Raw genomic sequence first — 110,225 nt, forward strand, 5'->3', positions numbered from 1 at the left:
GCAGTTGCAACGCGACCTGCTCGCGCCGTACATCGCGGGCGCCGATGCGTTGATCACGACTGCCGCAGTACCGGGGCGGACCGCTCCGATGCTGGTGTCGCGGTCGATGGTCGAGCAGATGAAGCCCGGCTCGGTCGTCGTCGACCTGGCCTCGGAGTCCGGCGGCAACGTCGAGGGCTCGGTGGCCGGTACGGAGCTGATGATCGGCAACGCGCTGGTCTGGGGCGGCGCGAACGTACCCAGCCAGATGGCCGGACCGGCCAGCCGGCTGTACGGCCAGAACATCGCCAACCTGATCGCGCTGATGACCCGGGACGCGGAGTTCAACCCGGACTTCGACGACGAGATCGTCAGCGGCTGCTGCCTCACCCACGACGGCACCGTGCTGCACGAGCCGACCCGCGAACTGCTGGAAGGACCGATGGCATGACCGAGACCATCGCCCTGCTGACCATCTTCGTGCTGGCGGCGTTCGTCGGCGTCGAGGTGATCAGCAAGGTCTCCTCGACCCTGCACACCCCGCTGATGTCCGGCGCGAACGCGATCCACGGCGTCATCCTGGTCGGCGCGATCATCGTCACCGGCCAGGCCGACTCCACCCTGGTGGTGATCGTCGGGCTGCTGGCCGTCGTGCTGGCCACGGTGAACATGGTCGGCGGGTTCGTCGTCACCGACCGGATGCTGCAGATGTTCCGCGGCCCGGCGGCGCGCAAGAAGGAGCTCCAGAAGTGATCGACACCTGGGCCCAGATCGGGTACCTGATCTCCGCTGTCTGCTTCATCGTCGCGCTGAAGGCCCTCTCGTCGCCGAAGTCGGCGCGGACCGGCAACCTGCTCGGCGCCGCGGGCGCGGTACTCGCGGTGATCATCACCTTCGTCGCGTACAAGCCGGATCACCTGGGCGCGATCCTGGTGGCGCTGCTGATCGGCACGATCGCGGGTGTGGTCGGCTCGCGCCGGGTGCAGATGACGCACATGCCGCAACTGGTGGCGCTGTTCAACGGCGTCGGTGGTGGCGCGGCCGCGCTGGTCGCGTTGATGGAGCTCGGTGAGGTACGTGACGGCGAGACGATCGCCGCGATCGCGACCGCCTTCACGATCGTGGTCGGCGCGATCAGCTTCTCCGGCTCGGTGGTGACGTTCGCCAAGCTGCAGGAGCTGATGACGAGCCGGCCGGTGACCTTCCCGGGTCTGCCGGTGCTGTTCGTGGCCGGCATCCTCGGTGGCCTCGCGCTGTCGATCTGGCTGGTCTCGGATCCGCGGGTGTGGGTCGGTGTGCTGCTCTGCCTGGTCGGGCTCGCGCTCGGCGTGATGCTGGTGCTGCCGGTCGGCGGTGCGGACGTACCGATCGTCATCTCGCTGCTGAACGCGTTCACCGGTCTGACCGTCGCTGCGGGCGGGTACGTGCTCGGCAACGCGCTGCTGCTGATCGCGGGAACGCTGGTCGGCGCGGCCGGTACGTTGCTGACCAAGCTGATGGCCGACGCGATGGGCCGCTCGGTCTTCAACATCCTCTTCGGCGCGGTCAAGGGCGGCTCCACGCTCGGGGGCGGTACCGCGTCCGACCGCCCGGTCATCTCCGGTACTCCGACCGACGTGGCGATCCTGCTCGGCTACGCGCAGCGCGTCATCATCGTCCCCGGCTACGGACTGGCCGTCGCCCAGGCCCAGCACGTCCTGCGCGACCTGGTCGAGGAACTGCACGGCCGCGGGGTCAAGGTCGATTACGCCATCCACCCGGTGGCCGGCCGGATGCCAGGCCACATGAACGTCCTGCTCGCCGAGGCCCAGGTCCCGTACGAGCAGCTCCGCGAGATGGACGAGATCAACGGCGACTTCAAGGCCACCGACGTCGTCCTGGTCGTAGGCGCCAATGACGTCGTCAACCCGGCGGCCCGCAACACCCCCAGCGCCCCCATCTACGGCATGCCCATCCTCAACGCCGACGAGGCCCAGCGAGTCATCTTCCTCAAGCGCTCCATGCGCCCAGGCTTCGCCGGCATCGAGAACGAACTCCTCTACGACCCCAAAACCACCCTCCTCTTCGGCGACGCCCGAGAGTCCCTCACCAAACTCCTGGCAGCCGTCAAGAACGTTTGACGCGAGCGCGCGAAGTGGACCACTTCGCGCGCTCGCGGCGATAGTCACGGGGCGAATTCCGCCCAGTCAATGCCGTCGCCATTGCAGTCTCATTGCCATGCCCGAAAGCAGTACGGTGTATTCACCGGCTGTTCTCGCCGCACATGCACCGTTCGGACGCGAAAACAAGGCCATGGCAGCTTCCGGCCACAAACCAGGGTGGCTGGATATAAACTGGTCCAGTCCGCTTTTCAATCAAATGCTTCGCCCACTCTGCGATTGGTCTAGCCCGCAACCAGCAGGACCCAAGCCCTGCTGGGCTTCCGTCCTGGGCGACCGTCGGCAGGTCAGCTGCGGACGGCGTCGGCGGCAGGCTGAGCTTCCGTAAAGACAGGCCTATTTCCGGGAATGGCGCGTCCGTGCAGCTCCCCGACGGAGACCGCAGGCTCGGATCTATTTCGTCGGCCGGAAATTCCGGAACAATTCGGCGGGGGAATGATCAGACCCAGCCGCGTTTTGCGGCGGCCACTCCTAATTCGAAGCGGGAGGTGGCGTCGAGGCGGTCGGAAAGATTTGCGGTGATGCGGCGGGCGGTGCGCAATGAAATACCGAGAAGGCGTGCGACTTGTTCGTCCTTGGCGCCGCCGGCCAGGAGGCGGAGTACCTCGGCCTCGTGTGGGGTCAGGGGGTCGTTGTTGTCCCGGTCTTCCGGGGAGAAGAGCTCTACGGCGCGGGACCAGTAGCTGTCGAAGAGGGCGCTGGCGAGAGCAAGTACGCCGGGGCTGCGGTGGATGACCGCGCCGGCGACCGGGTTCTCCGGGTCCATCGCCATGATCGCGATCTCCCGGTCGATGATCAGCAGCCGCATCGGCAGGGTCGGGGTCGCCCGCACCTCGCCACCGTGCCGGTGCAGCGTGGCGGCGTAGTCGAGGCCGGGTTTCGAGACCGTCATGTTCTGCAGGTAGATGGTCCGCAGCCTGACGCCGCGCTCGAGCAGGAGCAGGTCCGGAGACGTCTCCGCGGGGTGGATGGTGTCGTCGATGTGCGCGGGGATCATCCCCCAGAAGGACTCCCGGGCCTTGAGGCCGAGCTCCTCGATCCGGCGGGTCGCGTTCGCCCGGCCCTTGAGCACCTCGACGTCGCCGCTGCTGCGCGACGTCAGCAGTTCGTTGTACTGCTCCGCGATGACCTCGGCCGAGGACTCCGCCTCCCGGAGTTCGCCGAGCTGCCTGTTCAGCTCGCTGCGGCGCCGCTCGACGAGGCCGGACAGGCCGACCCGCGGGTGGACGGCGTGCTCGGCGTCCGGGTCGGTCCAGGTCGGGACGAGGAGGTCGAGTTTGCGCAGTTCGTCCATGATCCGGCTGACCTCTGCCAAAGGTAGCTTTACCACTGCCGAAATCTGTGCGGGAGTGCTGTCCGGGCTGCTTAAGAGGGCGTGGTAGACCGCAAAGGTGGTCTCATCGACACCCAGCGGTTCCAGCACGACTGACTCCTTCGGTACTTGTTTGGAACCGACCATATACAGAGCGCGTCGACAATGAACGCTTGATTGGCCCATCGATTATTTCGAAAGGACGTCTTGTGATCAAGAAGTGGCTCACTGTAGTCGCCGCCGGCCTGCTGGTCACGGCTTTTGCATCGCTGCCGGTCAAGGCCGACAACCCCACCGCCGGAGCCCAGCCCGGATGTGGCATGGGCGCAGTGTGCTGGCAGTTCCCGTAGACTGCTCCGCGTGGCTCGTGGCGATGGTCGGCTCACTCATGATCTTGACCCGCAGGATCTAGGACCGCAGGACGCTTGTGGCGTCTTCGGGGTCTGGGCTCCGGGGGAAGAGGTTGCCAAACTCACCTATTTCGGGCTCTACGCTCTGCAGCACCGGGGGCAGGAGTCGGCTGGCATCGCGGTCAGCAACGGCAGTCAGATCCTGGTCTACAAGGACATGGGGCTGGTCAGCCAGGCCTTCGACGAGGCGACGCTCGCCTCGCTGAAGGGATATATCGCAGTCGGGCACTGCCGGTACTCGACGACCGGATCGAGCGTCTGGGCGAACGCCCAGCCGACGTTCCGGTCGACGGCCACCGGCTCGATCGCGCTCGGGCACAACGGCAACCTCACCAACACCGGTGAACTGGCCGCGACGCTCGGCGGTCGCGACGACCTCGACCTGGGGCTGGACCTGGACGTCGAGCACGCCAAGGCGAACGCCAAGCACGGCGCGTCCTCGGACACCGACATCCTCACCTCGATGCTGGCCGGCTACCCGGACCTGACCATCGAGCAGGCGGCCGCCAAGGTGCTGCCGAAGGTCAAGGGCGCCTACAGCCTGATCTTCATGGACGAGTCCACCCTGTACGCCGCCCGCGACCCGCAGGGCATCCGCCCGCTGGTGCTCGGCCGGCTGGAGCGGGGCTGGGTGATCGCCAGCGAGACCGCCGCGCTCGACATCGTCGGCGCGAGCTTCATCCGAGAGGTCGAGCCGGGCGAGATCGTCGCGATCGACGAGGACGGCCTGCGCTCGACCCGGTTCGCCGAGGCCGAGCCCAAGGGCTGCCTGTTCGAGTTCGTCTACCTGGCCCGCCCGGACACCCAGATCTCCGGCCAGCGGATCCACACCACCCGGGTCGAGGTCGGCCGCCAGCTCGCCCGTGAGCACCCGGTCGAGGCCGACCTGGTGATCGCCACCCCGGAGTCCGGTACGCCGGGCGCCATCGGGTACGCCGAGGAGTCGGGCATCCCCTACGGTTCCGGGCTGGTCAAGAACGCGTACGTCGGCCGGACCTTCATCCAGCCGAGCCAGACGATCCGCCAGCTGGGCATCCGGCTGAAGCTGAACCCGCTGCGCGAGGTGATCGAGGGCAAGCGCCTGGTCGTCGTCGACGACTCGATCGTCCGCGGCAACACCCAGCGCGCGGTGATCAAGATGCTGCGCGAGTCCGGCGCCAAGGAGATCCACGTCCGGATCTCGTCGCCGCCGGTGAAGTGGCCGTGTTTCTACGGCATCGACTTCGCCAGCCGCGCCGAGCTGATCGCCAACGGGCTGAACACCGAGGAGATCTGCCGTTCGATCGGCGCCGACTCGCTCGGGTACGTCAGCCTGGACGGCCTGATCGGGGCCACCTCGGTGCCCAAGGACAAGCTCTGCCGCGCCTGCTTCGACGGGATCTACCCGGTCGCGCTGCCGGAGCCGGAGCACCTCGGCAAGCACCTGCTCGAAGTACCGGTGAACACCGACATCGACGGCCTGGCCACGGTGTCCGGTGGCGCCGGCGCTGCCGACGCGCTGTCCCGGCCGTAACTGCTTGTAAAGCCCCCAAGAAAGCGAGAACCACAGTGAGCGAGGGCGCGAGCTACGCGGCCGCCGGCGTCGACATCGAGGCCGGTGACCGGGCCGTCGAGCTGATGAAGGAATGGGTGGCCAAGGCGACCCGTCCGGAGGTGGTCGGCGGGCTCGGCGGCTTCGCCGGGCTGTTCGACGCGAGTGCGCTGACGGCGTACCGGCGGCCGTTGCTGGCGACCTCCACCGACGGGGTCGGCACCAAGGTCGCGATCGCGCAGAAGATGGACCGGCACGACACGATCGGCTTCGACCTGGTCGGCATGGTCGTCGACGACCTGGTCGTCTGTGGCGCCGAGCCGCTGTTCATGACCGACTACATCTGCACCGGCAAGGTGGTCCCGGAGACGATCGCGCAGATCGTCAAGGGCATCGCCGAGGCCTGTGTCGAGGCCGGTACCGCGCTCGTCGGCGGCGAGACCGCGGAGCACCCCGGACTGCTGGAGGCCGACGAGTACGACGTCGCCGGCGCCGCGACGGGAGTCGTCGAGGCCGACGAGGTGATCGGCGCCGATCGCGTCCGGGCGGGTGACGTGGTGGTCGCGATGGCGTCCTCCGGACTGCACTCGAACGGCTACAGCCTGGTCCGGCACGTGTTCTTCGACCGGGCCGGCTGGCAGCTCGACCGCGAGGTGCCCGAGTTGGGTGGCACCCTCGGCGACACGCTGCTGATCCCGACCCGGGTCTACGCAAAGCACTGCCTCGAGCTGATCCAGGAGCTCAACGCGTCCGACGACAAGCCGTTGCATGCGATGTCCCACATCACCGGCGGCGGCTTCGCGGCGAACCTGGCCCGAGTCGTCCCCGACGACCTCGCGGTCCGGATCGACCGGTCGAGCTGGACGCCGGCGCCGATCTTCGGCCTGGTCGGTCAGCTCGGTGGCGTCCCGCAGCTTGAGCTGGAGAAGACGCTGAACATGGGTGTCGGCATGGTCGCCGTGCTGGACCCGGCCGCGGCGGATCGCGCGATCGCAGCCCTCGCCGAGCGCGACATCGACGCCTGGGTCTGCGGTGAGGTCAGCGCCGCCACCGACGCCAAGGCGTGCGTCGAACTGCAGGGTGACTACGCGAGCTGAGGCTTCGTCAGCCGTGGTCGCTGGTTGTCCAGGGACGACGGCTCAAGCCGGGATGTTTCCCTGGCGCCCAGAAAGCTCAGTGGGCGCCAGGGAAACGCCCCGGACCTCAACGCGTCGAAAGGGCAGGCTGAGAAGACCCGTCCTGCCGTGTGGTGGAACAACGTCGGCCAAGCACAGTCGACCTGTCCGAGCGCCCTCAGGCGCTGGACAGGTCAGAGTGCTGCTGCGGCTTTACCGACGGGGGTGGTAGTCGTCGGCGTCATCGCCGACGTCTGTGTCGTTGTTGCCGTTCGCAGAGGTACCACCCTCGTCCCCGCCGGACAGCTCTTTCTTGAGCTGGTCCAAGTCGGTGTCCCAGGTGCGGTACTTCAGGTCGCGTGCGACCTTCGTCTGCTTGGCCTTTGCACGGCCGCGCCCCATAGCGTCGACCCCCTCGCACAAGTCAACCGGGTACGCAGCGTGGCGCCCACGGATCAGTCGTCAGTAATCGTGGTTACAGGTTACCCGGAGCCGGTGTCCGACACACGCACCGCCCCCTGACTGGACCCCAGAAGAGGTCCGATCACGCGCCGGAAGGCCTGTCCGGTCCCCTCAAACCGGTCAGGCCTCCCGCGTTCTGGACCCCGTACGGGGGTTACTTCACCTCGCGACGTGAGCTTGCCCACAGTCCGACGATGGTCGGCAGGACCACCCAGACACCGATCGCGGTGAGCGTCTCGGGCACCATCCCGTGCAGGTCGCGCTCGGCGATCCGGCCGAAGGCGCCGAACACATCCAGCCAGTTGGCGTTGTCCTTGAACAGGGCAGGCCCGGCCAGGGCCCAGGCGGTCGGGGCGACGAAGAAGACCAGGATCGCGACCGCGGTCTGGGCGATCACCGCACCGAAGGCGGCACCCATCACGACGTTCAGCGCGGTCGAGAGGTAAGCCCCGGCCAGTGCGCCGCCGATTCCGGCGTACGACGCTCCGCCGCCGTCGATGGCGCCACCGATCGCCGTAGCGGCCAGTGCCAGCACCGCGGTCACGCTCAGTACCACCGCGCTCAGCAGAATCGCGGAGACGAACTTGGCGAACTGGACCCGGATCCGGCGCGGCGAGAGCGTGAAGGTGGTCAGCGCGGTCCGCTGGGTCCACTCACTCGTCATCGCCATCACACCGATCACCGGCAGGATCAGCAGGACGCCGGTCGACGCGGCGGACAGGTAGCCGTCGAAGCGCTGGACGCCGTTGTTCAGGTGGGTGAGCTGCCAGGTCAGCGCGGCGACCGCCAGGGCCAGGATGCCCAGGATCAGGAACCGGCCGCTGCGGGTGTTGACCGACTTGCGCAGCTCGATCGTGACGAGCTTGAGGAAGGACTGGCCGCGCGCGGGCGGCAGGGAGGTGGCGACGGCGGCCCGGTGCTTGCCCGGAGCGGCCGCGACAGCCGGTGAGGTGATTTCGGTGACAGCCATGATGGTGAACTCCTAGAAAGTGTGAGGTGGGTCAGGCAGCAGCTGCGGCCGGCGTGGTGAGCTGGAAGAACAGTTCCTCCAGGCCGGCGCCGTCGCTCTCGCGCAGTTCGAGCAGGACCTGGCCGGCGGCAGCCGCGGCGCGGCCGACCTGCTCGGCGGTGGCGTCGACGCGCAGCGCGCCGTCGTACAGGGGCTCGAGGCTGAGCCCGGCGGCGGTGAGTGCCTCGTTGAGCCCGATCGGGTCGAGGCCGCGGACGAGCGTGCCGCTCCCGGCCAGCAGCTCCTCCAGCGAGCCGTTGGCGACGATCTTGCCGCCGCCTATGACGACCAGCCGATCGACGGTCGCCTGTACCTCACCCAGCAGGTGGCTGGACAGGATCACCGTGCCGCCGCGGGAGGCGAAGTCCTGCAGCAGTCCACGCATCCAGCGGATGCCCTCAGGGTCCATACCGTTGGCCGGCTCGTCCAGGATCAGCGCGGCAGGGTCGCCGAGCAGCGCGGCCGCGATGCCGAGCCGCTGCCGCATCCCCAGCGAGTACTGTCCGACGCGGCGCTTCGCGGCCCCGGTGAGCCCGACAGCCTCCAGCATCTCGTCCGCCCGGCTGTTCGGTACGCCGAGCAGCGACGCGTTGAGCAGCAGCGTCTCGCGACCGGTACGGCCCGGGTGCTGGGCCGCCGCGTCGAGCATGACGCCGACGACGCGCCCGGGGTTCGGCAGGTCCGAGTACTTCTTGCCGGCGATCGTCGCGCGGCCCGAGCTGGGCGGGGTGAGCCCCGTCAGCATACGCAGGGTGGTCGACTTGCCGGCGCCGTTCGGGCCGAGGAAGCCGGTGATGCTGCCCGGCTCGACCGTGAAGGAGACGTCGCTGACCGCCGCGTGATGGCCGTAGCGCTTGCTGAGGTTCTCGACTGTGATCATGCCCCTTACTCTTCCGGCCGCGACCCCCTCGCCACATCGACCGACCGTCTCCAGTCACCCCCTACTTAAGTCGCCGGGATTGCACCTGACCCCCACCGAACGGGGGAGGACAGGTATCAACGGAAGAGGGACGTAAGTCGTGATGTGCCGCGACTACGCTGACTCAATGCAACGGTTGCGGCGCTGGTACGCCTGGTTCGTCCGGCGCGCCCCGCGCATCCGGGACGTCATGTACGTCTGCTTCAGCCTGCTGACGATCGTCGCGCAGGCGTCCTCCGGCAAGCCGGGCTGGCATACCGGCGACTGGGTGGTGCTCGGTGTCGGCATCATCGCGTCGCTCGCGCTGTGGTGGCGCCGGAAGTACCCGGTCATCGTCACCATCATCGCGGTGGTCGCGCTCGGCTCGGTCGGGATCTTCATGCCGATCGGGCTGGCCCTGCTGACGTTGGCCATCCGCCGGCGAGACCTCGCCCTGGCCGTCCTCACCTTCGCGGCGTACGTCGCCTACGTGCTCCAGAACCGCCCGTCCAGCGGTGACCCCTGGGTGCCCATCTTCACTGGCCCCTTCCTGATCGGTGCGTGGGTGGCGGTCGGCGCTTACATCGGTGCCCGGCGGGACCTGATGGCGTCATTGCGAGACCGCGCCGAGCGTGCGGAGGCGGAGCGGGAGCTGAGGGCCACGCAGGCCCGATTGGGCGAGCGAGCCCGGATCGCGCAGGAGATGCACGATGTACTGGCCCACAAGGTCTCCCTGATCGCACTGCACGCCGGTGGGCTCGAGGTGAACCCGGCCGTCGGCCCGGACAAGGTGGAGAGCTCGGCCGGCCTCATCCGCGAGACGGCCCGGCAGGCGATGGAGGACCTACGCGAGGTCCTCGGCGTACTGCGGACCGACCTGAGTCAGAACGGCGCAGACCTTGCACCGGTACCACGTGCCGCCGATCTGGAACGGCTGGTGGAGGCGTCGCGCGCGGCCGGCGTCCAGGTGACGAGCTCGTTCACCCTGCCGGACGAGGTACCGGCCCTGGTCGGGCGGACCGTCTACCGGGTCGTCCAGGAGGCACTGACCAATGTGCACAAGCATGCGCGCGGGGTCCATACCGAGGTATTGGTGGAAGGCGCGCCCGGGACCGGGGTCAATGTGCGGGTGACCAACGTCCGGCCAGTGGCGGCTGATTCACTGTTGCCCGGCTCCGGTGCGGGGCTGGTCGGGCTGCGCGAGCGCGTGACGCTTTCCGGTGGGCGTCTCGACGCCGGACCGACTCAGGACGGCGGGTGGCGGGTTGAAGCCTGGCTGCCCTGGTCCGATGGCAAGAAGGAGAACGATGACGCGGCTGTTGATCGTGGACGACGAGGCATTGGTCCGGGCCGGACTGAAGATGATCCTGGAGTCCGCTGACGATCTAGAGGTGGTCGCGGAGGCCGACGACGGTGCCGATGCGGCCAGGATGGTTCGCGAGCACAAGCCGGACGTCGTGCTGATGGACATCCGGATGCCGCGGCTGGACGGGCTGGCCGCGACCCGGGAGGTCCAAGCGCTGCCGGATCCGCCGAAGGTCGTCGTACTGACCACGTTCGACCTGGACGACTACGTGTTCCGGGCGTTGCAGGCCGGAGCCAGTGGGTTCCTGCTCAAGGACACTCCGCCGCGCGAGCTGGTCCAGGCGGTCCGAGTGGTGGCGGCCGGCGACGCGATGCTCTCGCCGGCGGTGACGAAGCGGCTGATCGGGCACTTCGCGGCGGACCCGCGGACGGACCGGCAACGGACCGCGCGGGAACGGCTGACGGCGCTCACCGATCGGGAGCGCGAAGTACTGGCGGCGGTCGCGCGCGGATTGTCGAACGCGGACATCGGCCGGGAGTTGTTCATGAGCGAGGCGACGGTGAAGGCGCACGTCTCGCGGGTGCTGGTGAAGCTCGATGCCACCAACCGGGTCCAGGTAGCGATCCTCGCCCACGACGCAGGATTGCTGGATACCTAGACCTGGCTGGACATGGACAACCGGCCGGGCGTCGTCGGAGGGGGGTGGGGGTGACGACGCCACGACCGGTTGTCAGGTCAGCGGCCTTCCGAGGGGGGAGCCGGGGCCGCTGACGGGCTGGACCCTCAGGCGCGGCCGAAGGCCACGCTGCTGGTCCAGATCTTCGCCTTGGAGACCGGACGGCCCGGCTTCGGCGAGTGCCACAGCATGTTCGAACCGGCGTAGATGCCGACGTGGTAAACGCCGCCACCACCACTGGTGAAGAACACCAGGTCACCCGGCTTCGCGGCCGAGCGGCTGATGTGCTTGGTCGCGCTGTACTGCTGACGCGACGTACGGGGCAGCTTCTTGCCGGCCTTCTTGTAGACGTAGCCGGTGTAGCCGGAGCAGTCGAAGCCCTTGGTCGACGTGCCGCCGTAGCGGTACGGGGTGCCCTTGAGCTTCGCGGCCTCGCGCAGAACCTTCGCACGGAAGGTCGTGGTGGTCGCGGCCTTGGTACCGACCTTGCCGTAGAGCACGCCGTGGTTGGCGGCCCAGGTCAGCCGGCCCCAGGTCGGCTTGTTCATATAGCCGGTGGCGCTGAGACCCCAGGAGCGCTGGAACTTCTTCAGCGCGCCGACGGTGCCGTTGCCGAACCAGCCGTCCTGACGCAGACGCAGCGTCTTCTGGACGTACTTGACGGTTTTGCCCGAGTCGCGGAAGCGAATCAGGGGGCGACTGGCGATGCTCGCGTTACCGCGGATCTGGCCGGCGGTGAGCTTCGCGGTGGTTGCTGCCGAGGCGGTCTGCGGAGGGGCGACCACGCTGATCGCGGCTCCACCTCCGACGGCGAGGCCGACCGAGAGGACGGCGACTGCGGCCCGAGGGGCGGCCGCGGACTTGCTGGACTTTCGGTGCTTTGCCAACCCGCGGCCGGTGGGCCGGGTACTGGCATCGCTGGTCTGACTGACGGCACCCTGAAGTGCTGTCCGTCGGGCAGTGACGGGCATGGTTGTCTCCCGACGCCTGTGAAGTTAGCTGTCGGGTTCGGGCTGAGAGTCAATAGCCCGGTCCGCTCCCGCGGACTTCACCCCAGGGTCCCGACCACTCACGGTCGAGACCCAACTTCCTGGGTCCCCCACTCCTGCCATGGTTGTTCGAGGGGAGCGGGTGTGCCTGGCAGGACTCGGCGTTGACACACTCGCAGTTCGGCGCATTTGTCGAACCGCCGACGACTGTATAACAGAACGATCACGACGCAAACCCTCAGATCCACAGAGACCCTCCGGAAAGGCCCTGAGTGGCTCTCTGACGGCTCAGGGACCCAGGATGAACACCAGGTGTCCTGAGCGCGTCTGAGCGTGTCTCAGGCGGCCGCACAGCAAATTAGTGTGACCCCGGTCACATCAAGAAGTCGCTTTCTGTGACAACGGGCACAGTGCGTGCTCAGGCTCCCCTTGGCTCAGCGCTTTCCGAGCACCTCGAGCCACCGCTCCAGGCCCACATTCCCGCCTGAAACCACCACTCCGACGCGGTCAGGCAGGTTCTGGATCCGTCCGGCCAGCAACGCGGCCAGGGCGCAGGCGCCACTCGGCTCGGCGACGACCTTCAGCCGCTCGAAGAGGAAGGTCATCGAGGCCCGGATCTCGTCGTCGCTGACCAGCTCCACGCTGTCCACCAGCCGCTGCACGATCGGGAAGGTCAGTTCGCCCGGCGTGGAGATGGCCTGTCCGTCGGCGATCGTCCGCGGTACTTCGATCTCGACCCGCTCACCGGCTGCCAGCGACCGGGCGGTGTCGTCACCCGCCGCCGGCTCCACACCTATTACCCGGATGCCGGGCGACAACTCGGTCGCGGCCGTCGAGCACCCCGCGATCAGGCCGCCGCCTCCGATCGGTACCAGCAGGGCTCCGAGCGGGCCGACCTCCTCGATCAGCTCCAGGGCGACCGTGCCCTGCCCGGCCATGACGTCGTAGTTGTCGTACGGCGGAATCAGGGTCAGCCCGCGTTCGTCGGACAGCTGCCTGGCCAGGGCTGCCCGGTCCTGCCCGTACCGGTCGTACGTCACCACCTCGGCGCCGTACCCGCGAGTGGCGGCCATCTTGGTCGGCGGCGCGTCCTTCGGCATCAGGTTCACCACGGTCGTACCGGCCAGCTTGCCGGCCAGTGCGACGGCTTGCGCGTGGTTGCCCGATGAGTACGCCACGACGCCCCTGGCCAGCTGCTCGGGCGAGAGCCGGCTGATCGCGTTGAAGGCGCCGCGGAACTTGAATGCCCCGATCCGCTGGAAGTTCTCCGCCTTGAGGAACACCTCGGCGCCGACCCGCTCGTTCAGGGTGCGCGAGGTCAGTACCGGTGTCCGGTGCGCGAATCCCTTGATCCGTCCGGCCGCCGCCTGCACGTCCGCGAAAGTCAGCTCAGTCATGACCAGAAGCTATGTCAAAGTGACGGAGCCCGCTCCGTACTGATCACGAGAGGTTCCCAGCGGGGAGCCGATGGCGAAGGAGAGATCGTGAAATATCTCGTTGTGCTGAACATCAACCCGGACGTGCTGAACGCGCTGAGCGAGGACGAGCAGCAGGCGATCTTCAGTGGGCACGAGAAGTTCCTGCAGATCGTCCAGGAGTCCGGGGAGTTCCACAGCACGGTCGCGCTGGCCGAGCCGGCCAAGACCTCGGTGGTCAAGGTCCGCGACGGCGTGCCGGCGGTGACGGACGGGCCGTTCCTGGAGGCGAAGGAGTTTCTCGCCGGGTACTACCTGTTGGACTGCGCTACTCCGGAGCGGGCTCAAGAACTCGCCGCGATGATTCCGGATGCCTCGATCGAAGGGCTCGGCGTCGAGGTTCGCGCCGTCGTTCACGAGCTGGGTCTCTGACTGACCCGAACGACACAACGGCAGGAGCTCCGCTTCGGGGAGTTCCTGCCGTTGTGTGCTGGCTTGCTCAGGAGGTCTGGTCGTCGACCTTCGCCTCGCCGGCGTTCTTCTTGATCGACTCGATGCCGTTCAGCGCGGCCGCCTTGGTCTTGTAGCTCTCGCTGCTGGTCGCGATCACCTCGCCGTTGCCGGCCTTCAAGCGGAACCGGTACTCGCCCGACTTGTCTTCGTACAGCTCGAACTTGCCCGCCATGACAAAACCCTCCGTGTGATGGTCTGACTCCGCTTCGGAGCGTAGACCTCGCAGCTGACTTGTGGCGGGATGCTGCCGGGTGTGTGTCGGGGTCAGGCCTGAAGGCGGGCGCGAACGCCGCGGATCCCCGCGACGACGAGGTCGACGCCGAGGCTGTAGTACTGGTCGTGCGAAGCCGGGCAGATCAGGGTGTCCGCCGCCGCGGTGATCAGCGGGTAGCGGTGGGGTGAGAGGGCGGCGAGCGAGGCACGCTTGGCCCGCAGGCCGTCTTCGCGGGCGACCGGATCGATGTCCTCGGTGGCGCCGGGCTCCGCGGTCACCAGGGTGATCAGCGAGCAGACCGACTGCCGTCCGACCTCCGCCGCGTAGTCGGTGGAGAAGCCGCCCGCGACCAGTAGCTCCATCGTCCGCTCGGCGAGCGCGAGCCCGTCCGGCGAGACCAGGATGCGGTACAGCGTCAGACCAGCGGCCTTCGGATGCGGCCGGAGCGCCTTCACGAAGGCAGTCAGTACTGCCTGCAGCTGGACTTCCCACGCTTCGTCGGTCGGTGACGGTAGGGCGATGTCGGCCAGGATCCGATCGCCAACCGCCGCGAGCAGGGCTTCTTTGTCGTTGAAGTGCCGGTAGAGCGCCATCGGCGTCACGTCGTGCAGCTGGGCGAGCCGGCGGATGGTGAGCGCCTCCAGCCCTTCGGTGTCGGCGATCTCCAGCGCGCTGGTCGCGAGCGTGTGCGGGTCGAGCCGCTTGGCGGTCTGGCTGCTGGTCGGGGGCACGTTGACAAGTTTACAACGTAGACCTACGGTTTACGAAGTACGCATACAACGTATACATACAATGTAGACAAACCGGCTGGATCCTTCTCCTGTGAGGTAAGCACAATGCGACGCAGTCCGTGGTCGACCCTTGCCGTGCTGGCATTGGCGCAGTTCATCGTGGTGCTCGACGTGACGATCGTGAACGTCGCACTGCCCAACATCCAGGCGGACCTGAACTTCTCCGCCGACTCGTTGCAATGGGTGATCAACGCCTACACGCTGCTGTTCGGCGGCTTCCTGCTGCTCGGCGGGCGGATGGCCGACATCCTCGGCCCGCGGCGCGTCTTCATCGGCGGTCTGGTGCTGTTCGGCGCCGCCTCGCTCGTGGCGGGGCTGTCCAACTCGCCCGAGTTCCTGATCGGGGCCCGGGCGGTCCAGGGCCTGGGTGGTGCGCTGCTGTCACCCGCGGCGCTCGCGATCCTGACCGTCACCTACGCGCACGGCCGGGAACGCAACATCGCGATGGGCGTCTGGGGCGGCCTGGCCGGCCTCGGCGGCACGCTCGGGGTGGTGGCCGGCGGTCTGCTGGTCGACTCGCTGAGCTGGCAGTGGGTCTTCTTCGTGAACGTTCCGATCGTGGTCGGGCTCATCGCGCTGATCCCGGTCTTCATCCGCGACACCCGGCACAACGAGAACGGCGATCGCGCTTTCGACACGGCCGGCGCAGTACTGGGCACCGCGGGTCTGCTGGCGGTCGTCTACGCCGTCGTACGGTCGGAGCCGAAGGGCTGGGGTTCGGGCGAGGTGCTCTTCTTCCTCATCGCCGGTGTCGTGCTGCTCGGTGCCTTCGTGATGGTGGAGCGCCGGTCGAAGGCGCCGCTGGTGCCGCTGCGGCTGTTCCGCTCGCGGGCACTGAGCGTCTCGAGTGGTGCGCTGGCCCTGAACGGCGCGGGCTTCCTGTCGATGTTCTTCCTGACTGCCATCTACCTGCAGCAGGTTCGCGGCGACTCCGCGCTCGAGGCGGGTCTGCACTTCCTGCCGATGGGCGGCGCGGCGATCGTGGCTGCAGTACTCGCTTCGCAACTCGTTCAGACGCTCGGTACGCGCACCGTGCAACTGGGTGGGGCGGTACTCAGCGTGGCCGGGCTGCTGTTGCTCTCGCAGGCCGGCGCGACCGATAGCTACGTCGGTCACCTGCTGCCGGGCTTCATCATCTTCGGCTTCGGCATCCTCGGGGTCGGCGTACCGGGTCAGATCACCGCGGTCTCCGAGGTCGAGCACCATGAGGCCGGCGCCGCGTCGGGCGTGGTGAGCGCGATGTACCAGGTCGGTGGCGCGCTGGGGCTGGCGATCGTGACGACGCTGTCCATCACCCGTACTACGGACGCGCTGGCTCAGGGAGTCCCGCAGCAGCAGGCCTTGGTCGACGGCTTCCAGCGTGGGCTGTTGGTGGCCGCCGGGTTCGCCGTGGCCAATGTGTTGCTGACGCTGGCCTCGCCGCAGCTCCAGCCGACTGCGGAGCAACTGACCGAGGCGGCAGCCGCTGCCTGAGTTTCGTTGCCTTTGGCCCCCATCATGCCGATGGGGGCCGAAGGCATTCAGTGCGGTTGGGGAAAGGTATCGCCGTCTAGTGGATCGCCGGGGGTCAGGCCGAGAGGGTCGGTGACCGGGTGGGGGCGGCCGTCGTACCGGGTGGCTGCGTCCATGTAGATGGTGACGTGCGCCAGGCGGGCCAGGTCGGTGCGGTTCGGGAGAGCCATGTGGCCGGTGTAGCTGTTGTGGAACGTGCAGTCGCCGGCTCGCAACGGGACCGTCACCCGAGGGATCCAGCGCAGCGATGGGTCCAGCTGGAAGAGGTCGTCCTCGTCGTGCAGGTTCTGGGGTTGCAGGCTCGTTTGGTGATGGCTGCCGGGCAGGAAGGTCATACAGCCGCGCTCGGGCGGTACGTCCACCAGAGCGATCCACGCCGACAACGAGTGCCGGTCGTTCTGGTGAGGCCAGTAGGGCCGGTCCTGGTGGAACTCGGTCGCCGCATTGTTGTGCGGCTCCTTCACCAGCAGCTGGTCGTGCCACACCCGTACCGGTACGCCTGCCAGTCGCTCCGCCACCCGGGCAACCCCGGGATGCAGCGTCAGCTTCCGCCCGATCTCGTCGTGCTGCCACACGTTCACCAGCTGGGCGAAAACCCCGCCCTTCTCGAGACTCTCGCCTCGATGCTTGTCCAGGTACGCCGTCGCCGCCTCGCGGAAGCGCTCGACCTCCTCTGGACCCAGGACTCCCGGAACTCGGACGAATCCGTTCTGACGGTACTCCGCAACAACCTCATCACCGATCTCAGTCATGACTCCAGCCTGACCAACAGATGCTTTGAGGCCTAGGCGAATCCCGGTCAACGCTCGTACGATCCCGACATGCCCGAGACTCTCCACGAGCACGCGCTGTTCGCCGGCAGCTCGGTCCTGGGCGCAGTACACACGTTGAGCGACACTGTGGCCGCCCACACTCACGACTTTGTCGAGCTAGCCGTCGTCGGCCCAGGGGAGGGCCAGCACCTCACCAGTAGTGGCGAGCGGCCACTCCAGCACGGCGATGTCATCGTGCTCCGCCCCGGTGCTTGGCACGCCTTCACTAGTTGCTCCGACCTCACAGTGGCCAACTGCTGCGTGTCCACTCGCGCACTGCACGCCGAATTGGCCGGCCTGCGCGAGTTCCCGGAGTACCGGCGTTTGCTCTGGACGGATCCATCAGTACCTGGGTCTTACGGCGTACACGTCGGTACTGTCGACCCCGCGGCGGCTACGGACGCAATTGCCGCAATCGCTGCTCTGGAAGGCCATCTGACGACTAGTGCTGCTGCACCTGGTCGCCTGCTGGGTCACCTCGCCACTGTCCTGGGCATCCTCGCCGATGCGCGTACACCGACGCCTGCGTTCAAACGGCACCCGGCAGTGGCGGCCTGTCTAGCTCTCATCGAAGCCGAGCCGGCGCATGCGTGGCGCTTGGACGATCTAGCCGTCGCCGTCGCGCTCGACCCGGCGTACCTCGGCCGCCTCTTCCGCAAGTCGACTGGGCTCACACCACTCGACTATGTGTCCCGCCTACGGGCAGAGCGCGCAGCAGCTCTCCTCGCCAACTCGGACCTCCCCATCGCCCGGGTCGGCGCGGAGGTCGGCTGGCCTGATCCCACGTACTTCGCTCGCCGCTTCCGCGCGTTGTCGGGGCTGACGCCCACGGAATACCGGCAGCGGTCGACTAGCTGATGGGGTAGGCAACGTAAGCGAAGTACCGGCTGTCCGGGGACCAGCTAGGGACGTTCATCGTGCCCTGGCCGCCGAAAACCGTTGCCACCTCGCGGATTCGGCCGTCGGCCTCGAGTAGGCGCACCCGCACGTCGTCGACATCGGCGGGATGTCCTTCGGTTCCGGGCGGAAAGCTCACGTACGCGATCAGCGAACCGTCCGGCGACGGATGCGGAAACCAGTTCACCCGCTCGTCGAAGGTCAACTGCTCGACGGCCTCGCCCTTGATCCGGAACAACTGCGCCTGCCCGGCCCGCTCGGAGTTGAAGTAGATCCACTCCCCATCAGGCCCGTACTCCGAACCGTCGTCCGCGAACTCGTCATCGGTGACCTGGACATCGACCCCACCGGCCACCGGAACCGTGTACACGTTGGTGATCCGCTTGCCGTCCCGGTTCTCCAACCCGATATAGGCCAGCCGCTCCCCATCCGGCGAAATCCCATGCAGGTAATGGTGAACGCCATGGTCGTTGCTCACCCGCCGACCTGCTCCACCGGTCAGCGGTACGGCGTACAAATGCCCGTCCTCCGCCGATACATAGACCGTGGTTCCATCCGGGCTGACGACATGATCGTTGTTGATCTCCGGTACGCCGCCGAGCTCGATCGCCTCCAGCTCGCCACCATCGACTCTTAGCGCGAACAACCCGCCGTCGCCGTTCACGACCAGTTGGTTGCCAACCCAGTTGGGCGCCTCGAACAACAACCCCGAGGAGCTGTACGCCAACCTCGACTCATTTGTCTGGACATCCACGACATAAAGCTCGGCGGTCTGGCCGTCGCGCAGTTTTCTGGGCACGTTGCCACCCTAAGCGGTGTTCAGCAAACGTTAGATTTCGGTCACGGCCGTTTGACACTCCGCGATCGCGGACACACTCACTGCGGTGCTGTCACAGTTTTGTCATGCGCTGTCGACAGTGCGGAGACGCACGGAGGGGGTCGGCCTTGGAGTTCCAGGTGCTCGCCGCGGACGACTGGGAACTCCTGCGGGACGTCCGCCTCCAGGCACTGAAGGACTCACCGTCCGCCTACATGTCCAGTTACGAGACCGAAGCCTCCTGGACCGAGGCCTCCTGGCGCCGCTCCTTCGCGAACGCCCTCTGGGTCGTCCCCCGCAGCGGCCGCCGCATCGTCGGCCTGGCCCGCTCCCTCCGCGTAGACGGCCGCCCACCCGACGAACGCCACCTGGAAGCAGTCTGGGTAGAACCCCGCCACCGCCGCACCGGCGTCATGCGAGCCATCCTCCGCTACCTCACCGAACTGGAACCAGACGTCCACGACTGGCTGCTCTGGGTCCTCGACCACAACGCCGAAGCCCTGGAAGCCTACGAACGCCTAGGCTTCGAACCCACCGGCGAACGTCAGCAGCTCACGGACTCTTCCGGCCGCTCGGAGATCCGGTTCAGGCGCAGTGCGCTGTCCATCCCGTAGCCGTCCCTGCGCCCATAACCACAGGAGATCCACTTCGTCAGCTCGAGCTCGTCGAGCGCGTCGCGCTCGGTCAGAGCGGTCCCGTCGGCGGCCAGTGCCGACTTCCAGCGGAGCTCGTCCTCGCGCCAGCTGGCGATGAACTCGACGCAGGTGTCGGGGGAGATCCGGCGCAGCTGCGCCTCGGCGGCGCCGAGCGACTTCAGCGCCTCGGCGATCCGCCAGGTGTCGACGCCAGGGCCCTTGTTCATCAGCGAGTTCAGCCGCTCCGTGGTCTCCTGGATGACGAACTCGCGGCCCTCCTTGACGTGTTCCCAGAACCGCGGACTCGCCGCAACGCGCAGTTGGTCCTTGAAGGTCCAGCCGTGCCGGCTCTCGAACGCCGTGTACATGCCCTCGGCGAGCAGATCGCCGAACTCCTCACGCCGGGCGCGCGCCGGGTCGGCGAACGGTGCGTACTCCTCCTGGCCGACCTCGCCGACCTTGGGCAGTGAGCGTTGGGCCGCGGGCCTGGAGAAGAAGAACCAGTCCTCGTTGTAGACGTCGGGGAAGAAGGACATCTCCGGGTGCTGGGTGTTGACTCCGAGCACCGCGCCGCTGACGAAGACGTCCTGCCGGAACCCGGCCAGCCGGCGGGCGTGACAGACGACCGAGTTGTCCGGGAAGTCGCGGCTGACCATCGCCGCGACCGGATGCCGGTCGAGCTGGGAGGCCAACCGGTCCACCTGCTGCGCCTTGAGCGGGAAGATGTCGTCGTCGACGAAGAGGATCTTCTTCCAGCCGCGCATCCGGGCCAGCCGCAGCCCGATGTTGCGCTTGACGCTCAGATCGCTCGACCGGCCGGCGCTGGCGCGGTGGAAGGCCGGTGCCGAGGTCAACGGACGCCAGGACTGCGGGTACCCGGCCGGTACGTCGATGATCAGGCCGCGGGCGCCGAAGGTGTTCCGCACCCGCTTGGCGACGCCGTCGATCTGCGCCTGATGGCTGCAGAGGACGACCAGCGGCACCGACAGTGCCGCCGCGAGCGTGATCAGATGCTGTGGCAGTGAGGCGCGCGCGGCCGGGACGACGATCGCGTCGAGACCGCTGCGGGTCAACGGCACAGAGGCCCTCGACACGTCGCTCAGGAGCGACGCGTGCGACTGCTGGTGTTTGAACCGGCTCATTCCCTCTTCACCTTGTGGTCTGGCTCCCACTGGTAGAGCCGGTTCTCGGGGATTTCCAGGTCGGGCGAGATCGCCTCGCCGTTGACCACCGGCACCCGCAGCAACATCGCGAACAGGCCGTCCGGGAAATGCTGGGACAGGTAGGCCTCGTTGCGCTCGCGGACGGCGGTGTCGGTGAGGGCCCGGACCGCTCCCAGAACGCCACGGCTGTGGATGCCGTTGCAGATGGTGATGGTCCGATTGCTGTTGAAGGGATTACGCAGCCGGGTCAGCAGGGCGACGTCCTCGATCAGTTCGGGCCCGTCGTCGCCGTCCTCGAAGACCGGCCGGAACTCCTTGCCGCCGGCACCGCTGGCCTTGAAGATCTCGCCGGTCTTCAGGTCGGAGACCTCGAACTGGGAGATCGGCATCTCCCGCAACGTCTTCAGCAGCCGCCGCGTCACGTGGTTCCAGCCGATGCCGCCGAGCAGCACGAGGTGGCCGGACATGTCGTCGGCCTTGACCTCCGACGGCAGCCGGTGCGAGATCTGCAGCTCCGGGTTCGACGCGCGCAGGTGCCCCCACAACTCCATCAGGGCGTCGAGGTCGGCGTAGCGGTACATCCGGGTGTAGTTGGGGTCCTTCTCATCGGCCAGGTCCGGGCGCTCCTCGGCCGGCGCCTCCGGGCAGATGATGGTGATCGGCCCGTTGTCGAAGTCCCAGGTGTAGGAGCCGCTAGACGTGCCGGCGGTGGTGCCCTGGAGCCGGGCGGCGGCGTCCCGCAGCCCGACCAGCTCCTCGTGGAGTTCGTCGAAGCGTTCCCGCTCGCGGGTCGTCAGCTCGCGCTCGGACGCCATCTTGGGGGTGCCGTCGGCGTTCGTCCGATCCGTGCTGAAGAACAACGCGTAGGAGCGCAGCCGCTCGGCCGGCGGCAACTTCGGGTTGGTCATCGACTCCCACGAGCTGATCGTGGCGACCGCGACCCGGTTCTCGTGGCTGAGCGCCTTCGCCAGCTGGGACTGGGTCAGCCCGGCGTCATGGGAGTCGCGCAGGCCCCGCAGGCGCCTGGCGAGTCGTACGGCCTCCGAAGAAGGGGCCACTCTCACTCCTGTATGTCCACGCCCGCGGACGTCGTACGGGCCACTTGAAACGGGATGCTACACCCATCTACACCGGAAAATACTCGTAGCACTTCCTACTACCTGAAGTCGTGTGTTGCCTTGGCCAACCGGTTTCACCGCGGTCAGCCGGGAAAGCGACCGTTTGAAGCGCTGCCCCCACTGCGGGTAATGCAACGTAAACATTATGTAAGCAACCCGCCTGATATGGACAGCGCCCCGGTGTAGTTCTACCGTAAGTACTGAGGTTCAGCGTGTCACCACCGAAGCTACTCGGCGCAGTAGGTAGAGCCGGGTAGCCAGGGTCACCGATCGTCTGAGGCGAGATGGTCGGCAGCCCATCCGGCGGGTCGTTTGACGAGAGCAGGTGCGCCATGAGTTCCGAAACCGGCGTGACCGATCCGATTCTCGCGCTCGAGATCGGCGAGTGGCGCACCGCCCAGCGCCTGCTGAGGGACGACCGCCGGTACGACGCGATGCTCGGCGCCGAGCTGCGAACGATCGCCCGGGCGATGGCCTACCGGGCGGCCGGTGAGCACGGCGCGGCCTGGTCCGCGCTGGTCGTCTCGGCCACGAACCTCCGTCGCCGGTTCCCGAAACTCCCTGTCCTCCGGCCGAACGGCATCGATGCCATCCAGCTCGCGCTGCCACCCGAACCCGACCCGGGTAGCGCCGGCCGGCCGACGTACGACACCATCCGGCTGATCTGCCGCGAGCAAGGGGAGCTGAGGCATCTCCGGCGGCAGGCCAGCGAGGGTGCCAACGGCCTGACCGAGGACCGGCGCATTCTGGTTCTCGCGTTCATCGAAGCTGTCTGCTGGGTGGAGCTCGACCTCGACACCTGGGCGCCGAAGAGCCCACCGGACGACGAGATCGCCGAACTGGAGACGCGGATCGCCGAACTCGCGGACCGCCGCCGCGACGCCTTCCTGCGCAGCGCGACCAACCTTCGCCGGCTCGCCCGTCCGAAGGCCGGCGACATGACCAAGTCGGTCTGGGACCGTGCCGACCAGTACTGCGGTCTGCGGTGGCTCGCGCTCAGCGAACTGGCCGGCCGTCCGCAGCCGCCGTGGTCCGAGCCGGCCCTGTCCGGCCGGCTGCCGGTCAGGACCTGGGCGCAGAACGCGTGGCAGATGGCACGAAGGCCGCAGTCCGGCGGCCTTTACGGAACAACTGGTTGAGTCTTAACCTTTGGAAACAGCCACGTTTCTTTCGCGGGTGGCAGACTTCGGGACCTTCATCCGGCCGGCGACGGTGGTACCGCCTCGGTTGGCGCGTGAAAGTGAGGTCGACCTATGTTCGCCTTCGTGACCGCGCCGGAGCGCACGGTGCAGGATGCCTCGCCCGAGATCCACGTCAGTGCGCCGGATCCCGGCGATCTGTGCTGGCCGACTGATCTCGGGACCGGCCTCACCGTCCAGGTCGATCTGGCCCGCCCGCAGCGGTGGCACTCGGTCTCCATCGCCGAGTGGGAGCAGGCGGACCCCGCCTTGCTGGCCGCGCTGATCGGGCGAGATGCCAGCTGGCGCCTTGCCCGGCTGCGTGCCGAGTTGCTCTCGTCGGATCGACTCTCGAGCGAGGACGAGGTGACCGTCGCCCTCGCGCCGACCAGCCCCTGGCTCCGCGTCGCCGTGATCGACGCTCTGGACCGATGGCTGCATCTCGACCTCGACCAGACGCTGGTGAACGCGGAGCGCGCGGTCGCCCGGGCTCGTGCGGCGAAGACCTTCCGGCCGGGACCGTTGCGGGATCGCTTCCTCGGCGAGGCTTTGACGGCCGCACGGTTCGCCGCGAACGGCCTGACCGGCAAGCTGTCCTCGCTCGCCGACTCGGCGTCGCCGTTGCCAGTGGAGCTGTACTCCGGGCTGCGGCGACTCGCTGACGGTTACGCGGGGCTCCGTCGTGAGGGCGTCGACGGGCCCGAGAAGGAGCTCGCCCGGGTGGCCAGGGCATGGGCCGCACTCAAGGCCAAGGTGCCCGTTGCCAACCGATGTGCGAGCGACCACGTCTGCAGCGCAGCGCAGTACGGGCTGCGAGATGAAGCGGCGACCAGCGGAGCGGTCTTCACCAGCACTGTGGATCCGCGCCAGTTGCCTGCTCGGGTCGTCGGCGACGGCGCATCGGTGACCGAGATCCGGATGGAGACGGTCTATGAGGACCGGGAGCCGGCGGTTCTCGTCACGGTTCCCGCGTTCTGTTCGCCGTTGCCACCGGCTGTGGTGACGGATCGGCTCTTGGTCCGGCTCGTGGATCGCAGCTCGGGCAAGGTCCATCAGCCCGCCCTGCTGAACCTGGTCACGGGCGACGAAGCCGATCAGCTCGGTGCCGACGCTCCGGTGTTCGCTCGGGTCGTGCCGTTGCGTGGCGCGGCTCCGGAGAACGTCCGCGCTGACGTCTTCGTGGCGGACAGCGATCAGGCGCCGGTCGCCGCCGATACCGATGACGACTTGCTGCGTTCACTGCGGTCGGTGGCCGTACTGTCCGAGTGGCGATCGATGGCGGCGGAGGCACGACTCACCGGGGATCAGCTGGCCCGGAAGCGCCGGTTGACGCAGCTGGTCGACGACCTGGCGCCGGCGAGCTGCGGCCAGTCGTTGTTCCTCGGCGGGCCGACGTTGGCGGAGCTCGTCGCGCTGACCGAGGTACCGGCTGCAGCGCCCGAATGGTCAACCACACAAGGCCCCGCGGACCTCCTCGTCGCCGAACTCGCCGCAGCTCACGCGAATCGCTGACCGGGCGATGCCGTCGGGGCATCGTTGTGCAGTGAATCAGTAGAGATTGGCGCGTAATAGGGGTCAGGGGCGGCGTCTCTACCAAGGAAGGCGACTGTTCCCTCGACCGAGGAGCGCGCCATGGCCCAGCTTGATCTCCTGCCCCCGCGACCGATCGTCTCCGTCGACCAGCTCACGCACGAGGCGCTGTCGGACTTCGTCTACGCCAAGCCTCCACGCGAGGGCGACCGCGGCCGGATGCTGCTGGCCCGCCGCACGACGCTGGCACTGTGGTTGCTGCTGGCAGCCGGCCTCTTCGCTTGTGTCGAGCTTCTCGCCATCATTCGCAGTACGACGGGATGCAACGGCCTAGCTTGCTCGGTCGCCACGTTCGGCGCGCACCCGATGGTCACCCTGGTGCTAGCCGCGCTCGGCACCAGCACTCTGGTGGCGGCGGCCGCCTTCACCCGCGGATTCACTCGTACGAGCGGAAACGCCTTCTGGCTAACGGTTCCCGTGGGACTGACGCTGGCGTCTGTTGCCGGCCTGCTCGCTGTCTTGGTCGCGACTGCGCTGGTCCTGGTCATCGCGATCCTCGCAGTCACCGTCTGCTGCGCCTTCTTCGCCGACCACAGCTGAGCTAGTCGGCGAGGGCCAGCTTCAGCCAGCGCGAGATCGGGGCATCCGCCGGGAGTTCGGTGAGATCGACGGCGACCCAGCGAGCCTCGCTCAGCTCCGCATTCAGCCGGAAGTCCGCGGAGGTCGGCCTGGCGGCCACGATCGTGAGGTTGTCGACCTTCCCCTCGAGCTGGGTCGTCAAGCTCCTCAGCACGGTGGGCGGCTCCTCGATCGTCAACGCGAGCTCCTCGGCAACCTCCCGTATCGCGGCTTCTCCGGCACTCTCCCGCTTCGGGTCGTATCCGCCGCCAGGCAGGCCCCATCGGTCGCGATCCACGTACGAATGCCTTACCACCAAGCATTTCCCGGGATCGTCGGGATGCATCAGCAAGGCCTTGACGCCGAACGTCGTCGGTCTCCGCACGCGCCACCAGATCCGCAGCCCCCGGTGTCCCAGCGACATCAGGCGCTCGAGCAGGGCGCTCAGCGCAGTTCCCGGAACAGCACGATCTCGCTCGTCTCGGTCGAACTGACGGCGTCGCCGGTTCGGTGGTACGACACGATGCACTCGAACCCGTGCGGATGCTCCCGGCTGAGGTCGGCCATCCGCTTGGTGGCGTTGACGGCCACATCGGCGGCGGCCATGCAGCCGTAGCCGGAGGCGCCGGCGAGAACGACCACGTACTTGCCTTTCTGGTAGGGACTGGGTGCCCTGACAACGATGCCATAGTCCCAGGTGTCTTTCTCCGACGGCGTCATCGACCAGCGCTGCCGGTGCACCAGGTCCTCGACGTAGTTCCGGTCGAACTCGTCCCGCGCGATCGTCACACTGCACCGGAGCCGGCCGAGCAGGTCGTTCGTCACCTCGTTGACGTCGAGGCCCCCGACGACGATCAGGTTGTCGCTGCGGCTGTCGCCCAGGTTGTCGTCGGATCGCACCGGAAGCATCCGCCGGCGGCCGGCCTTGGCCAGGCCGGCCTGGACCCTGACGATCGCCTCGTGGTCGCCTTTGCCCATCAGCCCCGAGGGCTCTTGCTCCGCCAGGTTCTTGACGACATGCGGGAGCATGATCACGGCCTGCTCCCGGAGCTCGGCCGGCACCCGGCCAGGAAGATCCTCCGACAGGGTCTGTGCGCTCAAGCTGCCTTGCACGATGCACGAGTTCTCGGTCAGAAACGGGCCCCACATCGCTCGAACATCCTTGGAGACCGCGCGTTTGCGGGCAATCCGCCAGCCCCAGGCCAGCCCGCCACCGATCGCCGCCGCCAGCAGGTTCTCTGCCAGTCCGTCCATCGCTGCGAACACGAGCCTCCCCACGACCTAGCATCCGGAACAGCCGGGAAGGGGAGCCTATCCGCGACCGAGCAGAACCCTCAACAGAACAGTACCGATCATCGCCCTGCGCGGCCATCGACCCCAGTGAGTCCCCCATCCGCCCTTTGGGGTTGGAGAGGGTGTTCCCCCGATGTGCCCGACCGTCCAGGCGTCGCAAGGTGGTTGCCTGACGAACGGGAGGCTTGGGATGAAGCGGGTGCTTCGGGTGTTGGTGGTTGGGGTGGCGGTTCTGGCGGTTAGTGGGGTGCCGGGGGTTGCCGGTGCTACGGCTGGTGTGGGGCCGGACCGGGGTGGTTTGCAGCGGGAGTTGGATTCGGTGGCGGGGGCTACTGCGGTGGGGGCGCTGGCGGAGGTACGGGATGGGAAGGGGGTGTGGCGGGGGACTAGTGGGGTGGCGGTACGGGGGACTTCGCGGCCTGTGCCGGTTGACGGGTTGTTTCGGGTGGGGAGTATCACCAAGACGTTTGTTGCCACCGTGGTGCTGCAGTTGGTCGCTGAAGGGCGGGTGCGGCTGGAGGACTCGGTGGAGCGGTGGTTGCCTGGGGTTGTGCCGAACGGGCGGAACATCACCTTGCGGCAACTGCTCAACCACACCAGCGGCCTGTACGACTACGTGAAGGCGGTTCCGAAGCCGCCGTCACCGGAGTTCTTCGCTGACCGGTGGCGGACGCGGACCGCTTCCGAACAGATCCAGCAGGCGCTAGCGCATCCGCCGACGTCGCAGCACCCGGGCAAGGAGTACGCGTACTCGAACACGGGGTACCTGCTCCTTGGTGAAGTGATCCAGAAGGTGACGGGACGGACGTACGGGCAAGAGATCGAGCGTCGGGTGATCCGGCCGTTGCGGCTGCGCGGGACCGTGATGCCGGGGACCTCGCCATGGATTCCCGGGCCGCATCCGCACGGCTATGTGCCGACGGACCTGAACCTCACCGGCTATGTCGACTACACGGAGCTGAACCCGACGCTGTTCGGCGCGGGCGGCGACATGATCTCGACGACTCATGATCTGAACCGATTCTTCGGCGCGCTGCTCGGTGGACGCCTGCTGCCGAAGTACTTGCTGAAGCAGATGGAGACGGCCGGTACGCCGACGCACGACTACGGACTCGGGCTGTCGTGGAAGGACACGACGTGTGGCATCCGTGTCTACGGCAACGACGGTGATGCGCTGGCGTACAACGCCTGGTCGTTCTCGAGTGCCGACGGCCGGCACCAGGTCAGCATCGCGGTGACGCCGACCTTCCGCGTCGACCCCGACGATGCCGTCGACGCCTTCGTGGACAAGGCCGTCTGCGGTTGAGCGCCTGTGAGGGGCACTGGCGAGTGCCCCTCACAGGTCTGGGTCAGGAGCTGACGCGATCCCGGGTCCGGCGGCGGAAGTCGCGGCCGATCTGGATGACGTCAGGTCGGTGGATGTCTGTGACGGCGATTCCCGGCGTACTGTCCGCAGGGCCCTGAACCGTCCACTTGCCGGTCGGGTCGGAGACGCCCGAGTCCAGGCCGGCGCCTGGATTGGCCGGTACTGCGAGGCTGATCCAGTAGGTGTTGTTGACGGCGTGGCCGCGAGCCTGGACTCCTACGTGCTCGTTGCTGTCGATGCCGGTGCTCGCGTACGAGACCAGTACCGCGTCGACGTCGAGCCGGTCGTACTCGGTGAAGATCTCGGTGAAGAGCACATCCAGGCCGAGGGCGAGTCCGAACCGGTACCCGTCGACCTCGAAGGTCACGGGCTTGTCGCCGGTGGCGTACATCCAGGTGGCCTTGGTGGTCGACAGCATGCGTTCGTCGTACCGGTCGACGATCTTGCCCTGGTCGGACACGACGTACATGCTGCTGTACGGTCGCGCCGGCCCGGGCTGCCGGTGGACCGAGGGGATGACTGTCCAGAGGCCGAGCTCACCCGACAGCTTGGCGATCCGGTCGAGTTCTTTCTGTAGTACGGACCACTCGGCCTTGCTCCAGTCGGACTCGCCGATCTCGTCGGGTCCGAGCCCGGACATGATCACCTTGCTCGGGAAGCAGAAGGCTCCCTCGGTGAAATGCACCAGGCGAGCCCCGTTGTGGGCCGCCTCTTTCATCAGGCCGCGTACTTCGGCGGCGCTGGCGCGCAGCCCGTCGGCATCGGTGGGGTCCACGCGAACCGTCGACTGGGCGACGGCGATCCGCAGGATGGTTTCCGGCATCTTTGCTCCTGGTGGAGTCGGACGGAAGTGCCGGAGGGCAGCCGTGTAGGACTCGCCCGTTTTGGCGGCGCGGGCGCGAACCCGTCGCTTGAAGTTCCTGTGCGCTGTCATCTGGCCTTCCACGCACTCGCACGCGATCCCCCAGCGATCCCGCCCGAGGCAAGTGACCAGGACGAGCGACCCGAGACCGGAGATCCCTTTGCCTTCTCAGCGGACCAGGCTGGGGCCGGTCGACGAAGGTGAGGCGCGGGCCGCGCCGGACCCACATCTTCGCCGACGGCCGGGGCACTGGTCAACTGTCCTACGCTGGAGCATGGCGAAGATCGCGGTGGTGCTGGATAACCTCACGACCCGGCCGCTCACGCCCGGGACCTGGGATGCTTTCGCGGATCTCGCGGAGCGGCACAACGGGGTGTGGGGCGGGTGCTGGTGCACGTTCTTCCACACGATGAAGGACGAGAAGACCTACGACGCCGAGGACAACCGCGCCCTCAAGCAACGCCTCGTCGAAGAGGGCCGGGCTCATGCGGCGCTCGTCTTCGACGGTGACGAGGCGGTGGGCTGGTGTGAGTACGGACTGCCGGCGGAGCTGCCGAACATCAACCATCGCAAGGAATACGACGCCTTGCTGGGCACGCCGCCCGACTACCGGCTGACGTGCTTCTTCGTCGACAGCAGATACCGCAAACAGGGCGTCGCGGCGGTCGCCCTCCGCGGTGCCTTGGAGCTGATCGCCCAAGCGGGCGGCGGAATCGTAGAGGCCTACCCTCAGGACACAGGGGGCAAGCAGATCACCGCATCCTTCCTCTACAGCGCCACCCGCAGCATGTTCGAGGACGCAGGCTTCACCTACGTCCGCCCCAAAGGCAAAAACCACTGCGTCATGACCAAGACGATCTAGGTCAGTTCAGCTGTGACGGTTGGCTCGGGCCAGCCGGCGGCTGCCCAGGGTACGGCTGGGTGGGCTCGGTGGGCTCGGCGGCGTACGGCTGCGGGGGTGTCGGCTTGGCGACCACCGAGCGGACGAAGTTGACCACCAGCAGCGCAGGCAGGATGAACGCCTGGAAGAACATCATGTAGCTGCCGCCGTCGAAGATGAACCCCAGATAGATCCCGTACGCGAGGAACGCGACCCCGGCCAGCACACCCAGCGCGCGCGACCCCGACGACTGCTCGCCCTTGTTGATCGCGCCGAGCACGACCATCACGATTCCGCTGATGCACAGCAACACGACGTACCACGAGAACACCGGGTCCAGCCCGAAATCAATATTCACAACAATCCCCACCCCTAGTGAAAACCCCACCTCAACGGCCGAACGCTACGTGACCGCACCCCTCGCCAACCACCGAATTGCAGCTTTTGTCATTGCGCCCCGGCGGCCTTGGCGATGCGTTCGATCTCCAGCCGCTGGGATTCCCAGAAGGCCGCGTCGGGCTGGGGTCCCCGCGCGCGAGCCGGAATCGTGCCGACCGAGCCGTCGAGCTGTTCGCGCAGGATGTCCGCATGCCCGGCATGACGGCTGGTCTCGGCGAGCATGTGGACCAGGATGTTGAAGAGCCTGACGGACGGCGTCGGCCACCAGGGCACCTCGCCGGGAGCATCGATGGCAAGGGCAACGATCGTCGCGTCCGAGTGTTCCCAGACGCGCCGGTACCGGCCGATGATGTCGTCACGCGTCTCGTGCTCAGTCGCCCACATGTCAGTACCGCGGGCGTCCCACCGGGGCATGGGTTCGGGGAACGGACGGTCGAAGACCTCACCGAAGTACCGGGACTCCCAGAGGGCCAGATGCTTGACCAGCCCGAGCAGATTGGTGCCGGTCGTCGTCAGCGGACGGCGGATGTCGTACTCCGGTAAGCCGTCGAGCTTCCAGACCACCGCCCCCCGCAGATCGCGCAGCTCACCGTGCAGGAACTCCTTCGCGTCTTCATCGATCATGCGCAAAGGCTGCCATGCCGGGCCTGCATCAACAGGCCCGGCGGTACAGGTCAGCGAACGTGGATCGTCACCGTGACGGTCTTGAGGACCGCCGGCAGCTTGGTGGTGTCCACCTTGAGGATCTCGGCGTTGTCGGGCTTGCCCGTGGGTGGCAGCACCTTCTGGTGGACCGTCCACTTGCCGTCCGGGTCGACGGCGATGGTGTCGATGCCGAAGTCGTCGTCGTTGGACAGGTACAGGGTCCGCCCGCCGTCCGTCGTCGCGATTCCCTCGACCTTGTCGTGCCCGAAGAACTTGCCGGTCGGGTCGAGCTGGCTGACCAACGTGCCGACGTTGACCACAGGTTGCTTCATAGCAACCTGTACTCCGGCGCCGGTCAGCGCCGCGAGCGCGGCATTCGTACCAGCCGCTCCGACGAACGCCTCGGGCGACTTTCCGCCGATCGTCAGCCCGCTCACGTCGGTCGCGCCGTTGATGTCGACCGCATTGAGACTCTTCTGCGCGAACGGCTCGAAGTTGCCGTCCCGCTCGTCCACCAGGAACTTGGTGTTGGTCAGCGCGGTGATCTCACTGCTCGCGCCGCCCGTCGACTTCGGGTCGTCGAGCAGGTACAGGTACTGCTTGGTCTCGTACGTCCGCAGGTCGATCGTCACGATCCGGCTGGGGGAGACGTTGCCCGGCTTGACGCTGCCGAGGTCCGGCTGCTGCAGCGCCGACTGCATCACACCGACGAGCGTCGACCCGTCCGGCGTGACCGTCAGGCCCTCCATCCCCTTGTTCTTGGCGCGAAACGCGAGTTCGGCGGGCAAGTACCCGAGGATCTTGTGGAACGCGTTGTCCTGGCTGTCCTTGTACGGCGTGAGCCGGCCCAACTCGTAGCCCTTGGCATCGAAGTGCGTGACGTACGGACCGTACTCGTCGGAGACCCAGAAGGTGCCGTCCGGCAACGCCACCAAACCCTCGGAGTCGTACCCGTACGGATCCCTGGCGACCGGTACCGGCGTACCGCCGTTGGCGTTGGTCGCGTTGACGTCGTCGATCACCTCGCTGGTGTCGTGCGGCGGCCGGCCGCTGTACTTCACCCCGCCGAGGCTCTTCGGTCCCTTCAGCGTGACGACGCTCTGCAGCCGGGCCTTGCCGTCGACCAGCTTGAACTTGCCGATCTGCGGGACGAAGTCGAGCAGCATCTCGGACTTGTTGCCGTCCGGCGCATCGGCGTTGGGCCCGCGGTCGGTGAGCCCGTAGAAGTAGCCGGTCTTACCCGGTACTGCGGTAAGCGCCGACCCGTACCCGGCTCCGGAGATCTCCGTGGTAGTGCCGCCCGGCCCAGCCACCTCCGCCAGGGGAGGCAATGGCTGCCCGTTCGACTGAGTGGACTTGAACAGCTGGACCGCGTCGGAAGCCGTGTAGGTAAAGGTGTCCACACCCTTGAACCCGTCCTTCGGTACGTACGCGAAGGTCCCATCAGCGTCGACCGTCACCGTGCCATTGGCCGGCTCGGTGTGCCGTACGACCGCCGTCGCGCCGCGGTCGTTGCGCAGCACATCGCCACTCACCTGGCTGTGCCCGGAGAAGGAGTCGGCAACGGCCCGGAAGTCGTGCGACGGGTTGGCCAGCCACCCGGCGGCCTGGGTTGCAACAGTGCCCGTGCCCACCACAGCGGCGGCGGCGCCGATCGCGACGGCGATCCGGGTGCGCCGACGGGAGAAGAGTCGTGAAGTCATACCCCTGAATTTGTCCCTCAGCGATGAATTTCGGGCCGCTCTCCGGTGAACTCTCAGAGCCGCCCTGCGGTGCTGCGGGGTTATCCACAGACTGCGGCCACGTTGTCACTGTCCGTGCCTGAATTGCCACTACTCTTGCCACTGTTGGTGATCCGGGTTCAGGATGCGTCGGGGAGGAATCATGAGAATCCGTCGTTTGGTTGTTGCTGCCACGGTCTCGTCCGCACTGGTCGCGGGGGTGGTATCACTGCCCGCCGCGACCGCTGTGCCGTCGAAACCAGTCGTCTCGGCCGGCTATACGCCGCCACCCGTCGCATGGGGCGCATGCACCATTCCACGCCTGGTGAATGCCGGCGCTCAATGCGGTTACGTCGTCGTACCGCTCGATTACAGCCGTCCCAACGGGACGAAGATCCAGCTCGCGGTATCCCGGGTGAAACACAAGACGCCCGACGCGCAGGCGCAAGGCCCGATGCTGGTGAACCCGGGTGGTCCGGGCGGCTCCGGCCTGATCTACGCGATCTTCGGCGACTTCGTCCCGGCCGGTGCCGGTGACGCCTACGACTGGATCGGTTTCGACCCGCGCGGTGTCGGCGCGAGCAAGCCGGCGCTGAGCTGCATCCCGGATGCGGCCGGCTACAACCGTCCGTACTACGTGCCGGTCACGCGGAAGATCGAGCAGACCTGGATCAAGCGCTCCAAGGCCTACGCGAAGGCCTGCGACGCCAACCAGCACGCGCTGCTCGGCCACCTCAAGACCACTGACTCGGCGCAGGACATGGAGAGCATCCGCAAGGCGCTCGGCGCCCCGCAGATCAACTTCTACGGATTCTCCTACGGCACGTACCTCGGCCAGGTGTACGGAACGCTCTACCCGTCGCGTTTGCGCCGGGCGATCTTCGACGGTGTCGTCGACGCGCGCCGGGTCTGGTACAAGGCCAACCTCGACCAGGACATCGCGTTCAACAAGAGCATCAAGGTGTTCTTCGCCTACGTCGCCGCGCACGACTCGACCTGGCACCTCGGCACGACCGAGGCCGTGGTCGAGCGCCGGTACTACTCCGAACTGCACAAGCTCATCGGCCACCCCGCCGACGGCAAGATCGGTCCGGACGAGTGGAACGACATCTTCACCCAGGCCGGGTACTACGTGTACGGCTGGGTGGATGTCGCCGATGCCTTCGCTGCCTGGGTGCATGACCGCAATGCCGCACCGCTGGTCGAGCTCTACGGCGGCCCGCCCTTCGACGACAACGGGTACGCCGTCTACCTCGGCGTACAGTGCACCGACACCCAGTGGCCGACCAACGCGAACAAGGTACGGATCGACAACTGGCGTACCTACGCCCAGGCGCCGTTCCTGACCTGGGGCAACGCCTGGTTCAACGCCCCCTGCGCCTACTGGCCCGCCAAGGCCGGCCGCCCGGTCAAGATCGACGGCAGCAAGGTCAAGAGCGTCCTCCTGATCAACGAGACCCTGGACGCAGCCACCCCGTACTCCGGAGCCCTGCAAACCCGCAAGATCTTCCCGCACTCCGCCCTGATCGAAGGCGTAGGCGGCACCACCCACGCAGGCTCCCTCTCCGGCGTAACGTGCACCGACGACCGAATCGTCGCCTACCTACAAACCGGAGCCCTACCCGCCCGCAAGTCCGGCAACCGCTCCGACCTCCAATGCGACCCGGTCCCAGCCCCCGAACCCGCAGCGGCCGCCGCCCCCACCGCCAAGGCAGCCAAGGCAAAGGCTGCCCTACGTCAGTCCCTACCGACGTACCGCTGACGTCCTAAGCCTCCTGCCGAAGGCAACCCCTCCGGCAGGAGGCTCGTTCGGCGAAAAGACGCCCACGGATCCCGGGTGACGCCCGGGCGGACCGCCAGCCCATCAAACGCCGGCCACACCGCCTCGACGCGCCGAGCTCCGCCTCATACGGCTGCCCTTTGATGCACTGGCGATCCGCCCCCGACCGGCTGGCGTCCATCCATTGCCATCAGCAACCGGTTTGCATCGGGTGCCCGCCATCAAAGGTCAGCTGATCTCAGGGCGTCAGCAGGTCGAAGTGTTCGCGAACCCATCGCGCTTCAGCCGCAGCCGACTCCTGGCTGCCTTCGGCGACCCACGTTCGCTGGGGTTCGACGTCGGCCTCGGCCAGCGCCAACTCCATGGCCATGGTCGCCTCCATTCGGGTAGCGATTGCCTCGGCAACGTCGAACAGAGGTAGCTCGCCATACGTCCGCAGGAACGCGTTTATCCGGGCAGACCGATCGGGAACAGCCGGAAAGTGATGCCAGGTCATCGCCAACTCATCACTCCGAGCGGGCGCGAACCACTGAAGCGCGTAGGCAACATCATCAAGCCGCGGCCCGCGATGCAGAAAGTCCCAGTCGAACAACCCAACGGCCTCATCGCCATGCCACACCATGTTCCACGGCCCGACATCACCGTGGCACCACACGGTCTCCGCCTCGGACTCCACGTCAGGTGCGCAGAAAACGGCATCCGGCGGTGGCTCCCAGCCGACCGACGCATCGTGGATCGTCCGCAGCAACCGCGCCGCAGACCGTACGCCGGCCTCGGAGTGCTGATGCCCCCAGCAATCGCCGCCCGCGTCCCCTTCGATGACCACGAGCCGCTCGACATCACCGTCGACCCCAATCGGCTCCGGAACACACGTGAGCCCTCGCCTCCGCAAGTACCGCAGAAATGCATGCACAGCAGGCGTCCAGACAGAAGCAGGCCTGGTGACAACACCGTCCTCGATCGAGATCGGCCGCAACGCATCGATGTCATCCTCGGCCCCTGCCATGACCGGACCATAACCGCGACCAACCGCCAACAGCACTAGATAATTCCGGTGACGTAGGTGGCCATAACCGCGAGAATGCTCGACGTGGATGAGGTCGAGATCGTAGTAGCCCACAGCGAACGCACCACCCTGCGCGTAGGCGACGTGTTCCTGAAAATCGACGCCGACCAGAAACGCATCGACGTCGAAGTAGAAGCGATGGCCCTAACGCCGATCCCAACCCCAGAAATCCTCTGGCGGAAGCCACCAGTACTAGCAATCGCCGCCATGCAAGGCAAAGCACTCGGCGTCCTAGGCAAGCCATCGACCGCTTCCCCAGCAGCCTGGGCAGCAGCAGGCGCCGCCATCCGAACCCTCCACGAAGCCCCACTACCGCCCTGGCCCTGGCGGACCGCCGACGACCTCGCATCAAACCTAGAAGCCGAATGCGAGTGGCTCATCAACAACGGCGTCCTCCCCACCGACCTAGTCACCCGCAACCGCGAAATCGCCCAAGCCGCCCTCCGCCCCTGGACCCCGTCCTTCATCCACGGCGACCTACAAATCACCCACGTCTTCGTAGAAGGCGACGCCCTAACCGGCATCATCGACTGGTCCGAAGCAAGCCAAGGCGACGCCATGTTCGACCTAGCCACCCTCACCCTCGGCCACGAAGACCGCCTCCCAGAAGTCTTAGCCGGCTACGGCACCGACGTAGATCAAGAAGCCATCAAAGCCTGGTGGTCCCTAAGAAGCCTCCTAAACTCCCGCTGGCTCCTAACCCACGGCTTCGACCCCAACACCCCCGGCGCCGAATTCGACGTCCTAAGAGCCCGAATGTGACCCTCAGCAGAGGACGTCCGCCAGTTCGAGCATGCTGCTGATGATCACGTCGGCCCCTGCCCTGCCGAGCGCCTCGACCTTGCCCGGCTTGTTGGCATATCCGACCACCCGTACGCCGGCCGCCCGACCGGCTTCCATATCAGTCGCCTGATCACCAACGAACACGCAGGAAGCCGAACCAACGCCGAGCGCACTGACAGCCCGCTCGACGAGGTAAGGGTCGGGCTTCATCAACCTCGGATCGACCGGATCGCGACCCTCCACGTGCGCCACGCATCCCGACAACCCAGCTCTCACGAGGTACTCCGTAATCGCCTCCAAGCAGTTGTTGCTCACAATTGCCACAACCCGCCCACTGGCGACGCAGGCCGCGATGCATTCGCCCGCGCCAGGTGTCGGCCGGGCCGTCTCGATCGCAGCCAGCTCACCCTTCTGTAGCGCGGCTTCCAACAGACCAGCGAGCTCAAGATCACCAGCCGCAGCCAGAAGCAGCCCATGCGGGCCGCCAGCCAGCTCGAGCGCAGGCTCCAGCTCCCCGCGTACCTCGCGCGCGAGTGCGAGAAGTTCGCGGGTGATCCGCGCGGCCGGGTAGCCGTCGAAGACCGAACAGACCGGACCGTCAAAGTCGAAGAGCACGACCTCTGCCGAGCTGAGGATCTGCGCCAGCGGATCCCGCAGCACACTAGAGATCGGCTTCTCCAGTCGCGGGAGCGAAGTAGTCGGTGAGCATCTCGGTAGGCCAACTCGGCTGGCGAATGGGTCCGCGCGGCCCGAAGTCGGTGAACCAAGGCTTGATGTCGAGGACGGGCGTACCGTCGACCGCGTCCAGATCTTCCACATGCAAGTCCAGCCCATCCACCGCGAGCAACCGGCATCGCGAGACACCCAGCCAGTTGGGCCGCCGCATGTTCCGATGAGCAAAGATCCCCGCCCTGGGCCAGTCCGGGTTGTTGCGGGCCGACCGAGCGTTGAGCGGAAGGTCGGACTGGTCGACCAAGTGGAACTGGAAGACGACCTCCAAATGCGAGAAGTCCTCAAGCCCCTTGGTCGACTCGGCATCAAGCCGCGGGTCATCGATCCGAATGACAGCCCTGGTACCACCCCAGTAGTCATCAGTAGGTTCAACCCGGCCACCAACGACATGAGCGACGGGCCGCAGAGTGATCGACTGGTCAGTCATCGTTCCCCTTGCGAGTAAGGCGCCGCCAGAGACTGCGGCGAGGTGGACATGCCGTGTGCCGATGCTCGCGGACCCACAGAAACTGATCTGGCCGCACACCTGCCGTCAGGTCCTCCAGCTCACCGCGAATCGCCACACGGTGCGGTTAACGTCCCGGGCAGAAGGCTAGCGCCAGGAAGGTGCGTCGCACGCGTGGGAAAAGAAAACCCTCTCCGGATCGCGGAGAGGGTTGGTGTCGATGTGTGGTCGCAGCATCGTGATGATCGGGTAACCTGCGTCCGCCAACCCAGTGTTCATCGACACCTGGAGACTGGCGCATCGCCGATACCGCCGTCACCAAGGAGGCCGTGCCATGGAACCCGTCACGTTGATCACCGGCGGTTCGAGCGGGATCGGTGCAGCCACTGCCCGTGCCCTGCTCAAGCAAGGCCACCATGTGGCGATCACCGGCCGCGATGCCGATCGCCTGGCCGCGCTCGCCACCTCCGCCGGAGCGGGCGAGCGGTTGCTGACCATCACCGGCGACGCCAGCGACGAGAACCATGTCGCCGCTGCCGCGCGTCAAGTCGTGGACCTGTGGGGCCGATTGGACACGGTGATCGCGAACGCCGGGTTCTCCCTACCCGGCACGCTGGAGGACCACGAGCCTGCGGCGATGCGTGCCATGGTTCTCACCAACATCCTCGGCCCGGCTCTGCTGGTACGCGAGACACTGCCGCACCTGAGGAAGTCCAAGGGCCGCATCGTGATCGTCGGTTCGGTCGCGGGCACCAGGAACACGCCCGGCAACCTGTACTCCGTCACCAAGTGGGCCGCGCATGCCCTGGCCGAGAACGTCCGACTCCTGGTGGCCAAGGACCGCGTCAGCGTCACCGTTGTCGCCCCAAGGGTTGTGGACACCCCATTCTGGGACGAACGCGGCGGATCACCCGCAGCGGCGCCGACCCTGACCGCCGACCAGGTCGCCGAGACGATCCTGTTCGCCGTCAATCAACCCGAAGGCGTAGACATCAACCACCTCGTCATACGGCCCACCGGCCAGGTCAACTGATCCATCCACGGTTGATTCCTAGGCGGATCATTGACGTGCGCCCCAGAGGCTTGCCACCTTCTCGGTCTGGTTCTGCAAGTCGAGTGCGTCAACCTGAATGCGATGATCGGCGTCCGGGGGGTTCGCTGCGTCGGCCTCGTGAAGCGTTCGGAATTCATGGTCAGTCAGCCAGACTTTGCGGGACGCCGCACGCCGTACCGCCTCCGGAAAATCGACTGTCATATGCACAATCAGGCACCCAGGCAGCTCCTGTCTGTACAAGTCGCAGGTCTCTGGCGTAAGCACATCAGCGACGACCACCTCAATGCCCATGGCCACAAAATTGCGAGCCACACTGCAGGCGTTGACCACACCGAGCCTTTGCTGTTCCCGCCCTTCCGCTCCCTCCCACGGTGCGGCAGCGCCCGCGACGACCAGTTGGCGCACATCATCAACATCGATGAAGGCGCATCTCGTGCGACCTTCCGCAAGGGCACGCGCCGTCACACTCTTACCGACCCCGGGCCCACCCGTTAGTACTAACGGCGGATACGTCATCACTCAGCCAATCCAGGTGACGTCCGGTGAAGGCAGCCCTTGCAGCTGGGCTGGCGCGGACGCGTGGAACTCCACGCGGGTCGCTCGCAGCGCTTGATCGAAGCCCGGATCGGAGTGCGCGACTGCTCGCAGGTGCTAAAGATGCGGTACGTCGCGCAGTTGCTGAAAGCGCCAGACTTCATGGGCGGCATCGAGAGCGCCGTGGTACTCGCTGAGGAACTGCTCACGCCACTTCGCCGGCAGCAGGCGGAGGATCTCACTCGGATCGTCCGTCGAGCTCTGCATCGGCTGAGCAGTCATGCCCACCAGATTACTCAGATGATGCTGTCCCTGGACGAAATCATCCACAGCCCGCCGACCAACCAGAGTCGGAACGAGTCGGCAGGACGGTTGGGCTACAGGGGGTGTAGCGATGCGGGTCGGAGTGTGTAGCAAGCCGACATGCCACGGATGGCCGCATGAATCACACGCAGCTGGATAGGCGGCAGGTGGTCGGAGCGCGCTAGCGCAAATCCGGGCGATAGCCAGTAAACGTCGGCGACAGCCGGCAAAGGCGCCGGCGGCAGCCGTAACGCGTGGGAAAGAAAAATCCCTCTCCGGAAGGACGGAGAGGGATGGTGTCGATGTGTGGTCAGGGGCGGTCTCGAACCGCCGACCTTCCGCTTTTCAGTTCGACAGTAACCGCCGAGGGCGAGACTGATGCGATAGGTGGCCGCCGGTCCCTCTTGTCCGTTGGCGGTGTCTGTCGCCACCTGTTGCTGGACTGATTGCTGGACCAACAGATCTCCCTGCGCGGCCCTTAGCACCTCTCCTGAGAGCGCTTTAGCCCATGGGTCGAAGCCAGGCCGTGATCGTTGGGGCGGAGCCCTTCTCATTACCGAGAGTAACTGGCATCATCCGGTGCACACGGTGCGCTACCGGGTGGAGGTCAATCCAGAGGGGGCAGCATGAAGTTGGGTCGACTAAAGGTGCATGGTTACAGAAAACTTATCGAGAGTGATGTCACGATTGTTGGAAAGATTACTGCGATCGTTGGGCCTAATGAGGCGGGTAAAAGCAGCCTGTTGGAGCTGCTGAACTCTACGAACGATAACAGGGAAATCTCTCAGTTTGAAAGACCAAGAGGAATGGAAACGCAGGGTGACGAATCGGCGGCCGAGTTATGGTACCGCCTAGACTCCGACGATCTCGCCGCAGTTTCTCACCTTGAAACGCCGGTCACTCCGGTGTGGTCAAGGCTGTATAAGCAGTATGACGGCAGGCTGCAGTCAGATGTCTACCCATTCCTGGATAGGGATCTCTCACAGAGGCGCCGCGCAGAAAATGCAGTGTCGCGCTTTGCGCAAACCAAAGCGGCGAAGGCGCTGGAGAGAAACTCGGAGGAGGACGGCGTAGGGGACCATTTAGACTATGCTCTTGCGGCGCTAAAGGGTTCGAGTGAGATCGCGGATGAGGCTGTAGAGAGAATCAAGAATGCCGCCATTCATCTCCTCGGCGAAGGAGAGCTTGGAAGGTTGTGCCAGAATGCTTGTCAAGAGATTGATAAGTTTGCGAAAGAGCGTGAGTTGGAACATCCGAATACCGCTGCTTGGCGAATTTTTGACGAACGCCGCCCGCGGATAGTATTTTTCGATGCGGATGAACGCAATTTGGTATCGGATTACGAGGTTTCGCAGGCTGCACTCGACACTCCTGCGGCATTGGGGAACTTGTGTGATCTTGCAAATCTTGATCTGCAAGCACTAGCGGATGCGGTTGCGGCCCAGGATATCGGGACGATAGAGACTCTTACCGATGCCGCAAACGAGCAATTGAAGGAGTCATTTAAGGCGGCTTGGCGCCAATCGAATGTAATCGTTCGGCTTCGGCAAGACGGCAGCATGCTTAGAGTGGTCGTATCGAATGATTCACCTGGATTTTCTTCCATCGCTGAACGGAGTGATGGGCTGAAATCATTTGTTGCTCTTACTGCGTTCGTGGCGAAGCAGCATCGTGAGGGAAAACGTCTGATCCTTCTCATTGATGAAGCCGAGCAGCATCTCCATTTGGACGCGCAAGCAGATCTCGTCCGCATGCTTGAGCGGCAAGAACTAGCCATGCAGATTATCTATACAACGCATTCGCCCGGATGTCTTCCGTCTGACCTGGGTACAGGTATTCGGCCTATAGCGCCCACTTCGCCCACCTCCGGCCGAAGCAGGTTGCTCGCGTCGTTCTGGGGAAGTTCTCCTGGATTTAACCCCCTCCTTATGGCGCTAGGTGCCGCTGCAGCCGCTTTTACGCCATCACGGTATGCGGTCTTGTGTGAAGGGCCGACAGAGATGATTTTGTTGCCGACCCTGATACGAGAAGCGGTGGGTCTTGAGCGCCTCCCGTATCAGGTTGCTCCGGGCGTTGCCGGCGTCGCTAACAGGGATTTGTCTGTTCTAGAACTTGAAGCGCCGAGGGTGGCATATGCTCTCGATGGTGACGAAGGAGGAGATGCTCACGCCAAACGGCTTGGCGATTCAGGCGTGCCGGTCAACCGAATTCTTCAGATCGGTGGGTCAGGCTCAGGACTTTGCGTTGAAGACCTGCTGCGCACTGAGGTCTATATCGAGGCTGCCAATGAGGTGCTGACACAGATAGCAGGCAGTGCTGGGTTTGGCTCGAAAGATATTGGTGAGGGCAAGCGCAATGAATCACTTGCCGCATGGTGCACTGCTCGCGAACTTGCTGTCCCCGGTAAACCTGCAATTGGGGCGGCGATAGTCGCAGACTTCACTGACCGCCGGTTGCTGACCCGTGATGGAGCGGCAATTCTTAGAGACATGCACCGGGATCTAATTGCGATATTCGGTATGGAAGACGCCTAGATGCGGCTCACTCTCAGTGAATAGCTTCGGCTATCTCCATAATGCTGGTGACGATCATGTCAGCACCGGCCCGCTTGAGCGCGTCTGACTTGCCCGGCTTGTTTTCATAGCCGATCGTAGGAACGCCCGCCAGTCGGCCAGCCTCGATGTCGGTCGTTTGGTCGCCGATGAAGACACAAGAGGTTGGATCAGTACCGAGGGTTTTGATCGCTCTCTCGATCAGATGAGGATTCGGCTTCATCAGGGTCGGATCGGATGGATTGCGCCCTTCGACATGGGAGACGCTGTCAGCCAATCCGGCTCTGATGAGGTATTCGGAGACGGCCTCTGCGTAGTTGTTGCTTACGACTGCCACCGATCGTCCGCTTGCAATGCAAGCGGCGATGGCATCGGCCGCGCCTGGCGTCGGTCGAGCCGTTTTGATGGCTATGAGTTCGGCCTTCTGGAGTGCCGCTTCTAGCTGACGGGCTAGCTCCCCATCGTCGGCGGCAGCTAGGAGGAGTTCGTGCGGGCTGGAGGACTGCTCCAAGGCTGGAACCAGCTCAGGGCGGAGCTGGCAAGCCAGCTCTAGGAGCTCGCGCGTGATCTGTGGGGCTGGGTAGCCGTCGAAGACGGAACAGATGGGGCCGTCGAAGTCGAAGAGGACGGCTGCGGTACTGAGGAGTTGTGTCAGGGGATCGGTGGTCATATGTCGCGGACCTGCCTGAGTGTTCCCCAGAGGCTGCCGAACCAGCGGCGCGCTTGGGCGACGTATTGCGAGCCTGTTGCGCGGTCGTCGTCGCTGGTGGAGTGATGAGAGAGGACGGTGTCCTTGCCGACGGCATCGAACGTTGAGACCGGCTTGCTACTGACCTCAACGTCTCGCTCTACGACTGGGAAGAAGCCGAAGAACACCTCTTCTTCGTTCAGGGTGTAGGGCTTGAACATCAGCGGTGGGCCGACGACGCGCAGTTCTGCGGAGACCTTGGAGACCAGGCCCAGCTTGCCGAGCTCGCGGATTGATTCGAGGATCTCCGGCTGAGCGGTGTGCGATTTTCTCGATGCGTGCTCTGCCTGCGGGGTCGTCGCCTGGGTTCTTGCCTGCGCGTGACGGTACTGCCGTGAGCTGGGAGAGGTCTGGCAGGAGCATTCGGATGGTGACGGCTCTCAGGGTGAGCTGCCCGCGTCGGATGCGGTCGATTGGTTCTTCGAGAGCGCCGAGCAGTGTTTCGCCGGTTAGGCCGGCGAAGTCGATGGTCACTGGGGCGCGTTCGAAAGCCTTCTCGATGTGGGGGCGGAGGCCGACCGGCTGGTCGGCCTGCTCGCGGACGTACACGCCGCTGCCGACGCGGGACACGATCAGGCCCTCGTCGCGCAGGATTCGCAGGGACTGCTGGATGGTCATGCGGGCGACGCCGTACTGGGTGGCGAGGTCGTTCTGTGAGGGGAGTTTCTCCCGGGCATTGAACTTGTGTGCGATGGTCGCCGCGTGAGCCGCGCTAGTCGGCGGTGGGGGCGAAGTAATTGGTGAGCATTTCGGTGGGCCAGGTGGGCTGGTGGATGGGGCCTCGAGGACCGAAGTCGGTGAACCAGGGTTTGATGTCTAGGACGGGGGTGCCGTCTACTGCGTCTAGGTCTTCTACGTGGAGGTCTAGGCCGTCGACTTTCAGGAGGCGGCAGCGGGAGACGCCTAGCCAGTTGAGGCGGCGCATGTTGCGGTGGGCGAAGGTGCCTGCCGCTGGCCAGTCTGGGTTGTTGCGGGCGGGGCGGGCACCGAGGTGCAGGTCTGATTGGTCGGTTAGGTGGAAGTGAAAGACGATCTCCAGGTGCGAGAAGTCTTCTAGGCCTTTGGTGGAGTCGGCGTCTAGGCGTGGGTCGTCGATGCGGATGATCGCTCGGGTACCGCCCCAGTAGTCGTCGGTGGGCTCGACTCGACCGCCGATGACGTGGGCGACGGGGTGCAGCGTGATCGACTCGTCAGTCATTGGTTCCCTTGGAGGTAAGGCGCCGTCAGCGGTCGACTGCGGCGAGGTATCTGGCTGCTCGGCTATCGAGTTCGGCGACCGAGCGGATTCCTTTGGCACGGTAGATCGAGAGACCCGAGCGCATGTCCCGCACGGCCTGGCGGGCTCGGCCGGAGTGGATTCCGTCCATGGTGTCGAGCGCTTCCGACCACGTGCCGCAGGCCTCTTCGATGTTCCCGCTGCGAGCCTGTACTGCGCCCAGATAGCCAAGGGTCACCGCGTGCGTGCGGGTGAACGTGGCTGCCTTGCGTGTACGGACGCTGTGCTGGAACTCCTTGGTCGCCGACGCTAGATCGCCCATGTCCCGCAACGTGCACGCGGTCTCGTGGGCCAGGCTGGCTTCGCCGAAGAAGAAAACGCGTCCAGGTTCGTCGTCGCCGGCTGTTGCGGACGCCAGGTCAGTCTCAGCACGAAGAAGCGCTCGGGACGCAGCCGCTCGCTGCCCGTCAACCGCAAGCGCCCGCGCGTGTACGACACCGATCAGCGAACGTTCGCGAGGAGTCGCGTCTTGGTAGCGACGTCCGTCCAGCGAGGCCTCGGCTATCTGGACCGCGTGCCGGTGGTGTCCGAGATCCACGGCCTGGTGTGCCATAGCCCGGAGGATGTGGGCAGCCAGTGGAGCGTCGTTGGCTTCGGCGGCCAGCTTTACCGCGACGGCGAAGTACCGCTGAGCGATCGCGTGCTCGGAGTTGTCGAACGCCATCCAGCCAACGAGGTAGGCGAGTTCTCCAGCAGTGGAGAACATCCCTTGGCGTACGCCGTCGTCGGCGTAGGAGGCGCGAAGGTATCCGGCGACGTCGGAGGTCAGATACTGGACGACGGCCGCACGAGCATGTCCTCCGCCTCGGCGTTGATCGATACGGGTGAACAGCTGGACTGTCTCCCGGACAGCGTCGAGGTCGCCTGCGCCGACCAGTCGCCCGCCCCTGAGGTTGCGATGTCTAGCGGATCGCTCGCTCAGCTGATCCCACCAAGCTTGATCGGGCAGGGTCAGCGCGGCCACCGAGTAACCGGCCGCCCGCAGTACCGACCTGCGCTCGACATCCAAGGTGCTTCTCCCGAGATCGACCAGCGCCGTCAGCGTATCCGCATTCCAGTCGAGTATCGGTGACGAGCTGACCGTTGTGAGACCGATCTCATCGGCCGTGACTGTGCGCCCAAGACGTCGGGAAAGCGCCTCGACGAGGATGCCGGGCGCGGAGCCGGATGGCCTGGAGCCGGCCACCCAGTGAGAGACATGTGATCGGCCGACACCGGCCTGGTCTTCAGACCGTCTTTCGGCCGCGACGCGTCCGAATGCGAGCGCCAATTGGGCATGCGACCAGCCGGCCTCCGCGATCGCCGCTGCGAGCTTCTCATTGCGTTGCCGGGTCTTCGACACGACAGATGCCTCCCCTCGATGAGCAGCTGATCTGATTTGCCGTTCACCGCTTTCACCACACCGGACCTCTGTCACGGATAGCAACTAACCGTAACCGATGGTTCGCTCGTCGTGTCGGGAAATCCGGCGATCGTCGGTGGTTGGAGAAATGGTGGTGGGAGTTGTCGTGAACACGCAGATGCGAGTGCTGGGTCTGATTGCCGCAGTGCTGGCCGTAGCGATGGTGATCGACGTAGTACGTGACCTGCGAGGCCGTCGATGACCGTTCTCGAACGCCGCAGGGTGCAGGTCTGGTTCGGCAGCCACGTGATCGCCACGTACGTCGCAGAGAGATTGCTCGCCGATCGGTACGCCGCGGCGATGAGCCGTCGATTCGCTGGTCTGCGCATCACCAATGAGCCGCTGCCGCCCAACGCGCCAACTGATCCGGTACAGGCCCCTGACCACCCGACGATTCCGTCCGAGCAGCGGCTCTGGCCGCTGACCGTGCTCTGAACCCAAATCACGAGGAGAACACCATGTGGCAAGACCAGGACCGCTTTCCGCTCAGCAGCACTCAGGTTGCCGAGACCACCAGTGATGAGTTCCTTCGCCCGTTCGGGCTGCGGTTCGTCGACTACTCGCCGGGCCGGCCTCGGTTCAGCCGCCCGGAGGTGACGCTCTGCAGGGAACGGCAGATCGGTCTCGTGGATGGACGAGTGGCGACGGAGGTGATGCCAGTCGCGGCGACCATGACGCAGACGGAGTCCGACGGCAAGGATGTGCTCGCCGTGGACTGGATGGTCGACGACAAGTAGCGGAGACGATCCCGATGACCGAACCTGCCCGGATCCTGGTGCTGACTCATGACGACGACCCGACGGCAGATGTCGTCTTGCATCAGCTCAATGCCAGAGGAACCCCGTTCGTGCGCTGTGACCCGGGAAGCTTTCCGACCGACCTCTGTCTGACAGCAAGGCTCGATCCCGGAGCGACAGCCTGGGACGGTCAATTCTCTGGAGCACCTCGGGAGATCGATCTGCAGTCAGTGCGGGCCGTCTACTACCGCAGGCCGTCGGATTTCAGGGTCGGCGGTGGATCGCGGAGCGAGGAGGCTTTCGCTCGCTCTCAGGCCAGGCACGGGTTCTCGGGGGTTCTGAGCAGCCTTCCCGAGGCGGTCTGGCTCAACAACCCGGCGGCTATGGCGGACGCACGAGTCAAGCCGCACCAGCTCGCTGTTGCGGCGCGGTGTGGTCTGCAAGTGCCGGCGACCCTCATCACCAACGAGCCGGAGATGGTCAGCGACTTTGCGCGGTCGGCCGGCGGCCGGATTATTACCAAGTCGCTGGCCACGATGGTGACGGTGGACGACGTACGCGGCAGTGGCGTTCTGTACACGGCTGAGGTTGCCGAGGATCTGTGGGGAGACCCGGGCATCGCCGCCACCGCGCATCTGTTCCAGGAGTTGATCGAAGGCGTCGACATCCGCCTGACCGTCGTTGCCGGGGAGTTCTTCGCCGCCGAAATCTACCCCACGGATCTCGGGGGACCGGTCGACATCAGAGCGCACAACGAGAACGTCAGCTATCGGGTTGTCGAGGTGCCTGACGGCGTACGCAGGCGAGTGCTCGATCTGCTCCGCGAACTACGGCTTGCCTTCGCTGCCCTCGACTTCCGGGTGGTTCCTGGGCGTGGTTGGATCTTTCTCGAAGCCAATCCCAATGGACAATGGGCCTTCATCCCTGAGCTGCGAGATCCGATCGCCCAGGCGATCGCCGACTTCCTGGAGACCAGTTGCCGATGAGTGAGCCGACATCGAGCTTCGATCGCCAGGCAGCGGAAGACCTGGACAAGATGGTCAGCGAACTCGTTGCGAACGGCAACATCACTGATCGGCGTTGGCGGGAGGCCTTTAGAGCAGTACCGCGCCACCTGTTCGTGCCGCGGTTCTATCGCAGCGATCAGAACGGCAACACGATCGTCGACTCGGCCTCCAGAGACGAGTGGCTGTCGGCTGTCTACTCCGATATTCATCTGGTCACGACCGAGGATGTCAGGTCGTCTTCGACAGCGCCCAGCTTGATGGCGAGCATGCTCGAAGCGCTAGAGCTGACCGGTGACGAGCGAGTTCTCGAGATCGGTACCGGGACCGGTTACAACGCGGCGCTGCTCTCGGAGAGGTTGGGCGCCGATCATGTGGTGAGCGTCGACATCGATCCTGATCTGATCGCCCAGGCCCGCGAACGGCTTGAGGTGGCGGGCTATAGCCCGCTGGTTGCGGCCGCTGATGGAGTGAACGGCTACCCGGACGCCGGGCCTTATGGCGCTGTCATCGCGACCTGTCGGCTCGACTACGTTCCGTCGGCTTGGCTTCAGCAGGTTCGGTCGGGCGGAGTCATCGTGACTCCAATGGGTGCCGGGGTCGCCGTACTTCGGAAAGCAGCAGCTGGCGATGAGGCTGCGGGCCACTTCCTGCCGAACTCGGCGTACTTCATGCCATTGCGTCATCAGCCGGAACCATCGGCCATCGGTGAGTTGATCCAGATCGCTCTGAACGGAGCTGGCGCGAGTCGGCCCCATCGCTTCGACACCTCGATCTATCGCGACAACGAGGCGCGATTCTGGCTCGACCTGACCAACCCCGACGTTCGCGCGATGACCGTGGACGGTGTGTCGGTTGTCTTCAGCTCTGAGGGCTCATGGGCTCGCCTCGCCGAGGACATGGTGGTCCAAGGTGGTCCCAGTAGCGTTTGGGACGACGTCGAGGCCGCCCATGATGATTGGCTCGCTGCTGGTCGGCCTTCACGCGAGCAATACCGGATGAGGATCACGGACGCCGGGCAGGGTGTCTTCCTGGCTGGTCGTCCTGGCCCGACGCATCGGTTGAGGCCTTTGCCCGGTTGAGCTCGTCGGGGCGTTCAGGGCTACGACGGACTTGGGTCGCTGGGGGACGAGCGGGTACACACCGGCGACGGCGGGGCGGCGACGGTGGTCGGGTCGCGCGACAGCGCGCAGCATGCGGCGGCAGCCGCCACGATCGGCGAAGCCGGAGACGTCGGCGTCAGCCGCAAAGGCCGGCGTAGCCGGAGGGTGGGCGGGAGCGGGCGTAGCGGGCGCTCGGAGGAGCGTAGCGACGGAGGGCGGCTGCGGAGAACGCGTGGGAAAGAAAAACCCTCTCCGGATCGCGGAGAGGGTTGGTGTCGATGTGTGGTCAGGGGCGGTCTCGAACCGCCGACCTTCCGCTTTTCAGGCGCTCACATAACCGCAGGTCAGAGGCCAGTACCGGGGCTGTCGTGCAATCCACGTGCAACATCGCGTGCTCATTGGGCCCCGTTGGATCAACTTCTGAGGAGTACGTATGCGGCGCGGGTCCGCTTAAGGCACATGGCGATTGTCAGGAGGAGATGGAGGCAACTAATTACAACCACAGCAGTCCACCAACGGTCGAGCGGCTGGGCGTCACCCTGGGCGTTTGGTTTGGCCCACATGCCAGCAGTGACGACGACGACGGTGGCGACGAGCCCGGCAGCCACCGCATAGAGGACGTTCGAGAACAGTTCATCGATGAGGAGTAGAACGTGGTCGCGACGGACCTGGTCCAGGTTCGAGCCCACCTGGATCCTCAACTGGAAGACGAAGATCACCAGAGCGAACAGCAAGCCGGTCAGGATCGCGACGCCTTGGACTAGATCTCCAACTGAGGGCATCCGCAGACCCAGAAGCCAGCTCACCACGCCGAGACCCACGGGCAGGCCCAAGAAGGTAGCGAAGTCTCGCCGGCGCAGCTTTCCTGTGCGGACATCTCGCAGCGTCCGGTAATGCTCAGTCACAAGCGGGGTCGGCGTGAGCTTGCTCGTCATTGATCAGGTACCTCCAGCCTGACGGCGAGCTGGTCGTCCGACCATTCGCCGTTCTGCCACTGAGTCTGCCAGTTGACGCCGACATTTTTGAAAAGCTCTGGAGCGGTCTGCAGACACTCGCTGCGGACCGCTGCTGCATCCGGGACGGGGTCACCGGGTTCGGCGATCACAAGGGCGAAGCGAGGTGTTTTCTCCTTGTTGATAACGAAGGTCTTGGTCCGGCCGTGCGCCGAGACCTGCACTTCGACCTCATCAGGCTCGTTCCCATCGGGGAAGCCGAGGATTCGGCCAGCCGTGATCTTCTTGCTTCTCAACCCGTTGAGGAGAGACAGGGGCAGCTTGCTGCCCTTCTCCGGCCGCAGCGTCTGAACGAGGCGGCCGACGCTCTGTGGAATCCCCACGTCGGCGAGGTCTGAACTCCAGTTCCACTCGTTGACGATGCCTGTCACGCTGTCAAGCTTCGCCGCTTCGAGCCAAGCGTCTGTCTCTACTACGGACTCAGTCTTCAGCATGAAGTCAGGAAAATTGTGTCGGAAGGCTTGACCGAATAGCTCTGGCAGCTTCCGGGCTGGGACCTCTCGTCCGATGCGCTCCAGAAACATCAACGCGTGTTGTTCGCCGGTCGGCACCATGAAGAAGAGTCGTGCGTGGCTAGTCGCAGCCATGTTTGGACTGCGCTTGTGCTCCACTTTGTGATCGTCGACATTGTGGGTCAGGCCCTCCGCGCCGAAAGTGCCGCCGTCAACCTCAACCATCAGGGTTCGACCCCTGCTATCGATCGAACTCAAGGTCGTGTAGACCTCGTGCGCTCGGTCGACGAGGCGATCAGGATGCACACCATCAACCATGCCGTGGAAGAGCGTCAGTAGATCGCTCTGCGTCGGATGCTTCGGATCAAAGGCGGAGACATCCAGCAAGTCTCCCGGCTTCATCCGCTTGTGGACCGACAGTTTGGTGACGAATACAGAGTGCCTTGGCATGAGCTTCCTTCCCCCTAGTCACGCCATGTGAACGGCATCGTATGGGAATCTGAACCTCAGGCACAGAGTTCGTTACCATCTGTGAGGTCGGCATCATCAGGGCTTGATCTTGATAGACCGGGGGAGCTGCGCAGCGGATCCATTCGCGGCGATGTCGCTGAGCGCTTTGGCGACCTCCTTGTCCCGTCCATCGACTGCATGGATGTACCGCTGAGCAGCAGCCGGGGTCGATTGGCCGGCGCGCTTCATCAGGTCGATGGTGCTCGCGCCGGAGGCAGCGGCCAGGCTCTGCCCGGTGTGCCTTAGGTCGTGGAACGAGATCTCTAGGCCGACCTTCTTACGTGCTCGTACGAACGCCTGGTACAGGGCGTTCCCCCGCATGCGATGCCCGTTCTTGCCGACGAAGAAGTACTCAGGTCCGGCGAATTCTTCGCTGTGCGCGACGATCAGCGGCCACACGTGAGGCGGTACGGCTACCTCCCGCTTGCCTGCTTCGGTTTTCGGGTCTTTCTCGAACTTCCGAGGAGATTCGAGCAGCTCCACCCAGTTCTTTCGGACCCAGACCTCTTGCCGTACAACATCTACGTCCATGGTCCGGAGGCCACAGACCTCACCGCGCCTAAGACTGCACCAAGCCGCGACCACAACGGCAGCGCGATATCGAGGTGTGATTGCCTTGATCAGCTCGTCAACCTGAGCGGGCGTCGCAATCCCTCGTTCGGTCGCTTTGTCGGCACCAGCTCCGGGGATCTGGCATGGGTTCTTGACGATGGCCTCATCTCGCACCGCCGCATTCATCACCGCGCGAAGAAACCGATACGACTGTGCGATTGAAGTCCGACCGCCGGTGCCGCGCCGAGCCTTGGAATACCACTTGCGCACTACGGGCGGCGTGATGCTCCGCAGCGGCATGTCCAGGAGGTCACCCATGTGCAGCCGCATGTTCCGCCGACAGGTCTCTTCCCAGCGCTCCCCGATCTCCTCGTTCTCGATGAGGTAGGCGCTGGCGTACTGCCGAAAGGGAACCTTGCCTAGCGCCTCGTCCTGCCAAGCGCCGCTACTGAGATCGACCTCGACCTTGAGCAGCCAACGTTCGGCATCACGCTCATTTTTGAACGGCGAAGGAGCTGGTTGCCGAACGCCGTTGCGTCCGATGTAGGACGCTTGAAACTTGCCCGATGGGAGCTTCCGCACGTTGCCGAATGAACGACGCGGCTTCTTTTCCTTCTCCTGTTCAGCCATCACGCAACCACCCGTCCGGCGCTCCAACGCAGTTCGATCGGATCGACCGTCTGCTCTTCGATGTACGCCGTGAGAACGTCCTCAGGAATGCGCACGTGGCGACCCACGCGAACGAAGTGGATACGGCGTTCCGCGATCAACCGGCGCGGGAATCGCTCCGTAGTCCCCAGAACCTCAGCAGCCTGGGCGACCGTAAGTAGCCTTCTCACTCGATTGCTCCCCGTCTATGCCGCCGAGCTGGCGGGCAGTTGGTCAGTTGCCGAACCGATGTCGTCCGGTGGTGAGGTGCCGTCGCGGGCGCGTTGTTTGGCTGCCTCGTACTCGGTGCGCCAGCGGATGCGTTTGGTGATGGCGTAGGCCATGACTTCTTTGTGAGTTGGCACGTCTTCCTCACCGGGCCGGACGGCGGTCCAGATGAACCGTGGCTGTTCGTCGTCGCCGGTGTTCTGAGCGACCGACAGAGCTGACTGGTCGTCCATCGCGACACCGGCAGCGGCCAGGGTCTGGCGGATGACTTCAGCGCGGTCGGCCCGGTGGTCAGTCAAGGTCTTGCCGGTCCATTGACGAGATACGAGCACGCGCCGGCCACCGACGCCGAGGTGCTGGCGGTCGTGAGCTTTGGCGTCGCAGACGCCAGGTACGACGTTGCCGTCAGCATCCTTCGGAGTGATTCCGTACAGAAGCCAGTTCGCGCAGCTGGGCGAACACGGCAGGATCTTGACCTGGTCGTGCAGTCGGATCATGTGGTCGAGCTGAGCCGGGTGGATTGCGTCGGGATCGTCGCCAAAGGTCTCCGAGATGGCCTTACCGAGGTACTTAGTCAGGTAGCCAATCGCCTTGCCGACCTTGGAGCGCTTGCCCGTGTCGTCGTCGGCCACGATGCCCTTGTAGTCGAGCTGAGCACCAAAGCGGACGACGTGTGCAGGTCGAGCTGCGTCGTCGGCGGCCAGGTCGTCCAGTGCGTCATCCCAGGTCGGCAGGAGGACGCCCGTAGCGGTGTCGAGGAACCGTTTGGACAGCTCGTCCCATACCGGCAGGTCCCGGCCGGTGTCAGCGCCGTACAGAGGCTTGTCGTGGGCGGGCCACCAGACTTGGTGATAGGTGGCGTCGAGGACCTGGCGGACGATCTCGCGCGGGATCGTTCCGCGGACTGCTGCGTGCAGATGCGGAGCGAGGCGCTTCTGCGGTTCGACCACGGCGAAGTACTGAGCCTTGTAGCCGGCGCAGCGGCGCAGGTTCTGAATGAACCGGTCGACGCCCTTGGCGAAGTGCAGGGCATCGAGCGCAGCACGGCGGTAGTCGTAGGTGTCCGGGTCAAGGGGCGTCGAGAGCAGCGGCGACTCGGTGCTGTGGTGGACGCCGCAGCCGCACGGGACTAGGCCCTTGCCGGGGACGCGGTGGGGCAGGCGGTGGGTCGGGCCGTAGGAATCGCAGGTGAGGGTGAGGAACATCGACGGCCGGTAGGTCTTGCCGTTCGGTGCGCGGAAGCTAGTGCCGAGCGTGCGCTTGTCCATCGGGACTCGTGGCAGGTCTGGGGCGTCCTGGCGGCGGCGGGTCGAGCGGACACGGCGAGTGGTCTCGTCGTCGGCCGGCGTTTCGTCTTCCGGCTCGGTCTCGTCCTCCTCGTCCTGCTCGAGGTCGCGGTCAGGTATGAGTACTTCGACTTCGCGGTGCCAGCCTTCGCGGCATTGCTGCATCCGTAGGCGTCGGTTCGCTTCAGCGCACGGCGGGCATTTTGTGGCGAGCGTTGCGCCGCAGTTGACACCGACGACTCGTTCAGTGCCGGTTTCGGTGTCGTAGATGCGGTTGAGGATCGGGCGGACGCATACGCCGTTGGTGACGGCCAGGTCCCGCACCATGTCGAGAGGGAGGTGGTCCAGGGTGATCTTCTTGGGTGCCTTGGTGTCGGTCATTCTGGACCACCTCCCTACTGGGGTTGATTCGTCTCGGACGGCTGTTCGTGGGGAATGCGGGCGGTGAGGTAACAGCGGACCCCGGCCTTTCCGCGATTGGTAAAGAGCTGTCCGGAGCCGTCGAGCTGGAACACCACGGCAAGGACCTTGACCATGACCTCGATCTCGGCCGGATTGCCGGATAGCCGCATCTGTACTGACATCACGCCGCCGCCTGTCCTCGGCGAGACAGAGGGGACATCTCGGTCTTGGGGTGGTCGGGTTTCCAGTCGGTGCGGCAGACGGCCGGTAGCGCTGCCGAGGAGCGGGTCATCCAGTACGGGGACAGCGGGGCGAGTTTCGCCGTGATCGTTTCCCGGTCGATCTCGGTTGTCGCGCCCCAGACGCCTTGCTCGTCGTTCAGGAGCGCGGAGGCCAGGCAGGACCGGCGTACAGGGCACGTAGCGCAAACTTGGTCAGCAGCCTTGGTCTGTACGGCCAGGTCGTCGCTGTAGAACCCCGGGTTGTCGGTCCTGGCGCATGCCGCCTCGTCGTTCCATCCGCGTCGTATCCAGGAGTTAATGACGACCCGCACTGCGGGCGGCAAGACCGGGACGATCGGTAGTTGGAGTTGGCCGGCGGTTTGAAGCTTGGGCTTGTGGTTGGCCTGGCGGGTGGTGATGCTGACGAGCGTGCTCATGCGGCTTCACCGTCTTGGACCAGGTCGCCGTCGAGGATTTGTCCGGCCACGGTGTTCGGGTTGATCAGGGCCACGTCCGCGCCCTCGATCTCCCGGTGCGGGCCAAAGGTGGTGGCCATGTGGCGGATCTGGTTGTCGCTGACGTACGCAGCCCGGACCCGGACGGGCTCCTTCCTGCCTTCCTGAAGGATGTAGGCAACGCCCGGCATCGAGTCTGGGATGCGGTCGCATTCCGCGCCGAGGTCTCGCGCGCCTTCGCCTAGCGACATCTCTACCTGGGCTTCGTTGTCGAGCCGCATTGCGATCTTGGTCGGGAACAGTTCCCGCCAGGTCACAACGTCCTTGGTCACGAGCAGAGAGGTAGCGAACACCGAGTAGCCCGGTGCGCGACCCTTGCCGAGTAGCCGACCGAGTGCGACGTCGATCCGTGCGCTGATCCGCCGACCTTCTGTGCCCGGCAGGAGAACGGTGAGCTGCATCAGCTCATCGATCACGATCAGCACGAACGGGGTTTCCTGCGACGGCGTGAACGTGCGTGCCTTGCCGCGCAGCAGCTTGGTCCGGTCGTCCAGGTAATCGGCGTCGGCTTCGAGCAGCTCGGCCATCGCTTCGTAGTCGTCGGCCTCGTACCGCTCGAACAGCTCGCGGCCCCATTCGAGTTCCATGCCGCCCTTGGGATCGATTCCATGTACTACGACCAGGCCCGCCCGGATGTACGGGGCAAGCGCCCACAGCAGCGCCCACAGGACCGACGACTTGCCGGCGCCGGTGACGCCACAGACGAAGATGTGCCGTCCGACGACCTTGATCCGCCACGGCGTGCCGTCCTCGCAGTAGCCGAGGATCAGGTTGTCCAGGTCCTCGACCCGCAGGCGTACCGGGTGGGGGATGAGCGAGACCGTCTTGCGCAGTGGGTCAGCGGTGTAGAAGTCCACCCACACCCGGCCCGGTTCCAGCTCACGGACTGATACCCGGCGAGCCTTGCCCGCGTGCCGCAGATCTTCGACTGCCTCGATCACCTGTTGGGCCCGAACACCGAGAGGGAGGTCGAGCAACAGGGAGTCGATACAGCCCGTCGAGCGGACCTTGAGAATGCGCGGACGCAGAATCCAGCCCGTCATCTCATCGGTCACCGACAAGCCCAGTCGCCCCATCCAGAGCCACCAGCGCGGCGCGTACCGGAACCAACGCCGGTACCAGGCCTTCACCCGGTACACCACGACGTTGCGCAGCGAGGCCGGCGACTTCCACCCCCAGACAGCCAGCATCACAACCAGGACGCCAGTCGCGACCAACAGCCACAACCAGCCCTCGCGGTGAACGTAGACCGCCAGCGCCGGGATACCGAGCAGCGGGACCATCACCCCCGGATGCCGCAGTTGTGAAGCCAGCATCCGGCCGAGTGGGTAGTCGCCGGCGGCTTTCCTGCCGAACTTGATCTTGTTACCCATGTCTACTTGCCGCCTCTCTCATGCTTGGCGAACCGGCGCTCGATCAGGAGCAGCTCGGCCGAAGCCAGCTCCAGTGCCGTCATCGCGCCGGTAGCGCCAGCGTTCGCGTCCGGGTCCGGTACACCGGCCAGAACTTTCGTGGTCTTCTGCAGTTGGGACCTGGCGTCGTCCAGGTCGTTCATCAAGCGGCGCAGCCGGAACATCGCGTCCAGGTCGTTCTCGACATCCAGCGCTCGCGCCCACTGATCCAGCAGCCGAGGCCGCCGTCCAAGTACCGCCATGCCTTTCAGCCCCTCTCGTGTGCTGCGAACATGCGCAGCGCGTCGTCAATGGCCACCACGGCCAGATCGATCCGGTTCAGCGCCGTATCCAGCGATCGGCGCACTTCCTCACTCGGGGCCTTGGACACCGACCGGGCCGTGATCTTGATCCGGTCTTGGCTGTCCAGCAGGCGGCCGAGCAAGCTGTGCAGTTCCCGCAACGCGTCTTCGTCGTTGCCGACCTCCATCGCGGCAGCCCATCCGTCCAGGTCGCGGCTGTGCCGTGCCATCCGGATCACCCGCGCTCGTGAATCGCGAACCCTCGAAGCGCCTCGTCCACAGCCATCACAGCCAGATCCAGCCGCCCAAGCGCAGTAGCCAGAGACCGGCGTACGTCCTCGTTCGGAGCCTTCGACAACGACCGAGCTGTCGTCCTGATCCGGTCCTGCCCGTCCATCAGCCGGCCGAGCAGCTTGTGCAGCTCACCAGCAGCGTCGAAATCGTTGGTAGCTCCTACCGCGACCGCCCAAGCGTCGAGATCACGCCGGGTCGCGAACAGGCCTGCCATCACTGCTCTCCTCTCTCGTGCGCCTCGAACTTGCGTTTCACCAGGCCGAGCGCCGACCACAGGTCGATTGCCTCTTGCGCGGCTTGGCGTGACATCACGAGCAGGTCGGGGTCAGGACATCCACGCAGACTCACCTCGACCCGCAGCGCCCAATACGCCATGTACTTCAACTTCTCCCGCAGCTCGCCCAGCGCCGTGATCGCGTCGCCGTCGTTGCTGACAGCAAGCACTCGCGCCCACCGGTCCAGCTCTCTCGGTCGCGGCATTTCACATCCCCCGCTCGTGCAGCAGGAAGTCGCGCTTCACCCAGAACAGACCGTCCTGCACCCCATCCAGGCTGTCCGCCGCACGAGCCGCGATACCCCGCTCATCCACACCCCGCAGGCGATCGCACACCGCGCCGAAATCGTTCTGAAGACCCCGGACCACCTGCGACAGGTGCGCAAGCTCCACGATGGCCTCGTCGTCGGTCCGCACGTCCAGCGCCTGCGCCCACCCGTCCAGATCCCGACGCCGCGACATCAGATGAAGCCCTCCGCGCGAAGGACCCGGTTCGCCGTCCACGAACCCTCGTCGTCGCCCGGCTCGTCGTAGTCGTCGTCATCGAGCGGGTTGTCTTCCACTGTCGGATCGTCGTGGCGCTCCCAGGCCGTTCCCAGCTCGGGAGCAGGCTCGGTCGGTACGAACGGGATCGGCTCGTCCACTAGCGCCTCAAGGCATTGCAGGTGGTCGTGTTCGTGCCATTCGATCGTTCCGAACGCATCCACGAGGCTGCACGGCTCACCGTTCGGCAGAAGGCCCAGCTCCTCCGCCAAGTCCTGCCGAGCGCGCTCGATCACGTCGGCCAGCTCCGTCAACACTGCCAGGTCGTGAGCGAACAGCGTCACGCCGCCCGAGTAGTCCCCGACCGTGATCGTGACCCACGGCTTACCCGAACCTTCGGCCGCCGACCAGACCTTGTGCCCCAGGCCAGTCGCAGAACGGACGTGCGAGTTCACCGTCATCGACGGCACCACCTCGGCGACCACGGTCAGGCCGCCTTGTCAGCTGCAGCCGAACCGGCCTGCGTGCCCGGCATGGTCTTCGGTGCTTTGAGGCCCGTTGCTCGGAACGACCAACCCTGACGAGCGCGGCACCGGTGAGCCTTGCCGCCCTCAGGAGCAGCACACTGACGCGTGTCCACCCACGGTGACGCCGTCATGCCTTCCAGCTCGATCGGCGTGAACGGCAGGCCTGGCAGCGAAGCAGGCAGCACCGGCTGCACCTCACCCAGGAGCTTGATCGTGATCGTCCGGTCAGCCTTCTTGGCGTCTGGGTCGGGGTCCATGACCTCGACCTTCCAGACGAGCTGTTCGGTCTCCTTGTCCCGCGCCTGCACCGGCCGGTCCTTGCTGGACTTTTCGAAGTCGAGCTCAGGCTCAATCTGGCCTACGGCATACAGGCCGTAGGGGAACGCTTCGCCGAACCGGACCATCACCCGTCGCGGCATACCCATGAGTGGCTCCTCAGCTACCCTGTGATTCGTACCAACCTTTGGTACATCACCCACAATAGGTACCCATTGGCGGAGGGTCAAGGGGAATGGCACCATTTGTTGGGACAACTTCGGAAGGAAGCCACTATGGCTCAGTCAGATCCCCTCTACCAGCGCATCGCGAGCGAGCTGCGTGACCAGATCCGCAGCGGAGCGATTAAGGCCGGCGAGCGCCTTCCGACCGAACTGGAGTTGCGCGAGCAGTACGACGTATCTCGCAACACCGTGCGACTGGCGCTGGGGCTGCTCCAGAACGAAGGCATGATCACGAGCGTCCAGGGCAAAGGCACGATCGTGCGCGAGCAGATGATGCTCACCTATCACGCTGCCTGGGCCGAGAGTCGCGACAGAACAGCCAGCGATCAGACTGACGCGTTCAACGCGGAGATGAAGAACCAGGGTCGCAAGGGGGAGTACCGCGACTTTGAGATGCGGATCAAGTCTGCAAGCCCGGTGTTGGCCGCACGCCTCAACGTCGAAGAAGGGGACTCGCTCGTCTCGCGTGCGATCACCCGGTACGTCGACGGGCAGCCGTTCAGCCTCCAGGACAGCTACTACCCGATGGACATCGCGCAGGAATGCGGTCTGCTCTCTCCGCACGACGTGCCGGGCGGAGTCATTCGAGCGATGGCGGCCAAGGGGCACAAGGAGATCGGGTACGTGGATGAGCTGACTACCCGGATGCCGGTGCCTGACGAAGCTCGCAAGCTCGGGCTGACCACCGGTACGCCGGTTCTGGTCTACGTCCGGACGACCTACAGCGATAGCCGGCCATTGCGGCTCACGCTCACCATCTTTGCCGGGGACCGTAACCGAGTCGTCTACGAGATCGGCGACCTCCAGGCGTACACCCCAGTCGAGAACGGCGACGAGTCGTGATTGTCGAGCAGGCCACGATCGCGGACCTACCGGTCATCCTCGCGATGCGCCAGGAGGCGAGCGACTGGCTGGGCAAGAAGGGCATCAGGCAATGGGCTGTCGCCTGGCCCAACCCGGAACAGCAGTCCGAGCGGATCCTGTCGAGCATCCGATCAGGCGAGACATGGATGATCCGTACTGATGACGGCGACAACGCCGCGACTGTTGCCCTTGACTCCTTTTCTGATCCCCAGCTCTGGACGCCTGAGGAGCAGGCCGAACCGGCGATGTACCTGCACCGCTTGATCGTGCGCCGCAAATATTCCGGACTCGGCGACGACGTCATCGACTGGGCTTGCACCCGCGCCGGCCAACTGGGAAACCACTGGGTTCGTATCGACGTCTGGACGGACAACGTCGGCCTCCACCGCTACTACGAGAACCGCGGATTCAAGCACGTCCGCACCCTCGATCTCGCGCACTACCCGTCCGGCGCTCTCTTCCAACGCCCCGCGACGAACTGGCGAGCGGAGGCCGAATCTCGGGCCATCGCAGAGAAGCCGCAAACTCTGCCAACCCGCCGAGGCCGGTTCGAGTCCTTCGAGCGTGCTCTCTGGCCGGTGCTCCACACCGTCACCACCTGACCGATGTCTAGCCAGGTGAGAGGCTGGTTGCCGCAACTTCTCGCAACATCGATGACACGCAACTTCGCGGAACCCCAGACTTGGCAGCGCAAGCTCAAGCAACCGATGCAGACAGGGGATCATCATGAAACTCACACTCGTTGCAGGCGACCCGGAATCGGCTCCGAAGAACAGCCCCACCCTCTACAAGACCGACCGTGGAAGCTGGGTTGTGCAGGGCTGGGTCGTCGACGACCCTGACGCACTGACCACGCTGAACCTCCCGAACGGTGAAACGGCCGTTGAGATCCCGGACCGCATGATCCAGTTCTTCACCAACCCGTAGGACGACGGCGTGGATGAGATCACCGAAGATGCTTTCAACGAGCTGCTGACCGAGTTCAAGCGCAGCTCGGTGCATCTAGAGACGCGCGATGCGTACGGCACCGAGGTTGAACTGCCTCACATGGCGAAGTGGAAACGCGGCGAGCCGGACGACTTCGAGTGGCTGCAGGAGTGGTGTACAGAGCTAGGCGAACATGTTGCAGCAGGCCGGACGGTGCGCCGGGTGAAGATCGTCTCGGAACCACTCAGCGACTATCAGCGCTGGGTGTACGACGTGTTCACGCCCATCGTCGCGGCTGGTGAGGATATCCGCTGGCTGCCACGACGATGCGTTTCAACGTTGCGCATCCCTGGCAATGACTACTACTTGCTCGACAACGAGCGGGTGGTGTTTTTGCACTACGCCGGGTCCGGCTTGAATACGGCCTTCACGACAACAACTGACGCGTCCGTGGCTGAGATGTGCCGCGAGGCATTCGAGCAGGTGTGGGCGTTGGCGATACCGCACGGTGAATACAAACCCGAATAGCGCGACCCGAAAGGCGCAGGAGGCGTTGGGCCTGCGTCTTCGGGAACTGCGCAAGGATGCTGGGCTGACCGGTCGTGAGCTAGCCGCCGCGACCGGTTGGCATTTCACGCGTGTCTCGAAGCTGGAGCACGGCGTACAGGCACCCTCCAACGAGGACATCCGGCTGTGGTGCGAGGCGTGCTCCGCGGTGGACCAACTCGCGGACCTGGTCGCCCAGGCTCGCACGGTCGAGTCGATGTATCTGGAGTTCAAGCGGCAGACCCGCGCGGGCATGAAGCAGATGATGCTGGCGCCGGTGCCGTTGGAGGAACGAACCGAACGCTTCCTCATATACGAGCACCACGTCATCCCCGGGTTCTTCCAAACGGCCAGCTACACGCGGGCGATGCTCAAGTTCTGGTTCGGCTTCCTGGACGTACACGATGACATCGATGAGGCCGTGGCTGCCCGCATCGACCGCCAATCGGTCCTCTACGACAGCAGCAAGACGTTCGCTGTAATCCTCGAAGAAGCCGCCCTGTACACGCGTTTCGGCGACACTGACACGCTCGCCGGCCAGCTCGACCGCCTGCTGTCGGTCATGAGCCTGCCGAACGTTGCCTTTGGCATCGTGCCGCGCAATGTCGAGCGAAACGTGGTTGGACAGGTGAGCTTCTGGCTCTTCGATGACCAACTGGTGAGCCTAGAGACACCGACGGCCAGCATCGAGATCACCGCACCCCAAGAGGTGGCCATGTATGGGCGAATGTTCGACCACCTACGGCAGCCTGCGGTCTACGGGAAAGACGCCCGCGCGCTCGTCATCAAGGCGCAAAACGAGTTAGCCGACAGCAACTAATTGCAACTACCTATCCCGCGAACGGCCTAGGTCCCTAGCGTTTCACCATGACATCAGCAGGGACAACGCCGCGCGCCGGAGTGGAGTGGGGCGGCCAACCAGGCGACCAGCCGCACGGCACCGGATGGCCTTCACTGCACCCCGCCGAACGCTGCGATGGCGAGAACCCGATGACCGGCAGGCCCTGCATCAACGGCGACCACAAGGGCTACCACCGCGACAGCCTCGGTGCCGAGTGGCTCGATGACTAAGCGCCGCAACATACGCGGCCGGCAGATGCGCCGATGGGCATTCCGCACCACAGCAGTCGATCGACGCAACGGTGTCGGGCCAGACGGTGAGGACCCACGCCACGTCAGCCTCGTCCTTCCCTGGTGCGTCGAGGCGTACCTCATCCAGGGATCAGGCGATCCGCGACTGTCGTCCCGCAGATATCGACAGGTGGAGTTCTGCAACCTGAGCGCAGGACGCCGGAACACCCCATGACCAGCGGGACAGGTGCCGACCCCTGCATCTGCACCTGTCCCGCTGAACCACGCGTACTGCTAGTCCAAATCGAACTTGAGTATGCGTCGACTGACTGCCTGAAACTGGTCGACCGCAGCCACAGCCTCTGCTCGCGTACCGCTGACGAAAGCCCACTCATGTAGGCGAACCGCTGCCTCGACCGCTGCGTCGGAGACATCTTTCGGGCCGATGATGAGCACGAGGTTCATTGCTTCGATCACGCTGCGGTGAGGGCCTTCGTAGCCCATGTCACCAGGGCGGACCTGGTGCTCGTCTTCATACTCGTCGGTGGAATTGATCGTCTTCTGACAAGCAGCGGCAAACGAGACGTATGCGTCCTTGCGACTAGCGAAACGTGCTTCCTCGACCTCATGACGCCGCCGAACCTCATCACGGGCCGCCTGTCGCTTCTCACTCATCCTGTCTCGGACCATGGCGATACCACCCGCGAGAGCGATACCGGCGAGCGCGCTGATGGTCCCGACCCATGCCGATTGCACAAATCGAGCGTATCCCGAGTGTGATCCGCCAACCGATGTGCGACGGGTCTAGAAGCCTGCCAACCACGTCGGGCAACGGTAGTACCCCGTGACGGGATATTTGTCCGCCTGTGACAGGTCTATCGGCAGGCCACCCTCGATCGCGACGGGTCGCTCGTCGAGAGGGTCCGGGAGGGCTACTCGGCCTGCAAGTCCTCGACGTTCCGGTCCGGCGCGACCGAGGCGTAGATGGCATCAAGCCGCCGATATTCAGCATTGTCGAATTCTGGCGGTCCATTCGTAGCGATCATCGTGGTGTCCCAAAGTCGCCCGTTTGTGCTCGGTCGCGGGGTGAGCAGCACGCCGACACTCCACGGCCACATCGGACCCAGCGCGTTGGACTTCGCAAGGAATCGCTGCCGCCGATGCAGCAGCCAGGAACGGAACATCTCTTGGTAATAGCCCGTCAACGTCCCCATACAGGTGAATGACAGGTGCAGTTCGCCTTGGTCGACGTAGAGGAGGCGGTGTTCAACCCTGAGGGTCCCTGGCGGGGCATTGCCACAGGTGATGAGCCGCCGCAGCAGCAGGCGTCCCAACTCAGCTCTGGTAGCTACCGCCACCCGGTCGATGTGCGAGAGGATCTGGACTCGATCGGTCTCGTCGCCAGTGAAGTCGGTTCCTGCGATGTCCTCCAGGATCCGCTGGAAGACACGGAACCCGAGTTCGTCACTGGCGGACGTCGGATCCGTCGGCAACAGCGGGACGTTTACCGGATCGGCTCCACCGTCATTCATCCAGTCGGGCAAGCGACTAGGCAGAACATGGAGATCCTTGTTGGCGAGGTCGAAGTAGCGGTTGGTTTCTGAGCCCAACTCAGCGGGGTCGTCCTCGCCCGAGACGCGATGGATGTAGTCCACGACTGCGGATGCCGAACGCAATTGGTTCCAGAGGAACTCCCAGTCTCGACGTAGCATGACGACGCTCGGACCGTCAGCGTCCTTGGGCGGGACGACTTCTCTCGGAGGGTTCGGATGATCCAGGACGACGACAGCGACCCATTCCACCCGCTTGCCATCAAGGCGGACTGGACGACCCCGCAGATTGTCCAGCGTCACGTCTCCGGCTCTGAACGTCGACCGGATCGTTCCGCGTGCTTGTCTTAGTCCGACACCCGCATTCTTGAGCAGCCAGGATCGGGCGCGCTCGGGCGTGTCTGGCGTTGCAGAGGATCTCGCTTTGACCTGGAGTGCAATACCACGGAATCCGGAGACGATGGTCCCGTCGCCGATCTCTCGACGGCCGCTGCCCTTCGGAACAACTTTGGGCCGTAGCACGAAGTCCGGCAGCCCCCACCGACCTGCTACGGCGCGGGTGGCCCTCTCGACCTGCGTGCCGTATTCCTCGCCCGGGGGCAGTGCCTCCGCATCCGGGATCTCTCGGCCGACGATCCGCCCGTCCCGGAGCGCCAGATAAGTTAGCAGGCCGTCGTCGGTGCTGTAGATCGCCTGGCCTCGATCAGAGTCTTGGATTGCCTGGCGCGATTCCTGCTCTTGGCTCGGGTCATCGAACCGGACCGGCACCCATACCTCCGTGGGCTCCGAGGGCATGGAGGCGTCGAGTGCCTCCAACTTTCGGATCGACTCATCGGTGTTGAGTGAATCCTCGAGAATCTCGATAAACGTCCGGACGATCGTGAGGAGGGCATCCGTTCGTCGATCCAGGTTGTCGTCAGAGTCCACGGGCCATGGCGCAACGTTCAGGATCGGGTCGAAGTAGATGTTCGGGTTTCCGGTGAACATCACGTCCGGAAGACGCGGGCTGACTTTGAGAGTAGCCAGTCGCTTGGGATCTTCCAGCGTTCCGGGCTCATCGAGCGTGACCGCAGTCAGCGTGTAGCCCTCCGGCAGGTTGGGACGTGGGTCGGCTCGGCCAGCCCAGACCGAGATCAGCCGTCCGCCTGATTGCGCGCGGCGCAGCGCTAGAGCGAATTGCCGCATGTGGACGCCGAGATACTGGTCTTTCGCGAAGGGCTGTACGTCGCGAACCACGTTCACCTGATCGGGGCGGAGCCCCATGAGCCAGCCCTCATATGGAAGCTCATCGAACTCTGAAGCATCGAAGCACAGCGGCATTGAGTGCTTGTCGACCACGAGAGTTCCGAGCCCTACGTTGGCGATGGCCGCGGCTAAGACGGCTGCGTCCATCGCGCTCTTGACCTCAGCAAGCAGTGCGCCGGCCGCCTCATCGATGGTGCGCGACTGCAGCGCAGTCGGTCGATACGCGCACCAGATCTCCACCGTGTCCTCGCTCGACGTCTCAGGCCAGGCAGCAAACGGTCCACGATGCCGGATTTCGTCCCAGAGCCGGATGCACTCGCGCTGGTGCTCCAGAGCGCGATTCAAGTGGATACGAGCGCTCGCGAACAGACGAGGGACGCGAAGGTGATCGGGGGGCTCCGGCATGCGATAAGAATGGCCGACGCCACCGACAGTTCGGCAGATCAAGACACGAGCTGTACCACGCTCGAAGTGGCGCACGCGTCACATCACCGCATGACGTAGGAGCCCGTTTCAGTTTCGGGTGAACGGTGGACACAACGTCTGGTCAGCCCGCCCGACAGGAAGCCCAACCGCCCACGTGGGGAAGACTTCCTCGACCTCGACCTCGACCGCCATGTCGTCCTATGCACCAGGAGGCTACGGCGACCGCCCAGCCGTGCCACCCGAACACGACCGCAGCCTGTCATCGAAACGACCACGCATGCCGCGGTCCGATGCTCTCGCACTGTCGCAGATCACGGGTGTCGCACATCAGCCGACGGAGGACATCGAGTACATCCCGTGGTGCTGCCGAGTTGACCTCTTATGGATCAAGGGCGCGCCTCCGGCGCGCTAGGCCGGGCGCGCCCTCCGGGGCGCGGGCCCATGCGGCCTGCCGGCCGAACCCCGCGCCCCGGAGCCGACCCGGCCTGAGACCGGAGAACCCAGAACATGAGGAAGCGGCCAGAGGCCGTTTCAGGCACCTGACCGTAGGAGTTGGCCCCATCCCCCTGGCCGCTCGATTGTCCGGCCAGCACGACCCACGTCAAGAGCGCTCCGCGTCCCTGCGGGATCGAGCAAGCTCGACACTTGACATGCGCCGCGCTGACCTGGGTTAGCAGCTATCAGGGGGACGCGGCAGGTGTGGCGTTGGGGCGGCCATCAGTAGGCGGAAGCGTGGTGGTCGCCGCTTTCCATTGCTCTGTATCCGCCTCGACTTGAGCGAGGACACGCTTGCGCCGTTCTCGGAAATCCACGTAGTTGGCGTCGGTATTCGCGCTCATCGCGTCGAGTTCTTTCCGAGTCGCTTCGAGGCGAGCCGCGATAGCAAGCCGCGCTACCTGTTGGTGGCGGACTTCGCTGATGAATCGTTCCCGCTCATCGGTGTCCTCCCAGGCTGCCGCTCCAGATTCAAAGACGTCGAGGTCCCTGAGAATGGCCGCGTTCTCTCGCTCCATGGCGGCGTGGCGCTCCGACAATCGTCGGAGGCGTGGGATGTCCATCCAGCGCGTGAGTGCAATCTGGAAACCCAGACGAAGGTTCTTGGGTGAGAGTCGAGCAAAGCCCCGCGCATTTGAACGGACGAGGAACTCAATAGCAGGGGCGACGACAAGCGTGGTCATCCCAAGATAGATGCCCTGCTCGATGACGTCCGGCCAACCTGACCAGACCTCTCTTCCTGCGAGTGCCCGGAAACAGGCCGGCTCAGAGAACGCATAGATCAAGAGTGAGGCGCCCCATAGGAAGCCCTGTAGCCTCTTGATGCCTCGGTCTTCCCCAGGGACCCAGTTCTGCATGATCGCGCGAGCCTCGACGACGATAGCGAGGGCCAGGACCGGCATGGTCTGGGCGCTGGTGGCCCAGAAGTCTGATGGTGGCACGGAGCCAGTATCGGTCCCGCGATCGCCGTTGTGTTCCGTGCAACAAGGAATCAACCAGGCAACTGCCTGTACGGCATTGGCGCTGGTGGACCAGAAGCCAGTCATGGCACCACACCAAATCGGTCTTGGGGGGCGGGGCGTGCAACATCCGTGCAACTACGGATGGTCGCTGAGGGGGATTCACGGGTACTGGCGGTCGGCCCAGATGGGCCGGGTTCACGCTTAGAGATGGTGGTCAGGGGCGGTCTCGAACCGCCGACCTTCCGCTTTTCAGGCGGACGCTCTACCAGCTGAGCTACCTGACCGGGAGAGATAAATGGCGGCGGTGTGTGGACACCCGCCGCCACTCTCCTGGCGACCCAGACGGGACTCGAACCCGCGACCTCCGCCGTGACAGGGCGGCACGCTAACCAACTGCGCTACTGGGCCTAGCAACTCGATGATGCTACACCATCATTCGAGCCTTACTGACAACGGTCTTTTGACCGTATCCCCAACGGGATTCGAACCCGCGTTACCGCCTTGAAAGGGCAGCGTCCTAGGCCACTAGACGATGGGGACTCGGACCGCGGGAGCCGAAGCTCCGGGGACATCGGTAAGCATAGAGGAGGACGGCCCGAGGTCCAAAACGAGTTCTGGTGACGGCTGACACGTGGCGCGGGAGGTGAGGAAACCGGGCCGCGCCACGTGTCGTCAGGGGGTCAGCCGGCGTCCGGTGCGACCAGCAGAGGGAGCACCTTCTCGAAGCGCGCGGCGAAGACGCGGGACGGCAGGATGAGGCCCTGCGCGCGAGCCGACTCGGCGACGCCGAAGCCCCAGAGGGCGGCCCGGGAGCGCTGGTTCGGGGTGCCGTGGTGGCTCGGGGAGGTGAAGCCGCAGTCGCCGACCTGGGCGAACACCTGGACGAAGTCCTGCACCCGGCGCCACTTCATGTTCTCGCCGCGGCGGTGGGTCAGGAAGTACGCGCTGAACGCGTCCGCCATCAGCTCCGTACGCCGAGTCGCCTCGGGCGCCGGCAACGTCGACTGGAACAGCCCGTCCTCGTACTGGATGTGGTGACCGAACTCATGCCCGATGATCGCCTGGGTGACCACGTCCGAGAGCCCCACCAGTGCGAAGCCGTCCAGCACACCGTCCCCAACCACGATCCGGTCCGGCACCAGCCCGATCCCAGGCGTCGGCACGCCCTCCGAGCTGTTCGCGTAGGCGTTGAAGGTGAAGAGGGGAGCGTCACCGAACTGAAGAGCCGCAGTGTCGACCTGGCCGGCGATGAACGCCGCCGTGTTCGCCGAGAGGTCCGCCGGCTGGTGGTAGATGGTCGTGAAGACCTTCGTCACCCGGGCCTGGTCGAGCAGCATCCGGCCGTGCGCGGGCACCAACTGGATGTCCCGCGACTTGATGTCCCAGAAGCGACGAAGATCCTTGAAGGTCTGCGACGCCTTCTTGCTGTAGGTCCCCTTCGAGCCGAACGTGTACGGGCCGGGCGTGGACAGGTACACCGCCTCGGTCATCGGGATGTCGAAGAGGATCGCGTACGTCGCAGCCAGCCGCTGGTCCTGCGTCCAGTCCTGGATGCCGGCCGTGATCGCGTCGAGCACCGGCGGATTGGCGGTCGGGCAGTCGTACTGCGTGGGATCGATCACATCCAGTACTGCGGAACGCAGCGGACTGTCGTCGAGTCCGAGCCTGGCGCGAGCCTCAGCGGCCGCTTCACGCGCCGCGGGCAGCCCGGCGAGCAGTTGATCGGCAATGGACGAGTTAGGCGCCGAGACGGCGGCTACAGGCGCGGAGACGGCTGCAGAGGCGGAGACGGCTGCAGAGGCGGAGACGGCTGCAGAGGCGGAGACGGCGGCAGTAACCGGCAAGGCGAGTGAGGCCGGGAAGACGAGGGCGGCGAGGGCGGCCGCCCAGATTGTGCGTTTTCTCATGCGGGACTCCTGCGACAGGGGACGGAACCAGTTGGCCGTCAGTATTCGCAGGAGCCGACCCGTACTACGAGGGCTTTCGTTGTCAGAAACCGGCATGGCAAGAACCTGAAGCAGGCCGGCAAGTACTCGACGGCCCGTGTGGAGCGCATCACTAGGCTGGCGGAGTGATCGAGATGAGCCGGGCTGATTTCGAGTTGCTGGTGTCCGAGGCGCTGGATCAGGTGCCGACCGAGCTGGCGGCGTTGATCGACAACGTGGCGGTGTTCGTCGAGGACGACGCGCCGAGCAGCGATCCGCATCTGCTCGGGATCTACGAGGGCATCCCGCTGACCGAGCGCGGGCACTACTACGGCGGCGTACTACCGGACCGGATCACCATCTACCGCAACCCGACGCTGCAGATCTGCGAGACGGTCGAGGACGTCGTCGAAGAAGTCCACATCACCGTGGTGCACGAGATCGCCCACCACTTCGGCATCGACGACGCCCGCCTGCACCAACTCGGCTACGGCTAAAAGCCCTCAAGCCTTCAAAGCACCTAGGACCGCTTGAACAGCAGCTTCCAAGGCATCAGCGCCGACTCCAGCTGCACCTTCAGGCTCATCTTCGAAGCCCCGACGGTCCGCTCCTCGAACCGGATCGGCGTCTCCGCGATCCGCCGGCCCTGGCGCACCGTCCGGTAGTTCATCTCCACCTGGAACGAGTACCCGTTGCTCTGGATCGTCGACACGTCGATCGCGCGCAGCGTGTCCGCCTTCCACGCCTTGAAGCCCGCCGTGGCGTCCTTCACATGCAGGCGCAGAAGCGTGTTCACATACACATTCGCAAAGGCCGACAGCAGCCGTCGATGCCAGGCCCACTCCGCTGCGGCCTCGCCACCTTCGACGTACCGGGAACCGATCACCACGGCAGCGTCGGTCGTCTGCAGGATGTTGACCATGGTCGGGATCACCGAGGCCGGGTGCGACAGGTCGGCGTCCATCTGGATCACGATGTCGGCGTTCTCGTCGAGCGCCCGGCTGATCCCGGCGATGTAGGCGCGGCCGAGGCCGTCCTTCTCGGTCCGGTGCAGGACGGAGACCTCCGTCGGCGCGGCCTTGGCCAGCTCGTCGGCGACGTCGCCGGTGCCGTCGGGGGAGTTGTCGTCGACCACCAGCATCTGCAGCCCGGGCAGCTTCAGGTCGGACAGCAGCGCCGCCAGGACGGGCAGGTTCTCCCGCTCGTTGTAGGTCGGCACCACCACGATGATCTTGGCGCTCTCAGCCATTCTCATTCCTTCGTCAAAGCCTTCACCGGACACAGGACGCTATCGCATCAACTGTTCCAACCACGCAATGGTGACGTGATCAAAGATTGCAGTACGGCGTACGCGGGCTGATCAGGCGGGCCGGCGCCTTCGCGGTGGCCTGTGCGAGCAGGCCGCCGCGAAGGCGCTGGCGAGTGGGTTGGCGGACGGGTCAGCGGTCGGTCAGAAGGCGGCGGCCCACTGGTCGACCAGTTCGCTGACCATGTGCAGGGCCAGCAGGTGCATCTCCTGGATCCTCGCGGTCTCCTCGGCCGGTACGACGAGGGCCAGATCAGCCGCCGCCGCCAGGCCGATCCCGCGCCGGGAAGTGAAGGCCACCGAGCAGGCTCCGGCGTTTCGGGCCGCCTCCAGCCCCTTGACCACGGTCGGTGAGGTCCCGGACGTGCTGAAGCCGACGACCATGTCTCCCGGTCTGACGAGGGCCTGGACCTGCCGCGAGAACACGTCCTCGTACCCGTAGTCGTTGGCGATGCAACTGGTCACGGCCGCGTCCCCGACCAGGGCTACGGCGGGCAGCGGCCGCCGTTCCCTGAGGTAGCGGCCGATGAGTTCACCGACCAGGTGCTGTGCGTCGGCGGCGGATCCGCCGTTCCCGTACGTGTAGAGCACTCCGCCCATGTCCAGTCGGCGGATGAGCTCGTCGGCGATCGCCTGGATCGCGTCCAGCTGGCTGTGCATCGCCTCGGCGACCTCGGTGTGGCGCTCGAGCTGCCTGGCGATGACCCGGTCTACATAGAGTTGTGTCATGTGCCGGTGGTACGCCAGAAATTCAGTTTCTGGGAGCCGGTCCGGTAGATCCGCGGACAACAAGACGTGGCGCAACTCGCACGATTCGCCGTCTGGCGGGCAGTTCATCCCGGATTCTGGCCAGCAATAGTTGCGCAGCGCTACGGCCCAGATCCACAGTGTGCTGATCCACCGTGGTGATGCCCGGTTGGACCAGTGACATCCACGGCACGTCGTCATATGCGGCGAGGCTGATTTTGTTCGGTATCCGGAGTCTCCGGCGCTTCAATTCGGCCAGTGCGCCCTGCGCCAGCACGTTGTTGGCGGACAGGATCGCGGTCACGTGCTGCTCGTCGAGCAGCTTGCGGGTGGTCTCCTTGGCCGCCTCCGCGTCGAAGCTGGTGAAGACGATCAGGTCCTCGTCCAGCTCCAGACCGGCGTCCTCGTAGGCCGCCCGGAACCCGGCCAGCCGGCCCGCGCCGGTCGACCACTTGGTCTCGTCGATCAGCAGGCCGATCCGCTCGTGGCCGAGTCCGAGCAGGTGCTCGGTCAGCTCCCGCGCTCCGGCCTTGTTGTCGCTCAGGACGGCGTCGCCGCCGCGCCCGAGCTGCCGGTCGGCGGAGACCACGTGGATGCCGTTGTCCTGCAGCATCTTCGGGCAGGCGGCCGCGACCGGAGTCACGATCACCCCGGCCACCTGCATCGCCAGCAGCGTCTCCGCCGCGTGCATCTCCTCTTCAGGGTCGCCGTTGTCGTTCACCAGGATCATCTGGTGCCCCTCGAACCGGAGCACCTCCTCGATCCCGGCGGCCAGATCGGCGTAGAACGGGTTGCGCAGGTCGGAGATCAGTACGCCGATCGCGGTCGACGTCCGGCTGCGCAGGTTGCGGGCCATGTGGTTCGGCACGTAGCCGAGCCGCTGGGCGGCCGCCTGGACACGTTCGCGGACCTCTGGTGAGGCGTAGCCCCGGGTGTGCAGGGCGCGCGACACAGTCGACGGCGAGACGCCTGCCTCCCGGGCGACGTCCTGCACGGTCGGCCGGCTCTGTTGCTTCCTGGATTCCCCGGTCACACGCGTCATGTTAGGGCCAGTACCGCCAATTCGGGCCCCATTGGCTTCTATCGTGAGCAAAGCGCCGCCCAAGTGAGCGCTTGTACCCCGTATTCGCAGTCCTGGCACGGGGATGTCGATTGCCCGCTCAGCGTCCGCGGGCGGCTACAGACCGTTGCGCCAGCTGTTGTTGATCGCCACCCGCGCGTTCGGCGACCGCAGCCGGATCGTGGCCCAGACGAGTTTGCCGCCGATCGAGGTCGGATTGGCGCCCCACGCGGTCGCCAGTGTCGCGACGATGCCGAGTCCCAGCCCACCGTCGCGGACGCCCAGCGGACGGCGTACAGGCAGGTCAGGGCTGCCGTCCGAGACTGCGATGGTGAGTACCTGGCGGCGCAGCTCCAGGCGGAGGTCGGCGTCCGTGTGCGCGTGCCGGATCACGTTGGCCACCAGCTCCGAGGTGATCGCGACCGCGTCCTCGGAGAGGTCTTCGCAGTGCCACAGCTCGCAGACGGAGGCGACGAACCGGCGGGCGGTGGACGCGCTGTGCGACTCAGGAGCGAGCCTGAGCTTGCTGAGCTGCCGGGCCGGCGGGTTGCGGATGGACGCCAGCGCGGTGGCCAGGTCGGGGAAGACGGGGATGAAGCGGGAGATCAGCTCCGAGTGCCGTTGCAGCTCGTGGCTGCGGTTCCGGCCGGTGACGAGTACGAACGGAGTGCCGGACCAGTCCGCGACCTGCCGGGCGAGATTGGTGAAGACGCTGAGCGAGTAGGCGCGGGCCAGTACGAGATCTTGCAGCAGCACGATCACCGCTCCGGGCTGATCGGCCAGCCGGCGGGCGAGAAAGGTCCGCAACTGCGGAGCGGTGGTCAGTTCGAGAGTTCCCGACGGGCTGACCACGACCGCCTCCCCGACGGTCCGGACGCCGATCGCCAAGGAAGTCCTTCGACCCATAAGCATCCCCCTCCCCAATTGCCGCGACCCTTCCCCCGGTCGTGCGGCATCGTTGCCACCTCACTCGGCCACGGCCCAGCAGTTACAGAACGTCCCCACCCGCGACGTCAGCTAATCCTTTCCGGCCTGTCCGGTATCACATAGTGACCGCGGCGACGCCGTGAACTCACTGCTCGTCGACGGGCTCCATCGTCAACAGAGCGCCGCGCTGTTTGCCGTCTGCGGCGCGCAGTGCGCTGCAGAGCAGCCGTACGACGATCGCCCGCCCGCGCCGGTTCACCGCGTTCAACCGTGCCTCGCTGGTCTGGCCGGGATCGGTCAGCGCCTCGCGCACCAGCGGGCGGAGTACATCGGCCGGGAGTCCGACATCGAGGTTGAGCAGATGCTGCCCCTCGGCCTCGTCGCTGCGCACACCCCACAGCTCCTGGGCCGCCGCGTTCCAGGCCAGGATGCGCATCTCGAGGTCGACCACGATGACCCCAGAGGTGAAGGCGGTCAGCACCGCCTCGAGGAAGTTGTTCACGTCGTTCAGCTCGGTACTACGCTCGCGCACGGCCTCGTTGGTGATCTGGAGCTCGTCGTTGGCCGACTGCAGCTCCTCGTTCATCGTCTCGAGTTCCTCGTTGGTGGACTGAAGTTCCTCGTTGGTGGTCTCCAGTTCCTCCACCGTCGACTGGAGTTCCTCGTTGGTGGTTTCGAGTTCCTCGTTGGTGGATTGCAGTTCGGCGTTGGTCGACTCCAGCTGGCGACTGGCGCGCTCGACCTCGAGGCGCAGTGCGCGGGTCGCGCTGACGTCGTGGAAGACCACCGAGACGCCGAGCAGATCAGGACCGTCCAGGACCGGGATGAGGTGGACCTCGAACCAGTGCACGACCCCGCCGGGCCGGCCGAACTCCACCTCGGAGACCCGGACCGGTTTGCGCTCGGCCATCACCCGGTCCAGGTGACCCCGCAACGCGAGCGGCTGGTAGGACACCTCGAGCTCCCGCATCGGCCGGCCGAGGTCGCGCGGGGACAGCCCGAACAGGGTGGCCGCCTGGTCGCTCTGCATCACCAGGGTGTCGTCGACGCCGACCACGAGCTGGGCGATCGGGCTGGCGGCGAGAGCCAACTCGCGTAGCCGATCGACCAGCGGCTCGGGCTCGGGTACCTGCGGCGGCCGGCGGCCGGCCGTCATCGACCGGTCGGCCACCCGGCGGAACATCCGCTGCTTCAGGTCGATCGGCTCGAACAGCCGGGACCGCCCGAGCAGCATCTCGGCGCGGCCGAGAAAGAGCACGCCGCGCGGGACCAGCGCGAAGTGGAAGCGGTTCAGCACCCGCTGCTGGGTCTCGGCGTTGAAGTACATCAAGGTGTTGCGGCACAGCAGCAGGTCGACCCGGGAGATGGGCGCGTCCTGTACCAGGTCGTTGCGGCCGAAGATCACCGTGCGGCGCAGATCCGGGTGGAAGACGTACTGGTCGTTGCGGGGCTCGAAGTACTTGTCCCGCAGCTCGGCCGGCACGGCTTCCAGGTCGGCAGCCGAGTACGTCGCGTGCCGGGCCTGGTTCAGGGCGTCCTCGTCGATGTCGGTCGCATAGATCTTCACCTGCTTGAGGTAGGACTCCAGTCCCAGTTCCTCCGCCAGCAGGATCGCCAGGGAGTAGGCCTCCTGGCCGGACGAACAGCCCGTGCTCCAGGCCCGGAGCGAGTCGCCGGGGCTTCGTTCGGCCAGCAGCGCCGGTACCACCTCGGTGCGCAACCGGTCCCACGACTCCGGATCCCGGAAGAAGCCGGTGACGTTGATCAGAATCGTGTTGAACAGCGCGGTGAACTCGTTCGGGTCCACCTGCAGGAGGTCCAGGTACTCCTGGAAGCCGGTGACCCCGAGCTGGCCCATCCGGTGCCGGATCCGGCGCACCAGCCCGCTCCGCTTGTACCCGCCGAAGTCGAAGCCGCGGGACTCGCGAAGGTAGTCGAGCAGGGCATCGACCGCACCGGTGTCATCGTCGGTGTCCGGGGGAGTAGTGGTCACCCGGCCACGCTACTTCCCGTTGCGCCAGCCGTTGTTGAGCACCGCCGCCGTATCCGGGCCCGGGACCCGGAGCGTCGCCCAGACGACCTTTCCGCCGGTGGAGGTCGAATGGCAGCCCCAGGCCGTCGACAGGGCAGAGACGATGGCGAGACCGCGGCCGCCTTCCAGGGCATCGTTGCGCGGCTGCGGCGCCGGCAGGGTGGAGTCGCCGTCGCTGACCGCCACGGTCAGTAGTTGCCGGCGCAGTTCGAGACGCAGGACGGCATCGGTACGAGCATGGATGACCGAGTTGGCGACCAGCTCGGAGACGATCGCGACGGCGTTCTCCGCGACCTCCTCGCAGCGCCACAGCTCGCAGGTGGCGGCGACATACCGGCGGGCCACGCCGGCACTGCCGGATTGGGCGGCGAGCCGCAGCTTGGTCAGCTGCCGGGCCGGCGCCCGGTTGATCGAGGCGAGCGCCGAGGCGAGGTCCCGGAAGACGGGGATGAACCGCGCGGCCACCTCCGAATGCAGCTGGAGCTGACGATCCTGACCGCGGCCGATGACCAGGACCAGGGGGACCCCTGACCAGTCGGTGGTCTGCCGGGCCACGCTGGTGAACACACTGAGTGAGTACGCCCTGGCGAGGACAAGGTCCTGCAGCAGCACGATCACGGCCGCGGGCTGGTCCGCGAGTTGCTTGAGCAGGAACGTTCGCAACTGTGGAGCGGAGGCCACGTCGAGGACTCCGGACGGGCTCACCACGATCGCTTCGCCGACCGTCCGTACCGCTAACCGCAGGCGGTCAGTCCTGCTCATGGCCGGCTCCCTCGCGCGGCATCGGAGGAGTTGGCGCCGAGGTCAGCCACCGGCGCAGCACCAGGGCCGCGGCCGCGGTCTCGCCGACCGCTTCCTCGTACCTGCGGCTGAGCTCCGTGGTGCCACGAAGTCTGGCGGCCGCGGCCATTCGCCGGTTCAGCCCGGCCTTCTCCTCGAGGGTCCTCACTGCCAACCACAAGGCCACCTGGATCTCTTCATCGGGCGCGCCTGACGCCGAGTCCGATCCTTCACGGCATGTCTGGTCCTGCTGAGAGATCGGTAAAGCGGAAGTCTTCCCGCTTTCGGCCCGCGGCATGCTCAGTATCCGGCCCAGTTGTTGGCCGATCTCGGCCGCGGGAAGCACATGGTCGACCTGGACGTTGGTCAGCGCGCTGTCCGGCATCCCCCGGTACGCCGCCTCCTCGGGGTCCTGCACGATCGCCAGGCCGCCGTGGGCCTTGATCTCGACCAGCCCTGCAGTCCCGTCGTCCAGAGCACCAGACAGCACGACCCCGACGACTGAGCTGCCCCTGGTCCGGGCAGCCGACCGGAACAACGCGTCGATTCCCGGCCGATGGCCGCTCTCGGGTGGCCCCGCCGACAAGAGCATCCGGGTCTCGTCGACGAGCAGGTGGTGACCGGGTGGAGCGACGTACACGTGGCCCGGTTCGGTGATCGCGCCGTGGGTGGCCGACGTAGTCGGCAACCTGCCGACGGCGCCGAGGATTCCGGCCAGTGCGCTCGACCCGTCGGGCGCCATGTGCAGGACGATCAGCACGCTCGCGGCCAGGTCGGCCGGCAGCCGCTCCACCACGGACCGCAGTGCCTGCACGCCGCCGGCCGACGCCCCGATGACGACCAGTCCGGGGGGATTTCCCGAGCGGCTGACGGTCATCTCAGGTCCGGATGACCTCGACAGGCTCAGCCATGGCTCAGCGCGTCGTCGACGGAGGCGTAGATCCGGAATTCGCGGCCGAGGCCGGTGATGGTCAGCGGACGGTCGACCGGGCGGCCGACCCCGACCAATGCGAGATCGATGCCATGTTGCCCGGCCAGTTGCCGCGCCTCGACCAGATTTCCCAATCCGGCGGAGCTGCAGAACGTCACCGCGGACACGTCGATCAGCACCAGCCGGGCCGGTGGTGCGATCGCCGCCCGGATCGCTTCGGCGGCGAAATCGGTGGTGGCGATGTCGATCTCACCGGACAGCCGGACCACCAGGATGCCGGGCTGGATCCCCTCGGTGACGGCGCCGAACGTCGTCCGGATCATCTCGCCATCCCCCTGATCGGGCTGGATCGTCACGCTGTCTTCTCCCCCGGGTGCTCCTGCGACGCCGGTCGGTCCTGGCGCGGTGGAAGACAGCCCTGGTATCACCGTATGCCCGAACACTCCGGGGTCACAACGGTTGTTCTTCCGTGGACCCCGGACCAGTACCCGCCGAAGTTCTTGAGCACTGCAGCAGATGGACCACAGGAAGATGCCCGGGATGGCGACCCAGGCCGAGCTGACCATCCTGCAGAAGGCCCGTGGCAAGGCCCTCGACGAGCTGTTCCTGAGCCTGATGATCAAGCATCATGAGGGGGCCGGAGATCGCCACGATGAAGCAGTTGCAGAAGGAGTACTGACCCTGCCCACCATCGACGACCTGCTCAGCGAGATCGACGAAGCGGCGGACCCGGCGACTGCCGACACCCTCGCGCGCTACTTCCAGGTCAAACCCGGCGGCTACGGCGACGGCGACCGGATGATCGGCGTCAAACTCTCCACCCTGCGCGTCCTGCTGAAGCAGTACCTCCGGGCCGGCCTTCCTCTGCCGGACATCGAGAGAGCGCTGACCAGTCCGATCCACGAACACCGGCTCGCAGTCCTCTGCCTCTTGGCAGACCGCGCCTCCAGAGCCCTCAAGCCCCGTACTGCGAACCCCGCGGAGCTGACCGCGATCTACGACCTGTACCTGCGCAACACGAAGTTCATCGACAACTGGGACCTGGTCGACTGCAGCGCCCCCGAGATCGTCGGCGGCCAGCTGCTCGACCACCCTCGCGACCCGCTCTACCGATTGATTGCCTCCGGCAACCTCTGGGAACGCCGGATCGCTCTGGTGGCCACCCATCGCCTGATCCGCAGCGGCGAGACCGCCGACACCTTCGCCCTGGCCGAGCTGGTCCTCGACGACCGCGAAGACCTTATCCACAAGGCCTCCGGCTGGATGCTCCGCGAGGCCGGCAAGCACACCGCTCCCAACGAGCTGCTCGCCTTCCTCGACAAGCACGCGACCCGGATGCCCCGCACCATGCTCCGCTACGCGATCGAGCGCCTCCCCGCCGAGACCCGGAAGCACTACCTGCATCTCGGTCAGTGACGAGGTCTTCACAGACTGCGAGCATTTCGATACTCTCCGGTAAAGGTGAAATCGATTCAGCTTTCGTCGGACCGAGGAGACGCCATGCGCCGCCGCCCCCGCTCGTTGGTCGCCTTAGTAGCGTTCGCGCTCGTTGCTACCGGGCTGAACCTCCATCGGACTCCACCAGCGCAGGCTGTTGATTCCGCCTATCTGGTCGGCCGGGGGATCTCGGACATCACCGGACCCGCCGCCGAGAACGGGATGATGGGGTACTCCAAGTTCGGCCAGAACACGACCGGGATCCATCAGCGGCTACGGGCCCGGGCGTTCGTCACCGTCGAGCAGGCGACCGGTGAGCGGGTCGCGTACGTCAACTCGGATCTCGGGATGATCTTCCAGGCCCAGCGCGACGCCGTCCTGGCGAAGCTGCAGGCGAAGTACGGGAACCTGTACTCCGAACGCAACGTGTTGCTCTCAGCAACGCACACTCACAGCGGCCCAGGCGGTCAGTCGCACAACCTGGCCTACAACCTGTCCATCTACGGGTTCCAGAAGCAGGCCTTCGACGCGACCGTCGACGGCATCGTCGAGGCGATCACCAAGGCGCACCAGAACCTTGCCCCCGGCACCATCAGCCTCGGCCGGTCCACGTTGACCAATGCCAGCGTCAACCGTTCGCGGATCGCTTTCGATCAGAACCCGGCCGCCGACCGGGCCGCGTTCCCGCAGGCGATCGACCCGGCGGTGACCGTACTGCGCTTCCAGCAAGGCGGCACCGACATCGGCGCGATCAGCTGGTTCGCCACCCATGCGACCTCGATCACCAACGAGAACACGCTGATCAGCCCGGACAACAAGGGCTATGCGGCGTACCGCTGGGAGCACGACGAGAAGGGCGTCCGGTACCTGGACGAGAGCCAGGGGTTCGTCGCCGCGTTCCCCAACTCCAACGCCGGCGACATGTCGCCCAACCTCAACCTCAAGCCAGGCTCCGGTCCGACCGAGGACCCGTTGCTCAACGAGCAGATCCTCGGCGAGCGGCAGCAGCAGGCGGCCGAGCAGGCCTACAACGGGCCGCGGGCAACGATCACCGGCAGCATCGACGCCCGGATGCGATTTGTCGATATGTCGGCTGTACAGGTGGACCCGCAGTACACGCCGGACGGTGAGGCGCATCGCACCTGTACCGGCGTGGTCGGCGCCTCCACGCTGGCCGGCAGTGTCGAGGACGGGCCGGCCATCCCGATCATCCCCGAGGGCGTGACGAACCCGTTCTTCGAGGCGCTGAAGCCGTTCAAGGTCGACGTCGCGCCGTGGCTGATCAGTTGCCAGTCACCGAAGCTGGCCGCAGTACCGACCGGGTTGCTGCAGGCGACGCCTGACATCGTGCCGATCCAATTGGTCAAGCTGGGCCAGTTCTACCTGGTCGCGATGCCCGGTGAGGTGACGATCGTGGCCGGCCTGCGACTCCGGCGGACGGTCGCGGCGGAGCTCGGAGTACCGATCGAGAACGTGCTGATCTCGGGCTACTCCAACGCCTACAGCTCGTACGTGACGACGCCGGAGGAGTACCAGCTGCAGCAGTACGAAGGTGGCTCGACGCTGTTCGGGAAGTACACGTTGCCGGCGTACCAGCAGGAGTTCGCCGGACTCGCCAAAGCCCTGAAGGCCGGTACGCCGGTAGCGGCCGGAACTCATCCGCCGAAGCCGATCACGGCCGAGCTCAACCTGCAGACGGGTGTGGTGTTCGACAGCCCGCCGCCGTTCAAGTCGTTCGGCCAGGTACTGACGGATGCGGCGCCGCAGTACCAGCGTGGGGCGACTGTGTCGGTGGCGTTCGTGACCGGCCATCCGAAGAACAACCTGCACCGCAACGGCAGCTACCTTGAGGTGCAGCGCCAAGTTGGTGGCCAATGGCAACGAATTGCCGACGACGGCGACTGGGACACCACCTACCGCTGGGAGCGCACCGGCCTCGCCGATTCCAAGGCGACCATCACCTGGAAGGCGACCCAACCCGGCACCTACCGGATCGTCCACCACGGCGACTCGAAGGCGCTGAACGGCACCATCACCCCGTTCACCGGGACCTCCCGCACCTTCACAGTTTCGTAGGCTCCGGAGCAGGAGGCGGCGGCGACACCAGCGGACAGTGCGTGTAGTGCTGCTCCTCGGCGACGGGCGGCTTCGAGGACTTCCCCGGAGCCAGCGTCACCCAGGCCAGTACTGCGCCCGCGACGGCCAGGCCGGCCGAGATCCACATAGCCATCTGGAAGCCATCGCTGAAGGCGACGGGATCCCGGTAGGAGTCACCGGTGATCCCGGCCGCCAGCGGGATCGCGGCGACCGCCATCAGCTGGGCGGTCCGGGCGATCGCGTTGTTGATTCCGGAAGCGACACCGGCGTGGTGGTCCTCGACGGCGTTCAGCACTGTCGAGGTCAGCGGGGCCACTGTGCAGACCAGTCCGATTCCCAGGACGATGACAGAGGGCAGTACGTCGGTGAGGTAGCCGGCGCCTGGCTTGACCCGCATCATCAGCAGGAAACCGACGGCCATGAAAAGCGGTCCGACCGTCATGTGGATCCGGGCGCCGATGATCTCCGACAGGGCGCCCGCGTAGCCGGAGAGCGTCAGCATCAGCAGGGTCATCGGCAGCAGGGCCGCGCCCGCTTCGAGTGCTCCGTAGCCGAGGGCTGTCTGCAGGAACACGACCAGGAGGAAGGTGGCCGTGCCCAAGGCGCCGTAGACGGCGATGGTGACCAGGTTGGCGCCGGTGAAGCGCAGGTTGGCGAAGATCCCCGGCGGCAGGATCGGGTGCGAGCTGCGCCGCTCGACCTCGACGAACGCCGCAAGGCCGATGACGCCGATCGCCAGCGTGGTCAGCACCACGGGGTCACCGAAGCCCCGGTCGCCGGCGCTGATCAGGCCGAAGGTCACTCCGGCCAGGCCGAGCGTAGCGAGCAGCGCTCCGGTGACGTCGAGCTTGCCGGTCGCCGTCTCGTCCCGCGTCTCGGGGATATGGCGGAGAGTGACCAGGACGGTCGCCGCTGCCAGCGGCAGGTTCAGCACGAAGATCCAGCGCCACGAGCCGCTGTCGACCAGGGTGCCGCCGACGAACGGGCCGACGGCCGCAGCCACTGAGGTCAGACCTGACCAGGTACCGACCGCTTTGGCGCGGTCCGACGGCCGGAAGCTCGTCTGCAGGATCGCCAGGCTGCCCGGAGTGAGCAGTGCGCCGCCGATCCCTTGCAGCACTCGGCCGGCGATCATCACCTCGAGGTTCGGCGCCACCGCACAGATGAGCGAGGCGACCGCGAACCAGATGACGCCGGCCAGAAAGGTCTTGCGGCGGCCGAGCCGGTCGCCGAGCGAACCGCTCAGCAGGATCAGCGACGCGAGCATCAACATGTAGCCGTTGACGATCCACTGCAGACCCGAGATCTCGGCGTTCAGATCCTCGCCCATCGCGGGCAAGGCAACGTTGACCACCGTGCCGTCCAGGAATGCCATCCCGGAGCCGAGCGCGGTGGCCGCCAGCACCCAGCGGCCCCGCGCGGTACCGAGGGCGATCGGCCCCGCGGCCTGTGTGTTGACCATGCTTCAAGCTTAAGCGCTTCAAAGGGCTAAGCGTCCCGTGAGCGGTGCAGCTTGACGCTATCGGCGCCCAGGCACGCACCTCGCGGCACTTGCCCAGCGCCCACGATGCTCCGCATCGAGGCCACTGCTCAAGCACCACGATGCACGCACCTGGACACCGCTATCGTTCAAGCTGCACCGCTCACGGGACGCTGGCTCAGGGCTGCATCGGCAGGTTCAGTTGGAGGACGGCGAGGGACTGGTCGGCGGGGATGCCCTGCTGGATGCCGAGGCCGGGCGGTTCGCCTACCGCACAGCGGGTTTCGGCCATGTCCGGGCAGACCGCGTTGAGCAGGCCGCCGCCGGAGATCTGGTAGTTGGTCGGCAGGGTCGGGTCGATGCCGGCGGTCAGCGGACTGATCGCCGCCGACGCGCGTCCGGTCTCGGACGGCAGGCTCCGGATCGTCGAACCGGACAGCCGGTAGACCAACCGCAGCTTCGTCGCGGCGACCGTCAACGGCAGATCCCGGGTCGCGGCCAGCTTGGTGGTCTCCATCGCGACCGGCTGGTCGTCGGCGGTGATCTTCAAGCTGGTCGCCATCGGCTTGGTCGGGTGCATCATGCCGACCAGCTTCAGGCCCGACTGCGGCAGTCGCAGCCGGATCAGCGCGACCTCGGAGCGCAGTACGACGTCCTCGGTGATGTCGAAACTGCCATCACCGCGCGGTACTGCGGCCAGGTGGATCCCGGGCGCGGTCAAGCCCGGTCCCTCCGCCGTCGGTGGCGGTTGGACCGGTGCTGCGCCGCCCCCGTTGGCCAACGGGCCAGGGCTGGGCGCGACCGGCGAACCGGCCTGTTCCTGCGCCGAGCAGGCAACAGTCGTACTGATCCCCAGAGTCAGTACCACCGCCGCCAGCACAGAGGTCTTCAACGATCTACGTGCGGACATGCGACATCGCCCCCAAAGGACCCGGCCACTTCCTCTGGTGGCCGGATCGACTTCCGCATACGATACGCCCGAATTCGCCTTGCGAGGCAAATACTTATGCATTTGCAAAAGGGGTGGGAAAATGCGGGAACTCAGCGTGTCCGGGCAATCTCCAACAGTGATATTCGGGCTTGGGAAAATCAGGACGATGTTATCGAGAATGTCAGGTCCGCAATTTCGCCGGCTGATCTCCGCGGTGCTGGCGGTGACCGTGGTCGGGCTGGGGGCCCTGATCGCGGTACCGGCCCAGGCGGCCGGCAACGGGGTGCTGCACGTGATCCAGGGGTTGCCGGGACGGACCCTGGACATCGCCGTGGACGGCAAGACGGTCGCCACCGGGGTGAAGGCGACCGAGGTGGTCGGCCCGCTGACGGTTGCGGCCGGCGCGCGCAAAATCACCGCGAAGGACAACGGCAAGGTGGTGCTCGAGCGGCAGGTCACGGTCGCCGCGGACAGCAACCTCGACGTCGTCATCCACCGCCCGGCCTCGCCGACGGCGGCTCCGGTGATCACCACCTACGTCAACAAGCTGACCGCCGTTCCGCGCGACAAGGGTGCGGTCCGGGTCGCTCACACGGCCGCGGTCGGCCCGGCCGACATCCGGGTGAACGGAAAGGTGCTATTTGCCAACGTCGCGAACGGAGAATCACTCGACGTAGTCGTACCGGCCGGTATTTATTCGGTCGAGATCGTGCCCGCCGGGTCGACCAAGCCGGTCGTTCTGGGCCCGCTGAAATTGCCGGTCCGGGCCGGCTACCTGACCCGGGTCTTCGCGATCGGCGAACCGACCTCGAAGACGATGAACGTCGCGGTCGCGACGCTGAAGCTGCCCGGTGCCGGGAGTGAGAAGCCCGGCCTCGTCAACACCGGTACCGGTGGGCAGGCGGCAGCGCTCGGGCTCACTGAGGAGCACCAGGGTTCAACGCTGCCCCTGCTGATCCTGGTGGGTGCGCTGGCGCTGACGCTGGTGGTCAGAAAGGCGGTACGTCGCTGAGGCGGCTCCTACTCGGTCTGCTGTTCACCTGCCTGGCCCTGGAGGGGTGCGCCGCGCAGGTGAACGAAGCAGTCCCGAGTCCTGGTACGGCGGACGGCGGTACTCCGGCTGTGGGGCAGCCGGAGCCGTCGTCAGCCGTGCTACCCGGGCGGGTCGGTACGCCGGCGCCCAGCCAGCGGGTGCGGTTCGTACCGACCGAGATCGTGATGCCCGGTGGGGCCGAGGCGACCGTGTTGCCGGCCTCGACGGTCGGGGGGCAACTCGTAGTACCGGAGCATGTCCAGCGGGTCGGCTGGTGGGACGGGGGAGCCGAGGCCGGTGATCCGTTCGGGTCGGTGGTGATCGCGGGGCACATCGACTCCGCCAAGGAGGGGATCGGCTTCTTCGTGCGGCTCGAGCGGGTCAAGACGGGCGAGACCGTCGTACTGCGCGGCGACGGGCACAGCGCGTCGTACCGGGTGGACTCGGTGACCTCGGTGCCGAAGGATGCGCTGGCGACCAAGAGTGGCGCGTTCGACCAGACAGGTGATCATCGGCTGGTGCTCATCACGTGCACGGGTGCGTACGACCGTGGGCGTGGTGGCTACGAGAAGAACCTGGTGGTCAGCGCGACGCCGCTGGGGCTGGCTAAGTAGGTCTAGGTCTACCCCTGATGTGGTGGTCGCTCCCTGGCTGAGGTCGTGCGGACCGACAAGAGTTGGCGGCATGAAGCTCAAACCGCTGGCTGTTGTCGGGATCGTTGCTGGGCTGGCCGCTTTGCCCTTGTCTGCGCCGTTGGCCGCGAGTGCGGCGACCTCGCTCGACGGCGTCTGGCAGATGGACGGCTACAGCACGATCGTTGCCATCGACAACGGTAAGGCCAACCTCTACTCAACTACGTCGATCAGCTGTACGCCGGCGGGCGAGTACACGCAGAACGGCGACCGCTTCACCGCCGAGGAGCAGCAGGCCTTCACCGTGCGTGGCCGTCGCGACCGCGCGGTCATGCACGTCGAGGGCAATGTCGGCGACAAACACCTGCGCAGGTTGGCGAAACTGCCCAAGCTCTGCACGGTGCCCGGCGCGACAGGTCCGCTGGCCGTCTTCGACCAGTTCTGGACGACGTACGCCGAGAACTACCCCTTCTTCCGCGCCAAGGGCATCGACTGGAACAAGGTCCGCGCCACCTACCGCCCACTCGTCACGCCGGACATGTCGGACGATGCGTTGTTCGCCTTGCTGAGCAAGATGATCAAGCCGCTGGGCGACGCGCACACCGCGATCCGTACTCCCGACGGCAAGCTGTTCGCCGGCGTCCGGCCGGGGACGACCCTGCCGACGGAGGAGCTCGAGGCGAAGCTGCGGCCGTACATCGAGTCGACCGCGTTGAAGGGCGTGCAGTTCACGTCGTACGCGAACGACCGGATCGGGTACGCCGATCTGCCCGGCCGGATCGGCTACCTCAGGATCATCGCGTTCCTCGGCTACGGCAACGTGCCCGACTATAACGCCGAGCGGGCCACCTTGAACGCGACGCTGGACCAGATCCTCACCAAGCAACGCACCAGCGGCCCGGCCAAGCTGCGCGGGCTGATCGTCGACCTGCGGATCAACGGCGGTGGCTCCGACCAGCTCGCCCTCGACCTGGCGTCGCGACTGACCAGCAAGCCGTTCTTCGCGTACGCCAAGCGCGCCCGCAACAACCCGACCGACGCGAGCGCCTTCACCGCCCCGCAGCCGCTGTTCGTCCAGCCGTCGGAGCGGACGAAGTACACGGGACCGATCGCGATGCTGACCGGTGGCTCGCAGATGAGCGCCGGCGAGACCTTCACCCAGGCGATGATCAACCGCGTGCCGCGACCGATCAGGATCGGCGAGAACACGCAGGGCGTCTTCTCCGACACCCTGCAACGCACCCTGCCCAACGGCTGGGAGTACATCCTCCCCAACGAGGAGTTCCGCACCCGTGACTGGAAGACCTTCGACGGTCCCGGCATCCCGCCGGACATCCACACGCCGGTCTTCACGGCCGCCGAAATCAACGGTCAGCGCGACAGCGCCTTCGCCACAGCCCTGAAGGTCCTGGTCAGGTAGCTCACCGAGGGCCGCCCGGATCCGACCCTGATCTACACTCCAAGCCGTTCCCATCGCTCGGGAACGGCTTGGAGAATCACTGTCATGACCACCCCGCCCCGGTTCGCCCGGCCGATCCTCACCACCGTCCTCGCCCTGACGACGCTGGCGCTGACCCTTCTGCTCTCGTAGGGGATGTACCGCTAGGGTCGGCACATGGCGAGGTATTTCGATGTGCACCCGGAGAATCCGCAGAAGCGATCGATCGGGCAGGTCGTCGACCTGATCCGCAACGACGGGTTGATCGCCTATCCGACGGACTCCTGCTTCGCGCTCGGCTGTCAGCTCGGCAACAAGGACGGCCTCGACCGGATCCGGTCCATCCGGCACCTGGACGATCGGCACCACTTCACCCTGGTCTGCCAGGACTTCGCCCAGCTCGGCCAGTTCGTGCACATCAGCAACGCGGTCTTCCGCTCGATCAAGGCGGCGACCCCGGGCAGCTACACCTTCATCCTGCCGGCCACCAAAGAGGTCCCGCGCCGGCTGCTGCACCCGAAGAAGAAAACAGTCGGTGTCCGGATCCCCGACCACGTCGTGACGCAGGCGCTGCTCGAGGAGCTCGGCGAGCCGCTCCTGTCGAGCACGCTGCTGCTGCCCGACCAGGAGGAGCCGATGACGCAGGGCTGGGAGATCAAGGAACTGCTCGATCACCAGATCGACGCCGTCATCGACTCCGGCGAATGCGGCACCGAGCCCACCACGGTGATCGATTTCTCCGAGGACGCCCCCGAGGTCGTCCGGGTCGGCGCGGGAGATCCAGCCCCGTTCGAATAGCACCCGCCGACTCGGCCTGGCCAGCCGGTTCTGGGCGACTTTGTGCACGGCATGAGCAGATCCGCCGCCGGGAGATGCTCAGGTGGTGCACAAGGTGTCCCCGGCCACTGGCTTGAGGGGGTCGGTGAGGGGCGGCGGGTGTTCTTGGGGTCGGCTGGCGGGTTTTGGTGCCGATGGCGTGATGCTTCAGGGCAGGCGTACGAAAACCTGCGATCCACAGTCGCCAGCTGGTGACCTCTTGCGGTGCGGAAAATTGTGTCTGAAAGTGGCCAGTAGAGGTTACTGATTCACGGACTCGACCGCCCCGAATGGAGACCACCGTGCCCTCGCTCAAGAGAAGTGGCCTTGCGCTGCTCGCCGCGATCCTGCTGATCGGCATGATCCCGGGTAGCGCCCAGGCGTACGCGAACGCGTTCTTCCCGACCCAGAGCCTCAACAACCGCGGTGCCGACGTACTGGCGATCCAGTACCTGCTGCAGCACAACGGGCAGTCATCGCCCGCTGATGGCGTCTTCGGCGCGTCGACGGTGACTGCGGCAAAGGCGTTTCAGACCGCCAAGGGCCTCGGCTCCGATGGCATCGTCGGGCCGATGACCTGGGGTGCGCTGGTGCCCACGATCCGGTCCGGTGACAACAACGCCGCGGTGAAGGCGCTGCAGGTGGAGCTGAACGCCAAGCGTCGGCTCAGCCTGCCGGTCGACGGAGTCTTCAGTACCGCCGTACGCGATGCCGTCGTCGCCTTCCAGTCGCACGCGGGGATCGGCGCGGACGGCATCGTCGGCCCGATCACCTGGCGCAACCTCGCCTGGCACTACGACTACCCCGACTTCACCGCCAACCTCTGCGACCAGGACCCCGACGGCAACGGCACCGCCGCCAACTGGGCTGCCGCTGCAGCTGTGGCTCAGCTAGAGGCAGCCACCCGCTCCTTCGCGAGCACCAACCAGGGCAAGGTCGGCTACGGCGACGCCGGGTTCGAGCACGGCGGCGACATCCCGGGCCACGCCAGCCACGACAACGGTATGGACATCGACATCTGGCCGATCCGCACCGACAACGCGCAGTGCACCGCCGGACGGATCACCTGGGAGTCTGCGACGTACGACCGTGCAGCGACCCGCCAACTCGTGCAAGCGGTCCGGGCAGCCGCTCCCGGGCACGTCAAGTTCATCTGGTTCAACGACCCGACCCTGATCAGCGAAGGCCTGACCGCCAACTGGCCGGCCCACGACAACCACCTCCACATCCGGTACTGCGAGAAGGTCCACCCCAACTCGACATATGTCTGCTGACAAACTGAGGTAGTGACAACACTCGACCTGACCCCAGACGAACTGCTCACCACCACCCGTACCGTCCGCAAGCGGCTCGACCTCGAGCGGCCGGTGCCGATGGAGCTGATCCGCGAGTGCATCGAGATCGCGCTCCAGGCGCCGTCCGGGAGCAACCGGCAGACGTGGCACTGGCTGGTGATCACCGATGCGGAGAAGCGGGCAGCGATCGGGGAGTACTACCGGCGGTCCGTCGAGTCGTACCTGGAGTCCCCGGGTGCGGCCGGCCGCCTGCATGCCGACGACCCGGACAGGGCGCCGGTGCAGCAACGAGTCGGGTCGAGTGTCGCTTACCTGGGCGAGAAGATGGGCCAGGTGCCGGTCCTGGTCATCCCCTGCCTGCAGGTGAAGTCACTGGGCGCGGGCAACCAGGCCGGCATCTGGGGCTCGATCCTGCCGGCCGCCTGGCAGTACTGCCTCGCCGCCCGCGCACGCGGCCTCGGCACTGCGTGGACCACGCTGCACATGACCTATGAGCAGGAGATCTCCGAGCTGCTCGGACTGCCGGAGGACATCCGGCAGTCCGTGCTCCTCCCGACTGCCTACTACACCGGCGACACCTTCAAGCCGGCCGCGCGCCAGCCTGTCGAGGAAGTACTGCACCTCAACGGCTGGTGAGTCACCGGACCTCCAGCTCGGACAGCTGCATGCGGGTCACCGGTTGCCTAACAGGTAAAACTCTTTTAGGTTGTTAGGAGAGGTGATTCCTGATGGCTTACCAGCCAGAACTGATCGGCGGCCACGTAGCCCTGGACCTGCTCAACACCATCTCCTGGCGGCTGGACCCCACTCGCACCATCGACCGGATGGCTACGCCCGAGGCGCTGGATATCTGGTGTTCAGCAGTCGGTTTGACTGCATCACTGGGTGTTTTAGAACGGGTTGGCGCGGTGCGTGAGGTGGTCTACCGCGCCGTTCTGCCCATCGCGCGCGGGTTGGAGCCGGCGGACCTGGAGGAACTGCAGCAGTTGCTGGTGGGGGCTCTGGGGCGGGCGACGCCGCGCGGGGTGCGGCCGTTGGATTGGCTGGGGGCCGACTTGGCGGATGAGTTGGTGCTGGCGGCTGGGCGGTTGATGGAGCGGGAGGACTTGGGGCGGTTGCGGGAGTGCCAGGACTCGGGGTGTGGGTGGCTGTTCCTGGATCGGAGCAAGAACGGGTCTCGACGGTGGTGCAGCTCGGGGGATTGCGGGAACCGCGCCAGGGCCAAGCGGCATTACGAGCGGCTTCACCCGGGTACTGGGAGGCCGTCATGAAGAGCCTGACGCGACGGCGGGAGTTCTTCGCGGGGATGCGGTTGGGCGTGGGGCCGGGCGCGGCTGCCTTTGTGCTGGCGTTGAGTTTTGGGGCGGAGGCGACTGCGCGCGGGTGGGGGTTCGGGCTGCCGGTGCTGTTCTCGATGTTCGCGTTCTCGGGGTCGGCTCAGTTCACGTTGCTCACCACGTTGGCCGGTGGGTCGGCAGTAGCGGCCGTCATCTCGGCCGTGCTGATCAACGCGCGGTACCTGGTGATGAGCGTCGCGCTGAACGACAGCCTGGAAGGCGGCCGGATCAGTCGGGCGATCCAGGCGCAGGCCCTCTGCGACGCTTCGTTCGTGGTTGCCCACGGCAACGACGGCAGGTACGACGTCGTCCGGCTGATCGGCGCGAGTGTGCCGCAATGGCTGCTCTGGAGCTCCGGTACGGCGGTCGGCGCGCTCACCTCGCCGTCACCCGACCTGATGCACCAGCTCGGTCTCGACGTCGCCTTCCCGGCGTTCTTCCTCATCCTCGCTCTCGACGAACTGCGCCGCTCGAAGCGCGCCCTCACAGCAGCCCTCCTCGGCGCCACGATCGCCGCGGGACTGCTCTTCGTCACCACCCCGAGCTACGCCCTGCTCGGCGCGATCGCGGCAGCGCTGCTCGGCGTACTGCCGCAGAAGGAAGGCGATCTCGCATGAAGCTCTGGCTGTCCGTCCTCGCCGTGACCGTGATCAGCTGGCTGATGAAGGCCAGCGCCCCACTCATCATCGGCCACCACAAACTCCCACCGAGCGTGATCAGAATGACCGCCCTGACCGCTCCGGTCCTGCTGGCCGGCTTGATCGTCACCGAGCTGGGTGGCGAACACTGGCAGGCCCTGGACTGGACGAAGGTCGTCGGCACCGCCACGGCCGGCGGACTGTGCCTGGCCAAAGTACCGATGCTGCTGGCAGTTGCCGGTGGCATCGTCATCACCGCGGTGATCAGGCTGAGCCTGCGGTAGCCGCCATCTCCTCGATGGTCAGCCCGCTCAGGATCGAGCGCGGCTCGGCCACCGTCAGATCCAGCGAGGGATCAGCGGCCTCGTCGCGCACCTTCACCAGCAGCCAGTCACCATCACGCCCGGTCCGCGTGAACGCCCACGAACCGGTCAACTTCACGCCCTGCAAGGCAAAACGGAAATGCCCGCGCTCGATCGCCAGCGCCGGCTTGACCAGTTTGCGTTCCTTGTCCCGCGTCTGGTTCTGATAGTCACCGGCATCCCAGACGATGACCGCGCCACTGCCGTACCGGGCACCTTCGTGCACACCCTCGTACGTCGCGTACTCCATCGCGTGATCATCGGTCGGCACCGCCAACCTCTTCACCACGGGATCGAGCGAAGGCCCGCGCGGCACCGCCCACGACTTCAGCACGCCGTCGACTTCCAGCCGTACGTCGTAGTGCATCCGCCGCGCATCATGCTGCTGGACCACAAAGACAGGCATGAACCGGCCCTCCGCTAGTGGTCCGCCGCGCAGACAAGTCTACGGCGGACCACCGCGGGGAGGGCGCTACCAGGTCTGACGGGAGGGTCAGGCGGCGGCAGCGGCGGGAGGCTCGATCTGGTCGCGGAGGCGATCCAGGATGCCGCGCAACAGGCGGGAGACCTGCATCTGGCTGACGCCGATCTCGGCGCCGATGTCGGCCTGGGTGTGACCCTCGATGAAGCGCAGTTCGAGGATCTTGCGTTCGCGCGGGTTGAGGTCGTTCAGCACCGGCTCGAGCATGGCGACCGCTTCGGTCCGCTCGAAGGCGCTGTCCTCCTCGTCCGCGATCGTGTCGCCCAGGCTCGCCGTCGACTCACCGTCGAGCGGGCGGTCCAGGGACAGTACGGAGAAACAACCGTCGGCAGCGAGCGCCGCCTCGACCTCGGCGACCGTGGTGCCGAGTCGCTCGGCCAGCTCCTCCAGGGTGGGGTCACGCTGCAGGTCCTGCACCAGCTGCGGTCGCACGGAGGCGATCGAGCCCTGCAGTTCCTGCAGTCTGCGGGGGATCCGCACGGTCCAGGAACAGTCCCGGAAGTAGCGCTTCACCTCACCGCGGATGGTCGGTACGGCGTAGGCGAGGAACGGCGTCTCGGTGTCGGGACGGTAGCTGCGGGCGGCCTTCACCAGCCCCAGGTACGCGACCTGGTCGAGATCGTCGGATTCGACGCCCCGGCCGCGGAAACGGCCGGCGATGCTGTGGGCGATTCCGAGATTCAACTCGATGGCTTCGTCCAGCAGGAGCTGCCGGACTGCTTCGTCGGTGGACTGCGCGCGCCGGGTGAGAAGGTCCCGGGTGGTCAGATCGCGCTGCTGCTTCGGATCGCTGTGCTTCTTCGGTTCGGCAAGTACGGTAACCATGATTCTTGACCTCGCGACTGTGAGTCACGGCGCGGCACATGTCTGGACCGCGGTCAATATCTGTGAAGTCATTCCTACCCCATGAATAGCAAAGTTATGCACCCGAGGGTCGAATTACACGAACTCGATGCCGTCCCTCAACGTTTAATCCAGGCTTCGCAACACGGCGAGCGCGGCGGCCGGAGTGCGTGGTGAGTCGCGCCAGCGGAGGGACCATCCGTACGGCGGTACGCCCGCCGCGAGTGGTCGGACCACAACGCCGGGCGGAGCCGGAGTCGAGAGGAGGCCGAGCGCGACGCACTCGCCGGCCCGGACGAGTTCGGCGGCTGAATTGTTGCCGGCGGAGCTGTTGCTCGCGGGGTGACGGCGGGGCGCGAATCCCGCAGTACGGCAGCAAGCGATGACGAACTCGTTCCACTCCGGCGCGAGGTCGTCCTGCGGCAGGTAGTGCAGTTCGTCGGTCAGTTCCCGTACTGCGACAGGCTCCGACGCCGCGAGTGGGTGCCGCTCGGGGAGTGCCACCCCGAGAGCTTCGCGACGGATGATGCGCTGCATGACTCCGTCGGGGCAGCGTGCCGTGGAGCCGCAGAGGGCCAGGTCGAGCTCGCCGGCGAGCAGGCGTTGCTGTTGCTCGCGGGTGCCGCGGCTGCTGATCTCGAGCCGGAACGACGGCAGCCGATCGCGCAGCCGGGCCAGCACCGCGCGAGGAGTGGCGAGATTGGTCTGCAGCATGTCGATCCGCAGGACCTGATCGCGCTCGGCGGCAGCGGTGGCGTCGACGACCCCGGACCTGATCGCCTCGAGCGCGCCGCGGGCGTGCGGGAGGAAGGCGTCACCGGCGGCGGTCAGCGTCACGCCGCGTGGCGAGCGGTCGAACAGTTGCGCGCCGAGCTGGGTCTCGAGCCGGCGGATCTGGTTACTCAGAGCTGGTTGCGACACGTACAGCCGACGTGCCGCGGCGGTGAAATGCAGTTCCTCCGCCATCACCAGGAAGTACCGCACCAGCCGCAAATCGACGTCCATGCCTGTCGGAACCTTCTCCACCCTCGACGTCCGGAAGGCTGCGACGGTAGTGCTACCGACCGTCACCCGTCGAGGGCTCGGGGCGGAGAACACGAATCCCTTACACAGAACGAAGAATCTGTCGGCCATTTGCCCGACAGTGGCTGCGGTGAGTGAGCAGCCCGGGCATGGTGCGGCCCCGGCGCTGTCTGCTCAACGCCGGGGCCCATGGCAACCGTGTCTTGCTGTCTTCCAGTGCCCTTCAACTGTGTTCTCAATCGAGGCGCCGGTCACATCCCGGTCAGTTCCCGGGCCATTCCCCGGTCCAGCGCTCGAAAGCTTTCGCGCCACCTCGATCGATGGCGGCCTTCACTACGGCGTACACCGCGCCCTGCAGTGCGGCGGCGAGCAGGACCTCTCGCCACGGGTACTCGGACTGCAGTGCGTCGGGAGCGTCGTCCTTGTCGCTGATCCGCCGCCAGACCTGCTTGAAGACGGCGCCGGCGACCAGCCCGCCCGCGATGCCCGAGAGCAACCCGAACGGACGGTAGGCGATCTTGACCGCTTTACTCACCGGCCCCGCCCCACGATCCACGCCGCCGCACCCACACCCAACGCCACAGCACCCCCGACGGCAGCAGCCGCCTTCGGGTGCTCCCGCGCAGTCGCCGGCATCCCCTTGGCGCGGGCCGGCAGGTTGCGGGCGCCGTCCTTGGCGCGCTCGCCCGCTGTACCGGCTGCTTGGACGGCACGTTGGCCGGCGCTCGCCGCCGACTCCTTGATGCGGCGGGGGACGTTGAGTTGGCGGGTCAACTCCTGGACCGTGTCGGCCAGGTGCTGACGGGTCAGCTCCAGGTCGGCCCGCAATGCTTCGGTCTCGGTCATCTGGGTGTTCTTGGTGGTGGTCATGCGCTGACCTTCCCTTCCGGCTGGTGGCCCTTGAGAGCCTCGAGGTCCTGGTGGACGCCTTCGACGGCGTGTTCCGGCAGGGGCGGAGTCGCCTGGCTGACATGCCGCTTGCCGAGCAACGCGGCGACGCCGGCGATCGCGAACAGCACCAGCGCGACGATCAACGCCGACAACCAGGCCGGTACCGCGGTCGCGAGACCGAGGATGGCCGCGGCGACCAGCGCGCCGACGCCGTACACGGCGACCGTTCCGGCGCCACCGAACAAGCCGATGCCGATCCCGGCCTCCTTGCCCTTGTCCTTGAGCTCGGCCGTGGCCAGCTGCAGCTCGTCGCGAACCAGCCGGCTCACGTCGTTGCTGAGCTGAGCGACCAGAGCACCGACATGCTGCTCCTGATGGTCCTCATGGATGGTTTCCGGGTGCGTGGTCATGCCGGCCCGGTACCCACGGTCCGTGACGATAAGCAACCGGACCGGTAGCGGCCAGAAGATGACCGCTACCGGCGATACGTTTTCCCAGTCATCAACAAGCGGGAGGGAAACTCAGATGGACTGGAAGCTGGAGCTGGTCTCGGTACCGGTGTCGGACGTGGACCGGGCCAAGGCGTTCTACACCGAGAAGATCGGCTTCAACGCCGACCACGACCATCAGGTCAGCGACGAGCTGCGGTTCGTTCAGCTGACCCCGCCGGGGTCGGCGTGCTCGATCGCGTTCGGCACCGGGATGCCGCAGGCCGAGCCGGGCTCCGTTCGCGGTCTGCAGATCGTGGTCACCGATGTCGCCGCCGCCCGGGAGGAACTGGCCGGCCGCGGCGTGGAGGTCAGCGAGGTGCAGGAGTTCCCGTGGGGGAACTTCGTCTTCTTCGACGACCCCGACGGCAACGGCTGGGCGCTGCAGCAGCTGCCCGCCTGGCGCTGACCGGGCGGCGGGCGGGTTTAGGGACGGACAGTTCGAAAAGTCCTTACCTGGTTGGGAATGAACGCCGGGTTTCCGGTGTTCGGACAGTTCGAGTTACCGCTGGGTTCACGGTGGTGACCGGTTGTAAGGTGGCCTTTGGTTGAGCAGCCAGCCGGCGTTGGATGCGTCGACGACTGCGGTCCCTGCCGAGGACGACTATGACCGATCTGCATCACCACCCCATCCCTGCTGTACGACGCCGCAAAACCGTCTCCGCCCCTGTTCAGAAGTCTGGTGCCATGTCTGTTACCACCCCGGTGCGTCCCACGAACGCGCGGCCGGAGTCCGTCCAGGTGAAACTGGGCGGCCGCTGGATCGCCGGCCAGGCGCTGGCCCAGCGCAGCGGCGAAGTGCTGGTCAGCCACCACGGCCACTTGGTCTGGGTGGACCAGCAGTCCATCCGCAAGCCTTAACTACAAGGCAGTAGTTCGACCCACCAGGTCGCCGATCGCGACGGCAGCCTCGGCTCCGGTCGGGGTGAACCGGTTCTTGGTCAGCGCGAAGCTGACCCCGGTGGCGGTGTCGCCCCACGCTGCGCTGCCACCCGTCCCGGGACCGGCTGCCCGGTCGCGAGGTCGGCTACGCCCGCTACGGCGTCGACGATCAGCTCGCCCTTCCGGTAGACCGCGACCTGGAGCCCGGTCTCGGTTCCTGAGGCGACCAGGTCGTCCAGGTTCTGCTGTACCAGCTGCTGAAGGTCCATGTACCGAGGTCGGATCGGTCCGGAAGTTCTCGACATGGTTTTCTCACAGCGGTGTTAGAGACGCGTTAGAGGCGCCTGGTGGGGGGCCTGTCGGTCGTTAGGTTCTTCGCGTGAACAGGCCACAGACCGAGCATGGGCCGTTGGCCACCTGGTTGTTGCACGACCGGCCGCATGGACATGCCGGACCACATCGACCAGCGCCGCACCCGACCCATCCGTGGTGGAAGGTGATGTGCCTGACGGGGGTCGACTACTTCTCGACGCTCGGCTACCAGCCTGCGATCGCGGCGGCGGCCGTCGGCCTGCTGTCGCCGTTGGCCACCCTGGTACTTGTCCTGCTGACCCTGCTCGGAGCGCTGCCCGTGTATCGCCGGGTGGCGGTCGAGAGCCCGCACGGCGAGGGGTCGATCGCCATGCTGGACCGGCTGCTCGGCCGGTGGAAGGGCAAGTTCGTCATCCTCGTCCTGCTCGGCTTCATGGCCACCGACTTCATCATCACGATGACACTGTCGGCCGCCGACGCCACCGCGCACCTGGTCGAGAACCCGTACGTACCGCACTGGCTGGACGGCAAGGAAGTCATCATCACGCTGGTGCTGCTGGCCCTGCTCGCCGGCGTCTTCCTGCGCGGCTTCGGCGAGGCGATCGGTATCGCCGTCGTGCTGGTGGTGGTGTACCTCGGCCTCAATCTCGTTGTCGTCGGCAACGCGTTGTGGAACGTCATCGCCGCGCCCGAACTCGTGACGAACTGGCGCAACATGCTCACCACCGAGCACTCCAACATTTGGGTGATGATCGGCATCTCGCTCGTCGTCTTCCCCAAGCTCGCGCTCGGCCTGTCCGGGTTCGAGACCGGCGTCGCGGTGATGCCGCAGGTCCAGGGCAGCCCGGACGACGACCCGGCCGAGCCGGCGGTCCGGATCCGCAACGCCCGCAAGCTGCTCACCACGGCCGCCCTGATCATGAGCGGTTTCCTGATCGTCAGCAGCTTCACCACCACGATCCTGATCCCGGCCGACGAGTTCAAGGACGGCGGTCAGGCGTCCGGCCGGGCGCTCGCGTTCCTCGCCCACGAGCACCTCGGCAACATCTTCGGGACCGTGTACGACGTCAGCACGATCCTGATCCTCTGGTTCGCCGGCGCCTCCGCGATGGCGGGGTTGCTGAACATCGTGCCGCGGTACCTGCCGCGGTACGGGATGGTCCCGGACTGGGCCCGGGCGACCCGGCCGCTGGTCATCGTCTTCGCGCTGATCGCCTTCGTCATCACGCTGCTCTTCCGCGCGGATGTGAACGCCCAGGGTGGGGCGTACGCGACCGGCGTACTGGTGCTGATCCTGTCCGCGTCGATCGCGGTGACGCTGTCGTCGCGCCGGCGCGGCCGCAAGGGCGCGACGATCGGCTTCGGCGTGGTCAGCCTGGTCTTCCTCTACACCGCGATCGCGAACATCATCGAGCGGCCGGACGGCGTCCAGATCGCGTCCTTCTTCATCCTCGCGATCATCGTCACCTCGCTGATCTCCCGCGCTACCCGGTCGACCGAGCTGCGCGCGACCGACATCCGCTTCGACGACGAGGCACGCCGGATCCTCGGCGAGGCGGCCGCCCGGGGCGACATCCGGATCATCGCCAACGAGCCGGACGCGCGCGACGAAGCGGAGTACCAGGAGAAGGAGGACGAGCAGCGCGAGGTGAGCAACCTGCCCGACGGGCTGCCGGTCGTCTTCCTCGAGGTGATGCTGACCGACGCGTCGCAGTTCGAGTCCGAGCTGGACGTCCGCGGCGAGGAGCGGCACGGCTACCGGATCCTGCAGGTGGACAGCCCGAGCGTGCCGAACGCGATCGCCGCGCTGTTGCTGGAGATCCGCGACGAGTTCGGCGTGATGCCGCACATCTACTTCGCCTGGGCGGAGGGCAATCCGTTCTACTTCCTCTTCCGGTACCTGATCTCCGGTGAGGGTGACGTCCCACCGGTCACCCGGGAGGTACTCCGCCGGGCCGAGCCGGACCGGTCGAACCGTCCTTGGGTACACGTCGGCTGAGCTCTTCCAGGTACTGGTCGATGGGCCCGAGATTGACCAGGCCGCTGCCTGCGGCCAATTGACCGGCTGCAGGAGCCAGTACTTCCAAAGCCCGGCGCATGGCCTGTTGGTCGTCTTGCTCCAGGGCGGCCTTGGCTCTCAGACACCAGCGGGCCTCTAGGAGGAGGTCTGCGGCGGGCTCTTCTGTCGTGGGGGTCTGTTGTGCCAGGGCTAGCAGGTTGTCTGCAAGCATGCCGGGCATGCCTGCGTTCTGGAGGAGGGCTGCGGCCTCGCGGTACGCCGTTTCGTCGCCTGACCGCATTGCTCGGTACCAGGTGGTGAAGACGGCTACTAGCGGCAGCTCTCGCTTGGCGGCCAGGTCATCGGCGGCTGCTGCGTGGGCGTCGGCAGTGGTGAAGTCATTGAGGGCGCTGCGGGCTTGTACGCGGATGAGGTGGCCCAGTACTTCGTACGTGGTCAGGTCGTGGCGGCTGGCCAGCGTGATCAGCTCGGCGCCGATCTGGTCGCGTTCCGGGGCTAGACCGGCTCGGTAGAAGGTCTGCATGAACAGGCCGTTGAGGGCGAAGGCCAGTAGGGCTGGGTCTTCCAGCTGCCTGGCGAGCTCCACTGCCTCTTCGGCTGCCGCCAGTGCTCGGGTGCTGTTGCGGCCGCGGGATTCGATCGCCACCGTGGCCAGGAGGCGGGCTCGGGCTGCTGGCTGGGTTGTGGCTTCCAGGGTGCGCTCTGCGGCAGCGACGATTGCGTCGGCTTGCTGCTGGTCGTCGGAGCGCGTCCAGATCGCCGGTACGTCGTACAGGCCGATCACTCTGGCCGTCAGCGTCGGGTCGCCTAGCTCCTCGGCGGCGGTGATGGCGGCCAGTCTGTGTTCGCGGGCAGCCTGTAGACCGGTGCTGCCGGTCACTGCGAGGTTGCGGAGGAGTCCGACGGTTGACTCGAGCCGGGCGCGAGCAGTGGAGGCGACTGCTCGGTCGTAGGCGGCAGTGGCTTGGGCCCAGACCTGTCCTGCCGCTTGTGGAGTGAGGTGGTCGGCCTGGTTGAGGATGTCCGTCTCGAGTTGCTGGAGCGCTGGGGTGGGGTCTACGCCGAGTTGCTCGATTAGGAGGGTCCGGGCGTTGCGTAGTACGGCTAGGGCGTCGCCCTGGCGGTCGGAGCGGTAGAGGGCTAGCGCTAGTAGACGCCAGGCGTCCTCGCGCCAGGGGTGCTCGGCTACATGTGCGTCTAGGGCCGGTACTGCTTCTTTTGCTAGGCCTAGGGCGAGTTGTGCTTCGGCCTGGCGTTCGATGGCGGTCAAGCGGAGCTCTGCGAGTTTGGAGCGCTCGGCGTGGGCCCAGGGGGCGTCGGCGAACTCCGCGTAGGCGGGGCCTCGCCACCAATTCAGTGCTTCTTGTAGCTCTTCCAGTGTTGGCTGGCGAGCCAGCACCTGCTCGAAACGCCAAGCGTCGACGTCTGTCGCCTTCAGGGCATAGCCGGGTCCTTCGGTGATGAGGAGCGTCGCCGGCGTGCGGGGTGGCCGGTCGGGTTCGAGGGCTCGTCTCAGGGCTGCGACGAAGGTACGGACTGCGCTGGTGGCGCCGTCCGGCGGGACTGTCCACAGGTCGGCGACGAGGGAGTCGACGGGGACGACGCGGCCGCGGGCGATGAGCAGGCGGGCGAGTACTGCGCGGTGGCGGGGGCCTTTGAGCGCGAGTTCTGCGCCGTCGCGCCAGGCCGTGACCGGTCCGAGTACGCCGAAAGCCACCACCTGGTCACCGTATAGCGCTGCTCATCGGATGCTCATCGGCGCGCGGCAGGCTTCGGGGTGTGTCAGACGAAAGGACGAAGATGACCATCCCCGGGTTCGACTACCAGCGCGTCGAGGTGGCCGACGGTGTCTCGCTCAACGCGGCCGTCGGCGGTACCGGTAGCCCCATCGTGTTGTTGCACGGCTTCCCGCAGACCCACCTGATCTGGCGGCACGTCGCCGCTGAGCTGGCGACGGACCATACGGTGATCTGCCCCGACCTCCGCGGCTACGGCGACAGCGACAAGCCGCTGGAGACCGACGGTACGACGTACTCGAAACGCACGATGGCCACCGACATCGTGCGCCTGGCTGAGGCTTTGGGCCACGATCGGTTTGCCCTGGTCGGCCACGACCGAGGCGCCCTCGTTGCTTTCCGCGCCGGACTCGATCACCCCGACAAAATCACCCACCTGGCCTGCCTCGACGTGCTGCCGACCCTGGACATGTGGGATGCGATGCACGGCGTCAACGCCGCCGTCGCCTTCCACCTCTACCTGATGGCCCAGCCACCCGGCCTCCCCGAACAACTGATCGCCGCCGCCCCCGACGCCTTCTTCAGCTACTTCCTCGACCTCTGGATCAAAGACCCGACCGCGATCCCCACCGACATCCGCGCCGCCTACCTGAAGGCCTCCCGCGAAGCGATCCCGTCGATCGTCGCCGACTATCGGGCGAGCGCAGGCATCGACATCGAGCACGACCGGGAAGACCTTGCCGCGGGCAACAAACTCCGCATGCCGGTCGCCGTGATCCAGCAGGATTGGGGCTCCGCGCTGGGCTTCGACGCCGCCGCACTCTGGTCCGCCTGGGCCCCCAACCTCCACCACTCAACCACCACAGCCGGCCACTTCATGGCCGAAGAGTCGCCGGCGGAAATCACCAAGACGATCAGGGCGCTCACCAACTAACCTCCCCAGCTATGGACAACGAGGCGGCGAAGGAGCTCGTGCGGCGCGGGTACGACGCGCTGTCGGCCCGGTACGACGAGGCGTTTGCCGGCGAGACGAAGTACGGGCCGTTGTTGGAAGAGTTGCTCGGCCGCCTCGCCGGCCCTAGCCGGGTCCTCGACCTGGGGTGCGGCTCGGGAATGCCGGTCGCGCTAACTCTGGCTGAGGCCGGTCATCAGGTGACTGGCGTCGACATCAGCGAAGTACAGGTCGAGCGGGCGCGGGAGCGGGTGCCGGCGGCGACCTTCGTTCAGGCGGATGCCGCGCAATTGGAGCTTCCGGCCGCTGGATTCGACGCGGTGGTGTGCCTCTATGCGCTGATCCACATCCCGGTCGACGAGCAGCAGGAGTTGTTGCGCCGGATCGGTGAGTGGGTGCGGCCGGGTGGGCTCTTTGTGGCGACGGTCGGCGCCGGCGCGTGGACCGGGTCGGAGGAGAACTGGCTTGGCGGCGAGGTCCCGATGTGGTGGAGCCATGCTGATGCCGGTACGACTCGGGGGTGGGTCGAGGAGGCCGGGTTCGTGGTGGAGCGCGAAGAGTTCGTCCCCGAAGGAGCCGGTGGACACGCGCTGCTGTGGGCCGTCCGGAGCTAACCTCTGGCATGGAGTTGCGGCAACTGGAGTACTTCGTGGCGGTGGCGCATGAGCGGAGTTTTACGTTGGCTGCTCGGCGGTTGCACGTGGTGCAGAGTGCGGTCAGTGCGGCGATTGCTTCGTTGGAGAAGGATCTGAAGGTCACGCTGTTCGAGCGGAACGCTCAGCGGGTGGTGCTGACTGAGGCTGGTACTGCGCTCCTGCCCGAGGCGTTGGCGGTGATGGATGCCGTGCAGGGGGCCCGGGATGTGGTGGATGAGCTCGGGGCGGGGATGCGGGGGACCGTACGGGTCGGGCTGCTGCCGGGGCTTGGGTTGATCGATCTGCCGGCGGCGGCTGGGGAGTTCAGGCGGCGGTACCAGAACGTCGAACTGCAGTTGCGGGTCGAGCCTGAGGGGTCGGCGGGGGTGATCGTCGGGCTGCGCAACGGGGATATCGATGTCGGGTTCCTCGGGGTCCGGGCGGGGAGTGTGCCGCGGGAACTGACCGCTTGGGAGTTGCTGAAGGTGCCGCAGGTGCTCGCCGTGCCGGTCGGTCACCGGCTGGCGCGGCGGCGGTCGATGAAGCTGGCCGACCTCGCTGACGAGGCCTTCGTGGACTTCCCGCCCGGCTTCGGCACCCGGACGTTGATCGACCAGAGGTTCGAGGCGGCGGGGATCGAGCGGCAGGTCGTGGTGGAGGCGCTCGGCATCGACAACGGCGTGCAGTTCGTCCGCCACGGCGTCGGGCTCGGGGTCCTGCCTGCGTACGCGGTCGCCGGCGACGAGAAGATCCGCGCGTTCCCGATCGAGGACGAGGACTTCCAGTGGTCGCTCTACATGGCGACCCTGCGGAAGCGCCGGCCGTCCGCAGCGCTCCGCGCCCTGCTCGGCCTGGCCACCGCCCACCTCCAGCACCCTGCGGGAACCGAGCCCGGCAGCGATCTGATGGATCAAGAGAACTGATCTATCCATCGAGATGAGTCGTTGGATTTGATCCACGATCCGGCGCAGGATCGAGGTGTCAGCAAGAACAAGACACCGAGATCTGGAGTGAACGACGATGACAGAGAACGCAGCCACCACCGAGCGGGTCGCGATCGTGACCGGCGGCTCGCGGGGGATCGGGCGGGAGACCGCCGGCCGCCTCGGGCGCGACGGATACGCCGTGGTGGTGACCTACAGCGGTAGCCCCGCCGAGGCCGACCAGGCCGTCAAGGAGGTCGAGCAGGCCGGCGGGCGGGCGATCGCAGTACAGGCCGACGTCGCCGACGAGAATGCGGTGAGCGCGTTGTTCGACCGGGCCGAGGAGACCTTCGGCGGTGTCGATGTCGTCGTCCACGCGGCCGGCATCATGCCGCTGTCACCGTTGACGGACCTCGACCTGGACGTCTTCGACCAAGTCATCCGTACCAACCTCCGCGGCACCTTCGTGGTCGACCAGCAGGCTGCCCGCCGGGTCCGCAGCGGCGGCGCGATCATCAACCTCTCCAGCTCACTGACGTTGCTGGCCCGCCCCGGCTACTCGGCGTACGCCGCGTCCAAGGGCGGTGTCGAGGCGATCACCCTGATCCTCGCCCGCGAACTCCGCGGCCGCGACATCACCGTCAACGCGGTGGCCCCCGGCCCGACCGCGACCGCGATGTTCTTCGACGGCAAGCCGCAGGAACTCGTCGACCGGATCGCCGCCGAGCCCCCGCTGGAGCGTCTCGGCCAGCCCGAGGACATCGCCGAGATCATCCACTTCCTGGCCGGCCCCGCGCGCTGGATCAACGGCCAGGTCATCTACGCCAACGGCGGTTCCGCGGCATGAAGACGATCCTGATCAGCGGTGCGTCGAGCGGCTTCGGCGCCCTCACCGCCCACGCCCTCGCCGACGCCGGGCACACCGTGTACGCCGGTATGCGCGGCATCGCCGGCCGCAACGCGTCGGCGGCCGCCGAGGCCAAGCAGTACTCCGGCGAGCGGGGTGTGGACCTCCGTGCTGTCGAGCTTGACGTCAGTACCGAGGAGTCAGTCGAGCAGGCCGTCCGGACGGTGATCGCCGAGCAGGGCAAGCTCGACGTACTGATCCACAACGCCGGTCACATGGTCCTGGGTCCGGCCGAGGCGTTCACTCCGGAGCAGCTGGCCGACATCTACGACACCAACGTCATCGGCACGCAGCGCCTCAACCGGGCCGCCCTGCCGTATCTGCGTGAGCAGCGCGACGGCCTGGTGGTCTGGGTCGGCAGCTCGAGCACTCGCGGCGGTACTCCGCCGTACCTTGCCCCGTACTTCGCGGCGAAAGCCGGTATGGACGCACTGGCCGCCAGCTACGCGTTGGAGCTGGCCAGGTTCGGCATCGAGACCACCATCGTCGTGCCCGGCGCCTTCACCAGCGGCACCAACCATTTCGCGCACAGCGGCAAGCCGTACGACGAGGAGGTGGCTGCCGCGTACGACGAGAAGTACGACGGCCTCATGGACCAGGTCGCGCAGAAGCTGGCCGAGCTCGAGCCGTCGTGGGCCGATGTCGCAGAGGTGGCCAAGGCGATCGTCACCGTGGTCGACACCGAGAAGGGCCGTCGCCCGTTCCGCGTGCACATCGACCCGTCCGACGACGGCGCCGCAGTGGTCAACGCGGTGGCCGACCGGGTCCGCAGCGAGTTCCTGCGCCGGGTTGAGCTGCCCGATCTGCTGCACCCCGCGGTCTGACCGTGAAGCGCTCTGGTACGACGTAGCCGGCGCGCCCGGACGACGACGAACGCAGGACGACTCCTCGGCGAACTCGTCTGCATGTGAACCGCCCGGTTCTTGAGACGGCACTGCCCCGGGAAGCGCTTCCAGGCGTACAGTTCTGAGCCGTTGAGCAATCAACAACGACGCCCCGGTGGTGCTGTCAGGGCCCGCCGGGGCCTCTCTCAGCGGCCCGCCGTGTTGGTGGCCCAGATCGTGGTGCGGCCGTGGATGATGACCGCGTTGCCGTCGCCGCGCAGTACCAGCACCGAGCCCGGGTTCGGTGCGGTCGCGGTGTGCCACAGCACTGTCTTGTCGGCGCGGTAGATGACCAGGTTGCCGTCGCCCTGCATGATCGCGAAGGCGCCCGGGTTGCGACCGGTCTTTGAGTTCCACAGTACGGTCTTGTTGTTCTTCACCAGTACCAGGTTGCCGTCGGCCTGCATGTTCAGGCGGTAGACCCGGTTGCGTGAGATGAGCAGCTGGTACGGCTTCAGGACGCGGTTGACGCCCAGGGTCTCGATGACCATGTTCTTGTACCAGATCGCTTTGCCGCGGCTGTTGTAGATCACCAGGTTGTTGTCGTTCTGGACCGCGAGCGCGGCGCCCGTGCTGCCGTTGGTGTTGCTGGCCCAGACCTTGGTCCGGCCGTACACGACGACCAGGTTGCCGTCCTTCTGCATCACCAGGACGGAGCCCTTTTTGTTCGTCGCGGTGCTCCACAGCGCGGTCCGGCCCTTGATCAGTACGGCGTTGCCGTCGGCCTGCATGCGGAAGGTGTAGACGCCGTTCTTCGAGCGGATGTACTGACCCGCCTTCAGCGACTGCCCCGGCCGGAGTACGTCAGTGACCGCCAGCGTCTGGGTGGAGGCGGTCGGAGCGGTCGGGGCCGCCGAGGCGGCGGGGGTGGCGAGGAGAGCGGCCGCGGTGCCCGCGACGACGAGAGCGAGCACCCGGCGGCGGGTCTTCAGAGTCGAGATCATGGCCGGACGGTGCCACAGCGGGGAGGTCGGCTGGGATCGTTTCGATGAGGAGGCCTATTGTTGGGTACTGCAACCAAATTTCTGGTCCGGGTGAGGCTTCGCCGTACGGCGAGGTGCCGGTCCGTACTCCTCCGCCCCGGGGCAGCTCGATCAGCCGTTCCGGCCTTGTTCGACACAGCGCGCAGGAGAACAGACCCACGATGTCTGCCACCGGGACCATCGCACCGCCGGCCATGCCGAATGCCGGGCCAAGTACCGGGCCGAATGCCGGGCCAACCGCCGGACCACCAGCCGGGCCGCCCGCAACCGCCGCTGGGGATCCGGCGCTGACGCATCGGGAGATCCTCGAGATCCTGGCCGGGCTGCTGGCCGCGTTGTTCACCGCGATCCTCAGCTCGACCATCGTCAGCAACGCGCTGCCGACGATCATCGCCGACCTCGAGGGGTCGCAGACGCAGTACACCTGGGTGATCACCGCCAGCCTGCTCGCGATGACCGTGTCGACGCCGGTCTGGGGCAAGCTGTCCGACCTGGTGAGCAAGAAGCTGCTCGTGCAGCTCGCGATCACGCTCTTCGTGATCGGCTCGGTGCTGGCCGGGATGGCGCACAACGTGCCGTTCCTGATCGGCGCCCGCGTGCTGCAGGGGCTCGCGATGGGCGGGCTGATGGCGTTGGCGCAGGCGATCATCGGCGCGGCGATCCCACCCCGCGACCGCGGCCGGTACTCCGGTTACATGGGCGCCACGATGGCGTTGGCGACCGTCAGCGGTCCGCTCATCGGCGGGGTCATCGTCGACACGTCCTGGCTGGGTTGGCGTTGGTGCTTCTACGTCTGCGTTCCGCTGGCCGTGATCAGCCTGGTCGTGTTGCAGCGCTACCTGCATCTGCCGCTGGTCAAGCGCCGGGTGAAGATCGACTACCTCGGCGCGCTGTTGATCAGCGGCGCGGCGAGCCTGCCGTTGATCTGGGTGTCGTTCGCTGGTTCGCACTTCGCTTGGTGGTCGTGGGAGACCGGCGCGTACCTCGGCGGTGCTGCTCTGCTCGCTCTGCTCGCGGTCATCGTCGAGACCAAGGCGAGTGAGCCGCTGGTGCCGATGGGCGTTGTGCGCGAGCGGACCACGGCACTGGCGATCGTGGCCAGCCTCGCGGTCGGCGTCGCGATGTTCGGCAGTGCTGTGTTCCTCGGCCAGTACTTCCAGTTGGCGCGCGGCTACAGCGCGACCGAGGCCGGGTTGCTGACGATCCCGATGATGTTCGGCTCGTTCCTCGGATCGGTCGGGGCCGGCCAGCTGATCACCCGATTCGGCAAGTGGAAGCGGTACCTCGTCCTCGGCGGGCTGTTCCTGACCGCGGGGCTCGGAGTGCTCGGCACCATCGACCACACCAGCCCGTACTGGTACATCGGCCTCGGCATGCTCGGCATGGGCATCGGGATGGGCATGATGATGCAGAACCTCGTACTCGCCGTACAGAACACCGTCGACGTCAGCGAGGTCGGCGCGGCGAGCGCATCGGTGACGTTCTTCCGCAGCCTCGGAGGTGCCGTCGGCGTCTCGGTGCTCGGCGCGGTACTGGCGACGCGGGTCAAGGACCTGATCACCGCCAACATCCAAGCCCTCGGCCCGGACGGAGCGGCAGCCGGACGGGCGTTGCAGGACGGCTCGGGCACGAGCGTCCTCGACGTCGGGTCGCTACCACCCCAACTGGGCGAGATCGTCAGGCACGCTTATGGCGATGCGACCGGCCGAATCTTCCTCATCGCGGCTTGCTCGGCTGTGGTCAGCCTGTTGGCAGTCCTGTTCATCCGCGAGGTCCCACTACGTCGCACGGTCGGAATGACGGGCGACGCGGACGTAGTACCGGCTGCTCCTGAGGTAGTACCGGATGATCCGGCGGAGCGGGCTGCTGTTGTTGCGCTTGATGTGATCACGTCGGCCGAGCGGACCGCGCGTGAGCGGGAGCGTGAGGCCAGCGAGCGGGTACAGGCGGCTGCGACGGTCATCCGGCAGATGCGTACGGATGTCGCCGATCTCTTCACCCGGGTCGACCAGCAGATCGCCGACCTCGAGTCGAACCTTCCGGTGGTCGTCGACCCATCCAACCCAGCTGCCGCACTCCTGAACGCCCAGCGTCCCGACGACAACCTGGTCGACGAACTCCGCCGGTACGAACTGAGCGTCCTCTCCGCCAGCCAACGCACCGCCGACCACCTTCGCGAGGCGGCCCGCACCGAAGCCGACGAGCTACTGGCCACCGCCCGCGAAGAAGAGGATGCAATCCGCCACCGAATCGCCGAACTGGAGGCAGTAGAACAACGCCTCCTGGGCACCATCCGAGACGGCCTCTCCGGCACCCCCACCCCACCCGCCGCCATCACCAACCCCCACCGCGGCGACCCCGGCCACCCCGCCCACGCATCTCAAAGCCACTCTGACCACGCGGTCCACTCACCCCACAACCACGCCACCAACGGCTACCCGGTAGCCCACGAGCCCCACCCCAACCCAGCCGCCCACGACCAGGACCGCCAAGCCTTCGGCTGACCCACCCACCCAACACACCGACCCAGCGCACGCCAGAACTGCGCACCTTGAACACCTAATGGCGACCTTGGACACCTAATAACTTGTTCAAGGTCGCCGTTGGGTGTTCAAGGTCGCCACTTGGGGCGGTGGGGTGTGGTCGGTTGGTGGGGGTGTCGGGGGTGGGTGGCATGCTCTGCGGGGTGGGTGGTTCAGCGGCTGGGGGTGTGGTGGCGGGCTGGGATGTGGAGCAGGTTTTGGCCTTGGCGCCTGATGCTGCGTCGGCCAAGGCTGGCCAGGGGCTGGCTCGTGGCGAGAAGTGGTCGGGGAGTGGGGGCTCCGAGCGGGCGCTGTGGGGGTTGTGTCAGGGGAGTGGGAAGAAGCCGTATCAGACCGTCGTCGATCTCGGTGGGCCTGCGTTCAAGTGTTCTTGTCCTAGCCGGAAGTTTCCGTGTAAGCACGCGCTGGGGTTGATGTTGCTGTCGGCCGGCGGGCAGCTCGCGGAGGGGCCTGAGCCGGAGTGGGCATCGAGCTGGATCGAGGAGCGGGCCAACAGGGCTGAGAAGGCGGCGGAGAAGGGCGAGAAGAAGCCGGGTGAGGTTGCGGATCCGTTGGCGGCTCAGCAGCGGGTGGTGCGGCGGGCTGAGCGGGTTTCGGCGGGGATGGCTGAGCTACAGAGCTGGCTCGACGACCAGGTACGCCGTGGTCTCGGCGGGTTCGAGCAACGCGGGTACTCCGAGCTGAGCCGCCTAGCCGCCCGCATGGTCGACGCGCAGGCGCCAGGAGTAGCAGGCGCCGTACGCCGAGCCGCCGCTGTCGTCGGTCGCGGCCACGGCTGGCCGGGCGAACTCCTGGAGGAGCTCTCCCTCATCCACCTCATCGTCTCCGCCCACGCCCACCTCACCGAGCTCCCACCCAGCCTCGCCGACACCGTGCAGTCCAGAATCGGCTGGACCGTCGAAACAGCCCGCGTGCTCGCAGAAGGCGAGAAGGTAGAGGACGACTGGCTGGTACTAGGCCGAGTGGTCGAGCCCGACGACCACCTGACCGTACGACGCCTGTGGCTGCGCGGCTCCAGCACTGGACGCCTGGCCCTGATCCTCACCTTCGCAGCCGGCGGCCGCCAGCTAGACCCACTCCCGGCCCGCCCCGGCGAGCTTGTCCCCGCAGTGCTCTCCTACTACCCCGGCGCCCTCCCCATGCGAGCCCTACTGACGCAAACGGCTCCCCGCCTCCCCGCCCCACGACCAGGCGGCCTCACCGCCAAGCAGGCACTCGCTTCGTACGTCGAATCGCTAGCAGCCGACCCATGGAACGAGCGCTGGCCGCTAGTACTCGCAGACGTCCGCCCAACCCCCAACGGCGACAACTGGGCGCTAGTGGACGCCAACGGTGACGCCCTCGAAGTCCTACCCGGCGTGGACCTCTGGAAGCTCCTAGCCGTCTCCGCAGGCGACCCAGTGACAGTCGCCGGCGAGTGGAATCGCGCAGGCTTCAAGCCGATGACCTGCTGGCACGGCGAGCGCCCGGTGATCCTGTCATGAGGGGCTGGGACGGCCTGGTCAGCTCCGCACTGCTCGGTACCGAGCGCAGACCCCCACGCTTCGAGGAGCTCCCGCCGAAGATCCAGGAGCAACTAGGCGAAGGCGGCCTGCTCGACGCCGCCGCGCTGGCAACCCTCTACAAGCGAGCCGGCCGAGTACCGCTCGAAGGTCTAACCCCTTTGCCCACAACGCAAGGCGAGGACAGCCCTCTCCCGAGACCAGCTGCCATCCGGAGGCTCTCCGCGATGCTCACCGGCTTCCAGACCACGGCCCTGGGCGAGTGGCTGAGAGCAGCCGACGCCAAGGGTTGGGGCGTCCCGCCGGAGCTCCTTCCTGCGCTGGCCGACTATGCGCGCAACAGGGCGGAGTACCGGCCGTTGGTGGTGAAGGCAGCCGGGCGAAGGGCTAGCTGGCTGGCAGACCTCAACCCGGACTGGCGTTTCCTGCACGAAGCCGTTGTTGAGGGCAATGATCACTGGACCCACGGCAACCCGACCCAACGGCGCAGCTGGCTGCGGGCGCTGCGCAAGAGTGATCCGGCGGCAGCGCTGGAAGCGCTGGAAGAGGTCTGGCCTGCCGAGCCGGCCGCTGTCCGACTCGACTTCCTCGGGCTACTCGCGGCCGACCTGGCTGGCTCCAACGGTGCAGGCGGCGCCAATGCGGCGACCGACGAGGCGTTTCTGGAGCGGGCGCTGGACGATCGCTCGAAGGAGGTCCGGCGGGCGGCGGCGGGTCTGCTGCAACGCATCCCCGGTTCACAGTACGGCGTACGCATGGCAGAGCGGGTCTGGTCGCATCTCACCGTCAGTCAAGGCGTTCTCGCTGTCGACCTGCCGACCCGATTCACCGCAGCGATGGAACATGACGGCATCGAGCCCGAGCCGCAGGAGGGATTCGGCAAGCGGGCATGGTGGTTCAGCCAGATCCTCGCCGCCGCTCCACTCGCGACGTACGAGCTCGACTACCTCAAGCTGCCCGTCGAGGGGTGCTCGCCCGAGGTGCTCCAGGTCGCCTGGGCGCAAGCGACCGTCCGTGAAGGCAATGCCGAGTGGGCCCGTGCGCTTCTCAGAGCGAACACCCGAACAGGCGGCCGGGTCGCCGAGCTACTGAAGGTCCTGCCGCCCGAGGAATGGGTGCCGGCCATCGAACTACTACGCACCCGCGTCGACATCGCCGACCTCGTAGGCGGCCTGCCGGTGCCGTGGCCGACCCCACTGGGCAATGCAGTACTAGACCAGCTCGCCAAACTAGGCAGCGATCGCCGGCACGCGCGACTCGCGAGCATCGCGGCACGCGCAGTACCGGCCGAAGTGCTGGACCATCCGATCACCCGCGAGCCGACCGGTGAGGAAGACACCTGGCGCCGGCGCCTGGTCGAGACCCTGATTTTCCGTCGTGAGATGTACGAGGAGCTGTCATGACAGTGAGCCCTGAGGTACTGCGCCCGCACGCCGAGGACGAGTACGCCGTGGAGCTGGCCGCGCTGGCAGCCGCCGACGACCGGACCCGCCCGCCGTCGTGGAAGCTCTCGCCGGCCGCGGTCGTCACCTATCTCCTGGGTGGCAAGGCGGGAGACGTCGAGATCACCCCCAAGTACGTCGGCCCGCGGCGACTCGTCGAGGTCGCCGTCGCCACGCTCGCGACGGACCGCGCGTTGCTGCTGCTCGGAGTACCGGGTACTGCGAAGACGTGGGTCAGTGAGCATCTGGCCGCGGCGATCAGTGGGGACTCGACGCTGCTCGTGCAGGGGACGGCGGGCACGGCCGAGGAGTCGATCCGGTACGGCTGGAACTACGCGCAATTGATTGCCCAAGGCCCCAGTGAGCAGGCGCTGGTGCCGAGCCCGGTGTTCCGCGCGATGGCCGACGCGAAGATCGCCCGGATCGAGGAGCTGACCCGGATGCCGTCCGATGTCCAGGACGCCCTCATCACGATCTTGTCCGAGAAGGCGCTGCCGATCTCCGAGCTGGGCACGGAAGTCCAGGCCCGCAAGGGATTCAACGTCATTGCCACCGCCAACGATCGCGACAAGGGCGTCAACGAACTGTCCAGCGCGCTCAGAAGAAGATTCAACACCGTCGTACTTCCGTTGCCCGACGATGCCGAGGACGAGGTCGGGATCGTCTCCCGCCGGGTCGCGCAGCTCGGCTCGTCGCTCGAGCTGCCGCAACAGGATGACGCGCTGGAGGAGATCCGCCGCGTGGTGACCGTGTTCCGCGAGTTGAGGTCCGGACGGACGGAAGACGGCCGTACCGCCGTCAAGTCGCCGTCGGGCACGCTCTCGACGGCCGAGGCGATCAGCGTTGTCACCGGTGGACTCGCGTTGGCTGCGCATTTCGGCGACGGCGTACTGCGGTCGAATGATGTTGCCGGCGGCATCCTCGGGGCCGTGGTGAAGGACCCGTCGGCGGACCGGGTGGTCTGGTCGGAGTACCTGGAGACGGTCGTCCGCGAGCGGGACGGCTGGGCTGACTTCTATCGGGCCTGCCGGGACATCTCCGGATGACCGTCCACCTCTTCGGCATCAGGCACCACGGTCCGGGGTCCGCCCGGGCGCTCGCGGCTGCCCTGGCGGAGTTGCAGCCGGACATCGTGCTGATCGAGGGACCGCCCGAGGCCGACAAGGTGGTCGAGCTGGCGGCCTCGGAGGAGATGGTGCCGCCGGTCGCGCTGCTGGCCTACGCGGCCGACGATTCGACCAGGGCTGCCTTCTGGCCGTTCGCTGTCTTCAGCCCGGAGTGGCAGGCGATCAAGCATGCCTTGGCGGACGGCGTACCGGTGCGGTTCTGCGATCTGCCGGCGGCGTATCAGTTCGGCAGCTCGGGAAGAGAAGATCGCCGGGGGATGTCGGCGGATCCGTTGGCGACGCTGGCCGCGGCCGGTGGGTATGACGATCCCGAGCGCTGGTGGGACGACGTGATCGAGCACCGGCGGGACGGCGCCGAGCCGTTCACGGTGATCGCCGAGGCGATGTCCGAGCTGCGGCGTGATGACGAGGCGACCGGGCGGGAGGCCCAGCGCGAGGCGTACATGCGGACAACCTTGCGCAAGGCAATCAAAGAAGGCTTCGAACGGATCGCCGTCGTCTGCGGCGCCTGGCATGTCCCCGCACTGCAAGCTCCGTTGCCGACAGCAACTTACGATCAGCGGATCCTGAAGGGCTTGCCGAAGCGGAAGGTCGCCTGTACCTGGGTGCCATGGACGCATGGCCGGCTGGCAACCGCCAGCGGGTACGGCGCCGGCGTGACCTCGCCCGGTTGGTACCACCACCTCTTCACCGCGCCTGACCAGATCACCACTCGCTGGCTGACGAAGGTCGCTCAGGTACTGCGCAAAGAGGATCTCCCGGTGTCGAGTGCGCACGTCATCGAGGCCGTGCGGCTGGCCGATGCCCTTGCTGCGTTGAGGGAACGGCCCCTCGCCGGGTTGAGTGAGGTCACGGAAGCCACCCGAGCGGTGATGTGTGGCGGCAACGACGTACTGCTCAACCTGGTCACCCGCGAGGCCGTGGTCGGCGAGTTGCTCGGCCAAGTACCGGCGGAGACTCCCCAGGCGCCCGTGGCTGCTGACCTGGCTGCACAAGCCCGACGACTGCGGCTGAAGCGC

At 66.3% G+C, this 110,225-nt stretch carries 122 protein-coding genes, 3 tRNA genes, 1 pseudogene and 1 riboswitch (2 of these 127 only partly in view); of the genes and pseudogenes, 57 read left to right on the top strand and 69 right to left on the bottom strand.

What is annotated here, in order from left to right; all coding sequences use genetic code 11:
• The 3 genes in view from OHA70_RS15170 to OHA70_RS15180 are tightly spaced (each overlapping or abutting the next) and all read left to right on the top strand, a layout consistent with a single transcriptional unit that may run on beyond the window.
• Positions 1–430, top strand: partial view of an NAD(P) transhydrogenase subunit alpha gene (locus OHA70_RS15170; RefSeq protein ID WP_328332906.1) — the end only. Its footprint begins 695 nt before the window's first position; the window shows 430 of its 1,125 coding nt (coding positions 696–1,125); the start codon falls outside the window, past its left edge; the stop codon is at positions 428–430.
• Positions 427–732 carry an NAD(P) transhydrogenase subunit alpha gene (locus OHA70_RS15175; RefSeq protein WP_328332908.1) on the top strand — a complete coding sequence of 102 codons (306 nt, stop codon included), beginning with the start codon at positions 427–429 and terminating at the stop codon, positions 730–732. Before OHA70_RS15170 ends, OHA70_RS15175 begins: the two co-directional genes overlap by 4 nt.
• Entirely contained in the window at positions 729–2,099 is a 1,371-nt protein-coding gene (locus tag OHA70_RS15180; protein WP_328332910.1) for an NAD(P)(+) transhydrogenase (Re/Si-specific) subunit beta, read from the top strand. Before OHA70_RS15175 ends, OHA70_RS15180 begins: the two co-directional genes overlap by 4 nt.
• 478 nt (positions 2,100–2,577) lie before the next feature.
• Here the strand turns inward: OHA70_RS15180 and OHA70_RS15185 are convergent, their stop codons facing one another.
• The gene (locus OHA70_RS15185; protein WP_328332912.1) at positions 2,578–3,468 is read right to left on the bottom strand and encodes a helix-turn-helix transcriptional regulator; all 891 of its coding nucleotides are present in this window, start codon (positions 3,466–3,468) and stop codon (positions 2,578–2,580) included.
• Between the two features lie 191 nt (positions 3,469–3,659).
• On the opposite strand from OHA70_RS15185, the gene OHA70_RS15190 reads away from it, so the two are divergent.
• From OHA70_RS15190 to purM, 3 genes are read left to right on the top strand one after another with little or no spacing between them, the layout of a single operon-like run.
• Positions 3,660–3,800: a hypothetical protein gene (locus tag OHA70_RS15190; protein WP_328332914.1), complete on the top strand. Its 141-nt coding sequence runs from the start codon at positions 3,660–3,662 to the stop codon at positions 3,798–3,800.
• A 10-nt stretch (positions 3,801–3,810) separates the two neighbouring features.
• Positions 3,811–5,373, top strand: a complete 1,563-nt coding sequence (purF, locus tag OHA70_RS15195) for an amidophosphoribosyltransferase (RefSeq protein WP_328332916.1) — start codon at positions 3,811–3,813, stop codon at positions 5,371–5,373.
• Between the two features lie 35 nt (positions 5,374–5,408).
• Positions 5,409–6,488 (top strand): phosphoribosylformylglycinamidine cyclo-ligase, encoded by a 1,080-nt coding sequence (purM, locus tag OHA70_RS15200; protein WP_328332918.1) that lies wholly within the window; start codon positions 5,409–5,411, stop codon positions 6,486–6,488.
• Between the two features lie 231 nt (positions 6,489–6,719).
• Here the strand turns inward: purM and OHA70_RS15205 are convergent, their stop codons facing one another.
• The 3 genes from OHA70_RS15205 to OHA70_RS15215 form a co-directional block, all read right to left on the bottom strand.
• Positions 6,720–6,908, bottom strand: coding sequence for a DUF3073 domain-containing protein (locus OHA70_RS15205; protein ID WP_020389018.1), 189 nt, complete (start codon positions 6,906–6,908; stop codon positions 6,720–6,722).
• A 214-nt stretch (positions 6,909–7,122) separates the two neighbouring features.
• Positions 7,123–7,938, bottom strand: coding sequence for an ABC transporter permease (locus OHA70_RS15210; RefSeq protein WP_328332921.1), 816 nt, complete (start codon positions 7,936–7,938; stop codon positions 7,123–7,125).
• 31 nt (positions 7,939–7,969) lie between these two features.
• Positions 7,970–8,857, bottom strand: coding sequence for an ABC transporter ATP-binding protein (locus tag OHA70_RS15215; protein ID WP_328332923.1), 888 nt, complete (start codon positions 8,855–8,857; stop codon positions 7,970–7,972).
• Positions 8,858–9,023: 166 nt separating this feature from the next.
• On the opposite strand from OHA70_RS15215, the gene OHA70_RS15220 reads away from it, so the two are divergent.
• Both OHA70_RS15220 and OHA70_RS15225 read left to right on the top strand, forming a co-directional pair.
• Positions 9,024–10,256, top strand: a complete 1,233-nt coding sequence (locus tag OHA70_RS15220; RefSeq protein ID WP_328332925.1) for a sensor histidine kinase — start codon at positions 9,024–9,026, stop codon at positions 10,254–10,256.
• Positions 10,183–10,839 carry a response regulator transcription factor gene (locus OHA70_RS15225; protein WP_328332927.1) on the top strand — a complete coding sequence of 219 codons (657 nt, stop codon included), beginning with the start codon at positions 10,183–10,185 and terminating at the stop codon, positions 10,837–10,839. Before OHA70_RS15220 ends, OHA70_RS15225 begins: the two co-directional genes overlap by 74 nt.
• 125 nt (positions 10,840–10,964) lie before the next feature.
• On the opposite strand, the gene OHA70_RS15230 is transcribed toward OHA70_RS15225, so the two are convergent.
• Both OHA70_RS15230 and OHA70_RS15235 read right to left on the bottom strand, forming a co-directional pair.
• Entirely contained in the window at positions 10,965–11,828 is an 864-nt protein-coding gene (locus tag OHA70_RS15230) for a C40 family peptidase (RefSeq protein ID WP_328332929.1), read from the bottom strand.
• Positions 11,828–12,020, bottom strand: a riboswitch (cyclic di-AMP (ydaO/yuaA leader). (Overlaps the previous gene by 1 nt.)
• A gap of 260 nt (positions 12,021–12,280) precedes the next feature.
• Positions 12,281–13,243, bottom strand: coding sequence for a threo-3-hydroxy-L-aspartate ammonia-lyase (locus tag OHA70_RS15235; RefSeq protein WP_328332931.1), 963 nt, complete (start codon positions 13,241–13,243; stop codon positions 12,281–12,283).
• Between the two features lie 87 nt (positions 13,244–13,330).
• Between OHA70_RS15235 and OHA70_RS15240 the strand changes: the two genes are divergently transcribed.
• On the top strand, positions 13,331–13,693 hold the full coding sequence (locus OHA70_RS15240; protein WP_328332933.1) for a YciI family protein: 363 nt from the start codon (positions 13,331–13,333) through the stop codon (positions 13,691–13,693).
• Between the two features lie 67 nt (positions 13,694–13,760).
• On the opposite strand, the gene OHA70_RS15245 is transcribed toward OHA70_RS15240, so the two are convergent.
• Positions 13,761–13,946 (bottom strand): YegP family protein, encoded by a 186-nt coding sequence (locus OHA70_RS15245; protein ID WP_328332935.1) that lies wholly within the window; start codon positions 13,944–13,946, stop codon positions 13,761–13,763.
• A gap of 92 nt (positions 13,947–14,038) precedes the next feature.
• Positions 14,039–14,719, bottom strand: a complete 681-nt coding sequence (locus OHA70_RS15250) for a TetR/AcrR family transcriptional regulator (RefSeq protein WP_328332937.1) — start codon at positions 14,717–14,719, stop codon at positions 14,039–14,041.
• A 105-nt stretch (positions 14,720–14,824) separates the two neighbouring features.
• Here OHA70_RS15250 and OHA70_RS15255 point away from each other — a divergent pair, with 105 nt between their 5' ends.
• A complete protein-coding gene (locus tag OHA70_RS15255) occupies positions 14,825–16,252 on the top strand; it encodes an MFS transporter (protein ID WP_328332939.1) in 1,428 nt (475 codons plus the stop codon).
• Positions 16,253–16,299: 47 nt separating this feature from the next.
• On the opposite strand, the gene OHA70_RS15260 is transcribed toward OHA70_RS15255, so the two are convergent.
• The gene (locus OHA70_RS15260; protein ID WP_328332941.1) at positions 16,300–17,043 is read right to left on the bottom strand and encodes a phytanoyl-CoA dioxygenase family protein; all 744 of its coding nucleotides are present in this window, start codon (positions 17,041–17,043) and stop codon (positions 16,300–16,302) included.
• A gap of 69 nt (positions 17,044–17,112) precedes the next feature.
• On the opposite strand from OHA70_RS15260, the gene OHA70_RS15265 reads away from it, so the two are divergent.
• Entirely contained in the window at positions 17,113–17,961 is an 849-nt protein-coding gene (locus OHA70_RS15265) for an AraC family transcriptional regulator (RefSeq protein ID WP_328332943.1), read from the top strand.
• Here OHA70_RS15265 and OHA70_RS15270 read toward each other — a convergent pair.
• A complete protein-coding gene (locus OHA70_RS15270) occupies positions 17,954–18,799 on the bottom strand; it encodes a TolB family protein (protein ID WP_328332945.1) in 846 nt (281 codons plus the stop codon). The genes OHA70_RS15265 and OHA70_RS15270 overlap by 8 nt on opposite strands.
• Before the next feature lie 146 nt (positions 18,800–18,945).
• Here OHA70_RS15270 and OHA70_RS15275 point away from each other — a divergent pair, with 146 nt between their 5' ends.
• Positions 18,946–19,431 (top strand): GNAT family N-acetyltransferase, encoded by a 486-nt coding sequence (locus OHA70_RS15275; protein ID WP_328332947.1) that lies wholly within the window; start codon positions 18,946–18,948, stop codon positions 19,429–19,431.
• Here OHA70_RS15275 and OHA70_RS15280 read toward each other — a convergent pair.
• On the bottom strand, positions 19,362–20,594 hold the full coding sequence (locus tag OHA70_RS15280; protein ID WP_328332949.1) for a hypothetical protein: 1,233 nt from the start codon (positions 20,592–20,594) through the stop codon (positions 19,362–19,364). The two genes, OHA70_RS15275 and OHA70_RS15280, sit on opposite strands and share 70 nt — an antisense overlap.
• Complete coding sequence (locus tag OHA70_RS15285; RefSeq protein WP_328332951.1) at positions 20,591–21,673, bottom strand: hypothetical protein; 1,083 nt, start codon at positions 21,671–21,673, stop codon at positions 20,591–20,593. The genes OHA70_RS15280 and OHA70_RS15285 overlap by 4 nt, the downstream gene beginning before the upstream one ends.
• 392 nt (positions 21,674–22,065) lie before the next feature.
• Between OHA70_RS15285 and OHA70_RS15290 the strand changes: the two genes are divergently transcribed.
• The 3 genes from OHA70_RS15290 to OHA70_RS15300 all read left to right on the top strand — a co-directional run bounded on the left by OHA70_RS15290 (position 22,066) and on the right by OHA70_RS15300 (position 25,041).
• Positions 22,066–22,872: a hypothetical protein gene (locus OHA70_RS15290; protein WP_328332952.1), complete on the top strand. Its 807-nt coding sequence runs from the start codon at positions 22,066–22,068 to the stop codon at positions 22,870–22,872.
• A gap of 114 nt (positions 22,873–22,986) precedes the next feature.
• Positions 22,987–24,423 carry a hypothetical protein gene (locus OHA70_RS15295; protein ID WP_328332954.1) on the top strand — a complete coding sequence of 479 codons (1,437 nt, stop codon included), beginning with the start codon at positions 22,987–22,989 and terminating at the stop codon, positions 24,421–24,423.
• A gap of 120 nt (positions 24,424–24,543) precedes the next feature.
• Complete coding sequence (locus tag OHA70_RS15300; RefSeq protein WP_328332956.1) at positions 24,544–25,041, top strand: hypothetical protein; 498 nt, start codon at positions 24,544–24,546, stop codon at positions 25,039–25,041.
• Position 25,042: 1 nt separating this feature from the next.
• Here OHA70_RS15300 and OHA70_RS15305 read toward each other — a convergent pair whose 3' ends face one another.
• Entirely contained in the window at positions 25,043–25,483 is a 441-nt protein-coding gene (locus tag OHA70_RS15305) for an NUDIX domain-containing protein (RefSeq protein WP_328332958.1), read from the bottom strand.
• Positions 25,484–25,503: 20 nt separating this feature from the next.
• Positions 25,504–26,325: a hypothetical protein gene (locus OHA70_RS15310; RefSeq protein WP_328332960.1), complete on the bottom strand. Its 822-nt coding sequence runs from the start codon at positions 26,323–26,325 to the stop codon at positions 25,504–25,506.
• A 217-nt stretch (positions 26,326–26,542) separates the two neighbouring features.
• Between OHA70_RS15310 and OHA70_RS15315 the strand changes: the two genes are divergently transcribed.
• Entirely contained in the window at positions 26,543–27,658 is a 1,116-nt protein-coding gene (locus tag OHA70_RS15315; protein ID WP_328332962.1) for a serine hydrolase domain-containing protein, read from the top strand.
• Positions 27,659–27,701: 43 nt separating this feature from the next.
• Here OHA70_RS15315 and OHA70_RS15320 read toward each other — a convergent pair whose 3' ends face one another.
• Positions 27,702–28,541: a carbon-nitrogen hydrolase family protein gene (locus OHA70_RS15320; protein ID WP_328332964.1), complete on the bottom strand. Its 840-nt coding sequence runs from the start codon at positions 28,539–28,541 to the stop codon at positions 27,702–27,704.
• Positions 28,542–28,854: 313 nt separating this feature from the next.
• Here OHA70_RS15320 and OHA70_RS15325 point away from each other — a divergent pair, with 313 nt between their 5' ends.
• Positions 28,855–29,442: a GNAT family N-acetyltransferase gene (locus tag OHA70_RS15325; protein WP_328332966.1), complete on the top strand. Its 588-nt coding sequence runs from the start codon at positions 28,855–28,857 to the stop codon at positions 29,440–29,442.
• A gap of 1 nt (position 29,443) precedes the next feature.
• Here OHA70_RS15325 and OHA70_RS15330 read toward each other — a convergent pair whose 3' ends face one another.
• The 3 genes from OHA70_RS15330 to OHA70_RS15340 all read right to left on the bottom strand — a co-directional run bounded on the left by OHA70_RS15330 (position 29,444) and on the right by OHA70_RS15340 (position 32,207).
• Complete coding sequence (locus OHA70_RS15330) at positions 29,444–29,818, bottom strand: hypothetical protein (protein WP_328332968.1); 375 nt, start codon at positions 29,816–29,818, stop codon at positions 29,444–29,446.
• An 89-nt stretch (positions 29,819–29,907) separates the two neighbouring features.
• Entirely contained in the window at positions 29,908–30,483 is a 576-nt protein-coding gene (locus OHA70_RS15335) for a DinB family protein (protein ID WP_328332970.1), read from the bottom strand.
• A 50-nt stretch (positions 30,484–30,533) separates the two neighbouring features.
• Positions 30,534–32,207 carry an esterase-like activity of phytase family protein gene (locus OHA70_RS15340; RefSeq protein ID WP_328332972.1) on the bottom strand — a complete coding sequence of 558 codons (1,674 nt, stop codon included), beginning with the start codon at positions 32,205–32,207 and terminating at the stop codon, positions 30,534–30,536.
• Between the two features lie 181 nt (positions 32,208–32,388).
• Here OHA70_RS15340 and OHA70_RS15345 point away from each other — a divergent pair, with 181 nt between their 5' ends.
• The gene (locus OHA70_RS15345; protein WP_328332974.1) at positions 32,389–33,987 is read left to right on the top strand and encodes an alpha/beta fold hydrolase; all 1,599 of its coding nucleotides are present in this window, start codon (positions 32,389–32,391) and stop codon (positions 33,985–33,987) included.
• 256 nt (positions 33,988–34,243) lie between these two features.
• Here OHA70_RS15345 and OHA70_RS15350 read toward each other — a convergent pair whose 3' ends face one another.
• Positions 34,244–35,011, bottom strand: coding sequence for an aminoglycoside phosphotransferase family protein (locus OHA70_RS15350; RefSeq protein WP_328332976.1), 768 nt, complete (start codon positions 35,009–35,011; stop codon positions 34,244–34,246).
• Positions 35,012–35,086: 75 nt separating this feature from the next.
• Between OHA70_RS15350 and OHA70_RS15355 the strand changes: the two genes are divergently transcribed.
• Entirely contained in the window at positions 35,087–35,833 is a 747-nt protein-coding gene (locus OHA70_RS15355) for a phosphotransferase family protein (protein WP_328332978.1), read from the top strand.
• Between the two features lie 3 nt (positions 35,834–35,836).
• On the opposite strand, the gene OHA70_RS15360 is transcribed toward OHA70_RS15355, so the two are convergent.
• A complete protein-coding gene (locus OHA70_RS15360) occupies positions 35,837–36,514 on the bottom strand; it encodes an HAD family hydrolase (RefSeq protein WP_328332981.1) in 678 nt (225 codons plus the stop codon).
• 1 nt (position 36,515) lies between these two features.
• On the bottom strand, positions 36,516–37,013 hold the full coding sequence (locus OHA70_RS15365) for an SAM-dependent methyltransferase (protein ID WP_328332983.1): 498 nt from the start codon (positions 37,011–37,013) through the stop codon (positions 36,516–36,518).
• A gap of 352 nt (positions 37,014–37,365) precedes the next feature.
• Between OHA70_RS15365 and OHA70_RS15370 the strand changes: the two genes are divergently transcribed.
• Positions 37,366–38,064, top strand: coding sequence for an SDR family oxidoreductase (locus OHA70_RS15370; protein WP_328332985.1), 699 nt, complete (start codon positions 37,366–37,368; stop codon positions 38,062–38,064).
• A 27-nt stretch (positions 38,065–38,091) separates the two neighbouring features.
• Here the strand turns inward: OHA70_RS15370 and OHA70_RS15375 are convergent, their stop codons facing one another.
• Together OHA70_RS15375 and OHA70_RS15380 are read right to left on the bottom strand one after the other, a co-directional pair.
• Positions 38,092–38,550: a hypothetical protein gene (locus OHA70_RS15375; RefSeq protein WP_328332987.1), complete on the bottom strand. Its 459-nt coding sequence runs from the start codon at positions 38,548–38,550 to the stop codon at positions 38,092–38,094.
• Positions 38,551–38,736: 186 nt separating this feature from the next.
• Positions 38,737–38,901, bottom strand: a complete 165-nt coding sequence (locus tag OHA70_RS15380) for a DUF6247 family protein (RefSeq protein WP_328332989.1) — start codon at positions 38,899–38,901, stop codon at positions 38,737–38,739.
• 647 nt (positions 38,902–39,548) lie between these two features.
• On the opposite strand from OHA70_RS15380, the gene OHA70_RS15385 reads away from it, so the two are divergent.
• Positions 39,549–41,456, top strand: coding sequence for an ATP-dependent nuclease (locus tag OHA70_RS15385; protein ID WP_328332991.1), 1,908 nt, complete (start codon positions 39,549–39,551; stop codon positions 41,454–41,456).
• Between the two features lie 13 nt (positions 41,457–41,469).
• Here the strand turns inward: OHA70_RS15385 and OHA70_RS15390 are convergent, their stop codons facing one another.
• The 5 genes from OHA70_RS15390 to OHA70_RS15410 are packed head-to-tail and all read right to left on the bottom strand — an operon-like array spanning position 41,470 to position 44,840.
• Entirely contained in the window at positions 41,470–42,144 is a 675-nt protein-coding gene (locus tag OHA70_RS15390) for an HAD family hydrolase (protein ID WP_328332993.1), read from the bottom strand.
• Positions 42,141–42,383, bottom strand: a complete 243-nt coding sequence (locus OHA70_RS15395; protein ID WP_328332995.1) for a hypothetical protein — start codon at positions 42,381–42,383, stop codon at positions 42,141–42,143. Before OHA70_RS15395 ends, OHA70_RS15390 begins: the two co-directional genes overlap by 4 nt.
• The gene (locus tag OHA70_RS15400) at positions 42,310–42,960 is read right to left on the bottom strand and encodes a GntR family transcriptional regulator (RefSeq protein WP_328335134.1); all 651 of its coding nucleotides are present in this window, start codon (positions 42,958–42,960) and stop codon (positions 42,310–42,312) included. Before OHA70_RS15400 ends, OHA70_RS15395 begins: the two co-directional genes overlap by 74 nt.
• Positions 42,935–43,420 (bottom strand): SAM-dependent methyltransferase, encoded by a 486-nt coding sequence (locus OHA70_RS15405; RefSeq protein WP_328332997.1) that lies wholly within the window; start codon positions 43,418–43,420, stop codon positions 42,935–42,937. The genes OHA70_RS15400 and OHA70_RS15405 overlap by 26 nt, the downstream gene beginning before the upstream one ends.
• A 25-nt stretch (positions 43,421–43,445) precedes the next feature.
• Entirely contained in the window at positions 43,446–44,840 is a 1,395-nt protein-coding gene (locus OHA70_RS15410) for a hypothetical protein (protein ID WP_328332999.1), read from the bottom strand.
• A 258-nt stretch (positions 44,841–45,098) separates the two neighbouring features.
• Between OHA70_RS15410 and OHA70_RS15415 the strand changes: the two genes are divergently transcribed.
• The 5 genes and pseudogenes from OHA70_RS15415 (at position 45,099) to OHA70_RS15430 (ending at position 47,723) form a co-directional block, all read left to right on the top strand.
• Complete coding sequence (locus OHA70_RS15415; protein ID WP_328333001.1) at positions 45,099–45,335, top strand: hypothetical protein; 237 nt, start codon at positions 45,099–45,101, stop codon at positions 45,333–45,335.
• A gap of 23 nt (positions 45,336–45,358) precedes the next feature.
• Positions 45,359–45,637 (top strand): hypothetical protein, encoded by a 279-nt coding sequence (locus OHA70_RS15420; protein ID WP_328333003.1) that lies wholly within the window; start codon positions 45,359–45,361, stop codon positions 45,635–45,637.
• Positions 45,638–45,651: 14 nt separating this feature from the next.
• Positions 45,652–46,002, top strand: a pseudogene (locus OHA70_RS39775) (MvdC/MvdD family ATP grasp protein); the annotation flags it as partial.
• A gap of 18 nt (positions 46,003–46,020) precedes the next feature.
• Positions 46,021–46,623 (top strand): hypothetical protein, encoded by a 603-nt coding sequence (locus tag OHA70_RS15425; RefSeq protein WP_328333005.1) that lies wholly within the window; start codon positions 46,021–46,023, stop codon positions 46,621–46,623.
• On the top strand, positions 46,620–47,723 hold the full coding sequence (locus OHA70_RS15430) for a methyltransferase domain-containing protein (RefSeq protein WP_328333007.1): 1,104 nt from the start codon (positions 46,620–46,622) through the stop codon (positions 47,721–47,723). Before OHA70_RS15425 ends, OHA70_RS15430 begins: the two co-directional genes overlap by 4 nt.
• Before the next feature lie 434 nt (positions 47,724–48,157).
• Here OHA70_RS15430 and OHA70_RS15435 read toward each other — a convergent pair whose 3' ends face one another.
• The 15 genes from OHA70_RS15435 to OHA70_RS15505 all read right to left on the bottom strand — a co-directional run bounded on the left by OHA70_RS15435 (position 48,158) and on the right by OHA70_RS15505 (position 57,267).
• Positions 48,158–48,679 (bottom strand): hypothetical protein, encoded by a 522-nt coding sequence (locus OHA70_RS15435; protein WP_328333009.1) that lies wholly within the window; start codon positions 48,677–48,679, stop codon positions 48,158–48,160.
• Positions 48,676–49,659, bottom strand: a complete 984-nt coding sequence (locus OHA70_RS15440) for a hypothetical protein (RefSeq protein WP_328333011.1) — start codon at positions 49,657–49,659, stop codon at positions 48,676–48,678. The genes OHA70_RS15435 and OHA70_RS15440 overlap by 4 nt, the downstream gene beginning before the upstream one ends.
• Before the next feature lie 96 nt (positions 49,660–49,755).
• Positions 49,756–50,901 carry a site-specific integrase gene (locus OHA70_RS15445; RefSeq protein ID WP_328333013.1) on the bottom strand — a complete coding sequence of 382 codons (1,146 nt, stop codon included), beginning with the start codon at positions 50,899–50,901 and terminating at the stop codon, positions 49,756–49,758.
• Positions 50,901–51,110: an excisionase family DNA-binding protein gene (locus OHA70_RS15450; protein ID WP_328333015.1), complete on the bottom strand. Its 210-nt coding sequence runs from the start codon at positions 51,108–51,110 to the stop codon at positions 50,901–50,903. Before OHA70_RS15450 ends, OHA70_RS15445 begins: the two co-directional genes overlap by 1 nt.
• A gap of 15 nt (positions 51,111–51,125) precedes the next feature.
• On the bottom strand, positions 51,126–52,814 hold the full coding sequence (locus OHA70_RS15455; protein ID WP_328333017.1) for a replication initiator: 1,689 nt from the start codon (positions 52,812–52,814) through the stop codon (positions 51,126–51,128).
• A 14-nt stretch (positions 52,815–52,828) separates the two neighbouring features.
• A complete protein-coding gene (locus OHA70_RS15460) occupies positions 52,829–53,017 on the bottom strand; it encodes a hypothetical protein (RefSeq protein WP_328333019.1) in 189 nt (62 codons plus the stop codon).
• Positions 53,017–53,493 (bottom strand): WhiB family transcriptional regulator, encoded by a 477-nt coding sequence (locus tag OHA70_RS15465; protein ID WP_328333020.1) that lies wholly within the window; start codon positions 53,491–53,493, stop codon positions 53,017–53,019. Before OHA70_RS15465 ends, OHA70_RS15460 begins: the two co-directional genes overlap by 1 nt.
• Positions 53,490–54,944, bottom strand: a complete 1,455-nt coding sequence (locus OHA70_RS15470; RefSeq protein ID WP_328333022.1) for an FtsK/SpoIIIE domain-containing protein — start codon at positions 54,942–54,944, stop codon at positions 53,490–53,492. Before OHA70_RS15470 ends, OHA70_RS15465 begins: the two co-directional genes overlap by 4 nt.
• Before the next feature lie 2 nt (positions 54,945–54,946).
• Complete coding sequence (locus tag OHA70_RS15475; protein WP_328333024.1) at positions 54,947–55,225, bottom strand: hypothetical protein; 279 nt, start codon at positions 55,223–55,225, stop codon at positions 54,947–54,949.
• A gap of 5 nt (positions 55,226–55,230) precedes the next feature.
• A complete protein-coding gene (locus OHA70_RS15480) occupies positions 55,231–55,494 on the bottom strand; it encodes a hypothetical protein (protein ID WP_328333026.1) in 264 nt (87 codons plus the stop codon).
• A 5-nt stretch (positions 55,495–55,499) separates the two neighbouring features.
• Positions 55,500–55,772 carry a hypothetical protein gene (locus OHA70_RS15485; protein WP_328333028.1) on the bottom strand — a complete coding sequence of 91 codons (273 nt, stop codon included), beginning with the start codon at positions 55,770–55,772 and terminating at the stop codon, positions 55,500–55,502.
• Positions 55,772–56,038 carry a hypothetical protein gene (locus OHA70_RS15490; RefSeq protein WP_328333030.1) on the bottom strand — a complete coding sequence of 89 codons (267 nt, stop codon included), beginning with the start codon at positions 56,036–56,038 and terminating at the stop codon, positions 55,772–55,774. The genes OHA70_RS15485 and OHA70_RS15490 overlap by 1 nt, the downstream gene beginning before the upstream one ends.
• Position 56,039: 1 nt before the next feature.
• The gene (locus OHA70_RS15495; RefSeq protein ID WP_328333032.1) at positions 56,040–56,294 is read right to left on the bottom strand and encodes a hypothetical protein; all 255 of its coding nucleotides are present in this window, start codon (positions 56,292–56,294) and stop codon (positions 56,040–56,042) included.
• A complete protein-coding gene (locus tag OHA70_RS15500) occupies positions 56,294–56,800 on the bottom strand; it encodes a hypothetical protein (RefSeq protein ID WP_328333034.1) in 507 nt (168 codons plus the stop codon). The genes OHA70_RS15495 and OHA70_RS15500 overlap by 1 nt, the downstream gene beginning before the upstream one ends.
• A gap of 2 nt (positions 56,801–56,802) precedes the next feature.
• Positions 56,803–57,267 carry a plasmid replication, integration and excision activator gene (locus tag OHA70_RS15505; protein ID WP_328333035.1) on the bottom strand — a complete coding sequence of 155 codons (465 nt, stop codon included), beginning with the start codon at positions 57,265–57,267 and terminating at the stop codon, positions 56,803–56,805.
• A 126-nt stretch (positions 57,268–57,393) separates the two neighbouring features.
• On the opposite strand from OHA70_RS15505, the gene OHA70_RS15510 reads away from it, so the two are divergent.
• The 6 genes from OHA70_RS15510 (at position 57,394) to OHA70_RS15535 (ending at position 60,750) form a co-directional block, all read left to right on the top strand.
• The gene (locus tag OHA70_RS15510) at positions 57,394–58,185 is read left to right on the top strand and encodes a GntR family transcriptional regulator (protein WP_328333037.1); all 792 of its coding nucleotides are present in this window, start codon (positions 57,394–57,396) and stop codon (positions 58,183–58,185) included.
• The gene (locus OHA70_RS15515; protein ID WP_328333039.1) at positions 58,182–58,808 is read left to right on the top strand and encodes a GNAT family N-acetyltransferase; all 627 of its coding nucleotides are present in this window, start codon (positions 58,182–58,184) and stop codon (positions 58,806–58,808) included. Before OHA70_RS15510 ends, OHA70_RS15515 begins: the two co-directional genes overlap by 4 nt.
• A gap of 124 nt (positions 58,809–58,932) precedes the next feature.
• Entirely contained in the window at positions 58,933–59,133 is a 201-nt protein-coding gene (locus OHA70_RS15520; RefSeq protein WP_328333041.1) for a hypothetical protein, read from the top strand.
• Between the two features lie 9 nt (positions 59,134–59,142).
• The gene (locus OHA70_RS15525) at positions 59,143–59,661 is read left to right on the top strand and encodes a DUF6879 family protein (protein WP_328333043.1); all 519 of its coding nucleotides are present in this window, start codon (positions 59,143–59,145) and stop codon (positions 59,659–59,661) included.
• Positions 59,642–60,499, top strand: a complete 858-nt coding sequence (locus tag OHA70_RS15530; protein WP_328333045.1) for a helix-turn-helix domain-containing protein — start codon at positions 59,642–59,644, stop codon at positions 60,497–60,499. The genes OHA70_RS15525 and OHA70_RS15530 overlap by 20 nt, the downstream gene beginning before the upstream one ends.
• Positions 60,500–60,546: 47 nt before the next feature.
• Positions 60,547–60,750, top strand: coding sequence for a hypothetical protein (locus OHA70_RS15535; protein WP_328333047.1), 204 nt, complete (start codon positions 60,547–60,549; stop codon positions 60,748–60,750).
• Between the two features lie 294 nt (positions 60,751–61,044).
• Here the strand turns inward: OHA70_RS15535 and OHA70_RS15540 are convergent, their stop codons facing one another.
• The 7 genes from OHA70_RS15540 to OHA70_RS15570 form a co-directional block, all read right to left on the bottom strand.
• Entirely contained in the window at positions 61,045–61,506 is a 462-nt protein-coding gene (locus OHA70_RS15540; RefSeq protein ID WP_328333049.1) for a hypothetical protein, read from the bottom strand.
• Positions 61,507–61,682: 176 nt separating this feature from the next.
• On the bottom strand, positions 61,683–63,950 hold the full coding sequence (locus OHA70_RS15545) for a hypothetical protein (protein ID WP_328333051.1): 2,268 nt from the start codon (positions 63,948–63,950) through the stop codon (positions 61,683–61,685).
• A gap of 701 nt (positions 63,951–64,651) precedes the next feature.
• Positions 64,652–65,512: a hypothetical protein gene (locus OHA70_RS15550; RefSeq protein WP_328333053.1), complete on the bottom strand. Its 861-nt coding sequence runs from the start codon at positions 65,510–65,512 to the stop codon at positions 64,652–64,654.
• Between the two features lie 124 nt (positions 65,513–65,636).
• Positions 65,637–65,712: transfer RNA gene (locus tag OHA70_RS15555), tRNA-Phe, on the bottom strand.
• A gap of 47 nt (positions 65,713–65,759) precedes the next feature.
• Positions 65,760–65,836: transfer RNA gene (locus OHA70_RS15560), tRNA-Asp, on the bottom strand.
• 59 nt (positions 65,837–65,895) lie between these two features.
• Positions 65,896–65,968: transfer RNA gene (locus OHA70_RS15565), tRNA-Glu, on the bottom strand.
• 140 nt (positions 65,969–66,108) lie between these two features.
• Positions 66,109–67,335 (bottom strand): hypothetical protein, encoded by a 1,227-nt coding sequence (locus OHA70_RS15570; protein WP_328333055.1) that lies wholly within the window; start codon positions 67,333–67,335, stop codon positions 66,109–66,111.
• A 164-nt stretch (positions 67,336–67,499) separates the two neighbouring features.
• Between OHA70_RS15570 and OHA70_RS15575 the strand changes: the two genes are divergently transcribed.
• Positions 67,500–67,850, top strand: coding sequence for a metallopeptidase family protein (locus OHA70_RS15575; RefSeq protein ID WP_328333057.1), 351 nt, complete (start codon positions 67,500–67,502; stop codon positions 67,848–67,850).
• A gap of 23 nt (positions 67,851–67,873) precedes the next feature.
• Here OHA70_RS15575 and OHA70_RS15580 read toward each other — a convergent pair whose 3' ends face one another.
• The 8 genes from OHA70_RS15580 to OHA70_RS15615 form a co-directional block, all read right to left on the bottom strand.
• Positions 67,874–68,602, bottom strand: a complete 729-nt coding sequence (locus OHA70_RS15580; protein ID WP_328333059.1) for a polyprenol monophosphomannose synthase — start codon at positions 68,600–68,602, stop codon at positions 67,874–67,876.
• Positions 68,603–68,803: 201 nt separating this feature from the next.
• Positions 68,804–69,388 carry a D-sedoheptulose-7-phosphate isomerase gene (locus OHA70_RS15585; RefSeq protein WP_328333061.1) on the bottom strand — a complete coding sequence of 195 codons (585 nt, stop codon included), beginning with the start codon at positions 69,386–69,388 and terminating at the stop codon, positions 68,804–68,806.
• Between the two features lie 22 nt (positions 69,389–69,410).
• On the bottom strand, positions 69,411–70,439 hold the full coding sequence (locus OHA70_RS15590) for a LacI family DNA-binding transcriptional regulator (RefSeq protein WP_328333063.1): 1,029 nt from the start codon (positions 70,437–70,439) through the stop codon (positions 69,411–69,413).
• Between the two features lie 144 nt (positions 70,440–70,583).
• Positions 70,584–71,372, bottom strand: a complete 789-nt coding sequence (locus OHA70_RS15595; RefSeq protein WP_328333064.1) for an ATP-binding protein — start codon at positions 71,370–71,372, stop codon at positions 70,584–70,586.
• A 166-nt stretch (positions 71,373–71,538) separates the two neighbouring features.
• On the bottom strand, positions 71,539–73,386 hold the full coding sequence (locus tag OHA70_RS15600) for a CheR family methyltransferase (RefSeq protein ID WP_328333066.1): 1,848 nt from the start codon (positions 73,384–73,386) through the stop codon (positions 71,539–71,541).
• 9 nt (positions 73,387–73,395) lie between these two features.
• Entirely contained in the window at positions 73,396–74,187 is a 792-nt protein-coding gene (locus tag OHA70_RS15605) for an ATP-binding protein (protein WP_328333068.1), read from the bottom strand.
• Positions 74,174–75,082, bottom strand: coding sequence for a chemotaxis protein CheB (locus tag OHA70_RS15610; RefSeq protein ID WP_328333070.1), 909 nt, complete (start codon positions 75,080–75,082; stop codon positions 74,174–74,176). The genes OHA70_RS15605 and OHA70_RS15610 overlap by 14 nt, the downstream gene beginning before the upstream one ends.
• Positions 75,083–75,108: 26 nt before the next feature.
• The gene (locus tag OHA70_RS15615) at positions 75,109–75,492 is read right to left on the bottom strand and encodes an STAS domain-containing protein (RefSeq protein WP_328333072.1); all 384 of its coding nucleotides are present in this window, start codon (positions 75,490–75,492) and stop codon (positions 75,109–75,111) included.
• Between the two features lie 160 nt (positions 75,493–75,652).
• On the opposite strand from OHA70_RS15615, the gene OHA70_RS15620 reads away from it, so the two are divergent.
• Both OHA70_RS15620 and OHA70_RS15625 read left to right on the top strand, forming a co-directional pair.
• Complete coding sequence (locus tag OHA70_RS15620) at positions 75,653–76,552, top strand: DNA alkylation repair protein (RefSeq protein WP_328333074.1); 900 nt, start codon at positions 75,653–75,655, stop codon at positions 76,550–76,552.
• A gap of 84 nt (positions 76,553–76,636) precedes the next feature.
• Positions 76,637–78,649, top strand: coding sequence for a neutral/alkaline ceramidase (locus OHA70_RS15625; RefSeq protein ID WP_328333076.1), 2,013 nt, complete (start codon positions 76,637–76,639; stop codon positions 78,647–78,649).
• Here the strand turns inward: OHA70_RS15625 and OHA70_RS15630 are convergent.
• The gene (locus OHA70_RS15630) at positions 78,636–80,132 is read right to left on the bottom strand and encodes an MFS transporter (protein ID WP_328333078.1); all 1,497 of its coding nucleotides are present in this window, start codon (positions 80,130–80,132) and stop codon (positions 78,636–78,638) included. The genes OHA70_RS15625 and OHA70_RS15630 overlap by 14 nt on opposite strands.
• A gap of 196 nt (positions 80,133–80,328) precedes the next feature.
• Positions 80,329–81,060, bottom strand: coding sequence for a hypothetical protein (locus OHA70_RS15635; RefSeq protein WP_328333080.1), 732 nt, complete (start codon positions 81,058–81,060; stop codon positions 80,329–80,331).
• A gap of 199 nt (positions 81,061–81,259) precedes the next feature.
• On the opposite strand from OHA70_RS15635, the gene OHA70_RS15640 reads away from it, so the two are divergent.
• The 9 genes from OHA70_RS15640 to OHA70_RS15680 all read left to right on the top strand — a co-directional run bounded on the left by OHA70_RS15640 (position 81,260) and on the right by OHA70_RS15680 (position 88,554).
• Positions 81,260–82,093: a DUF4397 domain-containing protein gene (locus OHA70_RS15640; RefSeq protein WP_328333082.1), complete on the top strand. Its 834-nt coding sequence runs from the start codon at positions 81,260–81,262 to the stop codon at positions 82,091–82,093.
• Between the two features lie 59 nt (positions 82,094–82,152).
• A complete protein-coding gene (locus OHA70_RS15645; protein ID WP_328333084.1) occupies positions 82,153–82,728 on the top strand; it encodes a class F sortase in 576 nt (191 codons plus the stop codon).
• A gap of 70 nt (positions 82,729–82,798) precedes the next feature.
• On the top strand, positions 82,799–84,166 hold the full coding sequence (locus OHA70_RS15650) for a S41 family peptidase (RefSeq protein WP_328333086.1): 1,368 nt from the start codon (positions 82,799–82,801) through the stop codon (positions 84,164–84,166).
• A gap of 195 nt (positions 84,167–84,361) precedes the next feature.
• On the top strand, positions 84,362–84,982 hold the full coding sequence (locus OHA70_RS15655; protein WP_328333088.1) for an L-threonylcarbamoyladenylate synthase: 621 nt from the start codon (positions 84,362–84,364) through the stop codon (positions 84,980–84,982).
• 320 nt (positions 84,983–85,302) lie between these two features.
• On the top strand, positions 85,303–86,274 hold the full coding sequence (locus OHA70_RS15660; RefSeq protein ID WP_328333090.1) for a peptidoglycan-binding domain-containing protein: 972 nt from the start codon (positions 85,303–85,305) through the stop codon (positions 86,272–86,274).
• 12 nt (positions 86,275–86,286) lie between these two features.
• Positions 86,287–86,931: a nitroreductase family protein gene (locus OHA70_RS15665; RefSeq protein WP_328333092.1), complete on the top strand. Its 645-nt coding sequence runs from the start codon at positions 86,287–86,289 to the stop codon at positions 86,929–86,931.
• A gap of 92 nt (positions 86,932–87,023) precedes the next feature.
• Complete coding sequence (locus tag OHA70_RS15670; RefSeq protein ID WP_328333094.1) at positions 87,024–87,566, top strand: CGNR zinc finger domain-containing protein; 543 nt, start codon at positions 87,024–87,026, stop codon at positions 87,564–87,566.
• Entirely contained in the window at positions 87,563–88,249 is a 687-nt protein-coding gene (locus OHA70_RS15675) for an AzlC family ABC transporter permease (RefSeq protein ID WP_328333096.1), read from the top strand. The genes OHA70_RS15670 and OHA70_RS15675 overlap by 4 nt, the downstream gene beginning before the upstream one ends.
• A complete protein-coding gene (locus OHA70_RS15680) occupies positions 88,246–88,554 on the top strand; it encodes an AzlD domain-containing protein (RefSeq protein WP_328333098.1) in 309 nt (102 codons plus the stop codon). Before OHA70_RS15675 ends, OHA70_RS15680 begins: the two co-directional genes overlap by 4 nt.
• On the opposite strand, the gene OHA70_RS15685 is transcribed toward OHA70_RS15680, so the two are convergent.
• The 6 genes from OHA70_RS15685 to OHA70_RS15710 form a co-directional block, all read right to left on the bottom strand.
• Positions 88,535–89,038: a DNA polymerase ligase N-terminal domain-containing protein gene (locus OHA70_RS15685; protein ID WP_328333100.1), complete on the bottom strand. Its 504-nt coding sequence runs from the start codon at positions 89,036–89,038 to the stop codon at positions 88,535–88,537. The two genes, OHA70_RS15680 and OHA70_RS15685, sit on opposite strands and share 20 nt — an antisense overlap.
• Positions 89,039–89,125: 87 nt before the next feature.
• Positions 89,126–89,938: a SigB/SigF/SigG family RNA polymerase sigma factor gene (locus OHA70_RS15690; protein ID WP_328333102.1), complete on the bottom strand. Its 813-nt coding sequence runs from the start codon at positions 89,936–89,938 to the stop codon at positions 89,126–89,128.
• Positions 89,939–90,082: 144 nt separating this feature from the next.
• The gene (locus OHA70_RS15695) at positions 90,083–90,961 is read right to left on the bottom strand and encodes a LysR family transcriptional regulator (RefSeq protein WP_328333104.1); all 879 of its coding nucleotides are present in this window, start codon (positions 90,959–90,961) and stop codon (positions 90,083–90,085) included.
• Between the two features lie 280 nt (positions 90,962–91,241).
• Entirely contained in the window at positions 91,242–91,514 is a 273-nt protein-coding gene (locus OHA70_RS15700; protein WP_328333106.1) for a DUF4235 domain-containing protein, read from the bottom strand.
• Positions 91,511–91,849: a DUF3618 domain-containing protein gene (locus OHA70_RS15705; RefSeq protein WP_328333108.1), complete on the bottom strand. Its 339-nt coding sequence runs from the start codon at positions 91,847–91,849 to the stop codon at positions 91,511–91,513. The genes OHA70_RS15700 and OHA70_RS15705 overlap by 4 nt, the downstream gene beginning before the upstream one ends.
• A complete protein-coding gene (locus tag OHA70_RS15710; RefSeq protein WP_328333110.1) occupies positions 91,846–92,280 on the bottom strand; it encodes a phage holin family protein in 435 nt (144 codons plus the stop codon). The genes OHA70_RS15705 and OHA70_RS15710 overlap by 4 nt, the downstream gene beginning before the upstream one ends.
• 115 nt (positions 92,281–92,395) lie before the next feature.
• On the opposite strand from OHA70_RS15710, the gene OHA70_RS15715 reads away from it, so the two are divergent.
• Together OHA70_RS15715 and OHA70_RS15720 are read left to right on the top strand one after the other, a co-directional pair.
• Positions 92,396–92,767, top strand: a complete 372-nt coding sequence (locus OHA70_RS15715) for a glyoxalase superfamily protein (protein ID WP_328333112.1) — start codon at positions 92,396–92,398, stop codon at positions 92,765–92,767.
• A gap of 278 nt (positions 92,768–93,045) precedes the next feature.
• Complete coding sequence (locus OHA70_RS15720; RefSeq protein WP_328333114.1) at positions 93,046–93,219, top strand: hypothetical protein; 174 nt, start codon at positions 93,046–93,048, stop codon at positions 93,217–93,219.
• 80 nt (positions 93,220–93,299) lie between these two features.
• Here OHA70_RS15720 and OHA70_RS15725 read toward each other — a convergent pair whose 3' ends face one another.
• Positions 93,300–93,509, bottom strand: a complete 210-nt coding sequence (locus tag OHA70_RS15725; protein WP_328333116.1) for a serine hydrolase — start codon at positions 93,507–93,509, stop codon at positions 93,300–93,302.
• 110 nt (positions 93,510–93,619) lie between these two features.
• Between OHA70_RS15725 and OHA70_RS15730 the strand changes: the two genes are divergently transcribed.
• On the top strand, positions 93,620–95,551 hold the full coding sequence (locus tag OHA70_RS15730; RefSeq protein ID WP_328333118.1) for an amino acid transporter: 1,932 nt from the start codon (positions 93,620–93,622) through the stop codon (positions 95,549–95,551).
• On the opposite strand, the gene OHA70_RS15735 is transcribed toward OHA70_RS15730, so the two are convergent.
• Positions 95,484–97,292 (bottom strand): AfsR/SARP family transcriptional regulator, encoded by a 1,809-nt coding sequence (locus OHA70_RS15735; RefSeq protein WP_328333120.1) that lies wholly within the window; start codon positions 97,290–97,292, stop codon positions 95,484–95,486. The genes OHA70_RS15730 and OHA70_RS15735 overlap by 68 nt on opposite strands.
• A 59-nt stretch (positions 97,293–97,351) precedes the next feature.
• Between OHA70_RS15735 and OHA70_RS15740 the strand changes: the two genes are divergently transcribed.
• From OHA70_RS15740 to OHA70_RS15760, 5 genes are all read left to right on the top strand, one after another.
• The gene (locus tag OHA70_RS15740; RefSeq protein ID WP_328333122.1) at positions 97,352–98,242 is read left to right on the top strand and encodes an alpha/beta fold hydrolase; all 891 of its coding nucleotides are present in this window, start codon (positions 97,352–97,354) and stop codon (positions 98,240–98,242) included.
• Between the two features lie 11 nt (positions 98,243–98,253).
• Positions 98,254–98,874, top strand: coding sequence for a class I SAM-dependent methyltransferase (locus OHA70_RS15745; RefSeq protein WP_328333124.1), 621 nt, complete (start codon positions 98,254–98,256; stop codon positions 98,872–98,874).
• An 8-nt stretch (positions 98,875–98,882) separates the two neighbouring features.
• The gene (locus tag OHA70_RS15750; RefSeq protein WP_328333126.1) at positions 98,883–99,818 is read left to right on the top strand and encodes a LysR family transcriptional regulator; all 936 of its coding nucleotides are present in this window, start codon (positions 98,883–98,885) and stop codon (positions 99,816–99,818) included.
• Between the two features lie 97 nt (positions 99,819–99,915).
• Positions 99,916–100,665, top strand: a complete 750-nt coding sequence (locus tag OHA70_RS15755; protein WP_328333128.1) for an SDR family oxidoreductase — start codon at positions 99,916–99,918, stop codon at positions 100,663–100,665.
• A complete protein-coding gene (locus tag OHA70_RS15760) occupies positions 100,662–101,549 on the top strand; it encodes an SDR family oxidoreductase (RefSeq protein WP_328333130.1) in 888 nt (295 codons plus the stop codon). The genes OHA70_RS15755 and OHA70_RS15760 overlap by 4 nt, the downstream gene beginning before the upstream one ends.
• 206 nt (positions 101,550–101,755) lie before the next feature.
• Here OHA70_RS15760 and OHA70_RS15765 read toward each other — a convergent pair whose 3' ends face one another.
• Entirely contained in the window at positions 101,756–102,553 is a 798-nt protein-coding gene (locus OHA70_RS15765) for a hypothetical protein (RefSeq protein ID WP_328333132.1), read from the bottom strand.
• A 200-nt stretch (positions 102,554–102,753) separates the two neighbouring features.
• Here OHA70_RS15765 and OHA70_RS15770 point away from each other — a divergent pair, with 200 nt between their 5' ends.
• From OHA70_RS15770 to OHA70_RS15790, 5 genes are all read left to right on the top strand, one after another.
• On the top strand, positions 102,754–105,096 hold the full coding sequence (locus OHA70_RS15770) for an MDR family MFS transporter (RefSeq protein WP_328333134.1): 2,343 nt from the start codon (positions 102,754–102,756) through the stop codon (positions 105,094–105,096).
• A gap of 170 nt (positions 105,097–105,266) precedes the next feature.
• Positions 105,267–106,619 carry an SWIM zinc finger family protein gene (locus tag OHA70_RS15775; protein ID WP_328333136.1) on the top strand — a complete coding sequence of 451 codons (1,353 nt, stop codon included), beginning with the start codon at positions 105,267–105,269 and terminating at the stop codon, positions 106,617–106,619.
• Positions 106,616–108,040: a DUF5691 domain-containing protein gene (locus OHA70_RS15780; RefSeq protein ID WP_328333138.1), complete on the top strand. Its 1,425-nt coding sequence runs from the start codon at positions 106,616–106,618 to the stop codon at positions 108,038–108,040. The genes OHA70_RS15775 and OHA70_RS15780 overlap by 4 nt, the downstream gene beginning before the upstream one ends.
• Complete coding sequence (locus OHA70_RS15785) at positions 108,037–109,125, top strand: ATP-binding protein (RefSeq protein WP_328333140.1); 1,089 nt, start codon at positions 108,037–108,039, stop codon at positions 109,123–109,125. Before OHA70_RS15780 ends, OHA70_RS15785 begins: the two co-directional genes overlap by 4 nt.
• Positions 109,122–110,225: the 5' portion of a DUF5682 family protein gene (locus tag OHA70_RS15790; protein ID WP_328333142.1), read on the top strand. It continues 1,074 nt past the right edge of the window; the window shows 1,104 of its 2,178 coding nt (coding positions 1–1,104); it begins with the start codon at positions 109,122–109,124; the stop codon falls past the right edge of the window. The genes OHA70_RS15785 and OHA70_RS15790 overlap by 4 nt, the downstream gene beginning before the upstream one ends.

The organism is Kribbella sp. NBC_00382, from assembly GCF_036067295.1.
Taxonomy (GTDB): Bacteria; Actinomycetota; Actinomycetes; order Propionibacteriales; family Kribbellaceae; genus Kribbella.

Coding starts and splice junctions, on each gene's coding strand:
- OHA70_RS15175 (WP_328332908.1), top strand. CDS start 427: ATGACCGAGACCATCGCCCTGCTGACCATCTTCGTGCTGGCGGCGTTC.
- OHA70_RS15205 (WP_020389018.1), bottom strand. CDS start 6,908: ATGGGGCGCGGCCGTGCAAAGGCCAAGCAGACGAAGGTCGCACGCGAC.
- OHA70_RS15210 (WP_328332921.1), bottom strand. CDS start 7,938: ATGGCTGTCACCGAAATCACCTCACCGGCTGTCGCGGCCGCTCCGGGC.
- OHA70_RS15215 (WP_328332923.1), bottom strand. CDS start 8,857: ATGATCACAGTCGAGAACCTCAGCAAGCGCTACGGCCATCACGCGGCG.
- OHA70_RS15220 (WP_328332925.1), top strand. CDS start 9,024: ATGCAACGGTTGCGGCGCTGGTACGCCTGGTTCGTCCGGCGCGCCCCG.
- OHA70_RS15225 (WP_328332927.1), top strand. CDS start 10,183: ATGACGCGGCTGTTGATCGTGGACGACGAGGCATTGGTCCGGGCCGGA.
- OHA70_RS15230 (WP_328332929.1), bottom strand. CDS start 11,828: ATGCCCGTCACTGCCCGACGGACAGCACTTCAGGGTGCCGTCAGTCAG.
- OHA70_RS15235 (WP_328332931.1), bottom strand. CDS start 13,243: ATGACTGAGCTGACTTTCGCGGACGTGCAGGCGGCGGCCGGACGGATC.
- OHA70_RS15245 (WP_328332935.1), bottom strand. CDS start 13,946: ATGGCGGGCAAGTTCGAGCTGTACGAAGACAAGTCGGGCGAGTACCGG.
- OHA70_RS15255 (WP_328332939.1), top strand. CDS start 14,825: ATGCGACGCAGTCCGTGGTCGACCCTTGCCGTGCTGGCATTGGCGCAG.
- OHA70_RS15260 (WP_328332941.1), bottom strand. CDS start 17,043: ATGACTGAGATCGGTGATGAGGTTGTTGCGGAGTACCGTCAGAACGGA.
- OHA70_RS15265 (WP_328332943.1), top strand. CDS start 17,113: ATGCCCGAGACTCTCCACGAGCACGCGCTGTTCGCCGGCAGCTCGGTC.
- OHA70_RS15280 (WP_328332949.1), bottom strand. CDS start 20,594: ATGAGCCGGTTCAAACACCAGCAGTCGCACGCGTCGCTCCTGAGCGAC.
- OHA70_RS15290 (WP_328332952.1), top strand. CDS start 22,066: ATGAGTTCCGAAACCGGCGTGACCGATCCGATTCTCGCGCTCGAGATC.
- OHA70_RS15295 (WP_328332954.1), top strand. CDS start 22,987: ATGTTCGCCTTCGTGACCGCGCCGGAGCGCACGGTGCAGGATGCCTCG.
- OHA70_RS15300 (WP_328332956.1), top strand. CDS start 24,544: ATGGCCCAGCTTGATCTCCTGCCCCCGCGACCGATCGTCTCCGTCGAC.
- OHA70_RS15305 (WP_328332958.1), bottom strand. CDS start 25,483: ATGTCGCTGGGACACCGGGGGCTGCGGATCTGGTGGCGCGTGCGGAGA.
- OHA70_RS15315 (WP_328332962.1), top strand. CDS start 26,543: ATGAAGCGGGTGCTTCGGGTGTTGGTGGTTGGGGTGGCGGTTCTGGCG.
- OHA70_RS15320 (WP_328332964.1), bottom strand. CDS start 28,541: ATGCCGGAAACCATCCTGCGGATCGCCGTCGCCCAGTCGACGGTTCGC.
- OHA70_RS15325 (WP_328332966.1), top strand. CDS start 28,855: ATGGCGAAGATCGCGGTGGTGCTGGATAACCTCACGACCCGGCCGCTC.
- OHA70_RS15335 (WP_328332970.1), bottom strand. CDS start 30,483: ATGATCGATGAAGACGCGAAGGAGTTCCTGCACGGTGAGCTGCGCGAT.
- OHA70_RS15340 (WP_328332972.1), bottom strand. CDS start 32,207: ATGACTTCACGACTCTTCTCCCGTCGGCGCACCCGGATCGCCGTCGCG.
- OHA70_RS15345 (WP_328332974.1), top strand. CDS start 32,389: ATGAGAATCCGTCGTTTGGTTGTTGCTGCCACGGTCTCGTCCGCACTG.
- OHA70_RS15350 (WP_328332976.1), bottom strand. CDS start 35,011: ATGGCAGGGGCCGAGGATGACATCGATGCGTTGCGGCCGATCTCGATC.
- OHA70_RS15355 (WP_328332978.1), top strand. CDS start 35,087: ATGCTCGACGTGGATGAGGTCGAGATCGTAGTAGCCCACAGCGAACGC.
- OHA70_RS15365 (WP_328332983.1), bottom strand. CDS start 37,013: ATGACTGACCAGTCGATCACTCTGCGGCCCGTCGCTCATGTCGTTGGT.
- OHA70_RS15370 (WP_328332985.1), top strand. CDS start 37,366: ATGGAACCCGTCACGTTGATCACCGGCGGTTCGAGCGGGATCGGTGCA.
- OHA70_RS15380 (WP_328332989.1), bottom strand. CDS start 38,901: ATGACTGCTCAGCCGATGCAGAGCTCGACGGACGATCCGAGTGAGATC.
- OHA70_RS15385 (WP_328332991.1), top strand. CDS start 39,549: ATGAAGTTGGGTCGACTAAAGGTGCATGGTTACAGAAAACTTATCGAG.
- OHA70_RS15390 (WP_328332993.1), bottom strand. CDS start 42,144: ATGACCACCGATCCCCTGACACAACTCCTCAGTACCGCAGCCGTCCTC.
- OHA70_RS15395 (WP_328332995.1), bottom strand. CDS start 42,383: ATGTTCAAGCCCTACACCCTGAACGAAGAAGAGGTGTTCTTCGGCTTC.
- OHA70_RS15405 (WP_328332997.1), bottom strand. CDS start 43,420: ATGACTGACGAGTCGATCACGCTGCACCCCGTCGCCCACGTCATCGGC.
- OHA70_RS15415 (WP_328333001.1), top strand. CDS start 45,099: ATGACCGTTCTCGAACGCCGCAGGGTGCAGGTCTGGTTCGGCAGCCAC.
- OHA70_RS15420 (WP_328333003.1), top strand. CDS start 45,359: ATGTGGCAAGACCAGGACCGCTTTCCGCTCAGCAGCACTCAGGTTGCC.
- OHA70_RS15425 (WP_328333005.1), top strand. CDS start 46,021: ATGGCGGACGCACGAGTCAAGCCGCACCAGCTCGCTGTTGCGGCGCGG.
- OHA70_RS15430 (WP_328333007.1), top strand. CDS start 46,620: ATGAGTGAGCCGACATCGAGCTTCGATCGCCAGGCAGCGGAAGACCTG.
- OHA70_RS15435 (WP_328333009.1), bottom strand. CDS start 48,679: ATGACGAGCAAGCTCACGCCGACCCCGCTTGTGACTGAGCATTACCGG.
- OHA70_RS15440 (WP_328333011.1), bottom strand. CDS start 49,659: ATGCCAAGGCACTCTGTATTCGTCACCAAACTGTCGGTCCACAAGCGG.
- OHA70_RS15445 (WP_328333013.1), bottom strand. CDS start 50,901: ATGGCTGAACAGGAGAAGGAAAAGAAGCCGCGTCGTTCATTCGGCAAC.
- OHA70_RS15455 (WP_328333017.1), bottom strand. CDS start 52,814: ATGACCGACACCAAGGCACCCAAGAAGATCACCCTGGACCACCTCCCT.
- OHA70_RS15460 (WP_328333019.1), bottom strand. CDS start 53,017: ATGTCAGTACAGATGCGGCTATCCGGCAATCCGGCCGAGATCGAGGTC.
- OHA70_RS15465 (WP_328333020.1), bottom strand. CDS start 53,493: ATGAGCACGCTCGTCAGCATCACCACCCGCCAGGCCAACCACAAGCCC.
- OHA70_RS15470 (WP_328333022.1), bottom strand. CDS start 54,944: ATGGGTAACAAGATCAAGTTCGGCAGGAAAGCCGCCGGCGACTACCCA.
- OHA70_RS15475 (WP_328333024.1), bottom strand. CDS start 55,225: ATGGCGGTACTTGGACGGCGGCCTCGGCTGCTGGATCAGTGGGCGCGA.
- OHA70_RS15480 (WP_328333026.1), bottom strand. CDS start 55,494: ATGGCACGGCACAGCCGCGACCTGGACGGATGGGCTGCCGCGATGGAG.
- OHA70_RS15485 (WP_328333028.1), bottom strand. CDS start 55,772: ATGGCAGGCCTGTTCGCGACCCGGCGTGATCTCGACGCTTGGGCGGTC.
- OHA70_RS15490 (WP_328333030.1), bottom strand. CDS start 56,038: ATGCCGCGACCGAGAGAGCTGGACCGGTGGGCGCGAGTGCTTGCTGTC.
- OHA70_RS15495 (WP_328333032.1), bottom strand. CDS start 56,294: ATGTCGCGGCGTCGGGATCTGGACGGGTGGGCGCAGGCGCTGGACGTG.
- OHA70_RS15505 (WP_328333035.1), bottom strand. CDS start 57,267: ATGGGTATGCCGCGACGGGTGATGGTCCGGTTCGGCGAAGCGTTCCCC.
- OHA70_RS15510 (WP_328333037.1), top strand. CDS start 57,394: ATGGCTCAGTCAGATCCCCTCTACCAGCGCATCGCGAGCGAGCTGCGT.
- OHA70_RS15520 (WP_328333041.1), top strand. CDS start 58,933: ATGAAACTCACACTCGTTGCAGGCGACCCGGAATCGGCTCCGAAGAAC.
- OHA70_RS15535 (WP_328333047.1), top strand. CDS start 60,547: ATGACATCAGCAGGGACAACGCCGCGCGCCGGAGTGGAGTGGGGCGGC.
- OHA70_RS15545 (WP_328333051.1), bottom strand. CDS start 63,950: ATGCCGGAGCCCCCCGATCACCTTCGCGTCCCTCGTCTGTTCGCGAGC.
- OHA70_RS15550 (WP_328333053.1), bottom strand. CDS start 65,512: ATGACTGGCTTCTGGTCCACCAGCGCCAATGCCGTACAGGCAGTTGCC.
- OHA70_RS15570 (WP_328333055.1), bottom strand. CDS start 67,335: ATGAGAAAACGCACAATCTGGGCGGCCGCCCTCGCCGCCCTCGTCTTC.
- OHA70_RS15580 (WP_328333059.1), bottom strand. CDS start 68,602: ATGGCTGAGAGCGCCAAGATCATCGTGGTGGTGCCGACCTACAACGAG.
- OHA70_RS15585 (WP_328333061.1), bottom strand. CDS start 69,388: ATGACACAACTCTATGTAGACCGGGTCATCGCCAGGCAGCTCGAGCGC.
- OHA70_RS15595 (WP_328333064.1), bottom strand. CDS start 71,372: ATGGGTCGAAGGACTTCCTTGGCGATCGGCGTCCGGACCGTCGGGGAG.
- OHA70_RS15605 (WP_328333068.1), bottom strand. CDS start 74,187: ATGAGCAGGACTGACCGCCTGCGGTTAGCGGTACGGACGGTCGGCGAA.
- OHA70_RS15610 (WP_328333070.1), bottom strand. CDS start 75,082: ATGACCGTCAGCCGCTCGGGAAATCCCCCCGGACTGGTCGTCATCGGG.
- OHA70_RS15620 (WP_328333074.1), top strand. CDS start 75,653: ATGGACCACAGGAAGATGCCCGGGATGGCGACCCAGGCCGAGCTGACC.
- OHA70_RS15625 (WP_328333076.1), top strand. CDS start 76,637: ATGCGCCGCCGCCCCCGCTCGTTGGTCGCCTTAGTAGCGTTCGCGCTC.
- OHA70_RS15630 (WP_328333078.1), bottom strand. CDS start 80,132: ATGGTCAACACACAGGCCGCGGGGCCGATCGCCCTCGGTACCGCGCGG.
- OHA70_RS15635 (WP_328333080.1), bottom strand. CDS start 81,060: ATGTCCGCACGTAGATCGTTGAAGACCTCTGTGCTGGCGGCGGTGGTA.
- OHA70_RS15640 (WP_328333082.1), top strand. CDS start 81,260: ATGTCAGGTCCGCAATTTCGCCGGCTGATCTCCGCGGTGCTGGCGGTG.
- OHA70_RS15650 (WP_328333086.1), top strand. CDS start 82,799: ATGAAGCTCAAACCGCTGGCTGTTGTCGGGATCGTTGCTGGGCTGGCC.
- OHA70_RS15655 (WP_328333088.1), top strand. CDS start 84,362: ATGGCGAGGTATTTCGATGTGCACCCGGAGAATCCGCAGAAGCGATCG.
- OHA70_RS15670 (WP_328333094.1), top strand. CDS start 87,024: ATGGCTTACCAGCCAGAACTGATCGGCGGCCACGTAGCCCTGGACCTG.
- OHA70_RS15675 (WP_328333096.1), top strand. CDS start 87,563: ATGAAGAGCCTGACGCGACGGCGGGAGTTCTTCGCGGGGATGCGGTTG.
- OHA70_RS15680 (WP_328333098.1), top strand. CDS start 88,246: ATGAAGCTCTGGCTGTCCGTCCTCGCCGTGACCGTGATCAGCTGGCTG.
- OHA70_RS15685 (WP_328333100.1), bottom strand. CDS start 89,038: ATGCCTGTCTTTGTGGTCCAGCAGCATGATGCGCGGCGGATGCACTAC.
- OHA70_RS15690 (WP_328333102.1), bottom strand. CDS start 89,938: ATGGTTACCGTACTTGCCGAACCGAAGAAGCACAGCGATCCGAAGCAG.
- OHA70_RS15695 (WP_328333104.1), bottom strand. CDS start 90,961: ATGGACGTCGATTTGCGGCTGGTGCGGTACTTCCTGGTGATGGCGGAG.
- OHA70_RS15705 (WP_328333108.1), bottom strand. CDS start 91,849: ATGACCACCACCAAGAACACCCAGATGACCGAGACCGAAGCATTGCGG.
- OHA70_RS15710 (WP_328333110.1), bottom strand. CDS start 92,280: ATGACCACGCACCCGGAAACCATCCATGAGGACCATCAGGAGCAGCAT.
- OHA70_RS15715 (WP_328333112.1), top strand. CDS start 92,396: ATGGACTGGAAGCTGGAGCTGGTCTCGGTACCGGTGTCGGACGTGGAC.
- OHA70_RS15720 (WP_328333114.1), top strand. CDS start 93,046: ATGTCTGTTACCACCCCGGTGCGTCCCACGAACGCGCGGCCGGAGTCC.
- OHA70_RS15725 (WP_328333116.1), bottom strand. CDS start 93,509: ATGGACCTTCAGCAGCTGGTACAGCAGAACCTGGACGACCTGGTCGCC.
- OHA70_RS15745 (WP_328333124.1), top strand. CDS start 98,254: ATGGACAACGAGGCGGCGAAGGAGCTCGTGCGGCGCGGGTACGACGCG.
- OHA70_RS15750 (WP_328333126.1), top strand. CDS start 98,883: ATGGAGTTGCGGCAACTGGAGTACTTCGTGGCGGTGGCGCATGAGCGG.
- OHA70_RS15755 (WP_328333128.1), top strand. CDS start 99,916: ATGACAGAGAACGCAGCCACCACCGAGCGGGTCGCGATCGTGACCGGC.
- OHA70_RS15760 (WP_328333130.1), top strand. CDS start 100,662: ATGAAGACGATCCTGATCAGCGGTGCGTCGAGCGGCTTCGGCGCCCTC.
- OHA70_RS15765 (WP_328333132.1), bottom strand. CDS start 102,553: ATGATCTCGACTCTGAAGACCCGCCGCCGGGTGCTCGCTCTCGTCGTC.
- OHA70_RS15770 (WP_328333134.1), top strand. CDS start 102,754: ATGTCTGCCACCGGGACCATCGCACCGCCGGCCATGCCGAATGCCGGG.
- OHA70_RS15775 (WP_328333136.1), top strand. CDS start 105,267: ATGCTCTGCGGGGTGGGTGGTTCAGCGGCTGGGGGTGTGGTGGCGGGC.
- OHA70_RS15780 (WP_328333138.1), top strand. CDS start 106,616: ATGAGGGGCTGGGACGGCCTGGTCAGCTCCGCACTGCTCGGTACCGAG.
- OHA70_RS15785 (WP_328333140.1), top strand. CDS start 108,037: ATGACAGTGAGCCCTGAGGTACTGCGCCCGCACGCCGAGGACGAGTAC.